We start from the raw sequence: 113,764 nt of genomic DNA, 5'->3' as shown, positions 1-113,764 counted from the left end.
CGCCCGCTGCATGCCAGCCGGGATTTTAATTGGCGTTGGCGTACTGATTTTTGCTCTCCAGCATTCTCTGCTGCCTTCTTACGCTTTACTGGTGTTGATTGGCCTGTTGGGCGGTTTCTTTGTGGTGCCGCTTAACGCGCTGCTCCAGGAGCGCGGCAAGCACACAGTCGGGGCAGGTAATGCCATAGCGGTGCAAAACTTGGGTGAAAACACGGCCATGCTTTTGATGCTGGGTCTGTTCTCCCTGGCGGTGAAAACCGGAGCGTCCATCGTTGGCATTGGCATTGGATTTGGAGCGGTATTTGCGCTGGCCATTAGCGCCCTGTGGCTGTGGCAAATCAAACAGAAATAACAAAAAGGCCCTCAAAGAGGGCCTTAATTTTTACGGTGCCGGGTAGGTATAGATGCGATGCACCGCTTCAATCTCCTCAATCACCTCTTCGCTTAGCGTCAAATGCAGGCTTTCAAGGTTGGTTTTCAGCTGTTCCAGCGTCGTGGCACCAAGCAGCGTGCTGGCCACAAACGGCTGGCGACGAACAAAGGCCAGCGCCATTTGTGCCGGGTCAAGATTATGACGTTTAGCTATCTCCACGTAGGCGGCAACGGCTTTTTGCGACTGCTCACCGCTGTAGCGCGTAAAGCGGCTAAACAGCGTGTTGCGAGCGCCGGCCGGTTTGGCTCCGTTAAGGTATTTGCCCGACAGCACGCCGAAGGCGAGACAGGAATAAGCGAGCAGCTCAACGCCTTCGTGCTGGCTGATTTCAGACAGGCCAACTTCAAAGCTGCGGTTTAATAGGCTGTAGGGGTTTTGAATGGTCACGATGCGCGGCAGATCGTGTTTTTCCGCAAGCTGCAGGTAGCGCATCACGCCCCACGGGGTTTCGTTCGAGACGCCGATATAGCGAATTTTCCCTGCACGCTGGCACTCGGTCAGCGCTTCAAGGGTTTCCAACAGCGTTACCGGCAGCGAGGTCGTGTCGCTCCAGGTGTAGCCCAGTTTGCCAAACATGTTGGTCTGACGCTGCGGCCAGTGAACCTGGTAGAGGTCGAGGTAATCGGTTTGCAGGCGTTTGAGGCTGGCATCCAGCGCCTCGCGGATGTTTTTCCGGTCGAGGATCTGGTTTGGGCGGATGCCCGCGTCGTTGTTGCGGGTTGGGCCAGTGACTTTGGAAGCAACAACCAGTTTTTCGCGGTTGCCGCGAGCTTTAAGCCAACTGCCGACATAGCTCTCGGTTAAGCCCTGGGTTTCCGGGCGCGGCGGCACCGGGTACATTTCCGCGACATCAATCAGATTCACGCCCTGACTGACGGCGTAGTCGAGCTGCTGGTGGGCATCGGCCTCGCTGTTTTGTTCACCAAAGGTCATGGTTCCCAGCCCCAGCGTGCTGACTTCAAGTGAACTGTGGGGGATACGGTGATAGTGCATAGCCGGCTTCCTGTTGTTCTTTTGACTCGTCAGGCATCGTTACCCGACAAAAGGTCTATAAACATGGCAGAGGCCGGAGCAAAGCGAAAGAGGGGAAAAGAAGAAAAATCATCAGGCCAGCCGAGGGGCTGACCCTGCGAGATTAGCGCTCAATAATCTGGGAAACGTCGTTGCGGTTGATCTGCATTTCATTACCTTGCTGGTCACGATAGCTTACCAGACCGGTATCTTCATCGACCTTCGGCTTGCCCTCGGTCAAAATCATTCGTCCATCTTTGGTGGCCATTACGTAGTCACTGCTGCAGCCTGAAACGGCAAAGGCAAGACCAATGGCGGAGATTGCTACTGCCCATTTAGTCATCGGTATGTTCCTCGTCAGGAAGGGATCTTGTTAATAAGTTTAGTAATAACCTGATGAACAGGGGAAAGAAAGCGGTAAATTCTTAATAGGACGAGGGAAATGTAACATTCCCCGGTACTTACTGACAGAACCCTGGATTCCATTCTCTGCGGCGGCTATTAGAGCGTGAAGTGCCGTGCGAGAAGAGCGGCAGTGAAGTTCTTCTTTAAGTAGAAGCCGCGAGGTAACGTGAGAATAGGTGAGCCGTCCGCGCCAATAGCCTCTGTTAACGCCCGGCTGTTGGCGGCTTTTGGCCGCAGCTGCAGCACTTCGCCGTGACGGGCGGTAATGCGCTCGACCTGGCCCAGCACGATCAAATCCATCAGTTCTTCCCAGTCCAGGCGCAGCTGCTGTTCTTCCTCTTCTGAAGGGCTCCATAATAGCGGAGAACCCACGTGCCGCTCGGCAAGCGGGATCTGCCTTTCTCCCTCAACCGGGATCCACAGCACGCGCTTGAGCTTATGCCGCACATGGCTGGTTTCCCAAATGACGCCGCTATTACCGGTTAACGGCGCGACGCAGACGAAAGTGGTTTCCAACGGGCGGCCAAGGCTATCCACCGGGATCGTTTTCAGTTCGATCCCGAGCGCGGCAAAGTCTTGTTCGGGCTTGCTGCCAGCGCTGGCACCCAGCCACAGCTCCAGCAGTACGCCAATCCAGCCTTTATCGCGCTTCAGGTCTTTCGGCGTCTGTAAGCCAGCGCAGGCGGCCAGTTCGCCCAGAGTATAACCGGCGACGCTTTGCGCCTGTTGGAGCAGCTCGGCTTCACTGCGTGGGGGCGTGATGAGCGGACGTATTGGTTGCATAACTCGTTGATGTTTTTTGGTTAAAAAATGAACGCACTTTGTGCACAGCGAAAGCTTAGTTTAGTCGTCTGAGGATAAGATTAACAATATTCTGATTTATAATGAGTTTTTAAAGGCAGCCGTTTCGTTGCAGCAACATTAAAAAGGCTTTTCCAAATCTGGTCACTGACAATGAACAGGATCTTACACCATGTTATCCACAGAAAAGTGGGATAACTGGGAAAAAGCATGACTACTGGTTCCATTTACAGCCTTGACGAGGCGCTAAAATACAATTTATCACCGATTTGTGACTAACTTGTTGGCACAATCTGTGGATAAAAACAACATTGTGCGATCTTTCATCAGTAGGCGATCTTCATATGTGACGATCATCACATTATGAAACTCGTGTGTCATTTTTATAGTATTATGATTATGAAATTTAAAGGCTTTAATGTGTGGCAGGATTGCTCCTTATTTTAGTTGTCCTGAGTTGTCCCGATGTAATTCGGTAGTTCTTCACAGTTATATCCACAGAAAAAGTGAATAAAACCGCCGGTTTTGACCGTCCCCTGTTTATAACCAGGCTCTCTTTTGTGAGTTATTCAAATGTTATTCCATGCGAGCGCCGCCGAGAGAGTGGTTTACCGCCTGACACTTGTATGAAACAATCGATGCAATCTAAGTTTGTTTTGAGGTAGTCCGGTGATCGATGATGATGGCTACCGCCCCAACGTTGGGATCGTAATATGTAATCGGCAGGGACAGGTGATGTGGGCGCGACGCTTTGGCCAACATTCCTGGCAATTTCCCCAGGGGGGTATTAATCCTGGCGAGTCCGCTGAACAGGCAATGTACCGGGAGCTTTTCGAAGAAGTCGGTCTACAAAGAAAAGATGTTCGCATTCTTGCCTCGACCCGAAACTGGTTGCGTTACAAATTACCTAAACGTTTGGTGCGTTGGGACACAAAGCCGGTTTGTATCGGCCAAAAACAAAAATGGTTTCTTTTGCAGTTGCTGAGCAGCGACGGTGAGATCAACATGCAAACCAGCAGTACGCCGGAATTCGATGGCTGGCGCTGGGTCAGTTATTGGTATCCGGTCCGTCAGGTTGTTTCATTCAAGCGCGATGTCTATCGCCGGGTAATGAAAGAGTTTGCCAGCGTGGTGATGCCACTGCAGGAAGTTACGCCACCACGCAATAACTCGCCGGCATGGCGACGTAAAAGAGGTTAAGTCACGCGAAAAATGCTCACCCGTCTGCGAGAAATAGTCGAAAAGGTCGCTAGTGCCCCGCGCCTCAATGAGGCGCTGGATATTTTGGTGACTGACATCTGCCTTGCGATGGATACCGAGGTTTGCTCGGTTTATCTCGCCGACCACGAGCGCCGCTGTTTTTACCTTATGGCGACGCGCGGGTTAAAGAAACCGCGCGGCCGCACCGTCACGCTTGCCTTTGATGAAGGTATTGTTGGCCTGGTTGGGCGGCTCGCGGAGCCGATTAACCTTGCGGATGCGCAAAAACACCCCAGCTTTAAATATGTGCCCGCCGTAAAAGAGGAGCGTTTTCGTGCGTTCCTCGGCGTGCCTATTATCCAGCGCCGTCAGCTCCTGGGGGTGCTGGTTGTCCAGCAGCGTGAACACCGGCAGTACGATGAGAGCGAAGAGTCTTTCCTCGTTACGCTGGCAACGCAGATGGCCGGGATATTATCGCAGTCTCAGTTAGCGGCCCTGTTCGGACAGTATCGGCAGACCCGTATTCGCGCGCTGCCTGCATCGCCTGGGGTGGCGATTGCCGAAGGCTGGATGGACACAACCGTCCCGCTGATGGAGCAAGTTTTTGAAGCGTCGACCCTGGACACGGCGCTTGAGCGTGAGCGTCTGACCGCTGCGCTGGAAGAGGCTTCCGGGGAATTCCGCCGCTACAGCAAACGTTTTGCCGCCGGGGCTCAGAAAGAGACTGCGGCGATTTTCGATCTTTACTCTCACCTGTTGACTGACGCCCGCCTGCGGCGTGAGCTTTTTGCTGAGGTAGATAAAGGCCTGGTCGCCGAATGGGCCGTCAAAACGGTGGTGGAGAAGTTTGCTGAACAGTTTGCCAGCCTTTCAGATAGCTACCTGAAAGAGCGAGCGGGCGACCTCAGAGCGCTGGGGCAGCGCCTGTTGTTCCACCTCGATGACACGATTCAAAGCCCGAATACCTGGCCTGAGCGCTTTGTGCTGGTTGCCGACGAACTTTCAGCCACCACGCTTGCCGAACTGCCGCAAAACCGTCTGGCGGGCGTTGTCGTGCGCGATGGTGCGGCAAACTCTCATGCCGCCATTATGGTCCGTGCGCTCGGTATCCCAACCGTCATGGGCGCGGATATTCAGCCATCGGCTCTGCATCGCCGCATGCTGATTGTGGACGGCTATCGCGGTGAATTGCTGGTGGATCCTGAGCCGGTTTTGCTGCAGGAATACCAGCGCCTGGTGACCGAGGAGAACGAACTTAGTCGCCTGGCGGAAGATGATGTGGAGCAGCCCGCGGCGTTAAAAAGCGGCGAGCGGGTGCAGGTCATGCTGAATGCCGGGCTTAGTCCTGAGCATGAAGAACAGCTTGGTAGCCGTATCGACGGCATCGGGCTGTACCGCACCGAGATTCCTTTTATGCTGCAAAGCGGTTTCCCGTCGGAAGAAGAGCAGGTTGCACAGTATCAGGGCATGTTGCAGATGTTTAACGACAAACCTGTGACGCTGCGAACGCTGGACGTCGGGGCGGATAAACAGCTTCCGTATATGCCCATCAGCGAGGAGAATCCTTGTCTTGGCTGGCGAGGCATTCGTATTACGCTGGATCAGCCAGAGATCTTTCTGATCCAGGTCCGCGCAATGCTGCGTGCGAATGCGGCTACGGGGAATTTGAGTATCCTGCTGCCGATGATCACCAGCATTGATGAAATCGATGATGCGCGCAGACTTATCGATCGTGCGGGCCGGGAAGTCGAAGAGGAATTAGGCTACCAGTTGCCGAAGTTCAGGCTTGGGGTGATGGTTGAAGTGCCTTCCATGGTTTTCATGCTGGGGCACCTGGCCGGGCGTATTGATTTTATTTCCGTTGGTACAAACGACCTGACTCAGTATCTGCTGGCGGTTGACCGTAACAACACGCGGGTGGCTAGCCTTTACGATAGCCTGCATCCGGCGATGCTGCGTACGCTGAACCTGATTGCCCGTGAGGCCGAGCGCTATAACATCGACCTGTGCCTGTGCGGTGAAATGGCCGGTGACCCGATGTGCGTCGCGATTCTTGTGGGCATGGGGTACCGTCATCTTTCAATGAACGGCCGTTCCGTCGCGCGTATTAAATACCTGTTACGCCATATTCAGCTTGAAGAAGCCGAAGTGCTTGCTCAGCGTACCCTTGAGGCTCAAATGGCGACGGAAGTACGCCACCAGGTCGCTGCGTTTATGGAGCGGCGCGGCATGGGTGGCCTGATTCGCGGTGGGCGCTGATCCGTTCTCAATGTCCCGATCTCACCGGGACATTATCCCCGTCTGACAATAAAGAAAAAAGCGTGGTTTTTCCCTTGTTGTGGCTCATCTTCCGAAAACCCCAAAGGGTTTTCCCTGTTCGTTTTCTTCGATGCCTGGTGTTGGTTCACATATCCCGGATACGCCCTGCATTACCCTGAATGCCCCGGTACCACCGGGACATTACACATCTTTTACAACTTCCGTAATCAATCACTCTGGCTGTTTGTGCTATGATCCGCTGCTTTCGGAGCGCATCGAGAGTGGTGCGTACTTGCCACTCACCTTCTATTTTGGGTGAGGTAACAATAGCTTGTGGTGACAGATGAATAGTGGCTATCTGCGTTTCCCTGAATTTGATCCGGTGCTTTTCTCCATCGGGCCGGTTTCCCTGCACTGGTACGGGCTCATGTACCTGGTCGGGTTCGTGTTTGCCATGTGGCTTGCCGGGCGCCGCGCCAGCCGTCCGGGCAGCGGCTGGACGAAAAATGAAGTAGAGAATCTGCTGTATGCAGGTTTCCTTGGCGTGTTCCTGGGGGGGCGCCTGGGCTATGTCTTCTTCTACAATCTGCCGGTCTTCCTTGCCGATCCTCTCTACCTGTTCAAAGTCTGGGACGGCGGTATGTCCTTCCACGGCGGCCTGATCGGTGTTATCTGCGTGATGATTTGGTTTGCGCGCCGCACCAAGCGTACTTTCTTCCAGGTCTCTGATTTTATTGCTCCGCTGATCCCGTTTGGTTTAGGCGCTGGCCGCCTCGGCAACTTTATCAATGGCGAACTGTGGGGCCGCGTTGACCCGAACTTCCGCTTCGCCATGCTGTTCCCTGGTTCACGCAGTGAAGACATTGGCCTGCTGGCTACGCACCCGGAATGGCAGTCGCTGTTCAATACCTACGGCGTACTGCCTCGCCACCCGTCTCAGCTTTATGAGCTGGCGCTGGAAGGGGTTGTCCTGTTCATCATCCTGAACCTGTTTATTCGTAAGCCTCGCCCAATGGGGTCCGTCTCTGGTCTGTTCCTGATTGGCTATGGTGCGTTCCGTATCATCGTCGAATTCTTCCGCCAGCCGGATGCGCAGTTCACCGGCACCTGGGTACAGTACATCAGCATGGGGCAGATCCTGTCGATTCCGATGATTGTTGCCGGTATCATTATGATGGTCTGGGCTTACCGCCGTCCGCAGCAGCAACTTTCGTGAGGTGACATGAAACAGTATCTTGATTTGATGAAAAAAGTGCTCGAAGAGGGCACGCCAAAAGCAGACCGTACCGGTACCGGCACGTTGTCGATTTTTGGGCATCAAATGCGCTTTAACCTGCAGGAAGGCTTCCCGCTGGTTACCACCAAAAAATGTCACCTGCGTTCGATCATTCATGAGCTGCTGTGGTTCCTGAATGGCGATACCAATATCGCGTACCTGAAGGAAAACAAGGTGACGATTTGGGACGAATGGGCGGATGAAAACGGCGATCTCGGCCCGGTTTACGGCAAGCAATGGCGTTCCTGGGCAACCCCTGACGGGCGTTATATTGATCAGCTAACCACCGTGCTCAACCAGTTGAAAAACGATCCCGATTCTCGGCGCATTATTGTCTCTGCGTGGAACGTGGGCGAGCTGGATAAAATGGCGCTGGCCCCTTGCCACGCGTTTTTCCAGTTCTATGTGGCAGACGGCAAACTCTCTTGCCAACTCTACCAGCGCTCTTGCGACATCTTCCTTGGTTTGCCGTTCAACATCGCCAGCTATGCGCTGCTGGTGCATATGATGGCGCAGCAGTGCGACCTGGAAGTGGGCGACTTTGTCTGGACCGGGGGCGATACGCACCTGTACAGCAATCACCTGGAACAGACACGTCTGCAGCTAACCCGTGAACCTCGCGCGCTGCCTAAGCTGGTTATCAAACGTAAGCCGGAGTCATTGTTTGACTACCGTTTCGAAGACTTCGAGATTGAAGGCTACGATCCGCATCCGGCGATCAAAGCGCCTGTCGCCATTTAACCTGCCGACAGAGTGACAGAACCGGTGCCTGAGTGCGCCGGTCTTTTTTGCCCCGGTTTTGCTTCTTCGGCATTTATTCCAGAGCGTATGCAACTCTCCGTAACGCCTTAATTATCTTCCGATATGTGTCGCATCATCTGATTTGCGAACTGGCTGATTCAACCTCTGTGGCCCACACTCCTCCCATGAAAATCAACCAACGTGGTTTTAGCGTTATTGAGGTGATGGTGGTGATAGCCATTGTTGCCGTACTCAGCGCTGGTGGGCTTCACGGCTGGCACGAGTGGCAGCAGAGAGTGCAGTTGCGGCAAACGGCTCAGCAGCTGAGTCACTTTCTCTCGCGGCTAAGAAATGATGCCAACTGGCACAACCAAACCCATCTTTTGGCGCTGCATCAATTGGGAAAAAGCTGGTGCCTGACAAGCCGTGCGGCTGAAGAAAACTGTTCGGGAAACTCAACTCTGACGTTTACCCCCGAGTTTGACGATATCGTCGTGGAGGATATGACTGCCGGGTTAGGTTTCTACGGTATTCGCAACACAGCCTGGCCAGGCCACCTGATTGTGAAAAGTCAGGTCGGGCGCTGGAAAGTGACGCTCTCGGTTTGGGGGCGCATCCGGCTGTGCGAAATGTCCGGAGACAAGTCATGTTGAGCGCTCAGAGAGGGTTTACGTTACTCGAAACGCTTATTGCGATGGCCTTGAGCAGCGTGCTGCTGCTAGGCACTTCAAGGCTTTTCCCCGCTTTGCAGGGCGAGGTTTTACGCCAGTACAGCTACGTTGCTCAGCAGGAAGCGCTTTGGCAAATGGCGTTCACCGTTGGAAAAAATTTACAGCGTGCGGGTTATTGCCGAGGGAAGTGTCAGGGGGAGGCTGTAAAGCTTATGAACAGCGGAAACTGTGTGGTATTGCAGTGGGATGCCAACGGTAATGGCCGGTGGGACACGACCCCTGGTAGTCAAAATGAACAGACGGGCTATCGCTTGCGTAACGGCAGCCTGGAGACTCAAAAGGGCGTAGAACATTGTGAAGGCACCGGCTGGGAAAGAATGTCTGACCCGACGCAATTGGTGGTGCAGCATTTTTCCGTGATTCGCCAGAATCGCAAAACTGGCAGGCCTTTATTCCTCGTTAGTCTTGCTGCGTATCTGAAGCAAGGTGGACGTCCTGTGGAGCTTAGCTACACGGTGAGTGGAGAAAATTCATGAGCGGCAAGCAAGAGAAAGGGAGCGCCTCTTTGCTGATGGTATTGATGCTGCTTGCGGTTGGTTCTCTGATGCTGAGTGGGCTTTCCCGGCAACTTAGTGCCCAGCGCTTTGAGGTTGCCGCCGAAATTCAGTTTATTAAAAATCAGACGGCTGCAAGATCTGCGCTGTCATGGGGGGAAAAACAAAGCTGGCAACCCCAGAGAACCTGGCAATGTCAGTTTGAGTCGCGTAATCAGTGGCACGCCTGCCTGCATCTAACCGATAAAGGTGAGGCCTTACTGGCTGCTTCCGGTTCTGTTGCCGGGCCCACGCTACCGTTCACATTGTGGCGCTGGGGGGGACTTCAGGGGAATAAATTAGTGGCCTCCGCGCAGGGCTGGCTGGATTTTTGCCCTTTACTGGACGATGACTTATGCAAACTGCCTCGATAGTTTCCCGGCAGCATGGGTTCAGCCTCCCGGAGGTGCTATGTGCCCTGGCGCTGTTTGCGATAGTGATGACCGCATTGCTGGGGTACCACGGTGTATTGCAGCAGGGTTTCACCAGCCAATGGCAGCTAAGGCAGCTGTGGCGAGTCGCGCGTGAGCAGACCGAGCCAGAAGTTCCTCCACTTTCAGATGCATGGAATGTGCATCAACAGCAGACATCGTCTTTGGGATGTGTCAGCATCGACGTTACTGTAACAAGTCCAGAGGGCCGGATAGCGCAGCTTTCGAGGCTCGATTGCCCACGGTCAGAACAACGTCAGGAGTAGCGATTTCATGTTGCGTGTCTACCATTCCAACCGCCTTGATGTGCTGGAAGCCATTATGGAGTTCATTGTGGAGCACCAGCCATTGCCGGATCCTTTTGAGCCGGAAGTGGTGCTGGTGCAAAGCACCGGGATGGCGCAGTGGCTGCAAATGACGCTGGCACAGAAGTTTGGTATTGCGGCGAACATCGAGTTTCCGCTGCCCGCCAGCTTTATCTGGGACATGTTCGTGAAGGTATTGCCCGATATCCCGGAAGTGAGCGCTTTCAACAAGCAGAGCATGAGCTGGAAGCTGATGACGCTTATCCCCAATATGCTCCACAAGCCAGAGTTCAAGATGCTTGGCCACTATCTGCAGATAGACGACAGTAGCCGTAAGCTGTTTCAGCTTTCTTCCCGGATTGCCGACCTTTATGACCAGTATCTTGTCTATCGTCCCGGCTGGCTAAGTCGCTGGGAGAAGGGCGAGCTTGTCGAAGGTGTGGGAGAGTCTCAGCTCTGGCAGGCTCCGCTCTGGGCGGAACTGGTGCGCTACACCGCTGAGCTGGGGCAGCCTGAATGGCATCGAGCCAATCTCTACCAGCGTTTTATTAGCGCTCTTGAGAAAAGCGAGGTTTGCCCGACGGGACTCCCATCTCGCGTCTTTATTTGTGGGATTTCTGCTCTGCCACCGGTGTATCTCCAGGCTCTGCAGGCGCTGGGTAAGCATATCGATGTCCATGTGCTATTTACCAACCCCTGCCGCTACTACTGGGGTGATATTAAAGATCCCGCGTTCCTTGCCCGTCTTGTCAGCCGCCGCCGCCGTTTGCATCAGGCCGACCGGGAAGTGACCTTATTTAAGGATAACGAAAATGCCTCTTCGTTGTTCAATGAGCTTGGTGAGCAGGATGTGGGGAATTCCTTGCTGGCCTCTTGGGGGAAATTAGGGCGCGACTACGCGTTTTTGCTTTCCGAGCTGGAGCGTTTTGAAGAGATCGATGTTTTTGTCGATTTAGAACCCGATAACCTTCTCCACGGCCTGCAAAATGACCTGTTGGAGCTGAAAGATTCGCAGGTGCTGGGGCTGACGGCTGAGGAGTATGAGCACAGTGACGGTAAACGGCTGCTGGATCTTAACGATCGTTCTTTGACATTCCATGAGTGCCATAGCCCGCAGCGAGAAGTTGAAGTGCTGCACGATCAACTGCTGGCGATGCTGGAGGCCGATCCAGAACTTACCCCGCGCGATATCATCGTGATGGTTGCGGATATTGATAGCTACAGTCCGTTTATCCAGGCGGTATTTGGTAGCGCGAAGGATGAGCGTTGGCTGCCGTTTGCCATTTCTGACCGTCGGGCGCGCCAGGCTCACCCGGCCCTGCAGGCGTTCATTTTACTGCTTGGCTTGCCGGAAAGCCGTTTCGCAGCAGAAGATGTGCTTTCATTGTTGGAAGTGCCTTCCCTGGCGGCGCGTTTTTCTATTGATGAAGAAGGGCTGCGCTATCTGCGTAAATGGGTGAATGAATCAGGTGTACGTTGGGGCATTGATGATGACAACGTTCGAGAACTGGATCTGCCTGCGACCGGGCAGCATACGTGGCGTTTTGGCCTGACACGGATGCTGCTTGGCTATGCGATGGAAAGCCAGGCTGGGGTCTGGGATTCTGTGCTGCCCTATGATGAGTCCAGCGGCCTGATTGCCGAACTTGTGGGGCAGCTTGCGGAGTTGCTGATGCAGCTGAACCGCTGGCGTCAGCTGTTAACTCAGGAGCGCCCTTTAGACGAATGGTTGCCGCTATGCAGGGACATGCTGAGCAGCTTCTTCCTGCCTGATGGTGAAACAGAAGCCGCACTGGCGCTTATTGAGCAGCAGTGGCAGGAGATGATTGAAAAAGGCACTGATGCAGCCTACCAGCAGCCCGTGTCATTAACCTTGCTGCGTGATGAACTGGCCCAGCGTCTTGACCAGGAGCGCATCAGCCAGCGCTTCCTCGCCGGGCCGGTAAACTTCTGTACCCTGATGCCAATGCGCGCCATTCCCTTTAAGGTCGTTTGTTTGCTGGGCATGAATGACGGTGTCTATCCGCGAACGCTTGCGCCATTGGGCTTTGACCTGATGAGCCAGCACCCACAGCGTGGGGACCGCAGCCGCCGAGACGATGACCGCTATCTGTTCCTGGAAGCGCTTATTTCGGCCCAGCAGCGGCTGTACATCAGCTATATTGGCCGTTCGATTCAGGACAACAGCAGGCGTTACCCGTCGGTGCTGGTGGAAGAGCTGCTGGATTATATCGCTCGCAGTCACTACCTCCCCGGAGATGCTGAATGTAATGCAGATGACAGCAGTGAGCATGTGAGAAAGCATCTGGTCACGCTTCATGCCCGAACACCTTTTGACAGCACCAACTACCTTGCCGGAGGCGATGGGCAAAGCTTTGCTCAGGAGTGGCTGCCAGCGGCACGCGGCAGCGGCGTAGCGCATGCCCACTTTATTCAGCCTTTGATTGCGGAGCCCTGGGATGACATCTCCCTTGAGCAGCTCCAGCGCTTTTGGCGGCACCCGGTGCGGGCATTTTTCCAAATGCGTCTGGGCATTAACTTCCGCCTGGAAGATACCGAATTGCCGGATGAAGAGCCTTTTACCCTCGATGTACTCGATCGTTTTCAGTTAAACCAGCACCTGCTTAATGCTCTGGTTCAGCAAGATGATCCGCACCAGCTGTTTGTGCGTTACCGGGCAGCTGGCGTTTTACCTTACGGGGCCTTCGGTGAAATCTTGTGGGAAAACCAGCGGAATGAAATGCAAACGCTGGCTGAAAAAGTGCTGGCCGAACGGCAAAAAGGGGAAAGCTGTGAAGTGGATCTTCACATAGACGGAACCAGAGTGACGGGCTGGCTGTCGGACGTACAGGCTGATGGCTTGCTGCGCTGGCGCCCTTCGGTGCTGAATGTGGCTCATGGCATGCAGCTGTGGATTGAACATTTGGTTTACTGTGCCAGCGGCTATTCGGGCGAAAGCCGAATGTTCGGGCGCAAAGATTCACAGTGGCGTTTCCCTCATATGGCACAGGACGAAGCTAAAGACTGGTTGTTGCAACTGATTGAGGGTTATAAAGAAGGTCTCCGTCAGCCATTACTGCTGCTGCATAACAGCGGTGGCGCGTGGATAAAAACCTGTTATGACCCACCAAATGATGCCATTTTATGGGATGAGGAGACGCAGCAGAAAGCCCGGACTAAGCTGCTTGCTGCCTGGGAAGGAAACCATATGGTGGAAGGGGAAGGGGCTGATATTTGGCTGCAACGTCTGTACCGTACCCTTGATGCCGAGTATTACGAAGCGATTATCGCAGAGGCCGAGCGTTACCTGCTGCCTCTGTTCAGATTCAACCAATCCTGAACAAGGATTGTATAAAAATTGCACAGCCCGGTGAGTTCAATTATGATGCGATTTCTTGCTCAGGGCTGGCGAAGTATAACAACGGCGTTCGACGGATAGCTTCGAAAAGTTGTTAATGATGAGTAAGTTAGTGAAGACGAGGTTTGTGAATGCCTAAATGCAGCACTTGGTTTACCGCGCTTTTCTTGTTCGTTGCTCTTTGGGCACCCTGCAGTCAGGCAGATAACGGATGGCAACCGATTCAGGACACCATCCGTAAAAGTGAAAAAGATCCTCGTCAGTATCAGGCTATTCGTTTAGATAACGGTATGACCGTGCTGCTGGTTTCCGATCCGCAGGCGGTGAAGTCGCTGTCAGCGCTGGTGGTGCCGGTTGGCTCACTGAAAGATCCAGATGCTCACCTTGGGCTTGCCCATTTTCTGGAACATATGACGCTGATGGGTTCCAGAAAATATCCGGACCCGGATAGCCTGTCTGAATTCCTCAAAAAACATGGCGGCAGCCACAATGCCAGTACCGCCACCTATCGAACCGCATTTTATCTTGAAGTAGAAAACGATGCGCTCGAAGGTGCCGTAGACCGCCTGGCCGACGCCATTGCTGAACCTAACCTCGCGGCACAATATGCCGAGCGCGAACGTAACGCAGTAAACGCCGAGTTGACGATGGCCCGTGCGCGTGACGGGATGCGCATGGCACAGGTTAGCGCCGAAACAATCAACCCTTTACACCCGGCGGCGCGTTTCTCCGGCGGCAACCTTGAAACCCTGCGTGACAAACCCGGCAGCAAGTTGCTCGACGCGCTGGTGGCATTCAGAAATAAGTACTACTCGGCAAACCTGATGAAAGCCGTTATCTACAGCAACAAGCCTTTGCCTGAACTGGCGAAGATTGCCGCTGAAACTTACGGCCGCGTTCCTGACAAAAATATCGAAAAGCCGGTTATTGATGTACCGGTAGTGACTGACGCGCAAAAAGGTATCTTCATCCACTATGTGCCGGTCATGCCGCGCAAGGTGGTTCGCGTTGAGTTTCGCATTGATAACAATAGCGATAAATTCCGCAGCAAAACCGATGAGCTGATTGGTTACCTGATCGGCAACCGTAGCCACGATACGCTGTCGGATTGGCTGCAAAAGCAGGGGCTTGCGGAGAGCGTACGCGCGGATTCTGACCCGATGGTGGCCGGTAACAGCGGTGTTTTCGCCATCTCCGTGTCCCTGACTGATAAAGGTCTGGCCAATCGTGACCAGGTGGTTGCGGCGATATTCAGCTATCTCGATCAGTTGCGCGCCAAAGGTATCGATAAACGTTACTTTGACGAGCTTGCACACGTGCTGGATCTCGACTTCCGTTACCCGTCCATCACCCGTGATATGGACTACATCGAATGGCTGGCGGATACCATGCTGCGCGTCCCGGTCACCCATACGTTAGATTCAGCAAATATCGCTGACCAGTACGATCCTGACGCGATTAAAGCGCGTCTGGATATGATGACGCCGCAAAATGCCCGCGTGTGGTATGTCAGCCCGCAGGAGCCACACAATAAAACGGCTTATTTCGTTGATGCGCCTTACGAAGTTGACAAAATTCCTGCGCAGACCTATGCCGACTGGCAGCAGAAGGCAGATGCTATCAAGCTTGAGCTGCCTCAGCTGAATCCTTACATTCCCGATGACTTCACGCTTTATAAGCCACAGAAGCAGTACGACCATCCTGAGCTGCTGATCCACGAGCCGGATCTGCGGGTGGTGTATATGCCGAGCCGCTATTTTGGCAACGAGCCAAAAGCGGACGTGACGCTTGTGCTGCGTAATCCACAGGTGATGAACAGCGCGAAGAATCAGGTGCTGTTTGCCATCAATGATTACCTTGCGGGCATTGCGCTGGATGAACTCAGCAATCAGGCATCGGTTGGCGGCATCAGTTTCTCATCTAACGCCAATAGCGGGCTGATGATTAACGCCAACGGCTATACGCAGCGCCTGCCGCAGCTGTTTGAAGCGCTGCTGAAGGGCTATTTCAGCTATACCCCAACGCAGGAACAGCTGGATCAGGCCAAGTCCTGGTATGCCCAGATGATGGATTCGGCGGACAAAGGCAAAGCCTTTGAGCAGGCGATTGCGCCGGTGCAGATGGTTTCGCAGGTGCCTTATTTTGAGCGTAGTACCCGTCGGGCGTTGCTGCCGGAGCTGACGCTTAAGGACGTGCTGGATTATCGTGAGCGGTTGAAAACCAACTCCCGGCCTGAGTTTATGGTCATTGGCAACATGTCTCCAGAGCAGACCAAACAGCTGGCGGAAAACGTCAAAGCCCAGCTGACTCCGAAAGGTGGAGAATGGTGCCGGAATGACGATGTGCTGATTAATAAGCAGCATCTGGCTATGTTTGAAAAAGCCGGAAGCAGCACCGACTCGGCGCTGGCGGCGGTTTATGTACCCAAAGGCTATAACGAAGCCACCAGCACTGCCTATGGCTCAATGCTGGGGCAAATCATTCAGCCCTGGTTCTATAATCAATTGCGTACACAAGAGCAGCTTGGCTATGCGGTGTTTGCTTTCCCTATGTCCATTGGTCGCCAGTGGGGAGTGGGGTTCCTGCTTCAGAGTAGCGATAAACAACCGGCTTACCTGTATGAGCGGTTTAAAGCGTTTTATCCGGTTATCGAGAAAAAGCTGCGCGGGATGAGCGACGCAGAATTTGCCCAAATCCAGCAGGGGATGATTGCCCAGATGCTGCAAGCTCCTCAAACGCTTGCGGAAGAAGCGGCGCAGCTTAGCAAAGATTTCGACCGCCGAAACATGGCGTTTGATTCCCGTGATAAAGTGATAGCCGAAATTAAGAAATTAACGCCGCAGAAGCTGGCTGATTTCTTCCATCAGGCGGTGATAGCTCCCCAGGGGATGGCGGTGTTGTCACAGATTTCCGGCAGCCATAACGGCAAAGCAGAGTATGCAGCTCCAAAAGGGTGGAAAACCTGGGAGGGGGCACGCAGTCTGCAGCAGGCGTTACCACTAGTAAGCGAGAAATAATGACCGATGTAACTGCGCAGCCCCTTGATCCTTTAAGTTTGCCGCTGTTCGGCGAACGGTTGATAGAAGCTTCCGCGGGGACCGGTAAGACCTTTACCATTGCCGCACTTTATTTGCGGCTGCTGCTGGGCTTAGGGGGAGAGAATGCTTTCCCCCGTCCGCTGGGGGTTGAAGAACTGCTGGTGGTGACTTTCACCGAAGCGGCCACCGAAGAACTGCGTGGCCGTATTCGGGCGAATATCCACGAATTGCGTATCGCCTGTATCCGTAACCGCACCAAAAACCCACTTCTGCAAAACTTGCTTGTCCAGATTACGGACAAGCAGCTCGCTGCCCGTACCTTGCTGTTAGCCGAACAGCAGATGGATGAGGCCGCTATCTTCACGATCCACGGCTTTTGCCAGCGGATGCTCAGCCTCAACGCTTTTGAGTCCGGGATGCTGTTCGAGCAGCAGCTACTTGAGGATGAATCCTTGCTGCGCCGCCACGCCTGTGCTGATTTCTGGCGGCGTCACTGCTACCCGCTGCCAAAACCTGTCGCGCAGGCGATGAGTGAGGAGTGGTCGGGGCCGGAAGCGCTTTTAAGGGATATCAATAGCTGGCTTCAGGGTGAACAGCCCCAGTTGAAGCAGCCCCCGGCGGATGATGAAACGCTGCTGGCTCGCCATGAAAAAATAATCGCCGCTATCGACGGGGTTAAAGCTCAGTGGAGAGCCGCCGCGGGTGAGTTGGCAAGCCTGATTAGCGATTCTGGCGTGGATAAACGCAGCTACAGCAGTAAACATTTGCCAAACTGGCTGGAAATTGTTGGTCAGTGGGCGCAGCTGGAAACCAGCAGTTATAAGCTCCCTGAGGCGCTGGCGAAGTTTGCGCAAAGCACGCTTGAAGAGAAAACCAAAAAAGGCGAAGTGCCCCGGCATAGCCTGTTCAGCGCCATCGACGCATTGCTTGCAGAGCCGCTAACGCTGCGTGACCTGGTGATTGCCAGAGCCATGGCGGAAATTCGCTATATTGTTCAGCAAGAGAAGCGCCGCCGCGGTGAACTGGGCTTTGACGATATGCTGAGTCGGCTCGATGAATCTCTGCATCAGCCCGGCGGCGACGCCTTAGCGACGGCGATCCGCAGCCGTTTCCCGGTGGCGATGATCGATGAGTTCCAGGATACCGACCCGCAGCAGTACCGTATCTTCCGCCGCCTGTATATCAAGCAGCAGGGCACCGCGCTGTTGCTGATTGGTGACCCTAAGCAGGCTATTTATGCTTTCCGCGGCGCCGATATTTTTACCTACATGAAGGCGCGTCAGGAAGTTAGTGCCCACTATACGCTGGACACTAACTGGCGCTCGTCTCCCTCGATGATCCACGGCGTAAACACGCTGTTCCAGCAGGTTGAGAACCCGTTCTTATTCCGCCAGATCCCGTTCCTGCCGGTTAAATCAGCGCCCCGTAACGGTGGGCTACGGTTTACGGTCCAGGGTGAAAGCCAGTCGGCGGTGAAAATGTGGCTCCAGCCGGGGGATGGCGTCGGTGTAAGTGATTACCAACAAGCGATGGCATCGCAGTGTGCACGGCAAATTCGAGACTGGCTCACCGCAGGGCAACGGGGGGATGCGCTGCTTTGGCTGGGGGATGACGCCCGGCCGCTCAGGGCATCGGATATGACGATTCTGGTTCGCAGCCGCGGAGAAGCGGCCATCGTACGTGATGCGTTGGGCGCGCTGAATATTCCTTCGGTGTATCTCTCTAACCGCGATTCGGTGTTTGCTACCGTTGAGGCACGTGAGCTGCTGTGGGTACTACAGGCCGTACTGACGCCTGAAATTGAGACGGCCATGCGCAGCGCCATTGCGACAGCCATGTTCGGGCTGGATGCCCAAGCTATCGAGTCTCTGAACAACGACGAACTGGCCTGGGATCATCTGGTTGACGAATTCTTTGGCTACCGCGAGCAGTGGCTTAAGCGGGGCGTGATGCCCATGTTAAGAGCCTTAATCGGGGCGAGAAATATAGCTGAAAACCTGCTGGCCACGCCGGGGGGAGAGCGCAGGCTGACCGATATTTTGCACATCAGCGAACTGTTACAGGAAGCCTCGGCAGAAATGGAGAGCGAGCATGCGCTGGTGCGCTGGCTGGCGCAGAGGATTGCCGAGCCGGACAGCAACGCTTCCAGTCAGCAGTTGAGGCTCGAAAGTGATAAACATTTGGTGCAGGTGGTGACCATCCACAAATCTAAAGGGCTGGAGTATCCGTTGGTCTGGCTGCCGTTCGTGGCCAACTATCGTCCGCAGAGCAGCGGCCTTTATCACGACCGAACCACCTTTACCTCACTTCTGGATTTGAGCAACGACGCGGAAAGCCTGGGGCTGGCCGAAGAAGAACGTCTGGCGGAAGACTTACGTCTGCTCTATGTGGCATTGACCCGCTCCGTCTGGCACTGCAGCTTGGGCGTTGCGCCGTTGTTCCGCGGTTCGAGAGCCAAAAAAGGCAACAGCGACCTGCACCTCAGTGCGCTGGGCTATTTGCTGCAAAAAGGGGAAGCGCTCGATGCAGAGGGACTGCGCCAGGCGCTTGATAGTCTGAAAAGCGAAGCCATCGACGTTGAAACACTCTCTTCCGGGGACGATACTCCGTGGCAGCCGCGGCCCGATGCTTTGCCCGAGCTTGCCGCCCGCCAGCTAAAGCGTCGAATCACCGATAACTGGCGCGTGACCAGTTATTCTGGTCTGCAGCAGCACGGCAGCAGTCGGGCTCTGGATTTAGTGCCACGCCTGGACGTTGACGCCGTTGGGGAAGCCCCGGAGCAAAGTGAGCCGTTACTTACGCCGCATACTTTCCCGCGCGGGGCTTCACCGGGCACTTTCTTACACAGCCTCTTCGAAGAGGTTGATTTTACACAGCCAGTACAGCCTGAAGAGACAGAAAAACACCTGCTTGCCAATGGGTTTAGCGGCGAGTGGGAGCCGGTGGTGAGCCGCTGGCTGGAAGAGGTGCTTGCTGCGCCGCTCAATGACACCGGCGTTGCCCTGAACCTGCTTTCTGCGAAGGAGAGACAGGTGGAGCTGGAATTTTATTTACCTATCGACAATGAGCTACAGGCGCCGGCGTTAGACGGTCTGGTTCGCCATTACGACCCGCTGTCTGCTGGCTGCCCGCCTTTGGACTTCCGTCAGGTGAAGGGAATGCTGAAAGGGTTTATCGACCTGGTGTTCCGCTGGCAGGGGCGTTACTACCTGCTGGACTATAAATCTAACTGGCTGGGTGAAGACAGCAGCGCCTACACCCAGGAGGCGATGGCGAAGGCGATGCAGTCCCACCGCTACGACTTGCAGTACCAGCTCTACACGCTGGCGCTGCATCGCTACCTGCGCCACCGTATGGCCGGATATAACTACCAGCAGCACTTTGGTGGGGTTATCTATTTGTTCCTGCGAGGCGTGGAGCAGGGTAAGCCCGAGCAGGGTATTTTTTCTACGCGACCGGACGTCAGACTGGTTGAAGCAATGGATGCGCTGTTCGCCGGGGCAGCAGAGGAGATCCCATAGTGAGTATGTCTCAGCTACTCAACCAGGCGGTGGTGCTGAAAGTCCTCAGGCCGCTGGATTCACAGTTTGCCATGATGGTGGCTAACGATAAGCAGCCCGCCGTTATGCTGGCCGCAGCGCTGTTAAGCCGAGAATCAGGCGAGGGGCATGTCTGCCTGCCGCTGGAGCGCATCAGGCCCGAATATGCCTTCGCTGGCAAACATCCTGAACTTGTGGCTCAGCTTTTTGCCGAGGCGGAGCCTACTTCGGGCTGGCACAGCGCATTACTGGCTTCCCATTCGGTAAGCTCGGGCGACGAACCCACGCCGCTGAAACTCATTGATAACCGCCTTTACCTCAACCGTATGTGGAGCAACGAGCATCGGGTGGCGGCCTTCTTCGGTGAACATAACCAGCCTGTTGTGGTGGATGAGACCCGGCTTCGCGAAATCCTCGACGTGCTGTTTGGTAGCAGCCCACAGACCGACTGGCAGAAAGTGGCCGCGGCGGTGGCGCTGACCCGACGTATTTCAGTTATTTCCGGCGGGCCGGGAACAGGTAAAACCACAACGGTGGCAAAGCTGTTGGGCGCGCTGGTTCAGCTTTCCGATGGCCAGCCCGTGCGCATTCAGCTTGCGGCGCCTACGGGCAAGGCGGCCGCACGCCTGACGGAATCGTTGGGAAGTGCGCTGCGCCAGCTGCCGCTCAGCGATGAGCAGAAAAAGCGCCTGCCTGAAGAGGCTTCGACGCTGCACCGGCTTTTAGGCGCGCAACCAAACAGTCAGCGGTTGCGCCACCATGCCGGGAATCCTCTGCACCTGGATGTGCTGGTGGTGGATGAGGCCTCGATGGTAGATCTGCCGATGATGTCCCGGCTGATTGATGCTTTACCGGAGCAGGCCCGCGTCATCTTCCTCGGAGACAGAGATCAACTAGCTTCCGTAGAGGCGGGGGCGGTGCTGGGTGATATCTGCCATTACGTGAACGACGGGTATTCGGCTGAGCGTGCGGAGCAATTAAATCGGCTCACGGGCTGTGAGGTACCCGTAGGAGAGAGCGCACGGGGGATTGCGCTGCGTGACGGGCTTTGCCTGCTGCGTAAGAGCTATCGGTTCGACAGTCAGTCCGGCATCGGTCAACTGGCATTTGCCGTTAATGCCAGCGATAGCAGGCAGGTGAAAGCTGCGTTTGGACAAGGGTTTACGGACATCTCACTGCAGTCGCTGCTGGAGCCGGAGGATTATACGGCGATGATTGCCGACGTGGTCAGCGGCTACGGCGAGTATTTGCAACTGGTGCGTCAGAAAGCCACGCCTGCAGAGATCATTGGTGCCTTTGGCCGTTATCAGTTGCTGTGTGCCTTACGTGAAGGGCCTTTCGGCGTCAGCGGCCTGAATGAGCGTATTGAGCAGGCGCTTGTACAGGCGCGTTTGATTCAGCTGCCTTCGCAGGCGCTGTCACGCTGGTACGACGGGCGTCCGGTGATGATTGCCCGCAATGATAGCTCGCTTGGCTTGTTTAATGGCGATATTGGTATTGCTTTGCAGCGTGAGGAAGGGGTTCGCGTCTGGTTTTCAATGCCGGATGGTTCAGTAAAATCCGTTCAGCCCAGCCGCCTGCCTGCACACGATACGGCCTTCGCCATGACCGTGCATAAATCTCAGGGTTCTGAATTTGACCACGCCGCGTTGGTATTGCCGAATCAGTTTGTGCCGGTGGTGACGCGTGAGCTGGTGTACACCGCGATCACGCGCGCCCGTAAGCAGCTGTCGCTGTATGCCGATGAACGCGTGTTGAATAAAGCGATAGCCACGCGTACGGAGCGCCGCAGCGGGCTTATGGCGATTTTCTCTGGAGAATAAAAGACAAGGGAAGGCACACTTTATGCCTTCCCTTTTTTCAGGTCAGGTCGGCCATCAGCACTTTTGATTTGCGCTGATAGTTGTACATCTCTTTTTTGCTCGCCGGCAGCAGCTCAACGTCCACCGGCAGGAAGCCCCGCTCCTGGAACCAGTGGATGCTACGGGTGGTCAGCACGAACAGCTTGCTCAGCCCCATTTGCCGCGCCTGGTTGGCGACGCGGTTCAGCAACTCTTCGCCCCGGGACGAACTACGGTAGTCAGGGTGTACCGCGACGCAGGCCATTTCGCCGATGCTTTCTTCCGGGAACGGATAGAGCGCAGCGCAGGCTATGGTCAGGTTATCCCGTTGAATAATCGTGAACTTGTCGATCTCCATTTCCAACTGCTCACGGGAGCGGCGTACCAGGATCCCTTGCTGTTCCAGCGGGCGGATCAGCTCAAGAATACCGCCGATGTCGTTAATGGTGGCACGGCGGATCTGCTCGGCGCTTTCCATCACAATTTGCGTGCCGATCCCATCACGGGAGAACAGTTCCTGCAGCAGGGCACCATCTTCCTGATAGCTGAGCAGATGGCTGCGGCGCACGCCGCTGCGGCAGGCCTTCACCGCTCCGCGCAGGAAGCGCACTGTGCCGGAATGATAGTCGCCGGTGCTTTCCAGGGCTTCAATACGCTGCTGAGCCTCGTTCGGGAACAGCTCAGAAATCACGTTCCCCAGGTCGTCGGTCACGCCCTGAGCGGAGCAGAACCCAATCATTTTCTCTGCCTTCAGCTTAACCGCAAGCTGGGTGGCCACTTCTTCGGAGGTGAGGTTAAAGCTTTCCCCCGTCACTGAAACCGCGACCGGTCCCATCAGTACAATCGCGCCGCTGTCCAGCTGGCGGTGAATGGCTTCTTCATCAATACGGCGGACGCGCCCGCTGTGGCAGTAGTCCACGCCGTCATCCACGCCCAGAGGCTGTGCGATGATAAAGTTACCGCTGACCACGTTGATATGGGCACCCTGAAGCGGCGTATTACCCAGGCTCATGGAAAGTCGTGCGGTGATGTCGAGCTGAAGCAGCCCTGCAGCCTGTTTCACCAGTTCTAGGGTTTTTGCGTCGGTGACTCGGGTGTGTTTATGGTAAACCGGCTCGTGGTGATGTTCGGCCAGGTTTTCGTCAATCTGCGGACGTGCGCCGTACACCACGACCAGGCGAATGCCCAGGCTGTGAAGCAGGCCAATATCGTTGACGATGCTGGAAAAGTTTTCATGTTCAATGGCTTCGCCGCCGAGCATGATGACAAACGTTTTTCCCCGGTGGGCATTAATATAGGGAACAGAATGGCGGAATCCCTGGACCAGTTCAGTTCTGCGTTCCTTTACCACGGCACACCCTCATTGCATGATTATTCGTAATTTGTGTATTTTTATTCTTTTATGGCGTTGGGTGCAAGCGCCAATTTTCATCCAGGATAAAATTCCTCCTCCCTGACTTTTTATCTCCTTTTCTGAACGTTTACCCTTTTATAGATGACAGTAACCGCGTGTTTCGCTAAAGTTTTTGGCTCAAAAAATAAATTCATCTATTTAGTGATTTTATCGCTCAGGGGAGCCATGCCAGATTCCAGTTCGTTAATGAGTCGCCGCCGTTTACTTCAGGGTGCCGGAGCCATGTGGTTGTTGAGCGTCAGCAAGGTCGGTTTTGCTGCCTCAAGCCAGGTGATCGCCGTGCGCGTCTGGCCGGCCTCGTCTTATACCCGCGTGACGCTGGAATCTAACCATCAGCTGAAGTACCGCCAGTTTGCGCTCAGCAACCCGGAGCGAGTGGTTGTGGATATCGAAGGGGCACATTTGAATTCAGTTTTAAGAGGCATCGGCAGCCAGGTTCGCGGCGACGATCCCTTTATTAAATCCGCCCGCGTGGGGCAGTTCGATCCCAAGACCGTGCGCATGGTTTTTGAATTGAAGCAAAACGTGACTCCGCATTTGTTTGCGCTGGCCCCGGTCGCCGAATTTAAAGAGCGCCTGGTGATGGATCTTTATCCCGCCAATATGAATAGCGAACAAGATCCCCTGCTGGCATTACTGGAAGATTACAACAACGGCCAGTTAGACAAGAAAATGCCGGCGGAAAAAGGGCCGAAGCCGGGTAAAGCCGGGCGGGACCGGCCGATTGTCATCATGCTTGATCCAGGCCACGGCGGCGAAGACCCCGGTGCGATAGGCCCAAACAAGACCCGCGAAAAAGATATTGTGCTCAGTATTGCGCGCAGGCTGAAGGCCCTGCTCGATAAAGAGGGCAATATGAAGGCCTACATGACGCGTAATGAAGATGTGTTCATCCCGCTGAAAGTGCGCGTTGCCAAGGCGCAAAAACAGCGAGCCGATCTGTTTGTTTCTATTCATGCGGATGCATTTACGACCGCTGCCGCGCGCGGATCGTCGGTCTTTGCGTTGTCCACCAAAGGGGCGACCAGTACGGCGGCGAAATACCTGGCGCAAACGCAGAACGCCTCGGATTTAATTGGCGGCGTGGGCAAAAGTGGAGATCGCTATCTCGACCACACGATGTTCGACATGGTGCAGTCGCTGACCATTAACGACAGCCTGAAGTTCGGGAAAGAGGTGCTTAACCGGCTGGGGAAAGTGAACAAGCTGCATAAAAACAGCGTCGATCAGGCCGGGTTTGCGGTGTTAAAAGCGCCGGATATTCCGTCTATTCTGGTGGAGACAGCATTCCTGAGTAACCCTGAAGAGGAGCGCAAGCTGCGTACGGCCAAATTCCAGCAGGAAGTTGCGGAGTCAATTCTGGCGGGGATTAAGGCGTACTTCTCGGATAGCTCAAGGCTGGCAAGACGAGGCTAAAATGGCTGATAAAGGCGGGAGATAAACCTGCCTTATTTTTTTACAAACGGCAGAAACAAAAAAACACCCGTAAGGGTGTTCTCAATGTTGGTTGCGGGGGCCGGATTTGAACCGACGACCTTCGGGTTATGAGCCCGACGAGCTACCAGGCTGCTCCACCCCGCGTCCGTCATACTACTCTTTTTAATGATTTTTCATCATTGCGCTGTTAAATCAGCGACTTTTAATTGGTTGCGGGGGCCGGATTTGAACCGACGACCTTCGGGTTATGAGCCCGACGAGCTACCAAGCTGCTCCACCCCGCGTCCGTGGATGCGCACTATACTCCGCTCGCTTTTTGATGCAACCCTTTTTTCGAGTAAATACCTGAATTTCCCCTTAGTTGTTGAATTAACCCGCATAGTGGCCATAAAACAGACGTTTTTGCTGTGAGGGGTGTGCAACTCGTTTAATTCTGGCGGCGCGTTTGCTATCTTCGGCGAGGCATACAGAGGCAACGAGCAGGGCGAAAGGTAAATGAAAGGACGTTGGATTAAGTACACAGCGGCGGGGGCCATGTTAGCGATGCTGGCCGCCTGTTCATCAAAACCGACCGATCGCGGTCAGCAATATAAAGACGGGAAATTCTCCCAGCCTTTCTCACTGGTGAATCAGCCTGATGCGGTTGGCGCGCCTATCAACGGCGGCGACTATGCCGAGCAGGTTAACCAGATTCGTTCTGCTTCTCCCCGCCTCTATAATAACGGCAGCGATATCTATAATGCCGTGCAGCAGTGGCTGCGTGCCGGGGGCGATACCCGTCAGCTGAAGCAGTTCGGCCTTGATGCCTGGCAGATGGAAGGGGCTGACAACTACGGTAACGTGCAGTTTACCGGCTACTACACCCCGGTGATTCAGGCTCGTCATACTCGCCAGGGCGAATTCCAGTACCCTATTTACCGCATGCCGCCAAAACGTGGGCGTCTACCGTCCCGCGCGGAAATCTACGCCGGTGGGTTGAGCGACAGCTATGTTCTGGCCTACAGCAACTCTCTGATGGATAACTTCATCATGGATGTGCAGGGCAGCGGCTACATTGATTTTGGCGATGGTCAGCCTTTGACCTTCTTCGGCTATGCCGGTAAAAACGGCCACGCTTATCGCAGCATAGGCAAGGTGTTGATCGACCGCGGCGAAGTGAAGAAAGAAGATATGTCGATGCAGGCGATTCGCCACTGGGGAGAAACCCACAGCGAAGCGGCAGTACGGGAGCTGCTTGAGCAGAATCCTTCTTTTGTCTTCTTTAAACCCGCAAGCTATGCGCCGGTGAAAGGCGCGAGCGCGGTACCGTTGATTGGACGTGCCTCCGTGGCGTCTGACCGCTCCATCATTCCTGCTGGCACCACGCTGCTGACCGAAGTCCCACTGCTGGACAATAACGGGAAGTTCACCGGCCAGTACGAGCTGCGCGTGATGGTGGCGCTCGACGTTGGGGGGGCGATCAAAGGTCAGCACTTCGATATCTATCAGGGCATTGGCCCGGATGCCGGGCACCGCGCGGGTTGGTACAACCATTACGGGCGCGTCTGGGTGCTGAAAGCGGCGCCTGGCACGGGCAGCGTTTTTAACGGTTAATGCTGCAGCGTTTCCACCTTTATCTACGGGCTGTATAATCAGCCCGTTTTTTATTTCTGAGGATTTCCCCGATGTCTGTTGTTCTCTCTGATGCCTGGCTGCAACGCTTTGGCGGCACCGCTCGTTTGTATGGCCAGGCGGCGCTTCAGCTTTTTGCAGAAGCGCACATTTGCGTGATTGGCATCGGCGGGGTGGGCTCGTGGGCGGCAGAGGCGCTGGCGCGAACCGGGATTGGGGCCATTACGCTTATCGACATGGATGACGTTTGCGTCACCAACACCAACCGCCAAATCCATGCCCTGAAAGACAGCGTAGGCCAGGCCAAAACGGAAGTCATGGCCGCGCGTATCAAAGAGATCAATCCTGAGTGTCGGGTTACGGTGGTGGATGATTTTATTACCGCTGACAACGCCGCTGAGTTGCTTAGTCAGGGATTCAGCTATGTTATCGACGCCATTGACAGCGTGCGGCCAAAAGCGGCGCTGATCGCGTATTGCCGTCGCTATAAGATCCCGCTGGTGACCACGGGTGGCGCCGGTGGGCAAATCGATCCGACGCAGATTCAGGTTAGCGATCTGGCTAAAACTATTCAGGATCCGCTGGCGGCGAAGCTGCGTGAACGCCTGAAAAGTGATTTCGGCGTGGTGAAAAACAGCAAAGGGAAGCTTGGCGTAGACTGCGTATTTTCAACTGAAGCGCTGGTGTATCCGCAGGCTGACGGGTCAGTTTGCGCGATGAAAAGCACCGCCGAAGGCCCAAAACGGATGGACTGTGCCTCGGGCTTTGGGGCGGCGACCATGGTAACCGCCAGCTTTGGTTTTGTGGCGGTGTCTCATGTGCTGAAGAAGATGATGGCGAAGGCGGCACGAACCGCCGCCTGATTAACCCTCGTGCGCGGCCTGTTGAACGGCCGCGGCAAGGGCCGTAAGCCCGCTGCTGCGGGAAGCGCTTAGCTGATGGCGAAGCCCCAGAGCGTCAAACAGACTTAGCGGATCGTTTTCCAATAGCTGCCGGGCGGTTTTCCCCTCTACCGCGGTCAACAGCACCGCCAATAAGCCACGAACGATGCGTCCTTCACTGTCACCGTAAAAGTGCAGCGTTCCGTCCGGCAGGCGCTCGTGGCCCAGCCAAACGCGATTTTCGCAGCCGCTGATTTCAATACTCTCGGTTTTTAATGCCTCCGGCAGCGCCGGCAGCTTCTTACCCAATAAAATCAGCTGGCGGTATTTGTCTTCCCACTGCCGCTGCGCTTCGAAGGTGGTACGCAGCATATCTGCGTTAATTTCTGTGCCAAAGGGATGATTAGCCTGCATTCAGTCCACCAGAATATCGAGGGCGCGATCGACTGCGGCGAGCAGTTCGTGCACATCCTGCTGTGTGTTGTAAGGGGCGAAAGAGGCGCGCAGCGTTCCGCTAACGCCTAATGCGGCCATCAAGGGCTGCGCGCAGTGCTGGCCCGCCCGCAGCGCAATGCCTGATTCGGCCAGCAGCGTGACCATATCGCTATGGTGAACGCCCGCAAAGTCAAACGCCAGCAGGCTGGAGTCCTGACTGCGGAAGCTACGGAAACCGGGGAGTTTTGCCAGCTCGGACTCCGCGAGCGTGGCCAGGCTACGGCTCCAGTTTTCCGCCTGCTGTAAATCGACAGTTTCAAGCCATTCCAGTACAGCGCTAAGGCCAATGACGCCCGCGACGTTTGGCGTCCCGGCTTCAAAGCGGTAGGGCACTGGCTGAGTCTTAAACCCGTCGAATGAGACGTGGGTAATCATTTTCCCGCCGCCGAGCCACGGCGACATCTGCTCAAGGAGATCTGCTTTGCCATAGAGCGCGCCGATGCCGGTCGGGCCATACAGTTTATGGGCAGAAAAGGCGTAAAAGTCGATATCCAGCGCCTGCACGTCCGGCGGGCAGTGAACAATGCCCTGCGCGCCATCGACCATCACGACGGCACCTGCTTCGTGGGCAAGCTTGATAGCTTTTGCAAGATCGGGGCAGCCCCCGGTGACGTTAGACATTTGCCCAAGCGCCAGGATACGAGTGCAGTCATTCAGCAATGCCGGAAGCTGGTTAAGATCGGGCAGAGCCTGGTCATTCAGCGGCAGTTTCACCACTTTCGCACCGGTTTGCTCAGCCGCCATCAGCCACGGCACAAAATTGGCGTGATGTTCTGCCTCACTCACAATGATTTCATCCCCGTCTTTGAGGCGAGGGCGTGCATAGCACTGCGCAACCAGGTTTATGGCTTCGGTTGTGCCCCGGGTCCAGACTACGGATCTACCGCTTTCGGCGTTGATCAAATGTGCTACCTGGTCACGTGCCGCTTCGTAGCGCGCCGTCAGACGCTGCGCTTCTGGAAACTGGCTGCGGTGAACGTTCCCGGCACTCAGGCTGTAAAACTGTTGGGTAGCGTCGATCACGGCCTGGGGTTTTAGCGCCGTGGCCGCGCTGTCGAGATAGACGCCTGCATCTGCCAGTGCGGGAAATTGCGCACGAAAATGAGCGGGGTTAAATGCTGTCATGGGGATCCTCAGTTCAATGCACAGATCGTCGCGCAAAACTGACGTTGGCACAAGGTTTCCGTCTTTCTCGGAATCGTCTGTTTCTACTGGCAGAATGTGAGAAGCAGGTTATGCTAATTATTGTTGGACTAATATTTAAGCATGTTAGTAGGAAAGACTTAAACAGCATTAAACGCTATCCACAAGGAGAAGAATAATGAACAAATCTATCGCTATTGTTTCTGCCTGTATGATGACCTTTGCACTTGCAGCTTGTTCCAGCCCGAACTACATCATGCACACCAACGATGGACGCGCGATTGTCTCTGAAGGTAAGCCGAAGACCGATGACGAAACAGGGATGATCAAGTACAAAGATGCTAACGGCAATATGCAGCAGATTAACCGTTCGGACGTGAAAGAGATGGTTGAGCTGAAGAAGTAAAACTGCAGGCAAAAAAAAGCACCGCATTCGGCGGTGCTACATTAATCACTATGGACAGACAGGGTAAATGTACAGGAAGTGAAAAGGGGTAGCTTAGCTACCGTGGTCCGAAATGTCAGACCAATTGCAAACACAACAACACAACATCACAACCGTAAGCCAAAAGCCCTCCAGAACACGCATTCCAGACAACTTTTCGTTCCGACTCAGGAAGTGCCGCCACTATAGGTATTTGCTGGTGCATCCTCAACGGACAATTTATAATGGCTCAGATAAAAAAAACTAATAGGTAAACAAACGCTATCTGTTTGTTAACTGTTATTAACACTTAAGCCAAATAACCCCATGTCTAAGCGATTACCCCCTCTGAATGCGCTGCGCGTTTTTGACGCTGCGGCTCGTCACTTGAGTTTTACTAAAGCGGCTGAGGAACTGTTCGTTACTCAGGCCGCGGTAAGCCACCAGATCAAGTCCCTGGAGGATTTTCTTGGCCTGAAGCTGTTCCGCCGCCGTAACCGATCGTTGCTGTTGACGGAGGAGGGGCAGAGTTATTATCAGGATATTAAAGAGATTTTTTCCCAGCTGACGGAAGCCACCCGCAAGCTGCAGGCGCGCAGTGCAAAAGGCGCGCTGACGGTGAGTTTATTGCCCAGTTTTGCGATTCACTGGCTGGTGCCTCGCTTAACAAGCTTTAACTCAGCTTATCCGGGCATCGACGTGCGAATTCAGGCAGTGGACCGCCAGGAAGACAAGCTGTCTGACGACGTGGACGTGGCGATATTCTATGGGCGGGGAAACTGGCCAGGGCTAAGAGTCGAAAAACTTTATGCTGAGTATTTGCTGCCGGTTTGCTCACCTATGCTACTAACCGGCGACAAACCGATTAAAACGCCGGAAGATTTAGCCAAGCACACTTTATTGCATGACGCTTCGCGCCGCGACTGGCAGACTTATACCCGCCAGCTTGGCGTGAGCCATATTAATGTCCAGCAAGGGCCCATTTTCAGCCACAGCGCAATGGTACTCCAGGCCGCGATTCACGGGCAGGGGATTGCGCTGGCCAATAACGTCATGGCCCAAACGGAAATCGAAGCGGGCCGTCTGGTATGCCCGTTCAATGATGTGCTGGTAAGTAAAAACGCCTTTTATCTGGTTTGTCATGACAGCCAGGCAGAACTGGGTAAAATAGCCGCGTTTCGACAGTGGATCCTGGCAAAGGCGGCCAGTGAGCAAGAAAAATTCCGTTTTCGCTACGAACAATAAGCAATCTTCGCGTGGCGCGGCCACGCCTTACTTTAGGGTTACACCATGACCAGCCGATTCATGCTGATTTTTGCCGCCATCAGCGGTTTTGTTTTTGTTGCCCTGGGCGCCTTTGGGGCGCACGTATTGAGCAAGTCTCTGGGTGTTGCAGAGATGGGATGGATCCAGACCGGGCTTGAGTATCAGGCGTTTCACACGCTCGCGATTTTTGGCCTTGCGGTGGCAATGCAGCGTCGTATCAGCATCTGGTTCTACTGGAGCAGCGTCTTTATGGCGTTAGGCACCGTATTATTTAGCGGCAGTTTGTACTGCCTGGCCCTGTCGCACCTGCGGCTGTGGGCGTTTGTTACCCCGGTGGGCGGCGTCAGCTTCCTGGCCGGTTGGATATTGATGTTAATTGGTGCTGTGCGCCTGAAACGTAAGGGCGTAAGCCATGAATAAAGTGATTTTGTACTGCCGCCAGGGATTCGAGAAAGAGTGTGCGGCAGAGATAACCGACAAAGCGGGTCAGCGCGGTGTCTACGGCTTTGCCCGTGTTAAAGAGCACAGCGGTTATGTCATATTTGAATGCTATCAGCCGGAAGAGGCGGAAAAGCTGGCGCGCGAGCTGCCGTTCAGCGACCTGATTTTTGCCCGCCAGATGTTTGTTGCCGGCGAGCTGCTAAAGGATTTACCGCCGGAAGACCGCATCACGCCTATTGTCGGCATGCTGCAGGGCGTGGTGGAAAAGGGCGGCGACCTGCGGGTTGAAGTGGCCGATACCAACGAAAGCAAAGAGCTGATGAAGTTCTGTCGCAAGTTTACCGTGCCGCTGCGTGCCAGCCTGCGCGAAGCCGGAGTGCTGACCAACTACGAAACGCCGAAGCGTCCGGTTGTGCATGTGTTCTTTATCGCCCCCGGCTGCTGTTACACAGGTTACTCCTACACCACCAACAATTCGCCGTTCTATATGGGCATCCCGCGCCTCAAGTTCCCGGCGGATGCTCCAAGTCGCTCCACGCTGAAGCTGGAAGAGGCGTTTCACGTCTTTATTCCCGCCGATGAATGGGACGAGCGTCTGGCTAACGGCATGTACGCCGTTGATTTGGGTGCCTGCCCGGGCGGCTGGACCTATCAGTTGGTGAAACGCAATATGTGGGTTTCGTCCGTCGATAACGGCCCGATGGCGCAGAGCCTTATGGACACCGGACAGGTCACCTGGCTGCGCGAAGATGGCTTCAAATACCGCCCGACCCGCACCAACATCTCCTGGATGGTCTGCGACATGGTGGAAAAACCGGCGAAAGTAGCCCATTTAATGGCAACCTGGCTGGTAAACGGCTGGTGCCGTGAGACTATCTTTAACCTCAAGTTGCCGATGAAAAAGCGCTACGAAGAGGTGTCGCAAAACCTGGCGCAGATCCGCGAAATCCTCGAGAGCAACGGCATTAACGCGGAAATCAAAGCCCGCCAGCTTTACCACGATCGTGAAGAAGTGACCGTTCACATCCGCCGTTGGTGGGCGGCCGTGGGGGGCCGTCGCGACGAACGTTAATGACCACCCCCTTGCTCATCCGGGCAAGGGGAGTTCTTTTGCGTTATGCAGAAGGCAATGCACCAGGCAACCTTAGCTGCTGTAAGTTCCCGTCGAGCTGTAAATCCGTCTCAAGCCTTGCCACCTGACGGCTGATAAACGCACTTTCTCTGTGCAGCTCCAGCTTCTTACGCCATTTTTCCGGGACTGCATCAAGCCGCTGATAGAGCGTTTCCAGGTCAGAAAACTGGTTAATGAGCTGTGTAGCGCTTTTCGGGCCAATACCGGGCACGCCGGGAATTTTGCTGCTGCTGATGCCTGCCAGCCCCCAGAAGTCCCCCAGTTGTTCCGGCTGAACGCCATATTCCTGAGCAATAAAGGGCGCATCCAGCCAGCGTTTTTGGAAGTAGTCGCGAATTTGCAGCGTTGGGGCCAGCAGCTGGCAATAGCCTTTGTCGGTGGACACAATGGTTGCCCGATGACCGCCGGAGGCGACTTTCACCGCCAGCGTAGCCGCAAGATCGTCCGCCTCGTTGCCTTTTGAATGCCAGCACTGAACGCCACGACGGGTAAACGCTTCCCGCAGAGCTGGCATTTCGGCATGCAGGTCGTCTGGCATTGGCGAACGGCCCGCTTTGTAGTCGGGCAGAACTTGATGCCGCCAGCCTTCGCGACGTTCTTCGTCATCAAACACCGCCACCGCATGAGTAGGCTGGCTGTGGCCAATAAGCTGGTCAAGCGCATGCAGACATGTATCTACGCAAGGCGAACCCTGCACCGCATGTATGCGGCGAATCAGGTTCAGGGCATCGACGATAAGTAAATGAATAGCCATAAGAAATTAACTCGTCACTCTGATGAGCCTACCCTAACACTTCCCGCCATGATGAGCTATTCTCATCGCAGCATTCAGGAATGCCTCTCGCAAAACCTTATAGGGGCCGGGTGGAAAGCCATTGCGTAGTTGTTAGCGGGCTATGTATATTTCTAACGCATAAAAAAATAGAGAACATCAATATGAGTAATACTAAACACCTCGCGCAACGCATTCAAAACCTGCAACCCTCGGCCATCCGCGAACTTCTTAAGCACAGCAAAATGCCCGGCGTGATTTCACTGGCTGGCGGCATTCCTTCCAGTGAGCTGTTTGACAGACAAGGGCTGGAGCTGGCGACCCGTAAAGTGCTGGAAGAGAACTTTAATGACGCTTTTCAGTATGGCCTGACCGAAGGCAATTCCGAGCTGCGTGACCAGCTAGTTGAGCTGTGCAAGGCTCGCGGGATTACTACGCGCAGCGACCAGTTGCTCATCACCTCAGGTTCCCAGCAGGCGTTGGATTTGCTGATTCGTGCGCTGGCAGACGAAGGTGACGTTTTCGTCGTTGAGCGCCCGACCTACCTGGCCACGCTGCAAATCCTCAGTTTGACCGCCGCGAAGGTTGAATCCGTAGGTGGGGACGAGCACGGCATGATTGTCGATGAGCTGGAAGCTTTGCTGAAAACCACGCGTGTCAAAGGCGTTTATCTGGTGCCAACCTTTGGTAATCCAAGCGGCACAACGCTGAGCGCTGAGCGTCGTGAAAAACTGGTGAAACTGGCTGCCGAACATGATTTTGTGATTATTGAAGACGATCCGTACGGGGCGATTAGCTTTACCGATCGCCGCGAGAAGACCCTGATTCAGGTCGCCACAGAGTTAGGGCATGAAGACCACGTGGTCTATACCTCAACGTTCTCGAAAATTTTGGCTCCGGGGCTGCGTGTCGGCTGGATTATTCTCCCGGAGTGGATGAAGCAAAAGGTCGCCATCATTAAGCAGGCGACTGATTTACATGCTAACTCGTTTACGCAGGCGCTGGCGGCGGCTTACCTGAAACTGGGGCGTCTTGAGCCGCAGATTGAGCTGATTCGTGAGGCTTATAAGCAGAAGTGCCTGATGCTGTCACGTCTGCTGGAAGAAGAGCTTGGCGAGCACATTACCTTTAACCAGCCGCAGGGCGGGATGTTCCTTTGGGCCGCTTTCCGCTACGACTTTGATACCACGGCGTGGCTACAAAAAACGCTGGAGAAAGGCGTGGTGTACGTGCCGGGAGAGTTCTTCTTCAGCGATCATGCGGATAAACGCACGCTGCGTTTCTCCTACGCGACGGCAACTGATGAGCAACTGGTTGAAGCCGTGAAGCGTTTGAAAGCGGCGCTCTAAGAAAAAGGCTCCCAACCGGGAGCCTTAAAGGTTGCTGACAAAAAAGGAAAAAGCGTGGTTTTTCCCTTTTTGTGGCTATCAGCCGGAAATCAATGAATTGATTTTCCTGTTTTTTAACCAGTCGGCAGATCTTTCTTTTTTCACCGGAAGTTGGTCAGTCGTCTGAAAGGCTCCCAACCGGGAGCCTTAATTTTTAGTCACAGGCGACAATTTTCAGCGCCAGGCCACCGCGAGAGGTTTCGCGATACTTGGCGTTCATGTCCTTGCCCGTTTCATACATTGTCTCGATAACCTTATCCAGACAGACGCGAGGCTCGCTGGTACGGCGCATGGCCATACGTGCAGCGTTCACGGCTTTAACTGCCGCAATGGCGTTACGCTCGATGCATGGAACCTGAACCTGGCCTGCAACCGGGTCACACGTCAGTCCCAGATTGTGCTCCATACCGATTTCCGCAGCGATACACACCTGAGTAGGGCTACCGCCCAGCAGCTCAGTAAGGCCTGCAGCAGCCATTGAACAGGCTACGCCGACTTCTCCCTGACAACCTACTTCCGCGCCGGAGATAGATGCGTTCATTTTATACAGAGAACCGATAGCACCGGCGGCCAGGAAATAGCGGGCGCAGGAATTAGCGTTCACCTGACGAATGAACTTGTCGTAATACGCCAACACAGCCGGCACAATCCCGCAGGCCCCGTTTGTTGGAGCGGTGACCACGCGGCCACCGGCAGCGTTTTCTTCGTTCACCGCCAGCGCGAACATATTGATCCAGTCCACAACTGCCATCGGGTCAGAGTTGTTTTTATCGGTGGTCACCAGCATACGACGCAGGGCTGCAGCACGGCGCGGAACGCGCATTTTACCAGGCAGCACGCCTTCTGTAGTGATACCGCGTTCAATTCCGCTGCTCATTACTTCCCAGACCGACGCAAAGTGGGCGTCGATCTCTTCCTGGCTATGCAGAGCTCGTTCGTTCTGCATCATCAGGCCGGAAAGCGATAAGCCCGTTTCACGGCAGTGTTTTTGCAGGTCTGCAGCATTCTGATACGGATAAGGTACGCTGACCGGGTTTTCACTCTGCGCACCAAAATGTGCTTCATCAACGATGAAGCCACCGCCGATAGAGTAATAGGTCTGAGAATACAGCACGTTGTCGCCAGCCAGAGCGGTGATGCGCATACCATTCTCGTGGAGCGCCAGGTTGTCGGCATGGAAGTTCATGCAGCAGTCCACCGGGAATTCAACTTCATGCTGACCATTGGCCAGCATCAGGCGCCCGTGGGTGTTTACATCCTGGATGAAGTGCGGAATAGCGTCGATATCTACGGTATCCGGCAGGTTACCCGCCAGGCCCATAATAATGGCTATATCGGTATGGTGGCCTTTACCTGTCAGGGACAGAGAGCCATAGACATCCACAACTACACGAGTGACATCGCGCAGGATCCCTTGCTCAATCAGGTCATCGGAAAATTGTTTACCGGCCTTCATCGGGCCGACGGTATGTGAGCTGGAGGGGCCAATACCGATTTTGAAAATGTCGAATACGCTAATCATAAGATTTCCCTGCGTAAGTGACTTGGGGGAGGAGAGTCGCCCAGGCGGGCGACTCTTTAACTTGCTTAGCTGAACAGCGAGTAGAAGATAGCGGAGATTGCGATCAGGCCCATAATCACAACAAAGACGTTGCTTATATGGCCGCTGTACTTACGCATCGCCGGTACTTTCTGAATAGCATACATCGGCATTAGGAACAGAATCATCGCGATAACCGGGCCGCCCAGGGTTTCAATCATCCCGAGGATGCTTGGGTTCAGCGTCGCCACTGCCCAGGTCGTCACTAGCATAAACAGCGCGGTAATTTTGTTCAGTTTACCGATTTCAATACTTTTACCTTTGCCGCGCAGAGACTTAATGACCATGCCGTTAAAGCCTTCACGTGCGCCCAAGTAGTGGCCGAGGAAGGATTTGGTGATGGCAATCATTGCAATGATTGGCGCCATCCAGGCGATAACCGGTGCATTAAAGTGGTTAGCCAAGTAAGACAGGATAGAGATGTTCTGCGCTTTTGCCGCGGCCAGGTCAGCAGGGCTCAGGCTCAGCACGCAGCTGAACACGAAGAACATTACGGTCAGCACCATCATGATGTGTGCACGAGCCAGGATGCTGGAGCATTTTTTCTCAGCGCCATCGCCGTACTCTTCGCGTTTAGCCACGGCGAAGGAGGAGATGATAGGGGAGTGGTTGAAGGAGAACACCATGACCGGAATTGCCAGCCACAGGGTCATCCACAGTCCGCTGCCGGTTGCCGGGGTTGCGCTGAAGGACAGGGTTTCAAACGCCGCACCGCTCCAGTTTGGAATCAGGTACAGCGCCAGAATCATCAGAGCCGCAACAAATGGGAATACCAGGATGCTCATCGCTTTGACGATCATCTGCTCGCCGAAGCGCACGATAGTCATCATGCCGACAATCAGAATCAAAGAAAGGATAGCGCGCGGCGGTGCAGTCATGCCCAACTGGTGGGTGATGAAGCTGTCAACGGTGTTGGTAATAGCCACGCTGTAAACCAGCAGGATCGGGTAGATAGCAAAGAAGTACAGCAGGGTGATGAGCTTACCTGCGCCAACACCAAAGTGCTCTTCTACAACTTCTGTGATGTCTTCGCCCGGGTTTTTACCGGACAGCACGAAGCGGGTCATACCGCGGTGTGCGAAGAACGTCATTGGGAAAGCCAGAATCGCCATGATGAACAGCGGGATCAGGCCACCAACGCCGGCGTTGATTGGCAGGAACAGGACGCCTGCACCGATAGCCGTGCCGTACAGGCCCAGCATCCACATGGTGTCGGTCTTGCGCCATGCGCCTTTTTTCTCAGCAGAGACAATACTGCCGGTTTGAGTGGTTTCCATTTACATCTCCAAAGGAATGTTTCGTGCAATGTTTAAAAATTCGCAGTTAACGCAATGTGTGAGGCATAACTGCTGAAACTAAATTCTGGCCGGGGGCGTTTTTGTAGTAGTTGTGGCCCGTAACTATCGGCGGGCGGAAAGATACATTTATGTCATCTATGTATCAGTGATCGCGATCCCAAATGCGATAATCTACGTTTGTTAAGCAACAAATCCGCATAACAGTCTGTTCATAGACATCAATATGACATTTATGGTCGCGAAGCCTGACACTTGTGGATGATGCAATAAATTAAACCTGACCAAATAACTCGGTTTTTGCCAAAGAAAGTGCCTAAAACAGCATTTTTCAACGAGTATTTGCTTCAGGTCGCAATGTTTGTGCTTTTAAGTGTGAGCGCAATCGATTAAATGGCTTTGAGAAAGGTAAAAAGAAGGGCGACCACTGGCCGCCCTGGAAGGTTAACGCACTATTTCGTAGCAGGGAATGTAGGCGCTGCCGGGCAGCTTCATGCGGTGCTGGGCGACAAAGCCCTGCAGCAGAACATCCATGCGTTTCATCATGTCCGGGTCCCCGTGCAGTTTGTACGGGCCGTATTTTTCGATGGCATGAATACCAGGCTCCTTCACGTTGCCGGCAACGATGCCTGAGAAGGCGCGCCGCAGCGAGGCGGCCAGCTTTTCCGCAGGCTGATCAGGGTAGAGCTGCAGGTTAGCCATGTTTTCGTGGGTCGGTTCAAACGGCATCTGCAGATCTGGAGAGATGCGAATGGACCAGTTGAAGCCGTAGGCATCGCCGGTTTCACGGCGGTTCTCTTTCACCTGTGGCATAGCTTTTTTCATCAGGCGGGCGACTTCAGTTGCGTCGTCGATGATGATTTTATAATGCTGGCGCGCTTTCTCGCCCAGGGTGCTAACGATAAATTCATCCAGCACACGGAAGTAATCCGCGCTTTCTTTCGGCCCGGTGAGGATTAGCGGCAGTACCTGATCGTGGTTGTGTGGATTCATCAGAATGCCAAGCAGGTAGAGCAGCTCTTCTGCGGTACCAACCCCGCCAGGGAAGATAATGATGCCGTGGGCAATGCGCACGAACGCCTCAAGGCGTTTTTCAATATCCGGCATGATGATCAGTTCGTTGACCAGCGGGTTAGGCGGCTCGGCGGCGATGATCGAAGGCTCCGTCAGGCCGATAAAACGCCCTTCTTTATAGCGCTGCTGAGCGTGGCCGACGGCGGCACCTTTCATCGGCGCTTCCATCGCCCCCGGCCCGCAGCCGGTGCAGATATTCAGCTCGCGTAGGCCAAGCTGAGTGCCCACACGGCGGGCATACAGGTATTCGTTTTCGTTAATGGAGTGGCCGCCCCAGCAAACCACCAGGTTCGGGGCTTCACCCACGTGCAGCGCGCGGGCATTTCGTAAAATAGAAAACACCACGTTGGTGATATGAATAGAGTTTTCTTTGTTCAAATGCTGAAAACGACCTGCGTTGGTAATTTGGCCGTTAACAAACAGAATATCGCGCAGGACGGCAAACAGGTTAGCCTGCAGCGCGCGGATGATTCGGCCGTCAACAAAGGCATCTTCCGGGGGGTTAATCAGTTCGAGTTTTACGCCACGTTCACGGCGTAACACATTGATGTCAAAGTTCTGGTAGCGAGAAAGCAGCTCTTTGCTGCTGTCGGTTTGACTGCCGGAATTAAGGACCGCCAGTGAGCAGTTACGAAACAGTTGATAAAGGTCGCTGCTGGCGGTGCGTTTAAGCATATCGACTTCCAGCTGCGACAACATATCCATTGAGCCAAGCGGGCTAATATGTGTAATCAAGTGAACTCCTTACGGAACGAAAAGTGCCGTTCTCACAGATTACAATAGCCCTGGCCTGTTCACTTTAACAACCCGTAAACCACATTCGCTTTTGGCGCTGGGAGCTATTTCGCACTTATTGGCGGGTCAGGCGGCCAAAAGCAGGATGGAAATCGGTATTCGTACGCCACGGGTTAATGTCCAACCCGCCCCGACGCGTGTAGCGTGCGTAGACGCTGAGCGAGTGCGGCTGGCAGAAGCGCTGCAGGTCATTAAAGATGCGCTCTACGCACTGCTCATGAAACTCGTTGTGATGGCGGAAGGAGACCAGATAGCGCAGCAGCTTTTCGCGATCGATTTTTGGACCACGATAGTGAATCTGTACGGAGCCCCAGTCTGGCTGGTGGGTGATCAGGCAGTTGGACTTCAGCAGGTGGCTAACCAGCGTCTCTTCCACGATCTCATCCCCCGCAGCCTGTTGCAGATAATCTGCATTGAAGTCGTAGCTGTCGATGGCGATGTCCTGCTCATCGATGCATTCTCCGCTGAACGCTGCGATTTCCTGGCCTTCCAGCTCATGCAGGCGGAACAGCACCACGCTGACGTCGCCTTCGGCGCAGGCGCTTAAATCACGCTTCAGCGTTGCCTGGACGGTTTCCCAGTCGGCGAAGCGGGTCTGGTTAAAGCTGTTCAGGTAGAGCTTAAAGCTTTTGGACTCCACAAGATTGACGCTGTTGGCGTCTAACTGCACATGGCCCACGGCGACCTGGGGCAGGCCATTGCTGTTCAGCCATGAGAGTTCGTAGAGCGTCCAGATGTCGCCGCCGCTGAATGGCAGGCTGTCGGCGTGGAGGCCAAGCGGATCGCGATTCAGGCTGCGCGGTACGGCCTGCAGTAGCGAAGGCTGGTATTGATCCTGATAAGCCGTGGGCTTACCCAGCGTCAGGCCACTTAGAGCCTGGTGATTTTCGTAGGACATGTTTCACCGAGATAAAGGTACAATTGGCTTTTATTGTACCCCAGCCTACGCGAGTGAGAAATTAATGAACGAAGTCGCCTTTGCCCTTAAAGAGTTTACCCGCCGTTTTTGCGACCAGTGGCAGGAGGAAACGGGAGGCTGGCCTGCCAGTGAAGCACTGTACGGCATTCCTTCGCCGTGCATTGTCACGACCACCGGGGGAGACGTGCGCTGGCAGCCCCAGCCGTTTATACCAGAAGCGGATTTAAGCGCCGTAGAGCGAGCATTGGATATTTCCCTCCAACCTGCCGTTGAAGCGTTTTACACCACGCAATTTGCCGGAGATATGCCCGCCGTACATGGAAATACTGCGCTGACGCTGCTTCAGGCGTGGAGCGAGGACGACTTTGTTCGCGTGCAGGAGAACCTGATTGGCCATCTGGTGACGCAGAAGCGTTTGAAGTTATCTCCGACGCTGTTTTTAGCCACCACGGAAGATGAAATGGAAGTCCTTTCACTATGCAACTTGACAGGTGAAGTGGTGCTTGAAAGAATCGGCACCCCGCAGCGCACCGTGCTTTCCGCCTCCCTCCCTGACTTTCTGAATGCCTTAACGCCACAGGTGATCTAGCTTTTTTGCCCAAGTTCCTGTGAGAGATCTCTTACAAGCCGTGTGAGAGATCGCTACATTTGACGGCAGATGAAAGCGACTCTCATTTATCGATGTCTTTATAAAACAATGATTTATTTTTGTTTTAGGAAAGTTCCGAATGAAAGTTTTTGCCCGCAGCACCGCTGCATGCCTTGTCACATGCGGGCAAATAGGGGATCCTATATTCATCGACAGGATGTCGACGTAATGAAGGAGACATTAGGATGATGTCGCTTCTTACTAAAGGAACCCGCCGGGATGGCGAACAAGGAAGGCTTCACAGATGAAGCACGGATAACTCAGGCAGAGTTAAGGGACACCTCCAGGACGGAGAATGAGAGCCGTAACAGGAGTGCGGTGGGTCAGGAAGACTCAAGGATTTCGCGTCAGGATGATGTTGGACACCCATCAGGATGATGGTAGCAGGGAGCCCTGGCGATGGATTGCTGGTCAGGAGACCAGAGGACAAAGTTGTCATGGATGAGCAGGGAGCATGAAAAGTAGCTGGATTAGCTGCGAAACGAACCGGGAGCACTGTGTAAACAGTGCTCCCTTTTTTTATGCCTTTTTCACGGGCAGCGAAGAAGTGTTATTCTGTACCGCTCTTTTCCACTGACGAATGAGGTTTTCATGGAGCGCCAGACGCTGGTTCGCCATCATTTACTCACCATTGAGCAGATCCTGCGCGATCATTCCCTCTGGCAGGGCCTGCCTCCCGATCCCACAGCATTTGAGAGCACGCAGCCTTTCTGCATGGATACGCTGGAGCCCCACGAATGGCTACAATGGGTCCTGATCCCTCGTATGCACGCGCTGCTGGACAGCCAGCATCCTCTGCCTGACGCCTTTGCTATCGCCCCTTATTATGAGATGGCGCTGGATGCGACGCATGCCGTGCGTGAACCTCTCCTTGCCGTGCTGCTTGAGCTGGATGCACTGTTTAACGCGGAACAGGGGTGATGCTGGAGATTATTTACCAGGATGAATGGCTGGTTGCCGTGAACAAACCGTCCGGCTGGCTGGTTCACCGCAGCTGGCTGGACAGGCACGAAAAAGTCGTGGTGATGCAAACCGTCCGCGACCAGATTGGCCAGCACGTTTTTACCGTTCATCGCCTCGACAGACCAACCTCTGGCGTGCTGTTGATGGGGCTGTCCAGCGAAGTAGGCCGCCTGCTGTCGCAGCAATTTGAGCAGCACCAGATGCAGAAACGCTACCATGCTGTGGTGCGAGGCTGGCTGCAGGACGAAGCCGTGCTGGATTATCCTCTGGTTGAAGAGCTGGATAAAATCGCCGATAAATTTAGTGACCAGGACAAAGGGCCACAGCCCGCAGTGACGCATTATCGCGGGCTGGCAACGGTCGAAATGCCGGTGGCGGTGGGGCGCTATTCAAGCGCGCGCTACAGCCTGGTGGAGCTTGAGCCAAAGACTGGCCGTAAACACCAGCTTCGGCGGCATCTGGCGCATCTTCGGCATCCCATTATTGGCGATTCCAAACACGGCGATTTGCGTCAGAATCGCGGGGCGGCAGAGCATTTCGATTGCCAGCGCCTGATGCTGCATGCCAGCCAGCTCTCTTTAAAGCACCCTATTACCGGGGAACCGCTGACGCTAAAAGCGGGGCTGGATGAGACATGGATGCAAATGCTGACACAATTTGGCTGGCGCGGTCTGTTGCCGGATGTTGAAAATAGTGAGTGTGATCCGGCGAGCTGCCTGGATAAGCCTTGTCCCTAATTCTTAAGGAGTTACCGATGGCCGAAGTGGGTATTTTTGTAGGCACGATGTACGGCAATGCGCTGTTAGTGGCGGAAGAAGCCGAAACCATTCTGAAAAAACACGGCCATCAGGCAAAGGTGTTTGAAGATCCCGACCTGACCGAGTGGCAATATTACCGCAATCATTATGCGCTGGTGGTCACGTCCACGACGGGGCAGGGCGATCTGCCGGACAGCATTGTTCCGCTATTTCAGGCCATCAAAGATCAGCTGGGTTACCAGCCTGAGCTACATTATGGTTTGATTGCGCTGGGTGACAGCAACTACGACCACTTCTGCGGCGGCGGCAAGCAGTTTGACGCTTTATTGCAGGAGCAGGGCGCAACCCGCATTGCTGAGGTTTTAACGATTGACGCCAACGACCATCCGGAGCCTGAAGTGGTTTCCGGCCCGTGGGTTGAGCAGTGGGCGACTTTACTGAAGTAAGTGAAAACAGGGTGGGTAAGCGGCGCATACCCACCCAGAAAAGGTCTTAATTAAGCGGGGGTTCGTGCTCGCGACGGTAGGCGCCGGGAGAGGTATTGAACCGTTTCCCGAACGTGCGGGTAAAAGATTGCTGCGAATCGAAACCGTAGCGCACTGAGATATCGAGGATTTTGTCCTCGGTATTTTTCAGATCTTCTGCCGCTAACTGCAATTTACGTTCACGAATGTAGGCGCCGAGGCTTTTCCCCGCCCAGTCTGAGAACATCCGCTGCAGGTACCACTTCGAGTAGCCGGACTGCCTGGCGACTTCTTCAATACGCAGCGGGCGCTGCATATTGCCATCGACCCACTCAAGCAGAGATTCCATAAAATCTTTAGGCATGGACATACCACCTCCTTCTACATCTTGCTCGTTCGATAATTGATAACGCTATTCCCACCAGGCATCGAAGGCCTGACGCGGTTGACTCACTTCCAGTATTTGCCCCATTTCCGGCGTGAGCAGCTGATAGCTGCGGCCTGCGCTGGCGGTTGCTATACGGCGGAAAGGCTCGTCCCAGCTGTGGTTCGCCAATGCAAACCGGCCTGCGTGCCCTGGCACCATGGTTTTCGCCCCCAGGTCTTCCGTCGCCTGAGCTGCTTCTTCCGGCATCATGTGGATGTATTTCCAGCCTTCGTCATACTGGCCGTTTTCCATGATCGCGAGATCGATATCGCTAAATTGCTCACCGATCTGTTTGAAATGCGGGCCGTAGCCGGAATCGCCGCTGTAATAAACTTTTCGCTGCGGCGTGACGAACATAAAGCTTGCCCACAGCGTTTTGTTGCCGGTTAACCCGCGGCCAGAGAAGTGGCGTGCCGGCAGGGCGTGAATCGTTAATTCATCGTCAATGGCGACTTTTTCCTGCCAGTCCAGTTCGTGGATAAGCGCGGGATCGAAGCCCCAGACTTCAAAATGTGCGCCAACGCCAAGCGGGGTGACTACCTGCTTAATCTTTGGCTTAAGCGCCCGCAGCGTGGGGTAGTCCAGGTGATCCCAGTGATCGTGAGAGATGATCAAAGTGTCTATGTCCGGCATATCTTCCGCTCGCCACGGATAATCGCCCGCAAACGCTTTGTTTAGAAAGGCGAACGGGGCGGCATAGTGGCTGAACACCGGATCGATAAGAATGCGTTTGCCGCCGAGCTGAATAAACCAGGAGGAATGGCCCAGCCACACCACCAGATCCTGCTGTTTATCAAGCTTTGCCAGATCGGTTTTGATCAGCGGCAGGGGACGATCGGGTTTTACCGTATCTGGCCGGTCGAAAAAGAAATCCCACAGCGCCGCAATGCGACCGCGTTTGTCGGTCATCATTGGCGTGTCCTGCTGATTGTGGAACTTGCCGTCGCGGTACTGGGGGGATTGCTGGATGCGTTCAAGGCGGCTGCCCTGCGGCAGTTTGCCAAATTCAGCCATCGGGAACAGCGCAGCGCTAGTGGCAGTAAGGCCTAATAACATAATCACGACCATGAATTTTAGGGTTAACGAACGCTTGCCAGATTGCGCGGCAGCCATAAAAGATTCTCTTAGGAACTGTGCGGGTTATATTGCTATTGAGTGAGTAAACACTCATTATAGGCAGGCAAGGTCAACCGTCAACAAAATTTACGGTATGATAAAGAACATGACATTCAGCGATCGCGGCGATCCCGATGGCTGAAACCCTATCCACTCAGATAACTGGCTTGTGAGGAACCGTGGCTCGTCCAAAAAGTGAAGATAAACGATTAGCATTACTCGATGCGGCAACCGACGCGATAGCGGAGCTGGGATTAGGGGCAGCGACCTCTTTGATTGCCAGAAAGGCGGGGGTAGCCGAAGGGACGTTGTTCCGTTATTTTCCCACTAAAGACGAGTTGCTGAACGCCGTTTATCTTCATCATAAGCAAGATCTTGGCAACGAGCTGATGAAAACCTACGACCGGCATGCGCCAAGCAAAGAACGCTCCAGAACGGTATGGGGGAATTACATCGACTGGGGGCTGGTGAATATGAATGCGCGTAAAGCGATGCGCCAGCTGGCGGTTTCCGGCAAGATCACGTCCGAAACGCTGGAAATGGTTTACCTTGCTTACCCGGATCTGCGTGACCTGTCGAAGGAATGTATCACCAACGAGGCGCTGACCGGCATTGAGTCGGCATTTGCCGACGCTATTTTCTTTGGCCTGGCCGAAACCACGATGGAATTTGCCGGACGCGATCCCTCACGCAGGGATGAATACAAATCTGCCGGCTTTGACGTGATGTGGCGTGGCATGACTAAAGGCTAACATTTTTGTAAAAACGAAGAGGGCGTGCGGGATCCCTCTTCGTACCAGGTTTAAACTCAAATCTGATACTTCTTCGCTTCCCGCGCAACGTTATCCATCTCGTCCAGGAGCTCCAGAATTTCAGGCTCCATCTCCTCCGGCGCTACGCCGTGACGCAGCTCGTGCTCGAGCGTCTGGCAGAGTTTTTTCATCCGCGGGACGCCGCTGTAGCTGCAGCTCCCGTGCAGTTTATGCACGATATCGATCAACCCTTCGGGCTTGTCGCCCACCAGCTGTTCTTCGAGAATATTTCTCACTTCCGGTAAAAACTCCAGCAGCATGTCAAGCATCTCTCGGGCGAGATCGGCTTTATTGGCAGCCTGGCGAAGCGCCAGGTTCCAGTCCAGCGTCTTATTGATATTAATCCCCGGCGGGACGGGGTCTTCCTGCTGAACGGGAAGCTGGCCGATATTGCCCGGATGGTAGCGCATCAGCAGGCGATGCAGTTTTTCTTCTTCAATCGGCTTTGCGAGATAGTCGTTCATGCCGGCGCTCATGAGTTTCTCTTTTTGCCCCGCCAGCGCGTGGGCAGTAACAGCAATCACCGGGGTTTGCTGGTGATGCGGCAACTGGCGAATCAGCTCGCAGGCGCGGATGCCGTCCATTTCCGGCATCTGAATGTCCATCAGGATAATGTCGATGTTCATTTGTCGGGTGCGCTCCAGCGCCTGCGTGCCGCTTTCACACAGCACAACTTGCTGAACTCTGTCTTCGAGTAACGCGCCGATGAGCTTCAGGTTGGCCGGGTTATCGTCCACCGCCATGACGGCCATCGGCAGCTTATCGCTATGTTCAACGAACGGCAGAGCCAGATTAGCTTTCGGGCAGCTTTCAAGCAGCATCGGGAACAGGCGCGTAGAGGTGATCGGTTTTGACAGGCAGCCCGCCACGCCCTGGCGCTTAAGCTCTTCCGCGCCGACCTGAGTATGGCAGGGCAAGGCCAGAATAAGGCAATCTGCCATGGTGACCGCTTTGGCGAGCTTAGGGTTTGCCAGCGTGAGCGTTTCTGTAAAGGTGACGGGAATGCCACACAGCAGAATGTCGTAGTGCTCATCGGGCAGTCCGGTGAGTGACGGGCTGTGCACGACGTCCAGCGGTGTGTTTTGCAGCAAATTCAGGGTGCTTTGTGCGGCGATGGCGTTCGGCTCGACGTAGCCCAGGCGTTTACCTGCCAGCTTGTCCAGCACTTGTCTGTCGTTTACGGCGTTCGGGTTCAGGTCCAGGCTGATGTGGAACCAGAACGTTGAGCCCCGATTCGGTTTACTGTGGAAGGAGATATCACCGCCCATTTCATTCACTAGCTTTTGGGTGATCACCAGCCCCAGCCCGGTGCCGCCGTGGCGGCGGGAAATACTGGCATCCGCCTGGCGGAAGGCCTGGAAGAGACGCGATTGTTCCTGTTCAGGAATGCCGATGCCGGTGTCGTGGATCTGCATTTCAATCTGAACTTTGTTGTTTCCTTCCGCTCGTTTTTCCACCAGCAGGTCGATGTTGCCGGTTTCGGTGAATTTAATGGCGTTGCCCACCAGATTGGTGACCACCTGCTGCAGGCGCAGAGGGTCGCCAATCACATTATCCGGCACGTCATTTTTGATATTTAGCGTCAGCTCAAGGCCTTTGTCGTGGGCGGAATGTGCCAGCAGAGTTACCACTTCATCCAGCGTGTTGCGCAGCGGGAAGGGAATGGATTCCAGCAGCAGCTTGCCAGCTTCGAGCTTGGAGAAGTCCAGCACGTCATTAATGATGGTGAGCAAGTTATTGGCCGAGCGTTCAATCGTATAGAGGTGGTCGCGCTGGGTTGGCGTCAGGTCAGTTTTTAAGGCCAGGCGAGTAAAGCCAATGACGCCATTTAGCGGCGTACGCAGCTCGTGAGACATATTTGCCAGAAACTCAGATTTTATACGGGCGGCCTCCTGAGCCCGCTTTTTGGCAAGATCGAGCTCCACGTTCTGAATTTCCATCTGCTCAAGGGTTTCACGCAGATCGGAGGTGGCCTGGTCGACGTTGTGCTGCATCTCTTCGTGATACGCCGTCAGCGACATTGCCATCGAGTTAATGCCGTTTTTCAGCATATCCAGTTCGCCCAGCATAAACCCTTCCACGCGGCTGTCGAGCTGCCCGCGGCGAATGCGGTCCACGGTATTTACCATATTGCGGATCGGCCCGGTCACGTCGCGCATCAGGCGATAGGCAAACAGCATCGCAATGCCAATACAGAACAGCATCATCAAAGTGGAGATAAAGATTTCGCGGTATTGCTGCAGGCGAACGGATTTGAGATCCAGCTCCATGGCGACGTAGCCGAGGGTGCTGTTACTTTGTTTGACGTTGGTTTCAGCGGACTCATCCGGTGAGTATCTTTCGGAAATAATCGGCATTCGCAGGATCATAATGTCGCCCGCGCGGGTGACGGTGAGATCTTTCGGGGGCTTTTCCCCGTCGGGCAGCTTCAGGCGAGCGGCGTTATGCTGAAAATTAGAGGTGACGAACAGCTTGTTACTGTCATCGTAAATTGAAATGCCCCGCACGATATCCGAATGGCGGCGGTGCAGCACGCTGACTAACTGGCGAATCGACTCCCGGCTGTGGAAGTTCATGCCGTATTCGCTGGAGACCGCCAGGGGCTCAATAATACTGGCGCCGGCATCTTCCAGCTGACGCTGTAAGTCATTGTAACGATGGACAACGAAAAAGATGCTGAGCAGCAAACCGACCAACAGCGTCGGGGCCAGAATCAGGATCATCATACGTGCGCGCAGGCTGTAGTTGGTCATGGGGTTCCGATATGGGACAATAAAGGCAACAGTGACATTTGAGAACACATCTACTTACATCATGGCGCAATTCTACTCTGCAAAGCGACGCGATACGAATCGTGAATTACTTACCGTGACCGTCACCGACCTCGATCCATTCGGTCAGGGCGTCGCGCGCCACAAAGGCAAAGCGCTCTTTATTCGTGGGGCACTGCCCGGCGAACAGGTTGAGGTTCGCATTACCGAAGATAAGCGTAGCTACGCTCAGGCTGAGGTAAAGCGCCGTTTAAGTGATAGCCCGGAAAGGGTGAAGCCGCGTTGCCCGCATTTTGGGGTTTGCGGCGGCTGCCAGCAGCAGCACGCGAGCGTGGCGCTGCAGCAGGAGGCAAAATCTAAGGCCCTTGGGCGGATGATGGGCGAGCGCGAACAGCCTCGTCAGGTGGATGAAATTATTTCTGCCGGGGCATGGGGATACCGGCGTCGCGCGCGGCTGGGGTTGAATTATCTGCCCCGCACGCAAACCTTACAGATGGGTTTTCGTAAGGCGAGCGATAAAGCGCTGGTGGATATTCATCATTGCCCCGTGCTGGCGCCCCGGCTTGAAGCATTACTGGAACCTTTACGCCAGAGCTTGTCTGAATTAAGTATCGTGAACCGGTTAGGGCACGTGGAACTGGTTCTGGCTGACGGTGGGCCGCTGATGGTGCTGCGCCATTTGGCCCCGCTTAGCAAAGACGACCGGGAAAAACTGGAACAGTTTTCGCATTCCAATCAGGTGGCGTTATTCCTCGCCCCGGACAGCGACAGTCTGGAATCCCAAGCCGAGGAAGAGCCCTGGTATCATTCAGACGGGCTACGCTTAACCTTTAGTCCACGAGATTTCATCCAGGTTAACGACGCGGTGAATCAGCAAATGGTGGCGCGGGCAATCGAGTGGTTGGAGGTGCAGCCTGAGGATCGGGTGCTAGATTTGTTCTGCGGAATGGGGAATTTCACCCTGCCGTTGGCAAAACGAGCCGCCGCGGTCGTGGGGGTCGAAGGCGTTGCTGCGCTGGTGGCGAAAGGCGAATATAATGCTCAGCGTAATGCGCTGAAAAACGTGACATTCTTCCATGAAAACCTGGAAGATGATGTGACGCGTCAGCCCTGGGCGCAACAAGGATTTACTAAAATATTGCTCGACCCGGCGCGTGCCGGTGCGGCGGGTGTTATGCAGCACGTCATCAAACTGGCGCCGAGCCGCGTGGTGTACGTTTCCTGCAACCCCACCACGCTTGCGCGCGACAGCGAAACGTTGCTGGCCGCCGGGTACCACATTAAACGACTGGCCATGCTCGATATGTTCCCCCACACCGGGCATCTGGAGTCTATGGCGCTCTTTGAGCGTAATTGAAAGGGTTAATCAGGCGTATTGGCCTGAGCGTTAGTCCGACAGGAGAGGATAATGGTTGCGGTAAGAAGTGCACATCTCAACAAAGCTGGCGAATTTGCGCCCGAAAAATGGATTGCAAGCCTCGGGATTTCCAACCAGCAATCGTGTGAACGCTTAGCCGAAACCTGGGCGTATTGTGAACGCCAGACCAAAGGTCATCCTGACGCTGAATTATTGCTGTGGCGCGGCGTGGAGATGGTCGAAATCCTCTCGATGCTGAGCATGGACAACGATACGCTGCGTGCCGCGCTGCTGTTCCCGCTGGCGGATGCTGGCGTAGTCAGCGAAGAAGTGATGCTGGAAAGCGTCGGCAAGCAGGTGGTGACGTTGATTCACGGCGTGCGCGACATGGACGCGATACGCCACCTGAAAGCGACCCATAACGACTCTGTTTCTTCCGACCAGGTGGATAACGTTCGCCGCATGCTGCTGGCGATGGTGGATGATTTCCGCTGCGTGGTCATCAAGCTTGCGGAACGTATCGCCCATCTGCGTGAAGTGAAAGATGCGCCGGAAGATGAGCGCGTACTGGCGGCCAAAGAATGTACCAACATTTATGCCCCGCTGGCGAACCGCCTCGGTATTGGCCAGCTCAAATGGGAGCTGGAAGATTACTGTTTCCGCTACCTGCACCCGGAAGAATATAAGCGTATCGCGAAGCTGCTGCACGAACGCCGGATCGATCGCGAGCAGTACATCGACGACTTTGTCGGCACATTACGTTCTTCGATGAAAGAAGAGGGCGTAAAGGCTGAAGTTTATGGCCGACCAAAACACATCTACAGCATCTGGCGCAAAATGCAGAAAAAGCACCTCGCGTTTGACGAGCTGTTTGACGTGCGTGCGGTGCGTATCGTCGCCGAGCGCCTGCAGGATTGCTACGCGGCGCTGGGGATAGTGCATACTCACTTCCGCCATCTGCCGGATGAGTTTGACGACTATGTTGCAAACCCTAAACCGAACGGCTACCAGTCTATTCATACCGTGGTACTTGGTCCGAACGGCAAAACCATAGAGATTCAGATCCGCACCAAGCAGATGCATGAAGAGTCTGAGCTGGGCGTGGCCGCGCACTGGAAGTACAAAGAAGGCAATGCACGCAGCGGCAGTTCCGGCCATGAAGACCGCATTGCGTGGCTGCGTAAGCTTATCGCCTGGCAGGAAGAGATGTCCGACTCGGGCGAAATGCTTGACGAAGTCCGCAGTCAGGTCTTTGACGACCGCGTGTATGTGTTTACGCCGAAAGGGGACGTGGTTGACCTCCCTGCTGGCTCGACGCCGCTGGACTTCGCCTACCATATTCACAGTGATGTCGGGCACCGCTGTATCGGGGCAAAAATTGGCGGGCGCATCGTGCCGTTTACCTATCAGCTGCAAATGGGTGACCAGATCGAGGTCATCACCCAGAAGCAGCCGAACCCGAGCCGCGACTGGCTGAACCCTAATCTCGGGTACATCACCACCAGCCGCGGGCGCGCGAAGATCCACAACTGGTTCCGTAAGCAGGACCGGGACAAGAACATTCTTGCCGGACGCCAGATCCTGGACGATGAGATTGAGCATCTGGGCATCAGCCTGAAGGAAGCAGAGAAAACGCTGCTGCCGCGCTACAACTTCAACGAAATTGAAGAACTGCTGGCGGCTATCGGCGGTGGCGACATCCGCCTCAACCAGATGAGCAACTACCTACAGGCGCAGTTTAATAAGCCAAGCGCCGAGGAGCAGGATGCCGCCGCGCTACGTCAGCTGACGCAAAAAAGCTATTCGCCGCCGCAGTCGCGCAGTAAAGACAATGGTCGCGTGGTCGTTGAGGGCGTCGGGAATCTGATGCACCATATCGCCCGCTGCTGCCAGCCGATTCCGGGGGATGAAATCGTCGGCTTTATTACCCAGGGGCGCGGGATCTCGATTCACCGTGCCGACTGTGACCAGTTGGCCGAGCTGCAATCCCACGCGCCGGAACGTATCGTCGATGCTGTTTGGGGGGAAAGCTACTCCAGCGGTTATTCGCTGGTGGTGCGCGTCACGGCGAACGACCGCAGCGGCCTGCTTCGCGACATCACCACGATTCTGGCGAACGAAAAGGTCAACGTGCTTGGCGTGGCCAGCCGCAGTGACACGAAACAGCAGCTTGCCACCATCGATATGACTATCGAGATCTATAACCTGCAGGTGCTTGGGCGCGTGCTGGGCAAACTTAACCAGGTGCCGGACATTATCGATGCCCGCAGGTTGCACGGCTAATTGATTGCCCCTCGCCCCTAACCCTCTGACTAAAAGGGAGAGGGTTAGGGGCGAGAGTAAAAAACAAGGAATTACAATGACTCAAATCGACCGCCTGCTCGGGATCATGCAGCGTCTGCGTGACCCTGAAAACGGTTGCCCGTGGGATCGCGAGCAAACCTTTGCCACCATCGCCCCTTACACGCTCGAAGAAACCTATGAAGTGCTCGACGCCATTAATCGTGAAGATTTTGACGACCTGCGCGGCGAGCTGGGTGACCTGCTGTTCCAGGTGGTATTTTACGCCCAGATGGGGCAGGAAGAAGGGCGCTTTAATTTTGAAGATATCTGCCAGGAGATTGGCGACAAGCTCGAGCGCCGCCACCCGCATATCTTTGCTGACGGCGACGCCGCGACCAGCGGTGAAGTGCTGGCGAAGTGGGAGCAAATCAAAATTGAAGAGCGCGCGCAGAAGGCACAACACTCGGCGCTGGACGACATCCCAGAGGCGCTGCCCGCGTTGATGCGAGCGCAAAAAATCCAGAAACGCTGCTCAAACGTTGGCTTTGACTGGAAGACGCTTGGCCCGGTGCTGGATAAAGTGCACGAAGAGATCGACGAAGTCATGTTTGAAGCCCAGCAGGCCGTGGTGGACGAGGCAAAGCTGGAAGAAGAAGTGGGTGATTTATTGTTCGCCACCGTCAATCTGGCTCGCCATTTGGGCACCAAAGCTGAGGTGGCGTTACAAAAAGCTAACCGAAAATTCGAGGCTCGTTTCCGAAAAGTGGAGGCGATTGTCGCCGCTCAGGGGTTAACCATGGAGCAGGCCGGGCTGGAAATTATGGAAAAAGCCTGGCAAGAAGTGAAACGCCAGGAAACTGAAATCTAAAGCGTTTTTGCTATCAGCCGCACTTTTTAGCGCTTTTTATTTAACAAGCGATTGATTTGCGTCAAAAACATTTCTCACGGAAGGGCTATTTTCTTAGCCTGACTGTGGGGCCGGATTGATTTCCGGGGAACAGAATGAATGTTTGTGGCGCCCATGCTGTTCGGGTATACTACTTTCCCGTCCTGGTTATTCCATCGTCTTTAAACCTAACTTCTCAGGTTCAGCATGACAACGAACTATATTTTTGTGACCGGCGGGGTCGTTTCCTCTCTGGGTAAAGGCATTGCCGCAGCCTCCCTCGCAGCTATTCTTGAAGCCCGTGGCCTCAACGTATCCATCATGAAACTCGATCCGTACATCAACGTCGATCCGGGTACCATGAGCCCTATTCAACATGGGGAAGTGTTCGTTACCGAAGACGGCGCTGAAACCGACCTGGATCTGGGTCACTACGAGCGTTTCATCCGTAACAAGATGAGCCGCCGCAACAACTTCACCACTGGCCGTATCTACTCTGACGTTCTGCGTAAAGAACGCCGTGGTGACTATCTTGGCGCGACCGTGCAGGTTATCCCGCACATCACCAACGCCATTAAAGAACGTATTCTGGAAGGCGGCGAAGGCCACGACGTGGTGCTGGTTGAAATCGGCGGCACCGTCGGTGACATCGAATCCCTGCCGTTCCTTGAAGCGATTCGCCAGATGGCGGTAGAAGTGGGCCGTGAGCACACGCTCTACATGCATCTGACGCTGGTGCCTTACATGGCCGCAGCCGGTGAAGTGAAAACCAAGCCGACTCAGCACTCCGTAAAAGAACTGCTTTCCATTGGTATCCAGCCAGACGTGCTGATCTGCCGTTCTGACCGCGTTGTACCGGCCAACGAACGTGCGAAGATTGCATTGTTCTGTAACGTTCCAGAGAAAGCGGTAATCTCTCTGAAAGACGTCGATTCTATCTATAAAATTCCAGGCCTGTTGAAATCCCAGGGGCTGGACGATTATATTTGTAAACGATTCAGCTTGAACGCGCCGGAAGCCAATCTGGCAGAATGGGAACAGGTTATCTATGAAGAAGCCAACCCAACGGGCGAAATCACTATCGGTATGGTCGGCAAGTACATTGAACTGCCGGATGCCTATAAGTCGGTGATTGAAGCGCTGAAACACGGCGGGCTGAAAAACCGTCTGACCGTGAACATCAAGCTGATTGATTCACAGGATGTTGAAACCCGTGGCGTTGAGCTGCTGAAAGGTCTGGATGCGATTCTGATCCCTGGCGGCTTCGGCTACCGCGGCGTTGAAGGCAAGATTGCCACCGCGCGCTATGCCCGTGAAAACAACATCCCGTACCTCGGCATTTGCCTGGGTATGCAGGTTGCGCTTATCGAGTTCGCCCGTAACGTGGCGGGCATGGATAACGCCAACTCCACTGAATTTGTGCCAGACTGTAAGTACCCTGTGGTGGCGTTGATCACCGAGTGGCGCGATGAAGAAGGCAATGTTGAAGTGCGCAGCGAGAAGAGCGATCTGGGCGGCACCATGCGCCTCGGCGGACAGCAGTGCCAGCTGACCGACGGTAGCCTGGTTCGCCAGATGTACGGTGAGCCAACTATTGTTGAACGCCATCGCCATCGCTACGAAGTCAACAACATGCTGCTGAAACCGATTGAAGCAGCTGGTTTACGTGTTGCAGGTCGTTCCGGTGATGACCAACTGGTGGAAATCATCGAGGTGCCAAATCATCCATGGTTTGTTGCCTGCCAGTTCCACCCGGAATTCACTTCGACTCCGCGTGACGGGCACCCACTGTTTGCAGGCTTCGTGAAAGCCGCCGGTGAGTACCAGAAACGCCAGGCGAAGTAAGCAGAGTTAGAACGGCAACGCGCGACATTTTCGCGCGTTGTTTGTCTGGAGTTTTAGTTTAACGTTGTGACTTGAGGAAAACCTACTATGTCCAAAATTGTGAAAGTGATCGGTCGTGAAATCATCGACTCCCGCGGTAACCCGACTGTTGAAGCCGAAGTTCATCTGGAAGGCGGTTTCGTTGGTCTGGCAGCTGCACCATCAGGTGCTTCTACCGGTTCCCGTGAAGCTCTGGAACTGCGCGATGGCGACAAATCTCGTTTCATGGGTAAAGGCGTACTGAAAGCTGTTGCTGCGGTTAACGGCCCGATCGCTGAAGCTGTGCTTGGCAAAGATGCTAAAGACCAGGCTAACATCGATAAGATCATGATCGATCTGGATGGCACCGAGAACAAATCCAAGTTTGGCGCAAACGCCATTCTGGCTGTTTCCCTGGCTGCGGCTAAAGCTGCTGCTGCCTCTAAAGGCCTGCCGCTTTACGCTCACATCGCTGAACTGAACGGCACCCCAGGCAAATTCTCTATGCCTCTGCCAATGATGAACATCATCAACGGCGGCGAGCACGCTGACAACAACGTTGATATCCAGGAATTCATGATTCAGCCTGTTGGCGCGAAAACTCTGAAAGAAGCGGTACGTATCGGTTCTGAAGTGTTCCACAACCTGGCAAAAGTGCTGAAGTCCAAAGGCATGAACACTGCTGTGGGTGACGAAGGTGGCTACGCGCCTAACCTGGGTTCCAACGCAGAAGCGCTGGCTGTTATCGCTGAAGCGGTTAAAGCAGCAGGCTACGAGCTGGGCAAAGATGTTACCCTGGCAATGGACTGTGCAGCGTCTGAGTTCTACAAAGACGGCAAATACGTTCTGGCTGGCGAAGGCAACAAAGCGTTCACCTCTGAAGAGTTCACTCACTTCCTGGAAAACCTGACCAAAGATTACCCAATCGTTTCTATCGAAGACGGTCTGGACGAATCTGACTGGGCTGGTTTCGCATACCAGACCAAAGTGCTGGGCGACAAAATCCAGCTGGTTGGTGACGATCTGTTCGTAACCAACACCAAGATCCTGAAAGAAGGTATCGAAAAAGGCATCGTTAACTCCATCCTGATCAAATTCAACCAGATCGGTTCCCTGACCGAAACCCTGGCTGCGATCAAAATGGCGAAAGACGCTGGCTACACTGCGGTTATCTCTCACCGTTCTGGCGAAACCGAAGATGCGACCATCGCTGACCTGGCTGTGGGCACCGCTGCTGGCCAGATCAAAACCGGTTCTATGAGCCGTTCTGACCGTGTTGCTAAGTACAACCAGCTGATTCGTATCGAAGAAGCTCTGGCTGCACAGGGCACCCCAGCACCGTTCAACGGTCTGAAAGAAGTTAAAGGCCAGTAAGTTCTTACTGCTGCTTTAGACGTTGAAAAACCCGCTTCGGCGGGTTTTTTTTCGTCTTTGGTTTTTACGAAATGAACAAGGCCGGGATCTTACCGACCTTTAGGCTGATGACAAACCTCATGCGGATAAAATTCTGCTTTTACAGCGAGCGGATCACTTCGCGTAGCAGTCGAACCCGTGGTTCGATACTGTTGAGCTCCAGGTATTCGGAAGGGGAATGGAATCCTGCGCCGACAGGGCCAAACCCGTCCAGGGAAGGTACGCCCAAGGCCGCCGTGTGGTTGGCATCTGAGCCGCCTCCCACCGCCTGCCAGCGAACTTCCACGTCGACAGCCTGACCGGCTTTTTCCACCAGCTTCATCAGATTTTCCGTTTCAGCAGAAGGGGACATCGCGGGCGTTTGTGCCTGCTGTTCGACGATGGTTAACACATCGGGCTCGAACTGGCGGTGGCGGAACGACTGAACGGCCTCGTTAACCCGCAGGTATTCGTCGTTATCATTGAAACGGAGATCGACAATCATCTCCGCGTGATCCGCCACGATATTCGCCCCAACGCCGCCGGAAATCACGCCGGTGTTCAACGTGGTACCCTTCGTCATATCGGCCAGATCGCTGATTGCCAGCACCGCGTGGGCGAGCGCTTTCACCGCAGAACGGCCTTTTTCCGGATCGTTGCCTGCATGGGCGGCTACGCCTTTAAACGTCAGGCGGTAACGAGCCATGCCTTTTCTGGCTTTCACCAGAGAGCCGTCGGCTCTTGCCGCCTCGCATACCAGCACGCAGCGGCTGCGTTTTGCTATGCCGCCTATCCATTCGTGTGAATGGGCTGAACCCGTTTCTTCGTCTGGGTTCATGGCCACGGCGATAGCTAACCGATCAAGATCGGCTTTGTCCAGGCCGCGTAGAGCCCAAAGAATAGATAACAACCCGCTTTTCATGTCTGACACGCCTGGTCCATAGGCGCGGTCGCCTTCAATGCTGAAAGGGCGCTCTGAGACGGTTCCCGGCGGGAAGACGGTATCCATATGCCCCACAAGCAAAACGTCGTACTGTGTGGCGTCAGGCTTATTCGTGGCGAACAAACCCGGCCCCACTTTGTTCCCCAGGTCGACGCTGTCGCAGTGCCAGTTTTCTGACAGATACCATTGCTGAAAGATACGGCTGACTTCTTCCACACCCGCAACGGTGGCGGTGCCGCAGTCGATATTCACGACGCTTTTTAACTCTTGAAGATACTGTTTCAGATCCATGGGTTACTCCAGAATAAGCACGCGCATGATCAGCATGGCGCAAAATGCGTTGAGTACGGAAAGGGCTATCATCAGAGGAATGCGTTTCGCCGGAATACCGACCACGCCGAGGATACGCCCGGCGTACTGCACCTGAGAGCCCATCAAATTGATGGCCGGTGCGAGAATCGCCAGGTGTTCACCGCTGAGAATGCCTCTTTCAAACAGGCTGATAGCGACGCCTACGCCGCCGCCCATCGACATCCAGCCGCCGATGAGCACCGCAGCGGCTTCACCGGGCAGTCCAAAGAGTTTCATTACCGGGCCAAACAGCCACGCCATACCCTGCAGCGCGCCCGTCAGCTCAAGCGCATAGATAATAATGAATGCCATCAACACGTTAGGTAGCGTACTGGTTGTGGCGATGGTCCAGCCTTTGCGCGCGCCGGCAACAAAGACATCGGTGATCATCGGTTTTGCTGCATCAGCCATGTTGCGCCTCCGTTTTTGTTTTCCGTTCTGTGACGTTCAGGATCAGGCGCATCATGTTTGCCCCCACGATTTTCATAATGAACATCACGGCGACGCACATGCCGATAGAGCTTGGCACGGCCTGGCTGCCGTCAACGGCGATCAGCGTGAAGAGCACGGCCCCGGAAGAGAAAAAGTTGGTGATCATGGCTCCAGCGGAAAACTGGAACATAGTGAACACGGTTTTTTCTTTTTCGGTAATCTGGCCTTCATCGGCAAGCACGCGGGTGAGTGACGCGCCAACGTCGGTACTCTGCAGGCTGCCGATTAGCGCAAGGCCCGTGGCACCGGGCACGCCCATCAGGGGACGAAGGAGAGGGGTAAGCAGTTTTCTGGCGGCCCGCAGCGCGCCGTAGTGTTCCAGTACGTTAATCATGCCCAGCGCAAACATCACGGCGGGAATCAGGCCGAAAGCGAAGAGAAAACCGTCCATTGCGCCATACCCGCCGTTGCCGCGGAAGGCGCTTTTGGCAACATCCAGCGATTCTCCGGCCGGGTTAACGCCGCTGACAACTTTGCCAAAGGTGCCGTTAAGCGTGGTGAAGTCAAACACCCCGTACCAGTTTTTTCCGCCTAACAGGCCAGAAAAAAAGACCATCGCAAACAGCAGGCTAAACCAGGCGGCGGGCCCAACTCTTTGTTGTCCGGGAACAGAAGAATCATCCATTTATCATTTCCTTATGTAATTTCAGGGGGAAAGCCAGAGGGATGCTAGAAGTTAGCAATACGTGCTGTTATGACGACGATCAACATGAGGAACGAACGTTTAATCACCATAAGAAAGTTGAGAACTGGCACACAGTAACCGTGAGAATAGAGAATGTTTGCGCGACTTGGGCATCAGGCATCGCCGTGGTGCAGCCGCTTTCGCATGATCTCCATCGCCAGTTCTGCGATAATTACTTTTTGTGACTATGACTGAGATGATTATGCAGTACCCGATTAACGAGATGTTCCAGACCCTGCAAGGGGAAGGCTATTTTACCGGCGTGCCCGCCATTTTTATTCGCCTGCAGGGTTGCCCGGTAGGCTGCGCCTGGTGCGATACCAAACATACCTGGGATAAGCTCGCGGATCGTGAAGTGTCGCTGTTCAGCATCCTGGCCAAAACTAAAGAAAGTGATAAATGGGGCGCGGCAAGCGCCGAAGATCTACTTACCGTGATTGGCCGCCAGGGCTATACCGCGAGACATGTGGTGATCACCGGCGGTGAGCCGTGCATTCACGACCCCACGCCGCTGACAGATTTGCTCGAGAAAAACGGGTTTAGCTGCCAGATAGAAACCAGCGGCACGCATGAAGTGCGCTGCACGGCAAATACTTGGGTGACGGTTTCCCCGAAGGTGAACATGCGCGGCGGGTACGACATTCTCTCCCAGGCGCTGGAACGCGCGGATGAAATTAAGCACCCGGTTGGGCGTATGCGTGACGTCGAAGCGCTGGACGAACTGCTGGCTACGTTGACGGATGAGAAAAGCCGCATCATTGCGTTGCAGCCTATCAGCCAAAAAGAGGACGCGACGCGTCTGTGCATCGAAACCTGCATCGCGCGCAACTGGCGTCTGTCGATGCAGACGCACAAGTATTTGAATATTGCCTGATGAGCAAAGCCGGGTGTAGCCATCACACCCGGCGTAAACCGTTAGTTAAGCGTTGGACCAGCTTTGAATCGAGTCCGTGTTATCTAACTCCCCGTGCATCACCTGATACGATTTTTTCAGAATAACGTCAGTGTGCTGCGTTAACTCCCTGAAAATTCCTTTGTTTAGCGCCTCATAGCGTTTAGCGTTGCTTTCAACGGGCATAAAAACGTCTTTGACCCGCACCATTTTTTCGACGGCGGTTTCATAGCTGGTATACAGCCCCAGCCCGACGGCGGTGTTGATTGCCGCTCCCAGACTTGCGCAGCCGTTGATCGCGTTACGCCTGACCGGCAGGTTAAACACGTCGGCAAAGATCTGCATAAACAGGTCGCTGTTGGAGCCGCCGCCGGTGATGATCAGATGTTTGGCATAGTGGTCCATCTCATGGCACATATTGTCGTAGTTGTTTTTCAGCGTCAGGGCGATGCTTTCGAGGATCGAGCGGTAAATCCACGCGTAGTCCATGCTGGAATCAAAACCTATCATTATCCCACGCTTAAACGGTTCCCAGGGGTTGGTCAGCCAGTCCAGCACGGTCATTAAGCCGTTACAGCCCGGCGGCACCAGCGCCGCTTTCTTGTTCAATAACCCTTCCGGGGAAAGATTCTGCGCTTTGGCATCTTGAATTAATGACTCGCCCAGCATGTCCCGCAGCCAGCTTACCGTCCACATCCCTTTGCGGATGCCGTAGCCTTCATACAACAGCATTTCAGGCACAGACGACATAATGGGCCAGTAGGCCACGGGGGCTTTTGGCAGCGCTTTGCCGTTCATCATCAGCGCGATATAGGTGCCGAGAGAAATCACAGCGGTTTCGTCATCCAGCAGCCCGGCCCCAAGCGCTTCTACCGGCTTATCGCTGGTGGTACAAACGACCGGTAATCCGGCCGGGAAGCCCGTAGCCTTCGCCGCATTTTCTGTAAGATGGCCAATGACCGTGCCCGGCATCTGAACATCAAACAGCATGGCGCGTGGAATATTAAATTTCTTCAGCACTTCGCCGTCGTCGCTCCATGACCACGTTTTGTAGTCCACCGGCCACTGGCCAAAATAGTTGGCGATATTGTCTTTGAACTCGCCGGTTAAGCGATGGGACAGGTAACCCGAGAATGAAGTCACCCAGGCCACATCAGGATTTGTGTGCTCGTAGGGGCGGGTGACGCGGGCATCCTGCCAGCTGATCAGCGGCGCAGCTGGGGTGCCGTCGGCCTTTAATAAGGCGCGACAGCAGCGTATGGAGCCGAGGCCAATCCCTACTATCGCACTTATGTCTCCTGTGAAGTGGCTCATTAAATCCTGCCCGGCGCGGCACAGCGAGTCCCACAGGTCGTCGTCAGGGTGTTCGGCGGTATCCGCGTTCGGCGTGTACATCGGCTGCAGCTGCCCCTTGCCTTCGCAGACGATATTACCTGCCAGATCGTACATCACGACTTTTGTACTCTGGCTTCCACCATCAATCCCAATGATGTATTGCTTCGACATTGCCTTTCTCCTTCAATTTTCCCTCATCACTCGCCCGTTGCGGCCAGCGATGCCAATTTTTCATGTGCGATGTCGGCGGCGCGAATTTTGCGAATCAGCAAAAAGGCAAACACGGTGACCATGCACAGTGCGGCTAATCCCATCAGCCACATGTTGCGGTAGGCTTCTTCTGCGGGCAGGGTGTCCTGCCAGTGGCCGACAAGCGGGTACACGAATACGTCCGGCAAGAAGCCGATGACCGAACAGATACCCACGGTGGTACCCATAATATAGGGCGGCGTTCTCGCTTCGCCGGGGCAGGCCCAGTACAACCCGCGTGAGGCGTAACAGGTGAACCCCAGCAGTAAAATAAGCCCAATGCCCATCGCAACGGACTGAGGATTGGCGTTGGTCGCCAGCAGCGCTATGAGTGCGACTGCGCCAACAATAGAGAGCAACTGCACCACGCGAGTGGGCGATTTAATTCTGCTGTAGGTCGTAATAATGCCGCCCAGCGGGCCGCAAAAGGCGCGGAAGATTTTATTGATCACGATACCCATGTAGCTGGCGGCCACCAGCGACATGCCGTACATCTCGGTCAGATAGTTGGTGGAATAGCTCAGGATGGCATAAATGGTGTAAACCCCGAAGATCACCATACTGCAGTACCAGGTGGTACTTATCCGTAAAACGGACAGAATATCTTTGAGCTGGAAGGCCGGTTTTTTGGCTTCCTGAGCACCTTCTGTGCGGCCGGTAAAGCCGCCGCTGACAAAGAACCAACACAGCACGCCAAGCGCAATATAAACGCCGCTGTAGATAAGAATAACGGCTTTAAGGCTGTTGGCATCTTCCGGCGCAAAGCGCGAAAACACCCACATGGTGAATACCGCCAGCGCCATCACGCCGACGCCGCGCAGGCCTTCCATCCAGCCCATGATTTTTCCCTGCTCGCTATGATCCCCCAGCAGGGAAGCCGCCTTAATAGAGACCGACCACAGCATCAGAATGGTGGTCACGGCGAAGGCGACCTGAATGACGATCATTACCCACAGCGGCGGATAGAAAGCCATCACAATCCCCAATAGGCCGGTGGCAATCATCGCCAGCGTCATCATTACGCGGTGAGAGAATTTATCAGCAATAATTCCACTCGGCGCATAAAGGATAATTGCGGTTATTCCGAAAGTACTCATGATTAAGCCTATTTCGGTATTGCTAAACCCCATAAATTTTGCCATAGGGATTTGGTAAATATACCTTAAATAAGCAAGGTCAAAACTTACACCACCACTGATACTTATTATTGCCAGCGTTAGCCAGCGACGAAAATTTGAATCACGCATGGTGTGCTCTCAGTAATCAGGATTGTTAAAGACAAAAAAAGAGAAAAGTAACCAATCCCCTTTTAAGGGCTGATTACTTTTCTCATGGGCTCTAGTAATTGCGGAGATTATTAACATGCAGCGTGGTTTTTTAGTGTGAGAAATATCACGATATTGGTTTTCACGGCGAATAATTTAGCGGTAAAACCTTCTTGTTAATGAGTTGTGATGTTGATCACATAACATGCCCCACCGCTGTGATACTTATTTTAGCCAGTTACTAGAGACGATGAGAAAAGTAACTTCCCTTTCGGGGGGAGCTTGCTTTTCTCATTTTTTTTGCGTTTAAAAAATTTAAGGAGTTCATCATGTCGCTCAGCGCACTCAACGAATTCTCACTGGACTTCTTCTCGCTCAAGGGGAAGACGGCGATTGTCACCGGCGGTAACAGCGGGCTGGGGCAGGCATTCGCCATGGCGCTGGCTAAGGCGGGCGCGAATGTGTTTATTCCAACGGTGGTGGAAGAGAAAGGCGAAACGCGTCAACTAATTGAACAACAAGGCGTAAAAGTGGCGTTTATGACCGTGGATATCACGGAGAAAGGTGCCCCGGCTCAGGTCATCGCCCAGTGCCTGGAAACCTTTGGGTCGGTGGATATTCTGGTCAACAATGCCGGGATCTGTAAGCTCAACAAGGTGCTGGATTTCGGCCGCTCCGACTGGGACCCGATGATCAACATTAACCTGACCGCGGCGTTCGAATTAAGTCACGAGGCGGCCAAAGTGATGATCCCGCAAAAGCACGGAAAAATTATTAATATCTGTTCGCTATTTTCTTATCTTGGCGGCCAATGGTCTCCGGCTTATTCCGCCACAAAACACGCGCTGGCCGGTTTAACGAAAGCGTATTGCGATGAATTAGGCCAATATAATATTCAAGTGAACGGTATTGCGCCTGGTTATTATGCCACTGATATTACGACCGAAACGCGTAAGAACCCGGAAACCAACAAGCGCGTACTGGATCATATTCCAGCCAACCGCTGGGGTGAGACTGAAGATCTTATGGGAGCAATGGTTTATTTATCCAGCCGTGCTTCAGATTATGTTAATGGCCATTTGTTAGTCGTTGATGGTGGTTATTTAGTCAGGTAATTCTCGCAGGGTGGTTCCTGCTTTCTCTTATTTATATCCGTATTCCATTATTTGTCAGGAAGGAGTTGTCATGTCTTTATCTCGCGAAGCAATTGTGGATCAATTAAAAGAAATCGTTGGCCCGCAGCAGGTTATTACCGATGAAAAAGTATTACAGAAAAACAGTATCGACCGGTTCAGAAAATATGCGGATATTCATGGCGTGTACACTCAGCCGCTGCCGGCCGCGGTAGTGAAACTGCAGAACACTGAGCAAGTCTCCAGCGTACTGGCGTTTCTGAACAGCAACCACATCACCTGTATCCCGCGAACCGGCGCTTCCGCAACGGAAGGTGGCCTGGAAGCGGTGGTGAAAAACTCCGTGGTGCTGGATGGCTCCGGGCTGAACAAGATTGTCGATATCGACATTGAAAACATGCAGGCCACAGCCCAGTGCGGTGTGCCGCTGGAAGTGCTGGAAGATGCCCTGCGTGCAAAAGGCTACACCACCGGCCACTCGCCGCAGTCCAAACCGCTGGCACAAATGGGCGGCCTTGTGGCAACCCGCAGCATCGGCCAGTTCTCAACCCTGTACGGGGCGATTGAGGACATGGTGGTTGGTCTGGAAGCTGTGTTCCCGGACGGCAGCATCACGCGCATTAAAAACGTGCCGCGCCGTGCCGCTGGCCCGGACATTCGCCACGTGATCATCGGCAACGAAGGGGCGCTCTGCTACATCACCGAAGTCACGGTAAAAATCTTCAAGTACATGCCGGAAAACAACCTGTTCTACGGCTACATCCTCGACAACATGAAGACCGGGTTCGACATCCTGCGTGAAGTGATGGTGGAAGGCTACCGTCCGTCGATTGCCCGCCTGTATGACGCCGAAGATGGCACCCAGCACTTCACCCATTTTGCCGACGGCAAATGCGTGCTGATCTTTATGGCAGAAGGGTCTAAGCGCCTGGCCGAAGCGACCGGCGCGGGCATCGAAGAAATTGTTGCCCGCCACCCGGAATGCAAGAAGGTGGACAGCAAGCTCATCGAAACCTGGTTCAACAACCTGAACTGGGGGCCGGATAAAGTGGCCGCCGAACGTGTGCAGATCCTGAAAACCGGCAACATGGGCTTTACCACTGAAGTTTCTGGCAGCTGGAGCTGCATTAATGAGATTTACCACAATGTGATCGAGCGCATTCGCAACGAGTTCCCACATGCGGGTGATATCACTATGCTGGGCGGCCACTCTTCCCACAGCTACATCAACGGCACCAACATGTACTTCGTGTACGACTACAACGTGGTGGACTGCAAGCCGGAAGAGGAGATCGACAAGTACCACAACCCGCTGAACAAAATCATCGTGGAAGAGACGATTCGCCTCGGCGGCTCGATGGTGCACCACCACGGGATCGGCAAGCACCGCGTGCACTGGTCCAAGCTGGAGCACGGCACCGCCTGGCCAATCATGCAGGGCCTGAAAGATCAGTACGATCCGAACGGCATCATGAACACCGGCACGATTTGGCCGATTGAAAAATAATCGTACATAACCGCATGGGTCGGCTCTCAGGAGCCGACCTCTTCATTTACGGATCGACAAAGGAATCAGTATGCACGCCGAACCGGTTCGTATGGATGACCTGCCGCTTAATCGCTTTCATTTACGCATTGCCGGGCTGACCTTCGGCGCTCACTTGACGGACGGCTACGTGCTCGGCGTAATTGGCTTTGCGCTGGTGATGATTACGCCGCAAATGAGCCTGACGCCGCTTCAGGAAGGATTAGTGGGCGGCTCGGCGCTGTTTGGGCTGTTTCTAGGCAGCCTGGTGCTGGGCTGGATCTCCGATCATATTGGTCGTCAGAAAATCTTTAACTTCAGCTTCGTGCTCATCACGCTGGCCTCCTTTTTACAATTTTTCGTTAGTAACGTAGAGCAGCTGATTCTGCTGCGGGTGCTGATTGGCATCGGGCTGGGCGGCGACTACTCCGTGGGCCACACCATGTTGGCCGAATTTGCCCCGCGTAAACATCGTGGCGTGCTGCTCGGCGCTTTTAGCGTGGTCTGGACGCTGGGTTATGTGCTGGCGAGCCTCATTGGGCATCAGCTAGTGGAGAGCGGGCCGGAAGCCTGGCGTTGGCTGCTGGCGTCGGCCGCGTTGCCTGCGTTGTTAATCACTTTCTTGCGCTGGGGCACTCCGGAATCTCCTCGTTGGCTGCTTCGCCAGGGGCGGGTGTCCGAAGCGCATCAGATTGTGCGCCGCTGCTTCGGCGAACATGTTGTTATTAGCGATGAGATTGCGGTGCCAACTTCCCGCCATCTCCGCACGTTGTTTTCCGGGCAATACTGGCGGCGTACCGCGTTTAATAGCCTGTTCTTTGTTTGCCTGGTGATCCCGTGGTTTGCGATTTATACCTGGCTACCGTCCATTACCGGGCTGCTGGGTATGCAGGATGGCCTGACCGCCAGCCTGTTGCTGAATGTGGTGCTGGTGGTGGGCGCGATCGCGGGCCTGGTGCTGACCCACCGCTGCTCAAGACGCGGCTTCCTGATCGGCGGTTTTCTGGTGCTGTTCTTCAGCCTTACCGCACTGGCGCTGGTGCCGGAACAACACGGCACCCTCATCCTGCTGCTGTTCTTTGTTTTTACGCTGACCATTTCGGCGGTCAGCAACCTGGTCGGCGTTCTCCCCGCTGAGAGTTTCCCGACGGATATTCGCTCGCTGGGCGTAGGGTTTGCGACGTCGATGAGCCGCCTAGGTTCGGCAATTAGCACCGGACTGCTGCCGGTGGCGCTGGTCTCCTTCGGGGTGCAAAACACCATGCTGTTGCTGAGCGCGGTTCTGATGCTGGGCCTGCTGGTTTCCGTCTTCTGGGCGCCGGAAACGCGAAACATGAGCCTTGTGGCCGCGTCCGGGAATAAAGAGCAGCCGCCGGGAGTGAATCATGAACATTCTGTTAGCCTTTAAGGCCGAGCCAGACCTCGCCATGCTGGCGGAAAAAGACTGGCTGGCCGCCGGGCAGGGCAGCCTGGACACCTCTATAACGCGCCCTTGTCTGGGAGAAGATGAGGCTGCTGCCGCGGAGATACTGCTGCGTCAGGCTGAAGGCTTAAACTTGACCGCCTTAAGCATTGGTCGCGAGCGGGCGGACAGCTTTCTTCGCCAGTTCAAAGCACTGGGGTTCCTGCGAGCCGTTCGGCTGCAGCCGGATGACGAGCTGACTTTTTCTCCCGCCTCAGTGGCTGCCTTGCTGGCCGCATGGCAGCAGCAACATTCTCAATCTCTGGTGGTCATGGGCTCACGCAGTGCCGAAGGTAACAGCGGCCAGACGGGGTTTTACCTCGCCGAACAGCTGGGCTGGCCGTGTTTCACTCAGGTCTATGATTTCACGCTCGACGGTGAACGGCAGCAGGTTTGCCTGAAACAGCGGCTCGGCGCAGGAAAACGCAGCCTGACCGTGCGGCTGCCTGCGGTGCTGATGATTGAAAGCCGTGGCGATTACTGCCTTAGAACGCCTGGCCTGCGGCAAAAACTGGCGGTGAAAGCTTCGGACGTTGAGGTCTTGCCTGTGAAAGCCCCTGGTCATGAGGAGACATTCTCTCCTCTGGTCGGGCTGGATCACCCTCAGCGGCAGCGCGGCGGCTTAATTATTCAGGGCAGCGATGTGCGCGAAAAGGTCCGTAGCCTTTACCGCGACTGGCTACGTAATAGGATGAAATCATGAAAATTGCCCTGGTTCTGCCTGAAGTGAGGCAAGCGTCGGCGCTCAATGAGATCGGGCATTTCATTGCGTGCAGTGAAATGGCACCAGAACATGTCGAAGCCTGGCTGCTGCCGGAGAGTGAATTCAGCGAGCCGCTGCTGGAGGGGTTGTATACCCACTTCGTGCCTGCTCCAGTAGACATGCTGTTATTTCCTTCTGGCTGGCAGGGCGCGGAGCTTGCCACCCGGCTGGCGCACCGGCTGCAAGGGGAGGCGTGGAGCGCGATTAACGACGCGGATTTTGCCCGGCAGGTGGTGCGCAAAAACGCCTATGGCGGCGCGCTGGTGGCTGAGCTTCAACTGCACGATAAACCCTGGTGCCTGAGCGTCGCCGCCGCGCCGGGAGCCAAAATCTGGCAACCGGAGATCGAGTATGTACAAATTCCCGTGGCGGCACAGAAGCCCGCCTGGCTGGTTGAATCCGGGGCAATTGCCGATGAAACCGAATCCGGCCTGGCCGATGGCAGGCTTGTGCTGGCGGTGGGACGGGGAGTTGGCAGTCCTCAAGCCATGGCGCAGGTAGAGGAGATTGCCTGCAGGCTGGGCATGGAAACCGGTGCCAGCCGCGAAGCGGTGATGCACGCCTGGTGTAGCATGGACAAACTGCTGGGGATGTCCGGTACCCAGGTTGCCGCAGACGTTTGTATTGCGGCAGGCGTTTCCGGCGCACCGGCCTTTATCAGCGGTATTGCCCACAGCCGGTTCATTGTTGCCATCAACAACGATCCGCAGGCGGCGATTTTTCGCCACGCCGATGTGGGGATCGTCGATGACCTGCTGCCGGTGCTAACCGAGCTGCAAACCTGTGTCAGGGAAGATATTTAGCCAACTGCCAGACGCCGGTATTGGTGGTGGAGATAGCCAACGCCCCGGCGCTGAGCGCGTTGTTGGCATCCTCCGCGTCGCACACCAGGCCACCGGCAATCACCGGCAGGTCGATTTTTTCTGTGACCCATTTCATCACTTTCGGCATACATCCCGGCAGGATTTCGATGCAGTCCGGGTTCGACTGGGCCACCTGTTTATCGATGTTGTGGTAAGAGATGGAATCGACGATAAACAGCCGGTGAATGGCAAAGAACCCCTGCGCCCTGGCCGCTTTCACCATTGGCGCTTTGGTGCTGATTACGCCGTCGGCCTGGGTCACCAGTTTCAGAAAGTTAATCACAATCTCTTTATTCGATGTCCCTTCCAGTAAATCGACGTGCACCAGCGCGTATTTGTTCGCCTTCTTAATTTGCTGCACGATGCCGGTAATGGTGCAGATATTGCCGTACAGCACGGAAATCACCTGGCAGTCGGATTCCAGCGCCAGCTGCAGGCTCTGGTTATCTTTTACCGCTGCAATCAGCGGGTGTTGCTTGAGTAGGGACATCAGGGACACAGCTTGGACTCCATTAACCAAAGCGAAATTGGATGCCGCAGCCTGCGGGCGGGTAGCGCCAGCGGCTGAGGGTTTGTTCGTCGCACAGCAGGCGGCAGGTGCCGCACTCCAGGCAGCCGGTGGTATCAATGTGCAGGCTGCCGTCTTCTTTCTGTCGGTATAGCCCGGCGGGGCAGGCTCGTACCAGCAGAGTAAGCTGTTCGATATCGGGATTATCTGCGGGGACAATGTGTGGTTTCTCCGCAGGTTGCCAGGCGTTCCTGGCCAGTTTCTCATGCAGGTTCACAGGCTGCGCCCTCCGCGAAAAATGTCTTTAACCAGTCTGGAAATACCCGTTTTGCGGGCATGTTTCCACAGCAGGCTGCTGAGTCGTGGCGGCGGTGAATACTGGGGATCAAAGATATCACGCTGCAGCTCAGCCAGCAGGTGCGGATAGTCCTGAAACAGCCCCGGCGTTTGTAAAAAATCAGGCATTTTACGATAGCGCTCCAGCACCGCCCACAGCGAAGTGCACTCCAACTGGTGGCGGTACGCCTGATGAAGATCGACACTGACATTTTCTTGTAGCGCTTGAATCAGCGTTTGCGCCGCCGCTTTTGCCGAAAGCGCCGCCAAATCCATGCCACGCACGGTGAAACCGGTATTGATACAGAAACGGGCACTGTCGCCCACCAGCAAATAGCCGGGGCCGGCCAGGCGCTCGGGAAGCCCGTTCAGGCCACATTCAGGAATCATATGCGCGCCGTACTCCACCAGCTCGGCACGGCGCAGAAGCGGGCGCAGCGTTGGGTGCTGCTTGAAGTTTTCCAGCAGATCGGGAAGCGAAGTAGAGGCAGCCCGAATTGAAGAGAGCGGGCAGACAATGCCGACAGACAGCGTATCGAGATTGGTATAGAGGAACCCGCCCGCAGGCTGTTCGCCGCAGATGCCGCCGGTGAACAGCCAGGCGGCACCTGCGTTACCTTCAAGCGAGAAGCGGTTCTCGAGATCTTCTTTCGGCAGCGCCAGCACTTCTTTCACGCCAGCGGCAACGCTGTGCTCGGGTAACTTGTGCAACAGCTTGTGCTGTTCCGCCAGCAGGGTATTGGCCCCTTCAGCGATAACCACGGCTTTGGCGCTCAACACTTCGCCTTCGATCACCACGCCGCTCACCGCGCCGCTTTCAACATGCAGGCTATCGACCTGAGTCGCCGTCAGGCACTGCGCGCCCGCTTGTTCAGCCTGCTGGAACAGCCACGGATCCAGCCGGGCACGCAGCACGCTATATGACGCTGCCGAAGGGTGCTGGAAACTCAACGTCGTGGACGTTTCTGCCGTCAGCGTGGAGAGCTTTTCATGGGTGATACAGCGTTCGAGTGGGGCGGCGCGAGAAAAATCAGGAAAGAGGGCATCAAACGCGGCGGTGTAAAGCCTGCCGCCCGACAGGTTTTTGCCTCCCGGCTGAGTTGCTCGCTCAACAAGCAGAACATTTAGCCCAGCGCGCGCGCACTCTACCGCGCAGCAGGCGCCTGCGATCCCCGCGCCAACGACGATAATATCGAAATCTGTAGTGGCCATCCCATGCACCTTTTAGTTGCGACGGCACAGCTTACCAAAGTGGGATGAAAATTAGCTTGATGGGGGGCGCAGAGAGGAAAAGTCCGGGTTGATTTCCGGACTTTTTTAGCTTATTCGCCGCGGTAGACACAGCCTGCGGTACAGGTTTCTTTGATCATCACCGCGCTTAGCAGCGGCACAACAGGTTTCATCTGATCCCAAATCCATTTCGCCAGCACTTCGCTGGTGGGATTTTCAAGCCCAGGAATATCGTTCAGATAATAGTGATCGAGGCGATCGTAGGTCGGCTTAAACGCCGCTTTCAGCTCGGAGAAGTCCATGATCCAGCCGGTATACGGATCTACCTCGCCGGTAATTTCCAGGCGCACCATAAAGGAGTGGCCATGCAGGCGACCGCATTTGTGACCTTCCGGGACGTGCGGCAGGCGATGGGCGGCTTCGAAGGTAAAATCTTTAAACAGGGTGGTAGACATCATTCGACTCTCTGGAATTCAAAAAACCGCCGCATGATAGCGGAATGGACTATTTTTCGCATTAACTAAACGGCGCATTGCCCTGCAGCATGGTGTAAATAGCGGTGAATGCGCTGAAATCTTATATTCATCAGGTAGTTAGGTAATCACTTTTAACACTATGATTTACCTGAAAAAACGATTAGTCGTTTTAGTTATTTATTATTTCCATCCCTTCTTTAATTGTTGATAACCTGCTGGTTAACCTTGGCTCATTACAGTCTGTAAGCCCTTTTTTTGCCCTTTGCTACTGGAAGCTAAATACGTATGACTTCTCAGGTTCCACCGAGCGCTTTGCTGCCGTTAACGCCGGACCAGCTGGCACGCCTTCAGGCGGCGACCACTGATTTTTCAACCACTCAGCTGGCCTGGTTATCCGGTTATTTCTGGGGAATGATTAACCAGCAGCCTGGTGCTGTCGCGGCGGCTCCGGCCCCTGCGGCAGAAGTCCCAGTGATTACGCTAATTTCCGCGTCGCAGACCGGCAACGCACGCCGCGTGAGTGAGCAGCTGCGGGACGACCTGCTGGCGGCGAAGCTGAACGTCAATCTGGTGAACGCGGGCGACTATAAATTCAAACAAATAGCCCAGGAAAAACTGCTGATTGTCGTCAGTTCCACGCAAGGGGAAGGCGAGCCGCCTGAAGAGGCAGTGGCCCTGCACAAATTCCTGTTCTCGAAAAAAGCACCGAAGTTGAACGGCACCGCGTTTGCCGTCTTTGGCCTCGGTGACAGCTCGTATGAATTCTTCTGCCAGTCCGGCAAAGACTTCGACAGTAAACTGGCTGAATTAGGCGGGGAGCGCCTGTTGGATCGCGTTGATACCGACGTAGAGTACGAGCCTGCCGCCCAGGCATGGCGCAGCCAAATCGTTGAACGGCTGAAATCCCGCGTCCCGGCCGAAACACCGGCTCAGGCTGCCGCGACGGCCACGGGCGTGAGCAACGAAATCTTCACCAGCCCTTACAGCAAAGAATCACCGTTGACCGCCACGCTTGCGGTGAACCAGAAAATTACCGGCCGTGACTCCGATAAAGACGTGCGCCATATCGAAATCGATCTTGGCGACTCCGGCCTGCGCTATCAGCCGGGCGATGCGCTTGGCGTCTGGTATCAGAACGATCCGGCGCTGGTGAAAGAGCTGACGGACCTGCTATGGCTGAAAGGCGATGAAAGCGTCACCCTCGATGGCAAAACGCTGCCGTTAAGCGAAGCGCTGCAGTGGCACTTCGAGCTGACGGTCAACACCGGCAATATCGTTGAAAACTACGCCCAACTGACCCGCAACACGGCGCTGCTGGAGCTGGTGGGCGATAAAGCCAAATTACAACATTACGCGCAGACCACGCCGATTGTGGACATGGCGCGCTACGCCCCGGCAGAGCTGACGGCTGAACAGCTGACTGGCCTGCTGCGTCCGCTCACCCCGCGCCTTTATTCTATTGCCTCTTCGCAGGCGGAAGCTGAAACCGAAGTCCACATTACCGTGGGCGCGGTGCGCTATGACATCGAAGGCCGTGCCCGCAGCGGTGGCGCTTCAGGTTTCCTGGCCGACCGCCTTGAGGAAGATGGCGAAGTGCGCGTGTTCATTGAACATAATGATAACTTCCGCTTACCGGCCAACCCTGAAACCCCGGTCATTATGATTGGCCCTGGCACCGGCATCGCCCCGTTCCGCGCCTTTATTCAGCAGCGCGACAGCGACGGCGCTGGCGGCAAGAACTGGCTGTTCTTTGGCAACCCGCACTTTACCGAAGATTTCCTTTATCAGGTGGAATGGCAGCGCTACGTCAAAGACGGCCTGCTGACGAACATCGATTTAGCCTGGTCCCGTGACCAGCAGCATAAGATATACGTACAAGACAAACTGCGCGAGAAAGGCGCGGAACTGTGGCGCTGGATTCAGGAAGGTGCCCACATTTACGTCTGCGGCGACGCCAACCGTATGGCGAAGGACGTTGAGCAGGCGTTACTGGAAGTGGTTGCCGTCCACGGTGGCATGGACACCGAAGCGGCAGATGAATTTTTAAGTGAGCTGCGCGTTGAGCGCCGTTATCAGCGAGATGTCTACTAATGAGTGAAAAACACCCTGGCCCTCTGGTGGTCGAAGGCAAACTGGTCGACGCCGAACGCCTGAAGCGCGACAGCGATTTTCTGCGCGGCACCATTAAAGAAGATCTGCAGGATGGCCTGACCGGCGGTTTCAACGGCGACAACTTCCTGCTGATCCGCTTCCACGGCATGTATCAGCAGGATGACCGTGATATTCGAGCCGAACGCGCTGAGCAGAAGCTGGAGCCGCGTCACGCGATGATGCTCCGCTGCCGCCTGCCGGGGGGGATTATCACCACCCAGCAGTGGCAGGCTATTGATAAGTTTGCCGAAGATAAGACCATCTACGGCAGTATTCGCCTGACCAACCGCCAGACGTTCCAGTTCCACGGCATTTTGAAGAAGAACGTCAAGCCCGCGCATGAAATGCTGCACGAGGTGGGTCTGGACGCGCTGGCGACGGCCAACGACGTGAACCGTAACGTGCTGTGTACCTCTAACCCGGTAGAGTCTGAGCTGCATCAGGAAGCCTACGAATGGGCGAAAAAGCTCTCCGAGCACCTGCTGCCGCGCACCCGCGCCTACGCCGAGATTTGGTGGGACAAAGAAAAAGTCGCCACCACCGACGAAGAGCCGATTCTGGGGCCGACCTATCTGCCGCGTAAGTTTAAAACTACGGTAGTAATCCCGCCGCAGAACGACGTGGATCTACACGCCAACGACATGAACTTCATTGCGATTGCGGAAAACGGCAAGCTGGTTGGCTTCAACCTGCTTGTCGGCGGTGGCTTGTCCATCGAACACGGGAATAAAAATACCTATGCCCGCACGGCGAGCGAATTCGGCTACATTCCGCTGGAGCATACTCTGGCGGTAGCGGAAGCGGTGGTGACAACCCAGCGCGACTGGGGAAACCGTACTGACCGTAAAAATGCTAAAACCAAATATACCCTTGAGCGCGTTGGCGTTGACGTGTTTAAGGCGGAAGTTGAGCGCCGCGCTGGCGTCAAGTTTGAGCCAACCCGCGCATACGAATTTACCGGCCGCGGCGATCGTATTGGCTGGGTGAAGGGCATTGACGACAAATGGCACCTGACGCTGTTTATCGAAAATGGCCGCATCCTGGATTACCCTGGGCGACCGCTGAAAACCGGTCTGCTGGAGATAGCCAAGATCCACAAAGGTGATTTCCGCCTGACGGCAAACCAGAACCTGATCGTCGCCGGTGTGCCGGAAAGCGAAAAGGCTAAAATTGAGAAGCTGGCAACCGAGTCTGGCTTTATGAATGCGGTTACGCCGCAGCGTGAGAACTCAATGGCCTGCGTGGCGTTCCCGACTTGCCCGCTCGCGATGGCGGAAGCCGAACGCTTCCTGCCGGAGTTTGTCACCAAAGTTGAGCAGGTGATGGATAAACACAAAGTGCCAGATGAGCACATTGTGATGCGTGTTACCGGCTGCCCGAACGGCTGTGGCCGCGCGATGCTGGCCGAAATTGGCCTCGTGGGGAAAGCGCCTGGGCGCTACAACCTGCACATTGGCGGCAACCGTATCGGGACGCGTATTCCGCGCATGTACCGCGAAAATATCACCGAGCCGGAGATCCTCAGCTCAATTGATGAGCTGGTGGGCCGCTGGGCGAAAGAGCGCGAGGCTGACGAAGGCTTTGGTGATTTTACCGTACGCGCGGGGATTATTCGCCCGGTGCTCGATCCGGCCAGGGATTTGTGGGACTAGTTTTTCCCCTCACCCTAACCCTCTCCCCAAAGGGGAGAAGGGATTAGCATAACGATTGCCGAGCTTCGCTTCCCCCTCTCCCTTTCAGGGTGAGGGCTGGGGTGAGGATCATTTATCACTAAGTGAGGCATATATGTCCGTACTCGATCTTACCGCGCTGAACGCTCTTCCTAAGGTCGAACGCGTTATGGCGCTCGCCGAAGTCAACGCTCAGCTAGAAAAACTTAGCGCGCAGCAGCGCGTGACCTGGGCGCTGGAAAATCTGCCGGGGGAATTTGTGCTCTCGTCCAGCTTCGGCATTCAGGCCGCCGTGTGTCTGCATCTGGTCACGCAGCAGCGCCCCGATATCCCGGTCATCCTGACCGACACCGGCTATCTGTTCCCGGAAACCTACCAGTTTATCGACGAGCTTACCGACAAGCTGAAGCTGAATTTGCAGGTGTTCCGCGCGACCGAAAGTCCGGCCTGGCAAGAAGCGCGTTACGGTAAGCTGTGGGAGCAGGGCGTGGAGGGGATTGAACGTTACAACGACATCAACAAAGTTGAGCCGATGAACCGCGCCCTGAAAACGCTGGAAGCGCAAACCTGGTTTGCTGGCCTGCGTCGTGAGCAATCCGGTAGCCGGGCAAATTTGCCAGTGCTGGCGGTACAGCGTGAAGTCTTTAAAATTTTGCCAATTATCGACTGGGATAACCGCACGGTTTACCAGTACCTGACCGAGCACGGGCTGAAGTACCATCCGCTCTGGGATCAGGGCTATTTGTCCGTCGGCGACACCCACACCACCCGGAAGTGGGAACCCGGTATGGCAGAAGAAGAGACGCGTTTCTTTGGCCTGAAACGCGAGTGCGGTTTGCACGAATAAGTACACCCTCGCCATTACGGCGAGGGGAAAATCACTTCCCGGCCTTCGCCAACTCTTTCACCAGCGGCAGCAGAATACGCACCGTGTCATGGCTGCGGCGCTTAATTCTGCCCGGCAGTGCTTTATCCAGATACTCGAGGTTGTCGAGCGTGGCGTTATGCCAGCTGTTACCGTCTGGAAATGCCTTGTTTTTACTGCGCTGCTGATAACCGTCTTTCGCCCCAAGCGCCCAGTTGGTGGCCTCCACGGACAGCACCGGGATCCCGGCCTTGTCGAACGGTTCAGCATCGCCACAGCAGCCGGTGCCTTTCGGGTATTTCGTATTCAGCCCCGGATTGCTGGTGGCCTGAATCCCGGCGCGATGAGCCAGCGTCAGCGCGCGATCGCGGGTCAGTTTGCGCACGGCCGCAGGCGTTGATGCCCCGCTATTGAAGTAGAGCTTATCGCCAACGATCAGGCTGTCCAGGCTGATCACCAGCAGCGTGTTGGCCTGCTCCTCTTTGCTCATGCGCTCCAGAATATTTTTCGCGCCCAGGGAGCCAATTTCTTCTCCACTGGTGGCAATAAAGCGGATGCCGTAGCGGGTAGGAATATCTTTCAGGCGCTCGCCCAGCTCCAGCATGACGCCAAGGCCGGAAGCATTATCGTCCACGCCCTGCAGCGTGAGGCCACCGAGATTATTGTCCACGTCTTTATCATTGAGCGGCGTATAGGTGTCCAGATGCGCCATGATAATAATTTGCTGCGGCAGTTTACCTTCACGGGCGGCAATCACGCTGCTGGTAGTGACGTTATGCCAGGTCTGATGCCCCGCTTTCGTGGTGTAGATATAGCGGGTATTAAACTGGCGAATATCGCTCTGGTATCCCCAGCTTTTAAACTGCTGCTGAATATAGTCTGCGGCCAGCATTTCGGCAGGGCTGCCGGTCATTCGGCCCGGAAAATAAGTCGCGATATGGCGGGTTTGCTGGTCGGCAAGGTCGCCTTGTTGCGTGACCTTCGCCACTGCGGGAAAGCTAAAGCACGCGCCCAGCGCCAGGCAAATCACCGAGCGGCACAATGCGGAAAACATAGTACGTCCTTATTCATCTTTATTAGTCGGAAGTTTTAAGCGCCGTTAGTATGAAACTGTGAGCCAGGTTAAACAATTTCATTTGCTCTTAAACCCGCGAAAAAACGGCGGGTTAAGCACATTTTGTTGTTAGCTTTACCGGGGCGTTATTCTTTTCGGGAACTAGTCATTCCAATTCGTAATTTCATAACAAATAAGCCCAAGACTTATAGTCCCCTTAGATTAAATCTCAAGCGGCTGCGATGAACGGCCGCGGCGTATCTGCTTAAGGGAAGGTTATGGACCAAAAACGACTCACTCACTTGCGGCAACTGGAGGCAGAAAGCATCCATATTATCCGTGAGGTCGCTGCCGAATTTTCTAATCCGGTGATGATGTATTCCATTGGGAAAGACTCTTCGGTCATGCTGCATTTGGCCCGTAAAGCTTTCTACCCAGGTACGCTGCCGTTCCCGCTGCTGCACGTTGATACCGGGTGGAAATTCCGCGAAATGTACGAATTCCGTGACCGCACGGCGAAAGCCTACGGCTGCGATCTTATCGTACACCGCAATCCAGAAGGCGTAGCGATGGGCATTAACCCGTTCGTTCACGGCAGCGCCAAACATACCGATATCATGAAAACCGAAGGGCTTAAACAGGCGCTGAATAAATACGGTTTTGATGCGGCCTTTGGCGGCGCGCGGCGCGATGAAGAGAAATCCCGTGCGAAAGAGCGTATTTACTCTTTCCGCGATCGCTTCCACCGCTGGGACCCAAAAAACCAGCGGCCTGAGCTGTGGCATAACTACAACGGCCAGATAAATAAAGGCGAAAGTATTCGCGTGTTCCCACTCTCTAACTGGACCGAACTGGATATCTGGCAGTACATCTACCTGGAAAATATCGACATCGTTCCGCTGTATCTGGCGGCGCCGCGTCCCGTGCTGGAGCGCGACGGTATGCTGATGATGATTGACGACGATCGTATCGATTTGCAGCCGGGTGAAGTGATTGAACAACGTATGGTGCGCTTCCGTACCCTGGGCTGCTGGCCGCTGACCGGCGCGGTGGAGTCAACCGCGCAGACGCTGCCGGAGATCATCGAAGAGATGCTGGTTTCCACTACCAGTGAACGCCAGGGACGCATGATTGACCGCGACCAGGCAGGCTCGATGGAGCTGAAAAAACGCCAGGGTTATTTCTAAGGAGCCGCCAGATGAACACCACTATTGCACAACAAATCGCTGATGAAGGTGGCGTCGAAGCCTACCTGCACGCCCAGCAGCACAAAAGCCTGCTGCGCTTTTTGACCTGCGGCAGCGTCGATGACGGCAAAAGCACCCTGATTGGCCGCCTGCTGCACGACACGCGCCAGATTTATGAAGATCAGCTCTCGTCGTTGCATACCGACAGCAAACGTCACGGCACGCAGGGAGAGAAGCTCGACTTAGCGTTGCTGGTGGATGGTCTACAGGCCGAGCGCGAGCAGGGTATTACCATCGACGTGGCCTACCGCTATTTCTCCACTGAGAAACGCAAATTCATTATTGCCGACACGCCGGGGCACGAACAGTACACCCGCAATATGGCGACCGGGGCATCGACCTGCGACCTGGCGATCCTGCTGATCGACGCCCGCAAAGGCGTGCTGGATCAAACCCGTCGGCACAGCTTTATCTCCACTCTGCTGGGGATCAAACATCTGGTGGTGGCGATCAACAAGATGGATCTGGTGGCGTTCAGCGAGCAGACCTTCGAACAGATCAAGCAGGATTACCTGACCTTTGCTCAACAGCTGCCGGCGGACCTGGATATCCGTTTTGTGCCGCTTTCCGCGCTGGAAGGGGATAACGTCGCCAGCGCCAGCGCTCAAATGCCGTGGTACAGCGGCCCGACGCTGCTCGAAGTGCTGGAAACGGTAGAGATTATTCGCGGCGTAGAGCAGCAGCCAATGCGCTTTCCGGTGCAGTACGTGAACCGCCCTAATCTCGACTTCCGCGGCTATGCGGGGACGCTCGCTTCCGGCACCGTTAGCGTGGGCCAGCGCGTCAAAGTGCTGCCGTCTGGCGTGGAATCCAGCATCGCCCGAATCGTGACTTTTGATGGAGATTTGCAACAAGCCGGCGCGGGGGAAGCGATTACCCTGGTGCTGAAAGACGAAATCGACATCAGCCGGGGCGACCTGCTGGTGGAGGCGACGGAATCGCTGGCCGCGGTGCAGAGCGCGAAAGTGGATGTCGTCTGGATGGCGGAACAGCCGCTGGTACCGGGACAGAGCTTTGATATCAAAATCGCCGGGAAGAAAACCCGTGCGCGCGTCGACAATATTCAGTACCAGGTTGAAATTAACTCGCTGACTCAGCGCGTGGTAGAAAGTTTGCCGCTGAACGGGATTGGGCTGGTGGATCTCACCTTCGATGAGCCGCTGGTGCTCGATAAATATCAGTCCAACCCGGTGACCGGCGGGCTGATTTTCATTGACCGACTGAGCAACGTGACCGTCGGCGCAGGCATGGTGCGCGAGCCGCAGACAGAGGTTTATCAGGAACCTTCGGCCTACAGCGCGTTTGAGCTTGAGCTTAACGCCCTGGTGCGTCGCCACTTCCCACACTGGGGCGCGCGCGATCTGCTGGGAGGCAAATAATGGCCGACCATGATGAAAACGTGGTCTGGCATGCTCATCCGGTGACGCGTGAGCAGCGTGAAGCCTTGCACAAGCACCGCGGCGCGGTGCTATGGTTTACCGGCTTGTCCGGCTCCGGGAAATCGACCGTAGCCGGCGCCCTTGAGCAAGAGCTGCATAAACTTGGCGTAAGCACGTACTTGCTTGATGGCGACAACGTGCGCCACGGCTTGTGCAGCGACCTGGGTTTTAGCGATGAGGACCGCAAGGAGAACATCCGGCGGGTTGGCGAAGTTGCTGGCCTGATGGTGGATGCGGGCCTGGTGGTGCTCAGCGCGTTTATCTCGCCTCACCGGGCTGAAAGGCAAATGGTGCGCGAACGGGCCGGGGAAGGGCGTTTCTACGAAGTGTTTGTGGACACGCCGTTAGCCATTTGCGAAACGCGCGATCCTAAAGGGCTTTACAAGAAGGCCAGGGCTGGGGAACTGAAGAATTTTACCGGGATTGATTCGGCGTATGAGGCGCCGTTGCGGGCCGAAATTCACTTAGACGGCGAACAATTAGTAACAAATTTAGTGGCCCAAATATTAGACCTGCTGCGTCGCGACGATATCATCAATTGCTGAAGACGCCCGGAAGCACAACGCTTCCGGCCATCAGGGTTATGAAATCAGTTATGCGCAACAGCACGAATATCGTTATCTCTCAGGCTGAACCCAGCCCGACGGTCGAGGAAACAACCTGGTCACTGCCCGGGGCGTTTATCGGCTTTTTGTCGTGGTTGCTGGCGCTAGGTATTCCCTTTTTGGTCTATGGCCCCAACACGCTCTTTTTCTTCCTCTACACCTGGCCATTCTTCCTGGCGCTGATGCCGGTCGCGGTGGTGGTGGGGATTGCCTTGCACTCCATCTTGCGTGGCAAGCTGCTGTTCAGCTGTGTGGCTACGCTGCTCTCCGTGGCGCTGATGTTCGGCGTGCTCTTCATGTGGCTTATGGGTTAGCCGTGCCGAACTGCTTCAAACCGTAACAGACTATTTATGGGCAACGTTAAGCTAAACTTGCTCCAATCGCGCATGAATTCGCGTTATGTGGTAAATTCTGGCGCGATTTGGCGCGCAGGGTGGCTTGCCGCAGTGGAGTCGACGAAAAAGTTGTGGGATGATTGTGCCGTTTTTCAGGGGGCAGGATGGGTAAACTAACGCTGCTGTTGCTGGCCTTGCTGGTCTGGCTTCAGTATTCGCTGTGGTTCGGAAAAAACGGCGTACACGATTACACGCGCGTCAGCGAAGATGTCGCTGCGCAGCAGGCAACCAATGCCAAACTAAAATCTCGCAACGATCAGCTTTTTGCCGAAATTGACGACCTCAACGGCGGCCAGGAAGCGATCGAAGAGCGCGCTCGCAACGAACTCAGCATGACCAAGCCGGGAGAGACTTTCTACCGCCTGGTGCCGGATGCCTCCAAACGCGCAGCCAACGGTAATACCTCCAACGCCTGGCAAAATAATCGATAACTCAGCATAAGTGAAAGGCATGGCAGACTCCTCCCCGGACGTAATTGCCGTGATACCGGCCGCCGGTATCGGCAGCCGTATGCAAACGGAATGTCCTAAGCAGTACCTACACATCGGCGACAAAACGATTCTCGAACACTCGGTGGCCAGCCTGATGGCGCATCCGCGCGTGGGCCAGGTGATCGTGGCGCTCAGCCCCAACGACACCTATTTTTCCTCTTTATCGCTGGCAACCCATCCTCGCGTCACCGTGGTGACTGGCGGCAAGCAACGTGCAGATTCCGTGCTGGCTGGCCTGCAGGCCGCAGCTAATGCTGAATGGGTGCTGGTGCACGATGCCGCACGCCCCTGCCTGCATCGGGACGATCTGAATAACCTGCTGGCGATTACCACCAGCAGCAAAATCGGCGGTATTCTGGCGGCCCCGGTTCGCGACACCATGAAGCGGGGCGAGCCGGGCAAAGGGCTGATTGCCCATACGGTTGATCGTGAAGATCTTTGGCATGCCCTGACGCCGCAGCTTTTCCCTCTCGAACTTTTGCGCAGCTGCCTGCTGCGCGCGCTGGATGAAGGTGCCACTATTACCGATGAAGCGTCGGCCCTCGAATATTGCGGCTTTCATCCAGAACTGATTAGCGCCCGGGCGGATAATATCAAGGTGACTCGCCCTGAAGATCTGGCCCTGGCGGCTTTCTATCTTACGCGGTTAACCCAAACGGAGAATTTATAATGCGTATTGGACATGGTTTTGATGTTCATGCTTTTGGCGGCGAAGGCCCGATTATTATTGGTGGCGTTCGTGTCCCGTTCGAAAAAGGGCTGCTGGCTCATTCCGACGGCGACGTTGCTCTGCATGCCTTGACCGATGCGCTGCTGGGTGCCGCTGCACTGGGGGATATTGGCAAGCTGTTCCCGGACACAGATCCTGCTTTTAAAGGGGCGGACAGCCGTGAGCTGCTGCGTGAAGCCTGGCGCCGGATTCAGGCCAAAGGTTTTACCCTCGGGAACGTAGACGTGACGATTATCGCCCAGGCGCCGAAAATGGCCCCGCACATCCCGCAGATGCGTGTGTTTATTGCCGAAGACCTCGGCTGCCATATGGATGACGTCAACGTCAAAGCAACCACCACCGAGAAACTCGGCTTTACCGGGCGCGGCGAAGGTATTGCCTGCGAAGCCGTGGCGCTGCTGCATAAGGCCGGCAAGTAATGGACATGCAAAACCTGATGTGGCTGTACGGCAAGCCGCAGGGCAGCGGCGTCATCAAGGCCAGCCCAGAAGATTTCGTGGTGATTGAGGATTTGGGCTTTGGCCCGGACGGTGACGGTGAACATCTGCTGCTGCGCATTCTGAAAAGCGGCTGCAATACACGTTTCGTGGCCGATGCTCTGGCGAAATTCCTCAAAGTTCATGCGCGCGAAGTCAGCTTTGCCGGGCAAAAAGACAAACATGCGGTGACCGAACAGTGGTTCTGCGTTCGCCTGCCGGGCAAAGAGATGCCGGACATGAGCGCTTTTACGCTCGAAGGCTGCCAGGTGCTGGAGTTTGCTCGCCACCGCCGCAAGCTGCGCTTAGGCGCTCTGAAGGGAAACCGCTTTACCCTCGTGCTGCGCGAGGTAAGCGATCGCCACGAGATGGATCAGCGCCTGCAGGCCGTAGCGGAGCAGGGCGTGCCTAACTATTTCGGCAGCCAGCGTTTTGGCATCGGCGGCAATAATCTGCATCAGGCGAAACGCTGGGCAGAAAGCAATGCGCCGTTGCGCGACAGAAATAAACGCAGTTTTTGGTTGTCGGCAGCCCGCAGCGCGTTGTTTAATCAGATTGTTAGCCAGCGCCTGAAAAAAACAGACTTTAATCAAGTTGTTGATGGCGATGCGCTACAATTGGCAGGGCGCGGCAGCTGGTTTGTGGCGACCCCGGAAGAACTTCCTGACCTGCAACAGCGAGTGAATAACGGCGAACTGCTGATCACCGCTTCGCTGCCGGGCGATGGCGAGTGGGGAACGCAAAATGCAGCGCTGGCTTTTGAGCAGCAATCCGTGGCGGACGAAGAGATTCTGCTGGGGCTGCTGAAGCGTGAGCGGGTGGAAGCGGCGCGCCGTGCGATGCTGGTTCAGCCGAAAGAGCTGAGCTGGAACTGGTGGGATGATGTCACCGTCGAGCTGAACTTCTGGTTACCGGCGGGAAGTTTTGCCACCAGCGTTATCAGGGAACTCATGAACACAGCGGGTGATTATGCGAATATTGCTGAGTAACGATGACGGAGTCCATGCGCCTGGTATTCAGGTGCTGGCGAAGGCGTTGCGTGAATTTGCCGAGGTGCAGGTGGTGGCGCCGGACAGAAACCGCAGCGGCGCATCAAACTCGCTGACGCTGGAGTCATCGCTTAGAACCTTTACCCTCGCCAACGGGGATATCTCCGTTCAAATGGGAACGCCGACGGACTGTGTCTATCTCGGCGTCAATGCTCTGATGCATCCGCGCCCGGATATTGTGGTGTCGGGCATCAACGCCGGGCCAAATCTCGGCGACGACGTTATCTATTCCGGCACCGTTGCGGCGGCGACGGAAGGGCGTCATTTGGGGCTCCCGGCGCTGGCCGTCTCGCTGGATGGCCATCAGCATTATGAAACCGCTGCGGCGGTCACCTGCTCTATTCTCCGGGCGCTGGCTCGGGAGCCACTGCGCACCGGGCGCATTCTGAATATCAACGTTCCAGATTTACCGCTGGACCAAATCAAAGGCATTCGCGTCACGCGCTGCGGCAGCCGTCATCCGGCAGACCAGGTGATTCGCCAGGAAGATCCGCGTGGCAACACGGTGTACTGGATTGGCCCACCGGGGGAAAAACTGGATGTTGCACCGGACACCGACTTTGCCGCCGTCGACGAAGGCTATGTGTCGGTGACGCCGCTGCATGTCGATTTAACCGCACATAGCGCCCATGAAGTCGTTGGCCACTGGCTTGAAAAAGCCGGAGTTGAGGCGCAATGGTAAGTAAACGCGTACAGGCTCTTCTCGATCAATTACGTGCCCAGGGCATCAAGAATGAACAGGTTCTTGAGGCTATTGCGCAGGTGCCACGTGAGAAGTTTGTCGACGAAGCGTTTGAACACAAAGCCTGGGAAAATACCGCGTTACCTATTGGGTCTGGTCAGACTATCTCTCAGCCGTATATGGTGGCGAGGATGACGGAGCTGCTGGAGCTGACGCCGCAGTCAAAAGTGCTGGAAATTGGCACCGGGTCTGGCTACCAGACCGCGATTCTGGCGCATCTGGTAGGGCATGTTTGCTCCGTGGAGCGTATCAAAGGGCTGCAATGGCACGCCAGGCGTCGCCTGAAGCAGCTGGATTTACACAATATTTCGACCCGTCACGGCGATGGCTGGCAGGGCTGGCAGGCAAAAGCGCCGTTCGACGCTATCATTGTGACAGCGGCACCGCCGGAAATTCCCACTGCGCTGCTGTCGCAGCTGGATGACGGCGGCATTCTTGTTTTACCCGTGGGGGACGACCGGCAGTTTTTGAAGCGCGTGCGGCGCCACGGGGATGAATTTTTAATCGACACGGTAGAAGCTGTTCGCTTTGTGCCCTTAGTACGCGGCGAATTAGCATAACCCGGAAATATCCGGTTTTCTTGCTGCCAATTCGGCGTAACGTAGCCGAATTCAGCAAAAGCTGGCGTGGATTACGCCGCTTTTCTACAGTGTTTTATGCATATCTGGTTGTTATCATTTTGGGGGATAAATGAGCGCGGGAAGCCCAACTTTCACTTTACGCCGGGCGGCGATGTTGACGCTAACCAGCCTTTGGCTGGCAGGCTGTACAAGCAACAATAATACCCAGGCGCCGATCAGTTCCGTTGGCGGCAATGGCAGTTCTTCAGGCTCTTCAACCGGCAGCCTGCTGGTGACGAAGCCACCGACAATGTCCGCTCCGATCCAGCAACCTCAGATTCAACCTGTGCAGCGCGTTCAGCAGCCACAAATTCAACCGGTTCGCCAGCCTCAGGCCCAGCCCGTAGCGTCAGAGCCTGTACAGACTGAAAATGGCCGCATTGTCTACAACCGTCAGTACGGCAACATCCCTAAAGGAAGCTACGCGGGCGGCAGTACCTACACCGTTAAACGCGGCGATACTTTGTTCTACATTGCGTGGATTACCGGGAACGACTTCCGTGACCTGGCGCAGCGCAACAACGTACCGGCTCCATACGGTTTGGAAGTAGGGCAAACCCTTCAGGTCGGCAACGCCTCCGGCACGCCAATCACCGGCGGGAACGCGGTGACCGCCGCCGATGCCCGCGCGCAGGGCGTCGCGACGCCAGTTGAACAAAACTCAACCAGGGTAGTTGCTTCTAAACCGACAATTACGTATTCTGAGGATTCAGGTGAACAGAGTGCTACTAAAATGTTACCGGGCAATAAGCCAGCTGAGACTGTTGTCACAGCACCGGTGACGGCACCTGTGGTTAGCTCTACCGAACCTACCGTCAGCAGTACGTCTAACAGCTCGCCAATTTCAACCTGGCGCTGGCCGACCGACGGTAAGATCATCGAAAACTTTGCGGCAACCGAAGGGGGCAACAAAGGGATCGATATCGCGGGCAGTAAAGGACAGGCCATTATCGCGACCGCCGCAGGGCGCGTGGTATATGCCGGTAACGCGCTGCGCGGTTACGGTAATCTAATCATCATCAAACACAACGATGATTATCTGAGTGCCTACGCCCATAACGATACAATGCTGGTCCGGGAACAAGAAGAAGTTAAGGCGGGGCAAAAAATAGCTACCATGGGTAGCACCGGAACCAGTTCTACACGATTGCATTTTGAAATTCGTTACAAGGGGAAATCCGTAAACCCGCTGCGTTATTTGCCGCAGCGATAAACCGGCAAAACATTCATTGAGTGTATTGCCCAGGGATCACGGGTAGGAGCCACCTTATGAGTCAGAATACGCTGAAAGTTAACGAGTTAAACGAAGACGCGGAATATGATGAGAACGGAGTTGAGGCTTTTGACGAAAAAGCCCTTGTAGAAGAGGAACCCAGTGATAACGACCTTGCAGAAGAAGAGCTGCTGTCACAGGGTGCAACACAGCGTGTACTAGATGCGACTCAGCTTTATCTTGGGGAGATCGGTTACTCTCCATTATTAACAGCCGAAGAAGAAGTTTACTTTGCTCGCCGCGCGTTGCGCGGTGATGTAGCCTCCCGCCGACGCATGATTGAAAGTAACCTGCGTCTGGTGGTGAAAATTGCCCGTCGCTACAGCAATCGTGGTCTGGCGCTGCTGGATCTGATTGAAGAGGGCAATCTTGGGCTGATTCGTGCGGTTGAGAAGTTTGATCCGGAACGTGGGTTCCGTTTCTCAACGTACGCCACATGGTGGATTCGTCAGACCATCGAACGGGCAATCATGAACCAAACCCGTACGATTCGCCTGCCTATTCACATTGTGAAAGAGCTGAACGTTTATCTGCGTACCGCTCGCGAACTCTCTCACAAGCTCGACCACGAGCCGAGTGCCGAAGAGATTGCCGAGCAGCTGGATAAACCGGTTGATGACGTTAGCCGTATGCTGCGTCTCAACGAGCGCATTACCTCGGTAGACACCCCATTAGGTGGTGACTCTGAGAAAGCGCTGCTGGATATCCTCGCGGACGAGAAAGACAACGGCCCGGAAGACACCACGCAAGACGATGACATGAAACAAAGCATCGTGAAGTGGCTGTTCGAACTGAACGCTAAGCAGCGTGAAGTGCTGGCTCGTCGTTTTGGTCTGCTGGGTTATGAAGCTGCAACGCTGGAAGATGTGGGTCGTGAAATCGGCCTGACTCGTGAACGCGTTCGTCAGATTCAGGTTGAAGGCCTTCGCCGTCTGCGTGAAATCCTGCAGGCTCAGGGGCTGAACCTCGAAGCGCTGTTCCGCGAATAATCGACTCTTCAAATAAAAAAGCGGTGATGCAAATCACCGCTTTTTTTATGCCTGTTGTTCGATAACCGCTACACCAAACTCTTCAGCCGATAGATCCACTCCAGCGCCTGACGCGGAGAAAGAGAATCCGGATCCAGGCTCTCCAGCGCCTCGACGGCAGGGGATGTCTCTTCCGTCGTGGTCAGCAGCGACATTTGCGTCCCATCCACCTGGCTTGCGGCCGCATTGCCGGAAATGCTTTCCAGCTCGCGCAGCTTCTGGCGCGCACGTTTGATCACGTCTTTTGGCACACCCGCCAGCGCGGCTACGGCCAGGCCGTAACTCTTGCTCGCCGCGCCGTCCTGCACGCTGTGCATAAAGGCGATGGTATCCCCATGCTCCACGGCATCCAGATGGACGTTAGCCACGCCTTCCATTTTTTCCGGCAGCGTGGTCAGCTCGAAATAGTGGGTAGCGAACAGCGTCAGCGACTTAATACGGTTGGCCAGGCTTTCGGCGCAGGCCCAGGCCAGCGACAGGCCATCATAGGTCGACGTGCCACGGCCAATCTCATCCATCAGGACCAGGCTGTGTTCGGTCGCATTGTGCAGAATGTTGGCGGTCTCTGTCATCTCCACCATGAAGGTTGAGCGACCAGAAGCCAGGTCATCGGCAGCGCCTACGCGGGTAAAGATGCGATCAACCGGGCCAATTTCTGCCTGCTGAGCTGGCACAAAACTGCCGATATAGGCCAGCAGAGCAATTAACGCGGTCTGGCGCATATAGGTACTTTTACCGCCCATGTTCGGGCCGGTAATGATCAGCATTCTACGCTGAGGGGAAAGGTTTAGCGGGTTAGCGATAAACGGTTCGCTGAGCACTTGTTCCACTACCGGATGGCGGCCGCCGACCAGCTTAATGCCGGGCTTGTCCGTCAGCGTCGGGCAAATGTAGTTCAGGGTATAAGCGCGCTCGGCCAGGTTCACCAGCACGTCCAGCTCCGCCAGCGCGGTAGCGCTTTTTTGCAGCGCTTCCAGGTGCGGCAGCAGCAAATCAAACAGCTGATCGTAAAGCTGTTTCTCCAGCGCCAGCGCTTTGCCTTTGGACGTCAGGACCTTGTCTTCGTACTCTTTCAGCTCAGGAATAATGTAGCGCTCGGCGTTTTTCAGCGTCTGGCGGCGAACATAGTTGATCGGCACCAGATGGCTTTGGCCGCGGCTGACCTGGATGTAGTAGCCGTGCACGGCGTTAAATCCCACTTTCAGCGTATCCAGGCCCAGGCGTTCGCGCTCGCGAATTTCCAGGCGATCCAGGTAGTCAGTTGCGCCATCGGCCAGGGCTCGCCATTCGTCCAGCTCTTCGTTATAGCCGGGAGCGATAACGCCGCCGTCGCGCACCAGCACCGGGGGCGATTCGATAACCGCCTGCTCGAGTAATTCGCGCAGCTCTACAAATTCACCCATCTGCTCGCGCAGGGTTTGCACGTAGTCGGTGCTTACGTCAGACAGGATCTCGCGCAAGGCGGGCAGTTGCTGGAAGGCATAACGCATACGTGCCAGATCGCGTGGGCGAGCGGTGCGCAGCGCCAGACGGGCAAGGATACGTTCCAGGTCGCCGACCTGACGCAGCGTAGGCTGAATATCTGTGGTGCGCTCCTGCAGGGCCGCAATAGTTTGCTGCCGCTTGGTGAGCACATCGACGTTACGCACCGGCATATGCAGCCAGCGTTTGAGCATACGGCTGCCCATCGGCGTCACGGTGCAGTCCAGCACCGAGGCCAGCGTGTTCTCCACGCCGCCGGACAGATTCTGGGTGATCTCAAGGTTACGGCGGGTGGCTGCATCCATAATGATGCTGTCCTGCTGCCGGTCCATGGTCACGGAACGGATATGCGGCAGGGAAGTGCGCTGGGTATCTTTGACGTACTGCAGCAGACAGCCGGCGGCGCAAAGCCCATGGTGGGCGTTCTCGACGCCAAAGCCGGTCAGGTCCCGAGTGCCAAACTGCAGATTTAGCTGCTGGCGCGCGGTTTCAATCTCGAACTCCCAAAGCGGGCGGCGGCGCAGGCCACGGCGGCCATCAATCAGGCTCATCTCAGCGAAGTCTTCCGCATACAGCAGCTCCGCCGGATTGGTGCGTTGAAGTTCGGCGGCCATGGTTTCACGGTCTTCCGGTTCGGTCAGGCGGAAGCGCCCGGAACTGATGTCGAGCGTCGCATAGCCAAAACCTTTGCTGTCCTGCCAGATTGCCGCCAGCAGGTTATCCTGGCGCTCCTGCAGCAGTGCTTCGTCGCTGATGGTGCCCGGCGTGACGATGCGAACAACTTTACGCTCAACCGGCCCTTTGGTGGTTGCCGGGTCGCCAACTTGTTCGCAGATGGCCACGGACTCGCCAAGGTTCACCAGTTTAGCCAGGTAATTTTCCACCGCGTGATGAGGCACGCCCGCCATAGGAATAGGTTCGCCCGCAGAAGCTCCGCGCTTGGTCAGGGAGATATCCAGCAGTTGAGAAGCGCGTTTTGCATCGTCATAGAACAGCTCGTAGAAGTCACCCATGCGGTAAAACAGCAGGATGTCACGGTGCTCGGATTTAAGACGCAGGTACTGCTGCATCATCGGGGTATGGGCGTCGAAGGTTTCGCTAGTACTCATGGAGTGATGATATCCATTTCGTTGAATTTTAAGTGGTTAGTGATGTTTCTGGTTCTCATTATTGCTCACTAATACGGCGTAAACTGCACGCGGGAATCGCCCCGCAGATGGCCCATGATAACGGAGTATCAAAGGCAGGAAAACAGCGGTTAAACGACATTGCTGAAAGCCTCGCAACGCGTTGCTGTTCTGATATGTTCTAGCGGCGGCTGGCTGTAATACCGCAGTTTGGCGAACGTTTTCGCCTTCATTCTGTTTAAACGGTTAAATTCCAGGGTGTCTATGAGAAAGTGGGTACTGGTGGGCGTGCTGGCAGTGACGGGGTGCGTTTCTTTTCAACAGCTTGATGAGGGGTTGCGTGGCCTCGAGGGCCAGGATAAAACCGTCGCATTTAAAATATTAGGCTACCCCGATAATCAGCAAACGTTCGACGATACAAAAGTTTATACGTGGATAACGAACAGTATGGGAGCCGAGCCTTATATTTCGCCGCAAACGACCACCGGTACGGTCAACGGTAAACCGTTTGAGGCCACGACAACACAAACCACGTTTGTGCCGGTTAACTACAGCTGCAAAATTCAGATCTCTACCGACAGCAAAGGCATTATCAAAGACTATAAATACAACAGCACCGATCCCAGCGTGATGGGCTGCATGAACTACATTAAAAGCCTTAATAATTACTATAAAAGATAGATCCCGCCCGATCCGGCAACGTATTAGAGTTGCCGGATGTTGCGTTTAGACACATCTTTTTCACCCTGTTTTCAGGAACTCAATTTTCAGTGACTCACTTACCAGAAAACATCCCAACATCGGAGATAACCATGTTTTCAGCAGTCGGTCAGTCAAATCGCGTTCAGCCCGCCGCTTTTAACGCCAGCGGAAGGATTCACCCTGATATTAAAATTAAGCCACCGGTAAACGATCCCGTTCAGGCCCTGGCTAACCTGTTCCGTGATAACAAGCTTGCTTACCTGGGCGATGTGCATGGTCAGCTTGCGATCCCTGAATTTGTCGGCCATGCCATTCCCGAGTTGAAAAAGGCGGGTGTGGATCTGCTGGCGGTAGAGTTTGTGAAATACAGCGATAACGCCTTGTTTCGCGAAGCGCTGGCTCATGGCAAAGAGGCGACAAAAAACTTCATCATGAACGCCTGGTCAAAACACGGCGAGGCCTGGGTAGATAAGATTGCCGGGGCACTTTATGAAGCACACAAAGCTGGTATTTCCGTCGCCGGTATTGACCGCCATATTCCCGGCGCTGCGCCGAAAACGCCGATGGAAGCCATCAAATACATGAACAAACGGCTGGCACTCAATATTGCCTGGAACGCTGCGGCAGAAAAAGAAGAGCGTGCCATTGGCGCACGTAAAACGCTGGTTTGGGGCGGCGGCGGTCATTTTCACCATAGCCGTGAACAGGGCCCTAAAGATATGCGTCCCGGCCCTGTGGTTTCTTTCGACTCGAGTGATAAAGCCCCAGGCTGTTCGCTGAACGAGAAGGACGACAACAGCCACCTGGTGATTAATTTCCCGAAATAAAAAAACGGGGAATGGTGATTCCCCGTACTTTGTAGGCTCAGGAAGCAACCTGGAAAACGCTGACGGTTTCACGCAGAACGCGGGATTGCTTATCGAGAGAGGTTGCCGTGGAGGACGTCACCTCAACCAGCGCGACGTTCTGCTGCAGGTTTTTATCCATCTGCGCAACGGCCTGGGCAACCTCATTCACGCCGGTCGCCTGTTCTGCTGAGTTATGCGCAATTTCGTTCACAATGCTGTTCACCTGGCTGACGGTGGTTAAAATCTTGCTCATGGTTTCCGCCGCCTGATCGATCTCCTGCGCCCCGCTGTTTACCCGCTGCACTGAGCCGGTAATCAGGCCTTTTATTTCTTTCGCGGCGCTGGAAGAGCGTTGAGCAAGGGCTCGAACTTCAGTGGCGACAACGGCAAAACCCCGGCCTTGTTCACCCGCTCTGGCGGCCTCAACGGCGGCGTTCAGTGCCAGAATGTTGGTCTGGAAAGCGATCCCCTCGATCACGGAGGTAATGTCCGCAATACGTATGGATTCCTGAGTGATCTCCTCCATAGTACTAACGATCCCCTGCACCATTTCACTTCCCTGGGTGACTTCGCTGGCGGCAGAGCTGGCAAGTTTGCTGGCGTACTGCGCGCTTTCCGCATTGTTCCGCACCGTGCTCGCCACCTGGTCCATCGCTGCTGATGTTTGCTGCAGCGCCGCAGCCTGGTTCTCCGTTCTTGCAGAAAGCGAGCTACTTCCTTTGGCAATTTCCGCGCTGGCGCTCGCCACACTTTCTGCGTTCTGGCGAACTTCCAGCACCAGCTGGCGCAGCGCATTCTGCATATGGCTGAGCGAGGCCAGAATACTGCTGGAATCTTTTTTACGCAGCTCGGGCGTTTGCGTCAGATCTCCGGCGGCGATGGCGTTGGTCATACGCAGTAAATCAACCGGTTCACCGCCGAGGGAAAGCGTGATTTTGCGTGTGGTTGACCAGGTGATTAGCAGTCCAATCGCCACGGCAACCAGCGCCAGGGTAAGCATCAGAAGGTGAAATGTTCGCGCAATACCGCGCGCCGTATTAGCCAAAGCGTCGTTAAGCTGAGTCTCCATGTCGATAAAGCCGTTAATGGTGGCCAGCCAGTTAACAAAAGCAGGACGAGCCTGATTGAGGATGACCTGGCGCGCGCCCTCCACATCGCCTTTTTGCTGAAGAGCGATAATCTCATTCACCAGCGGGAGCGTTTGCTGCTCGGCCTCTTTTATCTTTTCGTACTGAGTACGCTCTTCGGGCGTCACGTCGCTGCCCTGGGCAAAGATGCCTTCCATCGGCTGAACGGAGGCCTGGTAATCCTGCTCCAACTTGCGGATGTGTTCCACAACGCCCTGCAGTTCGCCTGCCGGCACCAACGTCACGTCGCGGATGGCAATTGAACGGTCATGTACACTGCCCCTGAAATTAACGGCGTAGCGCTGTTTAACGTTATTGACATCGTTGATAGCGATCAACGCGTTGTTTATTTTATTTACCTGCATAATCGCCACCAGCGTCAGCATAATCAGCGTTAATAAAATAATGATAAAGCTGCCGCTTATTCGCGAACCTACGGAAAGGTTTTTAAACATAATAACTCTCTTTTAATTAATATTGAGCGTGATGTTAATGGTGTTGTCGGAGTATTTTCCTGTAGTAAATACAGGAGGGTAAGTTGTCTTGCTGGCTTACAGGGTGGAAAGGAAATTAATCTGCAGGCAAAAAGTTGTCAATAGGGTGGATTTTTAACGATGCGCGCAGTGTTGGTAGCGATGAAATACTTTATTCCATAACTAACAATGGTTTTTATTTTTGTTCTCCCTAAGCTAAATGAGGTTGTTTTTAGTTTGTGGTTTCACTTTATTTTTATGTTTTAAACTTGGCGTCGATGACTTGTAATCATTCACTCGGTACGTTCGTTACGTCTGCTAACAAAAGTTTATTATTTTTTTAATATTTAACTTTTTTACCTATTGATGAAAAAGGCCGAACCGGTATTTTAATGTTCACATTCCCGGAATATATAGAAATTAATAACAGTCATTCCCCTGCTTTTGATAGTGGAATACGGGCGGTAAAAATTTTTAATTACCTGGGAATAAATGCTCATTTCGTTCGTCCTATGTGCTCCAAAACTCAATGCCGTTTCATTATTGTGAGCCGATCCTATGCGAGAACCCCGTCCGTCTTTCTGCGCGATGTTTAAAAATTTACGCTACCCGCAGCAATTTTTACTGCGTGGCACCGTGATAGTCGCCATTCCGTTAGCCCTCTGCCTGCTGTTTGCCTGGGCGTGGGGGGCCCTGACGCCGGGACGTTTATCTCCCGACAAGCTGGTTAATGCGCTGGAAAAAACGGGAGGAGAGCACCCCGGCTATCGCCGCAATCATGCCAAAGGGGTCTGTGTGGTGGGATATTTTGACTCCAACGGTAGCGCCAGCGCGCTGTCGAAAGCAACGGTGTTCCTGCCGGGCAATACGCCGGTCATTGGCCGCCTGGCAATTGCTGGCGGTAACCCCAACGCGCCCGATGGTGCGGTGCCAGTGCGCAGTATGGCGCTGCAGTTTATCACCCGTGATGGCCAGGAGTGGCGTACCGGGATGAACGCGCTGCCGTTCTTTAGTGTCGCAACGCCGCAGGGCTTCTACGATCAGCAAATGGCGGGTATTCCCGATCCTAAAACGGGCAAACCTGATCCAGCCAAAATGAAAGCATTTATCAGCGCTCACCCGGAGGCAAAGCCGTTTTTTGCCTGGGTGAAGAGCTATGTGCCGACGTCGAGTTGGGCCAGTGACAGCTACAACAGCCTGAACGCCTTCTTATTTACCAATAAAACTGGGGACGTTCATGGCGTGCGCTGGAGTATGCAGTCGCAAACCCCCGGCGTGCCGGTGACGGCGGAGGACAAAGCGAATCCTTTGTTCCTGCAGCAGGACATCAAGCAGCGCCTGCAGCAGGGGCCGCTGAAATGGGATTTGATTATCAGCGTGGCTGAAAAGGGCGATGTGATTAACGATGCGACAAAAGCCTGGCCCGATAGCCACCAAAAACTTAATGCAGGCACGCTGGTGCTCACTACCGCACAAGATCAAGCTGACGGCAACTGCCGGGACATCAACTACGATCCTCTGATCTTGCCGGAAGGTATTTCTGGCTCAGACGATCCGCTGCTTAGCGCGCGCTCTGCGGCTTATTCATCATCCTTCAATCGCCGTACACATGAAGAAGCTCAGGTAAATAAAGGGGGCCGGTTATGAGCAAAGTGACGTATTTTCACCCTCTGCTGCGCGTCGTTCACTGGGCGATGGCGCTGATGATCGTGGCAATGCTGTTTATCGGCGTGGGGATGGTGTCCACGGTGTCGGCATTACACGCTTTTTTATACTCATTGCATAAACCGCTTGGCGTCGCCATTCTGCTGCTGGTTATACTGAGGGTTTATCTCCGCCTTCGTTATAAAACGCCGTCGCTCCCGGCGAATCTGCCGGGTTTTCAGGTAGCGCTGGCACATTTATCCCACTGGCTGCTCTATCTTCTGATGGTAGCCCAGCCGCTGGTAGGCTGGGCCATGCTCTCTGCCGCAGGCTATCCTGTGACGCTGGGGCCTGGCATCACGCTACCGGCGCTGGTGGCGAAAAATATTGAGCTTTATGCCGTGCTTCGGCCGCTGCATACCTGGCTTGCTCTGCTGCTGTTCGTCACCGTGATTCTGCATCTGACCGCCGCATTATTTCATGCGCTGCTATTGCGTGATGGCGTGTTCAGCAGCATGACGGGCTACAAAGGCCGGGGCTAACATCGCCAGTGGAGTAAATCATGTCAAAACTGAGCGAACAGGAAGTACGGGAAATGCTGCCGCATCTGCAGCGTTTCGCCCTATGGCTCACGCGCAATCCTCATGCCGCGGAGGATTTGGTGCAGTCCTGCCTTGAGAAAGCATTTACCCGCGAGAGGAATCTGGCGGTGAGGGAGAGTCTTCGCAGCTGGCTGTTCTCTATTCTCTACCGACAATTCATTGACGGCGAGCGGCGAAAAAGACGCTATCAGCGTATTTTGTCGCTGTTTACCGGCGATGAACACCCGGTGGCCGCGTCAACGGAGGAGATGCTGATCAACGACGATATGCTGGCGATGTTCAGCCAGCTTCCCGTGGAGCAGCGCGCACTACTGCTGCTCATCAGCGTAGAAGGTTTGAGCTATAAAGAGGCGGCTGAGTCGCTGGATATTCCGTTGGGAACCGTGATGTCGCGTTTGTCCCGAGCCAGAAAGCAGCTGCAAAAATGGGATGAAGGCACACCATCTACCCCGGCGTTAAGGAGATTAAAATGAAATCGCGCATACCTGACGAGCAGGATCTCCATGCCTGGGTTGACGGGCAACTGGATGACGAGCGCAAAAAGTGGGTGGAGCACTATTTGCAGCAGTACCCTGAGCAGGCCGCACAGGTCAAAAAATGGCAGGCCGATGCCCGGCGTTTGCGCCTGTCGCTGGATGAGTTTGTGCCGCAGGTTTCTGCCCCGGCATTTGACGTACAGCGGGCACGCCAGCAGATGCAACGTACCCGCCGGTGGCGATTAGCCGTTGCTTTTAGCTTTCTGTTTTCCGTCGGTATGGGCGGTGTGGCCGGGTGGCAGCTGCATGCCAGCGAAGTTATGCGGCAAATTCTGCCGATGGAAGACGCCGTGCAGGCCTATCGTCTGGTGAACAGCGGCAGCGTGAAAGCGCTGGACGTTGTGGCCAGCGATCGCGCGGAGGTGAACAACTGGATGAGCCGCTACTTTATTAACGGGGCGCTGGCACCAGACCTCGATAATTACGGTTTTACGCTGGTGGGCGGGCGCTTGATGGTGACCGAGCAGGGGCCGGCGGCGCTGGTGGTCTACCAGGACGCTCAGGGCACACGCGTGGCGTATTACATCCGGCCTTCCGGCATGTTTATGCTGGGGAAAGGGGAGCGCCAGGCCGATAACCTGACGGCGCAGTACTGGAGCGATCGCCGCTATAATTACGCGATGATAAGCCCGGCCAATGACAGCCAGACGGCGAGGTTACAACAGGCGATAGCACAGTACGCGGGGGATGCGCGAGCGATTTAATGCAGGCGCCATTTTATTCGCCAATGTCAGAAAAATATACCATTTTTGCCTGAAGGTCTTATCCTGAATGGAGTGAGGCGGCACTCGGATCCCCCGAAGCTGCCTCCGTCATTCCTGAAGGATAAAACATGGTATCTACACATATTGGCTTCCCGACCGAAACGGTAGCGGTATTTCTTGCGCTTTCGGTGGGTGCCATTTTTATCGACCTCTTTATGCACCGCAAAGACGAGCCCATCTCGCTGAAAAGTGCCGCATTGTGGTCGATATTCTGGGTTGCAGTGGCAATGCTTTTTGCCGGTTTTTTATATCTTCATCATGGCGCTGAAGTCGCCAGCCTGTTTGTCACCGGCTATGCGCTTGAGAAGGTGCTATCCGTCGATAACCTGTTCGTGATGATGGCGATTTTTGCCTGGTTCGGCATTCCCGATCGCTACCGGCACCGCGTGCTCTACTGGGGCGTTATCGGCGCGATTGTTTTCAGGGGCGTCTTTGTGGCTATCGGCACCGGGCTGCTGTCGCTCGGGCCTTATGTTGAAATCGTGTTTGCGCTGATTGTGGCGTGGACGGCGGTGATGATGCTCAGAGGCAACGATGGAGAGGACGAAGTTGAGGACTACTCTCAGCATCTGGCTTATCGGCTGGTAAAACGCTTTTTCCCTCTTTGGCCAAAGCTTGCCGGGCGCAAATTCCTGCTTAACCAGGCTGAGGTTGACCATGAGCTGGCGAAGCCAGAAAACCAGACCATCACCGTTGGGCGAGTAAAAAAAGCCACGCTGTATGCTACGCCGCTGATGCTTTGCGTGGCGGTGGTTGAGCTGTCTGACGTGATGTTCGCTTTTGATTCTGTCCCGGCCATTATTGCCGTCAGCCGTGAACCGCTGATCGTCTACAGCGCAATGATGTTTGCGATACTTGGCTTGCGTACCCTGTATTTTGTGCTGGAAGCGTTAAAACAGTATCTCGTTCACCTGGAAAAAGCGGTGGTGGTGCTGCTGTTCTTTATCGCCGTTAAGCTCGGGCTTAACGCCAGCGAACATATCTGGCACCACGGGTACAGCATCTCGGCTACCGCCAGCTTGTACGTTGTGTTGGGCGTGCTGGCCGTGGGCATCATCCTCAGCGTGATGTTCCCGGCAAAAGCGGAATCAAGTGACAGCAAGAACTAAATAAGATGAAGGACGCCTTCGGGCGAAGGCGTGAGGTTGCTGACAAAGAGGGAAAAAGCGTGGTTTTTCCCTCTTTGTGGCTATCAGCCGAAAATCAATGAATTGATTTTCTTTTTTTTGAAGAACCATCGTCTTGGTATTTCTTCTTTCGCCAGAGGTTTGTCAGCAGTCTGACGCCTTCGGGCGAGGGCGTGCTGATGACGAGACATCAGAGATGTTTGTCGAGGCGTAATCTTTCGATAGGTGAGCGACGACGAGATTTAGCGCGGTGGAAGTGGCGCCAGTGGTAATCCCTGGCTGCGGTCAGCAGCTCATAATCCCCTCTTGAATCCCCCCAGGCGCGCAAATGCAGCTGGTTAAGCGGGCCATAAATCTGTTCCAGACGCTGAATCTTTTGATCGCAGCGGCAGTTATGGCCGTTAATGCGGCCGGTTAATACGCCGTCCACCACTTCAAGCTGAGTGCCGATGAGCTTCACGCCCAGACGTTCGGCGAACGGCAGCAGCACGATGGCCGGAGACGCAGAGCACAGCGTAACTTCAGCGCCAGAACGCAGTTCAGCGGCAACCGCCATCAGCCCACGCGGGCGCATCATTTTTTCGAAGTTTTTCGCGCAATACACTTCGGCTTTATCCTTAACCCACTGCTCATTCACGCCGGTTAAGAAGGTTGAAATCAGGATCTCTTTTAATTCATCGCGGGTCAGTTTCCGGCGCAGGCATTTGAGCGTTGGAATGACCATACGCATCATCTTGCGCGCGAAGGTTTTGCGCCCAAAGGCAAACCGCAGGAACGGGACAAAGCTATCGCTATGGGTCAGCGTGCCGTCAAAATCAAAAACCGACAGGACGCCTGGCGAAGGATCATTCATAACAACCATAGATTCCCAACTTTCCTTTTTATCTGTTCGTCGCGAGGGCATCTTGCGAGCGATGGGGAAATTATAAACTTTTAAATCCCGCTACGGAAACCGCCGTGAAATGTGGTAGGGTAACCGAATGAACAGAAATCACACCCTGCTTATGGTTAGCCGCTGGTGGCTGTCTCTTTAGAGGCGGCAGGAATTCGTTCACCCTTTTCTAATAGCCGCCGGAAGGCGGCTATTTCATTTTAACTGTTCGCCCTCCGGCAAGATTTATCAGCCTCAGGAGGCCCTTATGAGCAGTTCACACACTTTGCAGCAAACCATCCTTACCGGTGACCGTCCAACCGGCCAGCTTCACCTTGGGCATTACGTCGGTTCACTGCGTAAGCGCATCCAGCTTCAGGATGAGCATCAGCAGTACATTTTGGTGGCCGACCTCCAGGGGTTAACTGACAACGGCAGCCGCCCGGAGAAAGTCGCCGAAAACATTCTGCAGGTGATGGCGGACTACCTGGCGGTTGGCATTGATCCGCAGAAAACCACAATCTGCCTGCAATCCTCTCTGCCAGCGCTGGCCGAACTCACCATGTTGTATATGAACATCGTGACCGTCGCCCGGCTGGAAAGAAACCCGACGGTAAAAAGCGAGATAGCCCAGAAGGGGTTTGCTCGCTCTTTGCCTTCTGGTTTTCTTGTCTATCCGATAAGCCAGGCCGCGGATATTACCGCATTTAAAGCCAGCCTGGTGCCGGTGGGGGACGATCAGCTGCCGATGATCGAACAGGCCAATGAAATTGTGCACAAAATGAATAGCCTGACGCCGACGCCGATATTAACCCCCTGCAAAGCGTTGCTCAGCCCGGTCAGCCGTCTGCCGGGCATTGACGGTAACGCTAAGATGTCAAAATCCCTGGGCAATACGCTCACCCTTTCCGCCAGTGAACAGCAGATTCATCAGGCCGTGAGCGCCATGTTTACCGACCCGGATCATCTGCGCGTCAACGACCCGGGAAAAATTGAAGGCAATGTGGTGTTTACCTATCTGGATGCTTTCCATGAAGACAAAGAGAAAGTTGAGGCGATGAAAGAGCACTACCAGCGCGGTGGGCTGGGGGATCGGCAGTGTAAAAACGAGCTGGAAACCTGTCTGCAAAACCTGCTGGCGCCGATCAGAGAGCGGCGAAATCGCTTTATCGAAGATAAGCCTTATTTGCTTGAGGTGCTGAAAGCCGGGAGTGAACAAGCGCGAGCGCTGACGCAGCAAACGGCGGACGAAGTGAAACGTGCGCTGGGGCTGCCGGTGCTATTTTAACGGCAGAAGGGCGCGTGAGGCATACTCAGATGAGTGATTATGGATTACCATTATTGCGAAACTTTCGCGAACATTCACAGGGACAGCCCATCAGATGCGTTATTCAGCCGCAGCACTTCTTCCTATGCTGGTTTTACTCTCCGCCTGTAGCAGTAAGCCGAAAACCGCCGAGCAGCAGACAACCAGCGGCACGCCGTCTGGCGGTTTCCTGCTCCAGCCGCAGCACGATGTCTTTATGCAAACCGGTGATTTTGCCTACAACCCGGAAGCAGAGAAGTTCATCGACAAAATGGTGAATGAGCATGGTTTTGACCGTCGCCAGCTGCATGAAGTGTTGTCCCAGGCCAAACGCCTGGATTACGTGCTGCGCCTGATGGATCAGCAGGCACCGACAACCGCACCGCCAGCCGGGCCGAACGGGGCGTGGCTACGCTATCGCGCTAAATTCATCACGCCGGATAATGTACAAAACGGCGTTAAGTTCTGGAACCAGTATGAATCAGCCCTGAACCGCGCGTACCAGGTTTATGGCGTACCGCCGGAAATCATCGTCGGGATCATCGGGGTTGAAACCCGCTGGGGCCGCGTGATGGGGAAAACGCGCATTGTGGATGCTCTCGCGACGCTCGCCTTTGCCTACCCGCGCCGCGCGCAATACTTTGCTGGTGAGCTGGAAACCTTCCTGCTGATGGCGCGTAATGAAGGGGACGATCCGCTGGCGCTGAAAGGCTCCTTCGCCGGAGCAATGGGCTACGGGCAGTTCATGCCTTCCTCATTCAAAGAGTACGCGGTGGACTTCAACGGCGACGGGCACGTGAACCTATGGGATCCGGAAGATGCTATCGGCAGCGTGGCGAACTATTTCAAAGCGCACGGCTGGGAAAAGGGCGACATGGTTGCCGTGCCGGCCAATGGGCAGGTACCGGGGCTGGCTAACGGCTTCAACACCAAATACTCCGTGGCGGCGCTGGGCCAGTCCGGCCTGAGCCCGCAGGGTGCTTTGGGCAACCATCAGGAAGTGAGCCTGCTGCGCCTGGATATGGGCGACCGTTATCAGTACTGGTACGGGCTGCCAAACTTCTACGCCATTACCCGCTACAACCACAGCACCCACTACGCGATGGCGGTGTGGCAATTAGGGCAGGCCGTCGCGCTGGCTCGCGTTCAGTAATACGTTTTATCGCCCCCGTTTGGGGGCGATAAAGGCGTTTCTCAAATACCTGCCTGGTGAAAATCATGCAGGTTAATTGCCCCCAGCAGCCTGCCGTTTTCATCCACGACCGGTGCCGCGCTAATGCGTTTTTTCATCAGCATCTCTTTGGCATCTATCGCCCGGGTTTCGGCATTTAGCACCGTGCCATTCTTCGTCATGGCATCTTTGATTCCGGCTTCCAGCTTACCGCCGCCCACTAGCCAGCGACGCAGGTCGCCATCGGTAAAGACGCCGGCAACTTGCTGCGCTTTGTCGCAGACGGCAACCAGCCCCAGGCCTGTGCGGCTTAGCTCCAGCATGGCATCCATGACGGAGGCGCTGTCCGCCACCTGTGGGAGCTGCTCGTGGGTGCGCATCAGATGATGAACCCGATTTAACAAACGGGCGCCTAACGCACCGGCAGGGTGTGAACGCGCAAAGTCCTCTTCGTTAAAGCCGCGCTCCTGCATGACGGCCATGGCCAGTGCATCCCCCATCATTAATGTATTAACCGCGCTGGAGGTCGGCGCAAGGCGCATCGGGCAGGCTTCACGCTCTACCGAAATATCTACGGTGGCAAAGGCCGCTTTCGCCAGCGGCGACTCAGCTTTGCCGGTAATAGCAATCAGCTTAACGGCCTTTTCCTGCAGGCGAGGAATAATTAAATCCAGCTCTTTCGCATGGCCGGAATAGGAGATAAACAGCAGGATGTCGCGGCTTTCGATCATCCCCAAATCGCCGTGTAACGCTTCGGCGGGGTGAACGAAGAAGGCGGGCGTGCCGGTGCTGGCAAAGGTGGCGGCAATTTTCTTTCCGATATGCCCGGACTTGCCCATGCCGGAAACAATCACTTTCCCCTGACAGGTGAGCACGGCGTTGGCGGCGGCGACAAAATCTTCGCCAAGTCTGTCCGGCAGGCGGCTCGCTTCCTGTAATTCCAGCAGCAGGGTTTCTCGCGCGGCGTCAATCATTCGCTGATTCATCTTCTTCTCCGGTAACAATCACTTTCACGCCTTTTTCACGCAGCGCGGTGAGGAATTCGTGGCTAATGCCGCCGTCGGTGATGATGGTATCGACTCTCTCCAGCCCGCAGACAATATTCGGGCTTTTGCGGCCAAACTTTGAGGAGTCGGCCATCAGGATCACTTCACGCGCCGCGTTGCACATCGCTTTGCTGACGGTATAAACCTCGTTGTAGGTTGTGACCCCGGCGGTGAGATCGATGCCATCGGTGCCCATGAAGAGCCTGTCAAAGCTGAAGTGTTCGAAGGCGTTTTCCGCCAGTTGGCCATGAAACGAGGCTGATTTCTTACGGAAGGTGCCGCCGGGCATTAGGATGGTTTGTTCGTTGTCCAGCTCAGACAGCGCGTTGACGATATGCAGGCTGTTGGTCATCACCGTAATGTTATTGAAGTGCTGGAGCAGCGGGACCAGCTGCAAAACGGTGCTGCCCGCATCCAGAATAATGGAATCGCCATCGTGGATGTACTTGACCGCTGCCTCGGCAATTTGCTGTTTTTGCTGCGTATTGATCAGCGTTTTGTGGTCAATGGGCGGATCGGGTTCGTCTTTACTGAGCACTACGCCGCCATAGGTGCGAATCACGGTGCCAGCCGTTTCAAGCAGCACCAAATCTTTACGGATCGTGGTGCCGGTGGTTTGAAAATGCTGGGCGAGATCTTCCACCGAGCATTTTCCCTGCTTTTGCAGATGTTCCAGGATCGCCGCCTGTCGCTGACGTGGTTTCATAGGCTCTTATTACCTTGCAATAAATTTCGATTCGGTAATTTCGCAAGCAATAAGCATTCGAAACGAAATTAACCCTGTTTCAGTTTAAGCGCTAATGATAGAGCATTCTGACAATCACGATCATGGGGAAAGATCACATCGGGCTGCAATTCCTGCCGATTCATGCCGTGTAACTGCATTACAGGCTGTGGGAGGGCAAAAACCGTCAGGCCTTTCATTATCAGGCTGTCGCGGACGTTTTGCCGCTCATCAAAGGCGAGGGCAATGACCACTCTGGGCCGAAAACGCCCGGATGAACGGCCAACACCAACGGTACCCTGCTGGCAGAGCCGGTCAAAGGCCCGATTAAAACGGCGAATTTGCCAGCCGCCGAGCAGTAGCTGGCTTAGCCAGGCGAGCGCCGCCAGGGCGATCAGTGCATTCATCATGTATCCTCCTTTGGGCAGCCTCTGGCTGAGGGCCAGAGGCAACCGGTGACCTGATAGTTAAAACATAACCTGCCCGCCGGTGACGTTGATCGACTGTCCGGTACAGTAAGAGGCTTTATCGCTGGCGTAAAACAGGAGCGTGTTAAGCACGTCCTGATAGTCACAGCCGCGTTTTAAGGGGACCTTGTCGATGTAGTATTGCTCTACTTCGTCAGCAGGAATGCCGAGTTTTTCCGCGTACTGCGGCAGCAGAGACTGGAACATTGGCGACTTGAGCAGGTTACCCAACATGAGCGCATGCACCGTGATGCCGTATTCCGCCAGATCAAGAGCAAGAGATTGCGTCAGCCCCACGCCACCAAATTTCGCCGCGCTGTAGCCGGAGTTGTGCTTGCTGCCGACCTTGCCGGACTTAGAGTTAATCTGGATGATGCGGCCTTTAATCCCGTCGCGGATCATCAGGCGGGAGAACTCCCTGGCGCACAGGAAGTAGCCCACAAGATTTACCTGCAGCGAGCGGTCAAAATCCCCCAGAGCGAAATCACCAATAAACGCCGCTTTGGCGATGCCCGCACTGTAAACCAGCAAATCGACCTGGCCAAAAATCTCATCCACGCCGTGAGCCAGCGCGGTAACGCTTTGCTCGCTGGTGGCGTCCGAGCCAAATCCCCAGGCAGAACCCGGCCCGTACTGGTCGTTAATTTCCTGCGCGACGCGGGCCGCTTTCTCACTTTGAATATCCACCACGGCAACTTTGTAGCCTTCCTGGGCCAGCCCATGGCAGAGAAACGCCCCGAGCGTTTGTCCCCCACCGATGACAACGGCAACCTGATTCATGTTTTACTCCTTTGATTAAATGACAATGTTTATGCAACAAACTTCAGCTGGCAGCCGGGTTTAATGCCCTGAGGCAGCGGGCCATTGACGTGTACGGTGCCTGGGTATTCCGCCCGTGCTTCACCATCGAAGCGCAGGGTGATGTGCCCGAGCTCCTGCAAGTTTTGCTGGGCCACGTCGCCGACGGCGGTGACGGCGTAATGCTGGCCATTGAGTTCAAAGTGGATACCTGGCTTTAGCTGGCCGGTCAGCTCGCCGTGGCAGTGGATAAAGCAGTAATCCTGAATATCCGCCGGGGCGCCCTCCCGAAAGGTAATAAGCATGTTGTCTGCCAGCGCCTCGCGCGCGCACTCTCCAATCTGGATGATGGTGGTCTGGTAAATGATCTGCATAGGGCTTTCCTTTATTGGTAGATGAAGCCGGACACCAGCCAGGCGATTAACACGGTGGGGGCGCCCGTTAAAAAGCGCCCGACCAGCACAGAAGGCACGCCGACGCGTACCGTTTCCTGCCGGGCTTCTGCCAGAGACAGGCCAACAGGAATAAAATCGCAGGCGGCCTGGGCGTTAATGGCGAACAGCGCGGGCAGCGCCAGGTGAGGAGGGATATGTCCGAGGCCAATCTGCACCCCAATCAGCACGCCGATGACCTGCGCAATCACCGCCCCCGGGCCGAGGAAAGGTGACAGCAGGGGGAAGGAACAAATGAGAGCGAGCGTAATCAGGCCGAGGGGGTTGTTGGCCAGCGGGGCCAGGCCGTGGGCAATCCAGTCCCCTAAGCCGGACGCCATGATAATGCCAATCAGCGCAGACACGAAGGCCATAAAAGGCAGAATTGTTTTCAGAACCGTGTCGATAGTGTCGCGTCCCGCCTGAAACAGCACGGCGACGGCTGAACCCATTCCCATACCGACTTTGGCCAGCAGGCCGTCGCTTTGTTCGGTGATTTTTTTGCTGGCGTCGTAGTCCCTAGCTGGTGCAGGTTTGCGTTCGGCCTGCGGTTCGCCATCGGCCCAGCTAATGTTTTCTTCCCGGACGCCTGAAACGTAAATATCTTCAACGATGTACTGCGCCAGGGGACCGGATTTGCCGGTGGCGTGGATATTGATGGTCGGGATGCGGCGTTTGGGGTAGAGCCCACAGCGCAGCGTGCCCCCGCAGTCTATGATTGCCAGCGCGATTTCTGCCTCCGGCGGCTCGCCGTCTTTAAAACCGTCTACCGCCTGGCAGCCTGTCATTTCGCTTAACTTGTCGACGATTGCCGGGCGTGTGCCCGCCGTGATGTAAACGATCTTTTTGCTCGGATCGACCGGGACGATCAGCGGCCCACCCCATCCACCCTGGCCTTTTTCAATACGAATGCTTTGAGTCATGATTTTTCCTTAAAGGCGGACCTGGCGTTCCAGCTCAATGCCCATTTTTTTCTCGAAAATCGAGGTGGTGAGATCGGTTATCCAGCCGCGGAAGAAGTTGGTAACCAGCCCAACCAGCAAATAGCTCACTGCAAGCGGGGCCAGCGGCAGGCCCAGCGTCGTTAACCCGCTGGCAATCCCCAGATAAACAAACAGTTCGCCAGGATTGATGTGGGGGAACAGGCCGTTCATGGAATGGCAGCTATACGACGCCGCGGCGTAATAGCTCGGCTTGTACTTCTCAGGCATAAAGCGCCCCAGACTTAGCGTCATCGGATTGCAGAACACGAAAGTGCCGATGCAGGGCAGCAAGAGGTAACGCGAAACTGGGTTGCCGGCGCAGCGCTGCGCCATGCGTTCAATGCGGTGCTGGCCGATAAAGTTAATCAGCGCGTTCATTATCACCAGCAGGCTTATCAGCAGAGGGAGAATGCCGGTAACCATACCGGTAAAGACCTCTCCGCCTTTCTGAAACAGGCCAATAAACCACTCCGCCCCGTGGGTAATCATGTCGATCATTTCTGTCTCCTGTAGGGTTATCTGCTCACCGCTGTTCCCGGTGGTGGTTCATATTAATCATTTTGAAATGCGTAAATATGTTATTTGGATCTCATTGTGAAATATAAACCTATCAGTTTGAAAGATTATTGGGTGATGAAAAAGGTAAAAGAATGACGTTCTGATTGACCGAAGGGGAAAATGTGCTTGATTGAGGGTTCGTTTATGCCGAGGTGTAAAACAGGAATTTACAAGGACTATTGGGTAGATTATGTTATGTTATAACGAAACAATATTGGTGCCGGTATGCCTGTTACAGCTCCTTCTTCACTGTTCAGCCTTTCCGGGCTGCTTCGCGCAGCCCTTGTCGCGCTGCTGATCCTCGGCCTGTGGGGCGCCATTCATTGGGCGGTTATCCTGCCATGATCGAATTGCAGAATCTCGAGCTGGGCTATTACGGCAACGTAGTGGTGTCGGCTCTCAGCGGCCAATTCCGGCGCGGCAGCATGACGGCAGTGATCGGGGCGAACGGCTGCGGTAAATCGACGTTGTTAAAAACCCTGGCCGGGCTACTGCCTCCCATTTCTGGCAGCGTAAAGTTTCAGGACAATATGCGCCCGCGAATTGCCTGGCTACCGCAGTTAGGGGAGATGGATCGGCAATTTCCCGCCACGGTTTATGACGTGGTTTGTATGGGGAGCTGGCCGGGACGCGGGCTGTTTTCCGGCCTTCGTCGCCAGCACCGTGAACGCGTGCTGGAAGCGATTGAGCGCGTGGGATTAAGTGAGCATTACCTGCGGCCGATTGATGTGCTCTCAGGGGGACAGTTTCAACGCATGCTGTTTGCTCGCCTGCTGGTTCAGGACGCACCGCTGGTCCTGCTTGATGAGCCGTTCACCGGCGTGGATGCGCAGACCAGTGAATTTTTAATGGAACTGATGTGCCAGATGCACCGGGATGGCAAGACGCTTATCAGCGTGCTGCATAACAACGAGCTGGTACGCCGGCATTTTCCTGAAGTCTTGCTGCTCACCCCGGAGGGTTACCAGTGGGGTAACGCCGACGAAGCCTTAGCGCAATATGCTTCCTTTCGCCCACGCCTGGTACAAACTGCATGATTTATCACCTTTTTATTGAGCCGTTTGTGGCTTACGGCTTTATGCGCCGCGCGCTGGTGGCCTGCCTGTCGCTTTCTCTGAGTACCGTTCCGCTCGGCATTTTTCTTCTGCTTCGTCGTATGAGTCTGGTGGGTGACGCGCTTTCTCATGCCATTTTACCCGGCGTTGCCGTGGGTTATCTGGTTGCCGGTATGTCTCTGGTGGCAATGGGCATTGGTGGGTTTGTCGCTGGCGTGCTGGTGGCTTTACTTTCCGGCTGGGTTAGCGCCCGGACGCCGTTAAAAGAAGATGCCAGCTTTGCCGGATTCTACCTTGGGTCGCTGGCACTCGGCGTGACGTTGATATCATTGCGCGGTTCAAGCGTTGACCTGCTGCACCTGCTATTTGGCTCAATTCTCGCCGTGGATGGTGAGGCTATTAAGTTTGTGGGGCTCATTGCAAGCGTGACGCTGATTGCACTGGCGCTGCTTTATCGCGGCCTGGTGCTGGAGTCGTTTGACCGCAGCTTTTTACAGGTGAACAACCGGCTGCTGCCGTCGCTGATACACGGCACGTTTTTGGCGCTGCTGGTGCTTAACCTGGTGGCCGGTTTCCAAATCCTCGGCACATTAATGTCCGTTGGCCTGATGATGCTCCCCGCCATTGCCGCGCGCTGCTGGGCTAATACATTGCCGGGCTCGATCGCTCTTGCCGTGGTGTGTGGCCTGATTTGTGCCTGGTTAGGGCTGGTGTGGTCTTTCTACGCCTCGTTACCCGCCGGGCCGGCCATTGTGCTTACCGCGAGCGTCGCATTCTTTATCTCAATACTTTTCGGACCGCGCAGCGTGCTTGCAGGGAGCCTGCTGCGTAGGAAATTGGCAATCATAAAGGGGGTTAAATGAAACGTTTAGGGATTGGTATTGCGCTGGCTCTGGCGCTCTCCAGCCAGATGGCTGCAGCGAAAACGCTGAATGTAGTGGCAAGTTTTACCGTGCTGGCCGACATGGCTAAACAGGTTGGCGGCGACCACGTCAAAGTCACCAGCCTGGTGGGGCCGGATGGCGACCCGCATAGCTTTGAACCTTCGCCGAAAGACAGTGTCGCGCTGCGTAATGCGGATGTGGTGATTGTGAGCGGGCTCGGCATGGAAGGGTGGATGGATCGCCTGGTGACTGCGTCCGGCTACAAGGGCAAAGTTATCGTGGCTTCCCAGGGGATTAACACCCGCAGCATGGAAGAAGACGGTAAATCAATCACTGACCCACATGCGTGGAACAGCGCGGCAAACGGGGCAATCTACGCCGAAAATATCTCTGCGGCGCTGGTTGCTGCCGATCCACAGGATGCAGCGGCTATCCGTAAAAGCGGCGATAGCTATGCAGCTCGCCTGAAGCAGCTAGACGACTGGGCGAAAAAACGCTTTGCGGATGTGCCGCAGGCTAAACGCAAGGTACTGACCAGCCATGATGCATTTGGCTACTTTGGCGAGGCTTACGGCGTCACGTTCCTGGCCCCAGTGGGCTTTTCCACTGAAGCTCAGGCCAGCGCCAGCGACGTTGCATCTCTGATTAAACAGTTGAAAGATGAACATATCTCAACCTACTTCATCGAAAATCAGACCGACCCACGTCTGGTGAAGCAAATTGCCAGCGCGACCGGCGCTAAGCCCGGCGGTGAGCTTTATCCTGAGGCGCTTTCAGGCCCAGGCGGCCCGGCAAGTACCTACGAAAAGGCGTTCAAGCACAACGTGAACACCATCGCCAACAGCATGAAGTAGTTTTTCTCCCGGCCAGCTTTCGCTGGCCGTTCCATTTCTGGAATCCTTCCCGAGTATCCCGATGTAATCCCCTGCAACGCCCGTAAAGTGCTATCGTGTTGGCTAATGATATGTCTACAATCGGAGCCAGCATGACAGACAGCGCATTGTTTGAGCTAAGCCAGCGGGTAGGGAATGGCCTTGGGCAGCTTGGGGCCACCGTGACTACTGCAGAATCTTGTACCGGCGGCTGGATCGCGAAAGTGATTACTGACGTTGCCGGCAGCTCAGCCTGGTTTGAGCGGGGCTTTGTGACCTACAGCAATGAAGCCAAACATCAGCTGATCGGCGTGAACGAAACCACGCTGGAAGCCTATGGCGCCGTCAGTAAAGGCGTGGTGCTTGAGATGGCTCAGGGAGCGCTTGCCGCTGCGAAAGCGGATTATGCGGTTTCTGTCAGCGGTATCGCCGGGCCAGATGGCGGCACGCCAGAAAAACCGGTCGGTACGGTGTGGTTTGGTTTTGCGGATAAGCACGGCAGAACGCTGGCAAAAGTGCAGCGCTTTGACGGCGACCGCGATGCCGTTCGCCGCCAGGCCACGGAATTCGCCCTACAGAGCCTATGGGACGATTTTCTAAAAAATAAACTTGATACTGTATGACTGTACAGTATAATTGCCTCAACGAAACAGTATTGAGAACGCGGGGTTGCGAATTATCGCATCACTCAGCATGACAGGAGTAGAAATGGCTATCGACGAAAACAAACAGAAGGCGTTAGCGGCAGCACTGGGCCAGATTGAAAAGCAATTTGGTAAAGGCTCCATCATGCGCTTGGGTGAAGACCGCTCCATGGACGTGGAAACGATCTCTACCGGTTCACTTTCTCTGGATATCGCGCTGGGCGCCGGCGGCCTGCCAATGGGCCGTATCGTAGAAATTTACGGGCCTGAATCTTCCGGTAAAACAACGCTGACCCTGCAGGTTATTGCGGCCGCACAGCGAAGCGGTAAAACCTGTGCGTTCATCGATGCCGAGCACGCGCTGGACCCGGTTTATGCCAAAAAGCTGGGCGTTGATATCGACAACTTGCTGTGTTCCCAGCCGGATACCGGTGAGCAGGCGCTGGAAATCTGTGACGCGCTGGCACGTTCAGGTGCGGTTGACGTCATCATCGTTGACTCCGTTGCGGCGCTGACGCCGAAAGCGGAAATCGAAGGTGAAATCGGCGACTCTCACATGGGCCTTGCGGCACGTATGATGAGCCAGGCAATGCGTAAGCTGGCGGGTAACCTGAAACAGTCCAACACGCTGCTGATCTTCATCAACCAGATCCGTATGAAAATTGGCGTGATGTTCGGTAACCCGGAAACCACGACCGGTGGTAACGCGCTGAAATTCTACGCGTCTGTCCGTCTCGACATTCGTCGTATCGGTGCAGTGAAGGATGGCGAAAACGTCGTCGGTAGCGAAACCCGCGTGAAGGTAGTGAAAAACAAAATTGCCGCGCCATTTAAACAGGCTGAATTCCAAATCCTCTACGGCGAAGGCATCAACTTCTACGGTGAGCTGGTTGACCTCGGCGTGAAGCACAAGCTGATTGAAAAAGCGGGTGCATGGTACAGCTACAACGGTGAAAAAATCGGTCAGGGCAAGGCAAACGCCAGCAACTTCCTGAAAGAGAACAAGCCGATGGCGGAAGAAATTGAGAAGAAACTGCGCGAAATGCTGCTGAATAACCAGGACAGCACGCCGGACTTCACGGTTGATGACCACGACGAAGATGCGGTCGAAACTAACGAAGACTTCTAAAAAAAGACAAAGGGCTGCTAACGTGGCCCTTTGTGCTTTCTCTCTCCTGATATCGATCTTTGCCACACGACCCTATGTCCGACAACACCGCTTCTCCCCGCCGCAGCCCTTTTGCCCGCCTTTTAGATAAGGCGACCCGTATTCTTGCCATGCGTGACCACAGCGAATATGAGCTGCGCCGTAAGCTGGCAACGCCTTCTGCCTTTGCGGCAAAATTTGCTAAAGAGGACGAGCCTGAGGTCACTCAGGAAGATATTGATAAGGTTATTGCCTGGTGTTACGAACACCGCTGGCTGGACGACGTGCAGTTTGCGTCACGTTTTATTGCCAGCCGCAGTCGGAAAGGGTATGGACCGCAGCGTATTCGGCAAGAACTGAAGCAAAAGGGCATCGAACGGGCCATTGGGGAGTCTGCGATGATGGCCTGTGAGATTGACTGGCAGCCGCTGGCGCGCGAACTGGCCGAACGCAAATTTGGCTCGCCGCTGCCAACAGAGTGGCAGATGAAGGCGAAAGTGCAGCGTTTTCTTCTCTATCGTGGCTTCTTTATGGAAGACATTCAGGAGATCTGGCGAAATTTTGCTGATTAGGGCCACACTGGATTTTACTTCCCTCGCCAGAAAACTTATCTTATTCCCACTTTTTTCCAGGTAAGCTGGCCTGAGCCGTCTGCGTTACGGCCGTCATGGCAGCTTTACAACTCTTCGTTAGCTTGATTCCAGGATAATTATGAGCAAGAGCACCGCTGAGATCCGTCAGGCGTTTCTCGATTTTTTCCATAGTAAAGGCCACCAGGTTGTAGCGAGTAGCTCCCTGGTCCCGAACAACGATCCGACTTTGCTGTTTACCAATGCCGGGATGAACCAGTTCAAGGATGTTTTCCTGGGCCTCGACAAACGTAACTATTCCCGCGCTACAACGTCTCAGCGTTGTGTCCGCGCAGGCGGCAAGCACAACGATCTGGAAAACGTCGGTTACACCGCGCGTCACCATACCTTCTTCGAGATGCTGGGTAACTTCAGCTTTGGCGACTATTTCAAACACGATGCGATTAACTTTGCCTGGGAACTGCTGACTGGCGAAAACTGGTTTGCGCTGCCGAAAGAACGCCTGTGGGTGACCGTCTACGAGACCGATGACGAAGCCTATGAGATCTGGGAAAAAGAAGTGGGTGTGCCGCGGGAGCGCATTATTCGCATTGGCGATAATAAAGGCGCAGCCTTCGCATCTGATAACTTCTGGCAGATGGGTGACACTGGCCCTTGCGGTCCTTGCACCGAGATTTTCTACGATCATGGCGATCACATTTGGGGCGGCCCTCCGGGAAGTCCTGAAGAAGATGGCGATCGCTACATTGAGATCTGGAACATCGTGTTCATGCAGTTCAACCGTCAGATCGACGGCACGATGCTGCCTCTGCCAAAACCTTCTGTAGATACCGGTATGGGTCTGGAGCGTATTGCAGCTGTTCTGCAGCACGTTAATTCCAACTACGATATCGACCTGTTCAAAAAGCTGATTCAGTCCGTTGCCGAAGTGACCGGCGCGACCGATCTGTCGAACAAATCCCTGCGCGTTATTGCGGACCACATTCGTTCATGTGCATTCCTGATCGCGGATGGTGTAACGCCTTCTAACGAAAACCGCGGTTACGTTCTGCGTCGCATCATTCGTCGCGCTATTCGCCACGGCAACATGCTGGGTGCGAAAGACACCTTCTTCTATAAGCTGGTTGGCCCGCTAGTCGAAGTCATGGGTTCCGCAGGCGAAGAGCTGGCCAAACAGCAGGCGCTGGTTGAGCAGGTTCTGAAAACCGAAGAAGAGCAGTTTGCCCGCACGCTGGAGCGTGGTCTCGCACTGCTGGATGACGAACTGGCGAAGCTGAAGGGCGACACGCTGGATGGCGAAACCGCTTTCCGCCTGTATGACACCTACGGCTTCCCTGTGGACCTGACGGCTGACGTGTGCCGCGAGCGCAACATCAAAGTTGACGAAGCCGGCTTTGAAGCCGCAATGGAAGAGCAGCGTCGTCGCGCGCGCGAGTCAAGCGGTTTTGGCGCAGACTACAACAGCATGATCCGCGTGGATTCTGCGTCTGAATTTAAAGGCTATGACAGCCTCGACCTGAACGCGAAAGTGACCGCGCTGTTCGTTGACGGCAAATCCGTTGACCAGATTACTGCTGGTCAGGATGCTGTCGTGGTGCTGAACGAGACGCCATTCTATGGTGAGTCCGGCGGCCAGGTTGGCGATAAAGGTACCGTCAAAGGTAACGGCGTTGATTTCGCGGTTGGCGATACTCAGAAATACGGCCAGGCCATCGGCCACCTGGGCAAGCTGGTTTCCGGCGTGCTGAAAGTCGGCGACAGCGTGGAAGCGAAAGTTGATGAAGCTCGTCGCGCTCGTATTCGTCTGAACCACTCCGCAACGCACCTTCTGCATGCCGCACTGCGTCAGGTACTTGGTACCCATGTTGCTCAGAAAGGCTCCTTGGTAAACGACAAAGGCCTGCGCTTCGACTTCTCTCATTTTGAAGCGATGAAGCCGGCTGAAATCCGCGCCGTAGAAGATATCGTTAACGCGCAGATTCGCCGCAACCTGCCTGTTGAGACCAACGTCATGGATCTCGAAGCAGCGAAAGCGAAGGGCGCAATGGCGCTGTTTGGCGAGAAATATGATGACCACGTGCGTGTGCTGAGCATGGGGGACTTCTCCACCGAGCTGTGTGGCGGTACTCACGCATCCCGTACGGGCGACATCGGTCTGTTCCGCATTGTTGCGGAGTCCGGTACGGCGGCTGGGGTGCGTCGTATTGAAGCCGTGACTGGCGAAGGCGCACTGGCCAATCTCCATGCGCAAAGCGACCAGCTGCACGACATCGCTCAACTGCTGAAAGGCGACAGCCAGAACCTGAACGAGAAAGTCCGTTCGGTGCTGGAACGTACCCGCCAGCTGGAAAAAGAGCTGCAACAGTTGAAAGAACAGCAGGCTTCGCAGGAGAGCGCAAACCTCTCCAGCAAAGCGGTTGAAGTAAAAGGCGTTAAATTACTGGTAAGCGAGCTGAGCAACGTCGAGCCTAAGATGTTGCGCACCATGGTCGATGACCTGAAAAATCAGCTCGGCTCCGCCGTAATTGTTCTGGCCACCGTGGCAGAAGGGAAAGTGTCTCTGATTGCTGGTGTCTCCAAAGAGGTGACCGACCGCGTGAAAGCGGGGGAACTGGTGGGGATGGTTGCACAGCAGGTAGGCGGCAAAGGGGGCGGTCGTCCTGATATGGCTCAGGCGGGTGGTACAGACGCAGCGGCATTGCCGGGCGCACTGGCCGGCGTTGAGGCCTGGGTTACGGCAAAACTCTGAAAATAACTAAAAGTGTAATTGCGCCATAACTGTTCTCAGTTATGGCGTACTACCATTTACACACTATCAATAATGATAAAGTCAGGTTGAAGTTGTGTATATCGGCTAAACTTAGATATAACAGAGTGTAATGCTATGACAGAGTGCGTGTTATCTATTTGTCATTCGTTACGAATTCGCGTTATATGATGGATAATGCCGGGATACAGAGACCCGACTCTTTTAATCTTTCAAGGAGCAAAGAATGTTAATTCTGACTCGTCGAGTTGGTGAGACCCTTATGATTGGGGATGAGGTGACCGTGACTGTGCTTGGGGTAAAAGGCAACCAGGTCCGTATCGGTGTTAACGCCCCGAAGGAAGTCTCTGTACACCGCGAAGAAATCTACCAACGTATCCAGGCTGAAAAATCCCAGCAAACGAATTTCTAAAAATATCGCGCCTCGCTGAAATCTACAGCGAGGCGCACCTCTTCTGCCTGCTGTTTCCTTTCTCTCCCGTTAACGTCATTTTTGCTTCGCTTATCAGCGTGCCGTTTCTGCGCGCGTATTGCCGTTTGCCTGTTGATAAAACACTCTTTTTGTCTCCAAATTACGCTAATCGAGCGTGATTTGTGCAATCGATAGCGAGTAGGGAAAAATTGTTTGACTTATAAGTCCCAGAAAGTAATATGTGCGCCACGCAGCGACGAGAAGCTCTTACGAGTAACTCGAAGCACTCGAAAGAGGCGTGTGGTGAGGTGGCCGAGAGGCTGAAGGCGCTCCCCTGCTAAGGGAGTATGCGGTCAAAAGCTGCATCCGGGGTTCGAATCCCCGCCTCACCGCCATTTTGCATCCGTAGCTCAGCTGGATAGAGTACTCGGCTACGAACCGAGCGGTCGGAGGTTCGAATCCTCCCGGATGCACCATTCTTCTCCGGTATTGCCTGAGAGTGTAGGTAGTACTGAGTCAGCAGTAAAAGCAGT

Annotated in this window: 103 protein-coding genes and 4 tRNA genes (1 of these 107 cut by a window edge); 71 read left to right on the top strand and 36 right to left on the bottom strand. The window is 54.9% G+C overall.

The genetic code is table 11. From position 1 onward, the window contains the following. Positions 1–352, top strand: partial view of a lysophospholipid transporter LplT gene (gene lplT / locus ACR6JA_RS13455; protein WP_494493670.1) — the final stretch only. Its footprint begins 845 nt before the window's first position; 352 of the gene's 1,197 nt are visible here — the last part of the coding sequence; its start codon lies off the left edge, out of view; it ends in the stop codon at positions 350–352. Positions 353–382: 30 nt separating this feature from the next. Here the strand turns inward: lplT and ACR6JA_RS13450 are convergent, their stop codons facing one another. The 3 genes from ACR6JA_RS13450 to mutH form a co-directional block, all read right to left on the bottom strand. Next, positions 383–1,426 (bottom strand): NADP(H)-dependent aldo-keto reductase, encoded by a 1,044-nt coding sequence (locus tag ACR6JA_RS13450; protein ID WP_494493669.1) that lies wholly within the window; start codon positions 1,424–1,426, stop codon positions 383–385. 142 nt (positions 1,427–1,568) lie between these two features. Beyond that, positions 1,569–1,787: a YgdI/YgdR family lipoprotein gene (locus ACR6JA_RS13445; RefSeq protein ID WP_008458470.1), complete on the bottom strand. Its 219-nt coding sequence runs from the start codon at positions 1,785–1,787 to the stop codon at positions 1,569–1,571. A 158-nt stretch (positions 1,788–1,945) separates the two neighbouring features. After that, positions 1,946–2,632 (bottom strand): DNA mismatch repair endonuclease MutH, encoded by a 687-nt coding sequence (mutH, locus tag ACR6JA_RS13440; RefSeq protein WP_008458468.1) that lies wholly within the window; start codon positions 2,630–2,632, stop codon positions 1,946–1,948. A gap of 687 nt (positions 2,633–3,319) precedes the next feature. On the opposite strand from mutH, the gene rppH reads away from it, so the two are divergent. The 12 genes from rppH (at position 3,320) to recD (ending at position 21,884) form a co-directional block, all read left to right on the top strand. Beyond that, the gene (gene rppH, locus ACR6JA_RS13435) at positions 3,320–3,850 is read left to right on the top strand and encodes an RNA pyrophosphohydrolase (protein WP_008458467.1); all 531 of its coding nucleotides are present in this window, start codon (positions 3,320–3,322) and stop codon (positions 3,848–3,850) included. Between the two features lie 12 nt (positions 3,851–3,862). Beyond that, on the top strand, positions 3,863–6,109 hold the full coding sequence (ptsP, locus tag ACR6JA_RS13430; RefSeq protein WP_213715302.1) for a phosphoenolpyruvate--protein phosphotransferase: 2,247 nt from the start codon (positions 3,863–3,865) through the stop codon (positions 6,107–6,109). Between the two features lie 343 nt (positions 6,110–6,452). Next, positions 6,453–7,325, top strand: coding sequence for a prolipoprotein diacylglyceryl transferase (gene lgt / locus ACR6JA_RS13425; RefSeq protein ID WP_494493668.1), 873 nt, complete (start codon positions 6,453–6,455; stop codon positions 7,323–7,325). 6 nt (positions 7,326–7,331) lie between these two features. Further along, positions 7,332–8,126 carry a thymidylate synthase gene (gene thyA, locus ACR6JA_RS13420; RefSeq protein ID WP_008458459.1) on the top strand — a complete coding sequence of 265 codons (795 nt, stop codon included), beginning with the start codon at positions 7,332–7,334 and terminating at the stop codon, positions 8,124–8,126. 185 nt (positions 8,127–8,311) lie between these two features. Beyond that, entirely contained in the window at positions 8,312–8,779 is a 468-nt protein-coding gene (locus tag ACR6JA_RS13415; RefSeq protein WP_494493667.1) for a prepilin peptidase-dependent protein, read from the top strand. Further along, positions 8,773–9,333 (top strand): prepilin peptidase-dependent protein, encoded by a 561-nt coding sequence (locus tag ACR6JA_RS13410; protein WP_494493666.1) that lies wholly within the window; start codon positions 8,773–8,775, stop codon positions 9,331–9,333. The genes ACR6JA_RS13415 and ACR6JA_RS13410 overlap by 7 nt, the downstream gene beginning before the upstream one ends. Further along, complete coding sequence (locus ACR6JA_RS13405) at positions 9,330–9,764, top strand: DUF2509 family protein (RefSeq protein WP_494493665.1); 435 nt, start codon at positions 9,330–9,332, stop codon at positions 9,762–9,764. Before ACR6JA_RS13410 ends, ACR6JA_RS13405 begins: the two co-directional genes overlap by 4 nt. Further along, on the top strand, positions 9,746–10,087 hold the full coding sequence (locus tag ACR6JA_RS13400) for a prepilin-type N-terminal cleavage/methylation domain-containing protein (RefSeq protein ID WP_213715297.1): 342 nt from the start codon (positions 9,746–9,748) through the stop codon (positions 10,085–10,087). The genes ACR6JA_RS13405 and ACR6JA_RS13400 overlap by 19 nt, the downstream gene beginning before the upstream one ends. Before the next feature lie 7 nt (positions 10,088–10,094). Next, entirely contained in the window at positions 10,095–13,466 is a 3,372-nt protein-coding gene (gene recC, locus ACR6JA_RS13395; RefSeq protein ID WP_494493664.1) for an exodeoxyribonuclease V subunit gamma, read from the top strand. A 149-nt stretch (positions 13,467–13,615) separates the two neighbouring features. Then, positions 13,616–16,501: a pitrilysin gene (gene ptrA, locus ACR6JA_RS13390; RefSeq protein ID WP_494493663.1), complete on the top strand. Its 2,886-nt coding sequence runs from the start codon at positions 13,616–13,618 to the stop codon at positions 16,499–16,501. After that, positions 16,501–20,043 (top strand): exodeoxyribonuclease V subunit beta, encoded by a 3,543-nt coding sequence (gene recB, locus ACR6JA_RS13385; RefSeq protein WP_494493662.1) that lies wholly within the window; start codon positions 16,501–16,503, stop codon positions 20,041–20,043. The genes ptrA and recB overlap by 1 nt, the downstream gene beginning before the upstream one ends. Then, on the top strand, positions 20,043–21,884 hold the full coding sequence (recD, locus tag ACR6JA_RS13380) for an exodeoxyribonuclease V subunit alpha (RefSeq protein WP_494493661.1): 1,842 nt from the start codon (positions 20,043–20,045) through the stop codon (positions 21,882–21,884). The genes recB and recD overlap by 1 nt, the downstream gene beginning before the upstream one ends. A 37-nt stretch (positions 21,885–21,921) precedes the next feature. On the opposite strand, the gene argA is transcribed toward recD, so the two are convergent. After that, positions 21,922–23,253 carry an amino-acid N-acetyltransferase gene (gene argA / locus ACR6JA_RS13375; RefSeq protein ID WP_213715292.1) on the bottom strand — a complete coding sequence of 444 codons (1,332 nt, stop codon included), beginning with the start codon at positions 23,251–23,253 and terminating at the stop codon, positions 21,922–21,924. Between the two features lie 228 nt (positions 23,254–23,481). Between argA and amiC the strand changes: the two genes are divergently transcribed. Next, positions 23,482–24,732, top strand: a complete 1,251-nt coding sequence (amiC, locus tag ACR6JA_RS13370; RefSeq protein WP_494493660.1) for an N-acetylmuramoyl-L-alanine amidase AmiC — start codon at positions 23,482–23,484, stop codon at positions 24,730–24,732. 88 nt (positions 24,733–24,820) lie between these two features. Here amiC and ACR6JA_RS13365 read toward each other — a convergent pair. Both ACR6JA_RS13365 and ACR6JA_RS13360 read right to left on the bottom strand, forming a co-directional pair. Continuing rightward, a tRNA-Met gene (locus tag ACR6JA_RS13365) sits at positions 24,821–24,897 on the bottom strand. Positions 24,898–24,960: 63 nt separating this feature from the next. Then, positions 24,961–25,037 (bottom strand) — tRNA-Met (locus ACR6JA_RS13360). A 211-nt stretch (positions 25,038–25,248) separates the two neighbouring features. On the opposite strand from ACR6JA_RS13360, the gene mltA reads away from it, so the two are divergent. Beyond that, positions 25,249–26,346 carry a murein transglycosylase A gene (gene mltA / locus ACR6JA_RS13355; RefSeq protein WP_008458439.1) on the top strand — a complete coding sequence of 366 codons (1,098 nt, stop codon included), beginning with the start codon at positions 25,249–25,251 and terminating at the stop codon, positions 26,344–26,346. Between the two features lie 71 nt (positions 26,347–26,417). After that, entirely contained in the window at positions 26,418–27,227 is an 810-nt protein-coding gene (gene tcdA, locus ACR6JA_RS13350) for a tRNA cyclic N6-threonylcarbamoyladenosine(37) synthase TcdA (protein WP_166878326.1), read from the top strand. On the opposite strand, the gene csdE is transcribed toward tcdA, so the two are convergent. Next, positions 27,228–27,659, bottom strand: a complete 432-nt coding sequence (csdE, locus tag ACR6JA_RS13345) for a cysteine desulfurase sulfur acceptor subunit CsdE (RefSeq protein WP_494493659.1) — start codon at positions 27,657–27,659, stop codon at positions 27,228–27,230. Continuing rightward, positions 27,660–28,865: a cysteine desulfurase CsdA gene (gene csdA / locus ACR6JA_RS13340; protein WP_494493658.1), complete on the bottom strand. Its 1,206-nt coding sequence runs from the start codon at positions 28,863–28,865 to the stop codon at positions 27,660–27,662. Between the two features lie 196 nt (positions 28,866–29,061). Between csdA and ACR6JA_RS13335 the strand changes: the two genes are divergently transcribed. The 4 genes from ACR6JA_RS13335 (at position 29,062) to rlmM (ending at position 32,086) form a co-directional block, all read left to right on the top strand. After that, a complete protein-coding gene (locus ACR6JA_RS13335; protein WP_008458430.1) occupies positions 29,062–29,289 on the top strand; it encodes a YgdI/YgdR family lipoprotein in 228 nt (75 codons plus the stop codon). A gap of 345 nt (positions 29,290–29,634) precedes the next feature. Continuing rightward, the gene (gene gcvA, locus ACR6JA_RS13330; protein WP_016538028.1) at positions 29,635–30,552 is read left to right on the top strand and encodes a glycine cleavage system transcriptional regulator GcvA; all 918 of its coding nucleotides are present in this window, start codon (positions 29,635–29,637) and stop codon (positions 30,550–30,552) included. Positions 30,553–30,597: 45 nt separating this feature from the next. After that, complete coding sequence (locus ACR6JA_RS13325) at positions 30,598–30,993, top strand: DUF423 domain-containing protein (RefSeq protein ID WP_008458426.1); 396 nt, start codon at positions 30,598–30,600, stop codon at positions 30,991–30,993. Then, complete coding sequence (gene rlmM, locus ACR6JA_RS13320) at positions 30,986–32,086, top strand: 23S rRNA (cytidine(2498)-2'-O)-methyltransferase RlmM (RefSeq protein ID WP_008458424.1); 1,101 nt, start codon at positions 30,986–30,988, stop codon at positions 32,084–32,086. Before ACR6JA_RS13325 ends, rlmM begins: the two co-directional genes overlap by 8 nt. Positions 32,087–32,129: 43 nt before the next feature. Here the strand turns inward: rlmM and xni are convergent, their stop codons facing one another. Then, positions 32,130–32,900, bottom strand: a complete 771-nt coding sequence (xni, locus tag ACR6JA_RS13315; protein WP_494493657.1) for a flap endonuclease Xni — start codon at positions 32,898–32,900, stop codon at positions 32,130–32,132. 182 nt (positions 32,901–33,082) lie between these two features. On the opposite strand from xni, the gene ACR6JA_RS13310 reads away from it, so the two are divergent. Next, a complete protein-coding gene (locus ACR6JA_RS13310; RefSeq protein ID WP_494493656.1) occupies positions 33,083–34,267 on the top strand; it encodes an aminotransferase-like domain-containing protein in 1,185 nt (394 codons plus the stop codon). 193 nt (positions 34,268–34,460) lie between these two features. On the opposite strand, the gene ACR6JA_RS13305 is transcribed toward ACR6JA_RS13310, so the two are convergent. The 4 genes from ACR6JA_RS13305 to queF all read right to left on the bottom strand — a co-directional run bounded on the left by ACR6JA_RS13305 (position 34,461) and on the right by queF (position 39,968). Next, on the bottom strand, positions 34,461–35,828 hold the full coding sequence (locus ACR6JA_RS13305; RefSeq protein WP_213715286.1) for an L-serine ammonia-lyase: 1,368 nt from the start codon (positions 35,826–35,828) through the stop codon (positions 34,461–34,463). Positions 35,829–35,893: 65 nt separating this feature from the next. Beyond that, on the bottom strand, positions 35,894–37,183 hold the full coding sequence (locus tag ACR6JA_RS13300; protein ID WP_008458416.1) for an HAAAP family serine/threonine permease: 1,290 nt from the start codon (positions 37,181–37,183) through the stop codon (positions 35,894–35,896). Positions 37,184–37,645: 462 nt separating this feature from the next. Beyond that, on the bottom strand, positions 37,646–39,010 hold the full coding sequence (gene ppnN / locus ACR6JA_RS13295; RefSeq protein WP_008458407.1) for a nucleotide 5'-monophosphate nucleosidase PpnN: 1,365 nt from the start codon (positions 39,008–39,010) through the stop codon (positions 37,646–37,648). A gap of 115 nt (positions 39,011–39,125) precedes the next feature. Then, positions 39,126–39,968 carry an NADPH-dependent 7-cyano-7-deazaguanine reductase QueF gene (gene queF, locus ACR6JA_RS13290; RefSeq protein WP_494493655.1) on the bottom strand — a complete coding sequence of 281 codons (843 nt, stop codon included), beginning with the start codon at positions 39,966–39,968 and terminating at the stop codon, positions 39,126–39,128. A gap of 64 nt (positions 39,969–40,032) precedes the next feature. On the opposite strand from queF, the gene syd reads away from it, so the two are divergent. From syd to ACR6JA_RS13270, 4 genes are all read left to right on the top strand, one after another. Next, complete coding sequence (gene syd / locus ACR6JA_RS13285) at positions 40,033–40,578, top strand: SecY-interacting protein (protein ID WP_213715284.1); 546 nt, start codon at positions 40,033–40,035, stop codon at positions 40,576–40,578. Between the two features lie 651 nt (positions 40,579–41,229). Continuing rightward, positions 41,230–41,559: a YqcC family protein gene (locus ACR6JA_RS13280; RefSeq protein ID WP_494493654.1), complete on the top strand. Its 330-nt coding sequence runs from the start codon at positions 41,230–41,232 to the stop codon at positions 41,557–41,559. Continuing rightward, positions 41,559–42,338, top strand: a complete 780-nt coding sequence (gene truC, locus ACR6JA_RS13275; RefSeq protein ID WP_213715282.1) for a tRNA pseudouridine(65) synthase TruC — start codon at positions 41,559–41,561, stop codon at positions 42,336–42,338. The genes ACR6JA_RS13280 and truC overlap by 1 nt, the downstream gene beginning before the upstream one ends. Before the next feature lie 17 nt (positions 42,339–42,355). Beyond that, positions 42,356–42,805 carry a flavodoxin gene (locus ACR6JA_RS13270; protein WP_039297682.1) on the top strand — a complete coding sequence of 150 codons (450 nt, stop codon included), beginning with the start codon at positions 42,356–42,358 and terminating at the stop codon, positions 42,803–42,805. Between the two features lie 46 nt (positions 42,806–42,851). On the opposite strand, the gene ACR6JA_RS13265 is transcribed toward ACR6JA_RS13270, so the two are convergent. Next, positions 42,852–43,193 carry a helix-turn-helix domain-containing protein gene (locus ACR6JA_RS13265; RefSeq protein WP_008458396.1) on the bottom strand — a complete coding sequence of 114 codons (342 nt, stop codon included), beginning with the start codon at positions 43,191–43,193 and terminating at the stop codon, positions 42,852–42,854. A 42-nt stretch (positions 43,194–43,235) separates the two neighbouring features. Further along, complete coding sequence (locus tag ACR6JA_RS13260) at positions 43,236–44,363, bottom strand: MBL fold metallo-hydrolase (RefSeq protein WP_494493653.1); 1,128 nt, start codon at positions 44,361–44,363, stop codon at positions 43,236–43,238. A 182-nt stretch (positions 44,364–44,545) separates the two neighbouring features. On the opposite strand from ACR6JA_RS13260, the gene ACR6JA_RS13255 reads away from it, so the two are divergent. Further along, positions 44,546–45,118, top strand: coding sequence for a TetR/AcrR family transcriptional regulator (locus ACR6JA_RS13255; protein ID WP_213715279.1), 573 nt, complete (start codon positions 44,546–44,548; stop codon positions 45,116–45,118). 56 nt (positions 45,119–45,174) lie between these two features. On the opposite strand, the gene barA is transcribed toward ACR6JA_RS13255, so the two are convergent. Next, positions 45,175–47,931, bottom strand: a complete 2,757-nt coding sequence (gene barA / locus ACR6JA_RS13250; RefSeq protein ID WP_494493652.1) for a two-component sensor histidine kinase BarA — start codon at positions 47,929–47,931, stop codon at positions 45,175–45,177. Positions 47,932–47,992: 61 nt separating this feature from the next. On the opposite strand from barA, the gene rlmD reads away from it, so the two are divergent. From rlmD to eno, 5 genes are all read left to right on the top strand, one after another. Further along, positions 47,993–49,306 carry a 23S rRNA (uracil(1939)-C(5))-methyltransferase RlmD gene (rlmD, locus tag ACR6JA_RS13245; protein ID WP_213715405.1) on the top strand — a complete coding sequence of 438 codons (1,314 nt, stop codon included), beginning with the start codon at positions 47,993–47,995 and terminating at the stop codon, positions 49,304–49,306. Between the two features lie 51 nt (positions 49,307–49,357). Next, positions 49,358–51,589, top strand: coding sequence for a GTP diphosphokinase (relA, locus tag ACR6JA_RS13240; protein ID WP_008458386.1), 2,232 nt, complete (start codon positions 49,358–49,360; stop codon positions 51,587–51,589). 76 nt (positions 51,590–51,665) lie between these two features. Beyond that, positions 51,666–52,457: a nucleoside triphosphate pyrophosphohydrolase gene (gene mazG / locus ACR6JA_RS13235; RefSeq protein ID WP_008458385.1), complete on the top strand. Its 792-nt coding sequence runs from the start codon at positions 51,666–51,668 to the stop codon at positions 52,455–52,457. A gap of 225 nt (positions 52,458–52,682) precedes the next feature. Continuing rightward, on the top strand, positions 52,683–54,320 hold the full coding sequence (pyrG, locus tag ACR6JA_RS13230; protein WP_008458383.1) for a glutamine hydrolyzing CTP synthase: 1,638 nt from the start codon (positions 52,683–52,685) through the stop codon (positions 54,318–54,320). A gap of 87 nt (positions 54,321–54,407) precedes the next feature. After that, a complete protein-coding gene (gene eno, locus ACR6JA_RS13225; protein WP_008458382.1) occupies positions 54,408–55,712 on the top strand; it encodes a phosphopyruvate hydratase in 1,305 nt (434 codons plus the stop codon). A gap of 139 nt (positions 55,713–55,851) precedes the next feature. Here eno and ACR6JA_RS13220 read toward each other — a convergent pair whose 3' ends face one another. Genes ACR6JA_RS13220 through ACR6JA_RS13210 form a run of 3 tightly spaced genes read right to left on the bottom strand, consistent with a single transcriptional unit; the run spans position 55,852 to position 58,141 of the window. After that, positions 55,852–56,964, bottom strand: a complete 1,113-nt coding sequence (locus tag ACR6JA_RS13220; protein WP_494493651.1) for a M20 family metallopeptidase — start codon at positions 56,962–56,964, stop codon at positions 55,852–55,854. 3 nt (positions 56,965–56,967) lie between these two features. After that, positions 56,968–57,435 carry a YjiG family protein gene (locus tag ACR6JA_RS13215; protein ID WP_494493650.1) on the bottom strand — a complete coding sequence of 156 codons (468 nt, stop codon included), beginning with the start codon at positions 57,433–57,435 and terminating at the stop codon, positions 56,968–56,970. Beyond that, entirely contained in the window at positions 57,428–58,141 is a 714-nt protein-coding gene (locus tag ACR6JA_RS13210) for a nucleoside recognition domain-containing protein (protein ID WP_213715275.1), read from the bottom strand. The genes ACR6JA_RS13215 and ACR6JA_RS13210 overlap by 8 nt, the downstream gene beginning before the upstream one ends. A gap of 262 nt (positions 58,142–58,403) precedes the next feature. Between ACR6JA_RS13210 and queE the strand changes: the two genes are divergently transcribed. After that, positions 58,404–59,075: a 7-carboxy-7-deazaguanine synthase QueE gene (gene queE, locus ACR6JA_RS13205; RefSeq protein ID WP_494493649.1), complete on the top strand. Its 672-nt coding sequence runs from the start codon at positions 58,404–58,406 to the stop codon at positions 59,073–59,075. 45 nt (positions 59,076–59,120) lie between these two features. Here queE and ACR6JA_RS13200 read toward each other — a convergent pair whose 3' ends face one another. Continuing rightward, the gene (locus ACR6JA_RS13200; RefSeq protein ID WP_494493648.1) at positions 59,121–60,599 is read right to left on the bottom strand and encodes an FGGY-family carbohydrate kinase; all 1,479 of its coding nucleotides are present in this window, start codon (positions 60,597–60,599) and stop codon (positions 59,121–59,123) included. A gap of 26 nt (positions 60,600–60,625) precedes the next feature. After that, the gene (locus ACR6JA_RS13195) at positions 60,626–61,924 is read right to left on the bottom strand and encodes an MFS transporter (protein ID WP_494493647.1); all 1,299 of its coding nucleotides are present in this window, start codon (positions 61,922–61,924) and stop codon (positions 60,626–60,628) included. Between the two features lie 347 nt (positions 61,925–62,271). On the opposite strand from ACR6JA_RS13195, the gene ACR6JA_RS13190 reads away from it, so the two are divergent. From ACR6JA_RS13190 to ACR6JA_RS13170, 5 genes are all read left to right on the top strand, one after another. After that, on the top strand, positions 62,272–63,057 hold the full coding sequence (locus ACR6JA_RS13190; protein ID WP_494493646.1) for an SDR family oxidoreductase: 786 nt from the start codon (positions 62,272–62,274) through the stop codon (positions 63,055–63,057). A gap of 70 nt (positions 63,058–63,127) precedes the next feature. Then, on the top strand, positions 63,128–64,582 hold the full coding sequence (locus ACR6JA_RS13185; protein ID WP_213715271.1) for an FAD-binding oxidoreductase: 1,455 nt from the start codon (positions 63,128–63,130) through the stop codon (positions 64,580–64,582). Positions 64,583–64,652: 70 nt separating this feature from the next. Next, on the top strand, positions 64,653–66,008 hold the full coding sequence (locus ACR6JA_RS13180) for an MFS transporter (RefSeq protein WP_494493645.1): 1,356 nt from the start codon (positions 64,653–64,655) through the stop codon (positions 66,006–66,008). Beyond that, entirely contained in the window at positions 65,986–66,765 is a 780-nt protein-coding gene (locus ACR6JA_RS13175; RefSeq protein WP_494493644.1) for an electron transfer flavoprotein subunit beta/FixA family protein, read from the top strand. The genes ACR6JA_RS13180 and ACR6JA_RS13175 overlap by 23 nt, the downstream gene beginning before the upstream one ends. Beyond that, complete coding sequence (locus ACR6JA_RS13170) at positions 66,762–67,628, top strand: electron transfer flavoprotein subunit alpha/FixB family protein (protein WP_494493643.1); 867 nt, start codon at positions 66,762–66,764, stop codon at positions 67,626–67,628. Before ACR6JA_RS13175 ends, ACR6JA_RS13170 begins: the two co-directional genes overlap by 4 nt. Here the strand turns inward: ACR6JA_RS13170 and ACR6JA_RS13165 are convergent. From ACR6JA_RS13165 to queD, 4 genes are all read right to left on the bottom strand, one after another. Then, positions 67,612–68,187 carry a glycerol-3-phosphate responsive antiterminator gene (locus ACR6JA_RS13165; RefSeq protein WP_008458359.1) on the bottom strand — a complete coding sequence of 192 codons (576 nt, stop codon included), beginning with the start codon at positions 68,185–68,187 and terminating at the stop codon, positions 67,612–67,614. The two genes, ACR6JA_RS13170 and ACR6JA_RS13165, sit on opposite strands and share 17 nt — an antisense overlap. Before the next feature lie 13 nt (positions 68,188–68,200). Next, complete coding sequence (locus tag ACR6JA_RS13160) at positions 68,201–68,473, bottom strand: ferredoxin family protein (RefSeq protein ID WP_213715268.1); 273 nt, start codon at positions 68,471–68,473, stop codon at positions 68,201–68,203. Next, complete coding sequence (locus ACR6JA_RS13155) at positions 68,470–69,744, bottom strand: FAD-dependent oxidoreductase (protein ID WP_494493642.1); 1,275 nt, start codon at positions 69,742–69,744, stop codon at positions 68,470–68,472. Before ACR6JA_RS13155 ends, ACR6JA_RS13160 begins: the two co-directional genes overlap by 4 nt. Before the next feature lie 110 nt (positions 69,745–69,854). After that, positions 69,855–70,220: a 6-carboxytetrahydropterin synthase QueD gene (gene queD / locus ACR6JA_RS13150; RefSeq protein ID WP_162473299.1), complete on the bottom strand. Its 366-nt coding sequence runs from the start codon at positions 70,218–70,220 to the stop codon at positions 69,855–69,857. Positions 70,221–70,523: 303 nt separating this feature from the next. On the opposite strand from queD, the gene cysJ reads away from it, so the two are divergent. The 3 genes from cysJ (at position 70,524) to cysH (ending at position 74,906) form a co-directional block, all read left to right on the top strand. Then, complete coding sequence (gene cysJ, locus ACR6JA_RS13145; RefSeq protein ID WP_494493641.1) at positions 70,524–72,329, top strand: NADPH-dependent assimilatory sulfite reductase flavoprotein subunit; 1,806 nt, start codon at positions 70,524–70,526, stop codon at positions 72,327–72,329. Beyond that, positions 72,329–74,041 (top strand): assimilatory sulfite reductase (NADPH) hemoprotein subunit, encoded by a 1,713-nt coding sequence (cysI, locus tag ACR6JA_RS13140; RefSeq protein ID WP_494493640.1) that lies wholly within the window; start codon positions 72,329–72,331, stop codon positions 74,039–74,041. The genes cysJ and cysI overlap by 1 nt, the downstream gene beginning before the upstream one ends. A gap of 133 nt (positions 74,042–74,174) precedes the next feature. Next, positions 74,175–74,906 (top strand): phosphoadenosine phosphosulfate reductase, encoded by a 732-nt coding sequence (gene cysH / locus ACR6JA_RS13135; RefSeq protein ID WP_213715264.1) that lies wholly within the window; start codon positions 74,175–74,177, stop codon positions 74,904–74,906. 31 nt (positions 74,907–74,937) lie between these two features. On the opposite strand, the gene ACR6JA_RS13130 is transcribed toward cysH, so the two are convergent. Then, positions 74,938–75,978 (bottom strand): aminopeptidase, encoded by a 1,041-nt coding sequence (locus ACR6JA_RS13130; protein WP_494493639.1) that lies wholly within the window; start codon positions 75,976–75,978, stop codon positions 74,938–74,940. A gap of 278 nt (positions 75,979–76,256) precedes the next feature. Between ACR6JA_RS13130 and cysD the strand changes: the two genes are divergently transcribed. From cysD to rpoS, 12 genes are all read left to right on the top strand, one after another. Next, positions 76,257–77,165 carry a sulfate adenylyltransferase subunit CysD gene (cysD, locus tag ACR6JA_RS13125; protein WP_008458345.1) on the top strand — a complete coding sequence of 303 codons (909 nt, stop codon included), beginning with the start codon at positions 76,257–76,259 and terminating at the stop codon, positions 77,163–77,165. 11 nt (positions 77,166–77,176) lie between these two features. After that, positions 77,177–78,604, top strand: a complete 1,428-nt coding sequence (gene cysN / locus ACR6JA_RS13120) for a sulfate adenylyltransferase subunit 1 (protein ID WP_494493638.1) — start codon at positions 77,177–77,179, stop codon at positions 78,602–78,604. After that, complete coding sequence (cysC, locus tag ACR6JA_RS13115; RefSeq protein ID WP_039287155.1) at positions 78,604–79,209, top strand: adenylyl-sulfate kinase; 606 nt, start codon at positions 78,604–78,606, stop codon at positions 79,207–79,209. The genes cysN and cysC overlap by 1 nt, the downstream gene beginning before the upstream one ends. 50 nt (positions 79,210–79,259) lie before the next feature. Beyond that, positions 79,260–79,583: a DUF3561 family protein gene (locus ACR6JA_RS13110; protein WP_008458338.1), complete on the top strand. Its 324-nt coding sequence runs from the start codon at positions 79,260–79,262 to the stop codon at positions 79,581–79,583. Positions 79,584–79,768: 185 nt separating this feature from the next. Continuing rightward, complete coding sequence (gene ftsB, locus ACR6JA_RS13105) at positions 79,769–80,095, top strand: cell division protein FtsB (protein WP_494493637.1); 327 nt, start codon at positions 79,769–79,771, stop codon at positions 80,093–80,095. A 19-nt stretch (positions 80,096–80,114) separates the two neighbouring features. Then, the gene (gene ispD, locus ACR6JA_RS13100; protein WP_213715260.1) at positions 80,115–80,825 is read left to right on the top strand and encodes a 2-C-methyl-D-erythritol 4-phosphate cytidylyltransferase; all 711 of its coding nucleotides are present in this window, start codon (positions 80,115–80,117) and stop codon (positions 80,823–80,825) included. After that, positions 80,825–81,304 (top strand): 2-C-methyl-D-erythritol 2,4-cyclodiphosphate synthase, encoded by a 480-nt coding sequence (ispF, locus tag ACR6JA_RS13095; RefSeq protein WP_008458332.1) that lies wholly within the window; start codon positions 80,825–80,827, stop codon positions 81,302–81,304. Before ispD ends, ispF begins: the two co-directional genes overlap by 1 nt. Further along, positions 81,304–82,350, top strand: coding sequence for a tRNA pseudouridine(13) synthase TruD (gene truD / locus ACR6JA_RS13090; RefSeq protein WP_494493636.1), 1,047 nt, complete (start codon positions 81,304–81,306; stop codon positions 82,348–82,350). The genes ispF and truD overlap by 1 nt, the downstream gene beginning before the upstream one ends. Continuing rightward, positions 82,331–83,092 (top strand): 5'/3'-nucleotidase SurE, encoded by a 762-nt coding sequence (gene surE / locus ACR6JA_RS13085; RefSeq protein WP_039287134.1) that lies wholly within the window; start codon positions 82,331–82,333, stop codon positions 83,090–83,092. Before truD ends, surE begins: the two co-directional genes overlap by 20 nt. Then, positions 83,086–83,712 carry a protein-L-isoaspartate(D-aspartate) O-methyltransferase gene (locus tag ACR6JA_RS13080; protein ID WP_008458329.1) on the top strand — a complete coding sequence of 209 codons (627 nt, stop codon included), beginning with the start codon at positions 83,086–83,088 and terminating at the stop codon, positions 83,710–83,712. Before surE ends, ACR6JA_RS13080 begins: the two co-directional genes overlap by 7 nt. 130 nt (positions 83,713–83,842) lie before the next feature. Beyond that, complete coding sequence (gene nlpD, locus ACR6JA_RS13075; protein WP_213715258.1) at positions 83,843–84,985, top strand: murein hydrolase activator NlpD; 1,143 nt, start codon at positions 83,843–83,845, stop codon at positions 84,983–84,985. 56 nt (positions 84,986–85,041) lie between these two features. Further along, positions 85,042–86,034 carry an RNA polymerase sigma factor RpoS gene (gene rpoS / locus ACR6JA_RS13070; RefSeq protein ID WP_008458325.1) on the top strand — a complete coding sequence of 331 codons (993 nt, stop codon included), beginning with the start codon at positions 85,042–85,044 and terminating at the stop codon, positions 86,032–86,034. Positions 86,035–86,102: 68 nt separating this feature from the next. Here rpoS and mutS read toward each other — a convergent pair whose 3' ends face one another. Beyond that, positions 86,103–88,664, bottom strand: a complete 2,562-nt coding sequence (mutS, locus tag ACR6JA_RS13065; RefSeq protein ID WP_494493634.1) for a DNA mismatch repair protein MutS — start codon at positions 88,662–88,664, stop codon at positions 86,103–86,105. Between the two features lie 282 nt (positions 88,665–88,946). Between mutS and ACR6JA_RS13060 the strand changes: the two genes are divergently transcribed. Further along, positions 88,947–89,363 carry a hypothetical protein gene (locus ACR6JA_RS13060; protein WP_494493633.1) on the top strand — a complete coding sequence of 139 codons (417 nt, stop codon included), beginning with the start codon at positions 88,947–88,949 and terminating at the stop codon, positions 89,361–89,363. 131 nt (positions 89,364–89,494) lie between these two features. Next, positions 89,495–90,211, top strand: coding sequence for a Type III secretion system effector HopBA1 (locus tag ACR6JA_RS13055; RefSeq protein WP_213715255.1), 717 nt, complete (start codon positions 89,495–89,497; stop codon positions 90,209–90,211). Between the two features lie 37 nt (positions 90,212–90,248). Here ACR6JA_RS13055 and ACR6JA_RS13050 read toward each other — a convergent pair whose 3' ends face one another. After that, positions 90,249–91,814: a methyl-accepting chemotaxis protein gene (locus ACR6JA_RS13050; protein WP_494493632.1), complete on the bottom strand. Its 1,566-nt coding sequence runs from the start codon at positions 91,812–91,814 to the stop codon at positions 90,249–90,251. 576 nt (positions 91,815–92,390) lie between these two features. Between ACR6JA_RS13050 and ACR6JA_RS13045 the strand changes: the two genes are divergently transcribed. From ACR6JA_RS13045 to ACR6JA_RS13025, 5 genes are all read left to right on the top strand, one after another. Then, a complete protein-coding gene (locus ACR6JA_RS13045; RefSeq protein ID WP_494493631.1) occupies positions 92,391–93,479 on the top strand; it encodes a catalase family peroxidase in 1,089 nt (362 codons plus the stop codon). Next, positions 93,476–94,018 (top strand): cytochrome b, encoded by a 543-nt coding sequence (locus ACR6JA_RS13040; protein ID WP_494493630.1) that lies wholly within the window; start codon positions 93,476–93,478, stop codon positions 94,016–94,018. Before ACR6JA_RS13045 ends, ACR6JA_RS13040 begins: the two co-directional genes overlap by 4 nt. Positions 94,019–94,038: 20 nt before the next feature. Continuing rightward, positions 94,039–94,551: an RNA polymerase sigma factor gene (locus ACR6JA_RS13035; protein ID WP_494493629.1), complete on the top strand. Its 513-nt coding sequence runs from the start codon at positions 94,039–94,041 to the stop codon at positions 94,549–94,551. Further along, positions 94,548–95,318, top strand: a complete 771-nt coding sequence (locus ACR6JA_RS13030) for an anti-sigma factor family protein (protein WP_494493628.1) — start codon at positions 94,548–94,550, stop codon at positions 95,316–95,318. Before ACR6JA_RS13035 ends, ACR6JA_RS13030 begins: the two co-directional genes overlap by 4 nt. A 128-nt stretch (positions 95,319–95,446) precedes the next feature. Further along, positions 95,447–96,487: a TerC/Alx family metal homeostasis membrane protein gene (locus ACR6JA_RS13025; protein WP_494493627.1), complete on the top strand. Its 1,041-nt coding sequence runs from the start codon at positions 95,447–95,449 to the stop codon at positions 96,485–96,487. A 208-nt stretch (positions 96,488–96,695) separates the two neighbouring features. Here ACR6JA_RS13025 and ACR6JA_RS13020 read toward each other — a convergent pair whose 3' ends face one another. Continuing rightward, positions 96,696–97,367, bottom strand: coding sequence for an HAD-IB family hydrolase (locus ACR6JA_RS13020; protein WP_008458304.1), 672 nt, complete (start codon positions 97,365–97,367; stop codon positions 96,696–96,698). Between the two features lie 277 nt (positions 97,368–97,644). Here ACR6JA_RS13020 and trpS point away from each other — a divergent pair, with 277 nt between their 5' ends. After that, the gene (gene trpS / locus ACR6JA_RS13015) at positions 97,645–98,664 is read left to right on the top strand and encodes a tryptophan--tRNA ligase (RefSeq protein ID WP_213716828.1); all 1,020 of its coding nucleotides are present in this window, start codon (positions 97,645–97,647) and stop codon (positions 98,662–98,664) included. 94 nt (positions 98,665–98,758) lie between these two features. After that, positions 98,759–99,835: a lytic murein transglycosylase B gene (gene mltB, locus ACR6JA_RS13010; protein WP_034809051.1), complete on the top strand. Its 1,077-nt coding sequence runs from the start codon at positions 98,759–98,761 to the stop codon at positions 99,833–99,835. Positions 99,836–99,876: 41 nt separating this feature from the next. Here mltB and gutQ read toward each other — a convergent pair whose 3' ends face one another. The 7 genes from gutQ to srlA all read right to left on the bottom strand — a co-directional run bounded on the left by gutQ (position 99,877) and on the right by srlA (position 104,800). After that, positions 99,877–100,839: an arabinose-5-phosphate isomerase GutQ gene (gene gutQ / locus ACR6JA_RS13005; protein WP_213716826.1), complete on the bottom strand. Its 963-nt coding sequence runs from the start codon at positions 100,837–100,839 to the stop codon at positions 99,877–99,879. Next, entirely contained in the window at positions 100,820–101,605 is a 786-nt protein-coding gene (srlR, locus tag ACR6JA_RS13000) for a glucitol operon DNA-binding transcriptional repressor SrlR (RefSeq protein ID WP_213716824.1), read from the bottom strand. Before srlR ends, gutQ begins: the two co-directional genes overlap by 20 nt. Positions 101,606–101,673: 68 nt before the next feature. Continuing rightward, positions 101,674–102,033, bottom strand: coding sequence for a transcriptional regulator GutM (gutM, locus tag ACR6JA_RS12995; RefSeq protein WP_494493626.1), 360 nt, complete (start codon positions 102,031–102,033; stop codon positions 101,674–101,676). Between the two features lie 57 nt (positions 102,034–102,090). Continuing rightward, a complete protein-coding gene (gene srlD / locus ACR6JA_RS12990; protein WP_008458279.1) occupies positions 102,091–102,870 on the bottom strand; it encodes a sorbitol-6-phosphate dehydrogenase in 780 nt (259 codons plus the stop codon). Between the two features lie 29 nt (positions 102,871–102,899). Continuing rightward, entirely contained in the window at positions 102,900–103,262 is a 363-nt protein-coding gene (gene srlB, locus ACR6JA_RS12985) for a PTS glucitol/sorbitol transporter subunit IIA (RefSeq protein WP_494493625.1), read from the bottom strand. Positions 103,263–103,273: 11 nt separating this feature from the next. After that, the gene (gene srlE, locus ACR6JA_RS12980; protein WP_336709857.1) at positions 103,274–104,242 is read right to left on the bottom strand and encodes a PTS glucitol/sorbitol transporter subunit IIB; all 969 of its coding nucleotides are present in this window, start codon (positions 104,240–104,242) and stop codon (positions 103,274–103,276) included. 9 nt (positions 104,243–104,251) lie between these two features. Then, entirely contained in the window at positions 104,252–104,800 is a 549-nt protein-coding gene (gene srlA / locus ACR6JA_RS12975; RefSeq protein WP_008458272.1) for a PTS glucitol/sorbitol transporter subunit IIC, read from the bottom strand. A gap of 401 nt (positions 104,801–105,201) precedes the next feature. Here srlA and ACR6JA_RS12970 point away from each other — a divergent pair, with 401 nt between their 5' ends. The 10 genes from ACR6JA_RS12970 to ACR6JA_RS12925 all read left to right on the top strand — a co-directional run bounded on the left by ACR6JA_RS12970 (position 105,202) and on the right by ACR6JA_RS12925 (position 113,707). Then, on the top strand, positions 105,202–105,897 hold the full coding sequence (locus tag ACR6JA_RS12970) for a metal ABC transporter ATP-binding protein (protein ID WP_494493624.1): 696 nt from the start codon (positions 105,202–105,204) through the stop codon (positions 105,895–105,897). Continuing rightward, complete coding sequence (locus tag ACR6JA_RS12965; protein ID WP_494493623.1) at positions 105,894–106,778, top strand: metal ABC transporter permease; 885 nt, start codon at positions 105,894–105,896, stop codon at positions 106,776–106,778. Before ACR6JA_RS12970 ends, ACR6JA_RS12965 begins: the two co-directional genes overlap by 4 nt. Continuing rightward, positions 106,775–107,653, top strand: coding sequence for a metal ABC transporter substrate-binding protein (locus ACR6JA_RS12960; protein WP_213716811.1), 879 nt, complete (start codon positions 106,775–106,777; stop codon positions 107,651–107,653). The genes ACR6JA_RS12965 and ACR6JA_RS12960 overlap by 4 nt, the downstream gene beginning before the upstream one ends. A gap of 131 nt (positions 107,654–107,784) precedes the next feature. Beyond that, on the top strand, positions 107,785–108,294 hold the full coding sequence (gene pncC / locus ACR6JA_RS12955; protein WP_166868356.1) for a nicotinamide-nucleotide amidase: 510 nt from the start codon (positions 107,785–107,787) through the stop codon (positions 108,292–108,294). 85 nt (positions 108,295–108,379) lie between these two features. After that, positions 108,380–109,444: a recombinase RecA gene (gene recA, locus ACR6JA_RS12950; protein ID WP_008458263.1), complete on the top strand. Its 1,065-nt coding sequence runs from the start codon at positions 108,380–108,382 to the stop codon at positions 109,442–109,444. A 74-nt stretch (positions 109,445–109,518) separates the two neighbouring features. Further along, the gene (locus ACR6JA_RS12945; RefSeq protein WP_213716809.1) at positions 109,519–110,034 is read left to right on the top strand and encodes a regulatory protein RecX; all 516 of its coding nucleotides are present in this window, start codon (positions 109,519–109,521) and stop codon (positions 110,032–110,034) included. Between the two features lie 139 nt (positions 110,035–110,173). After that, a complete protein-coding gene (gene alaS / locus ACR6JA_RS12940; RefSeq protein WP_008458259.1) occupies positions 110,174–112,801 on the top strand; it encodes an alanine--tRNA ligase in 2,628 nt (875 codons plus the stop codon). A gap of 244 nt (positions 112,802–113,045) precedes the next feature. Next, positions 113,046–113,231, top strand: coding sequence for a carbon storage regulator CsrA (gene csrA, locus ACR6JA_RS12935; protein WP_008458257.1), 186 nt, complete (start codon positions 113,046–113,048; stop codon positions 113,229–113,231). A gap of 302 nt (positions 113,232–113,533) precedes the next feature. Then, positions 113,534–113,626, top strand: a tRNA-Ser gene (locus ACR6JA_RS12930). 4 nt (positions 113,627–113,630) lie between these two features. Beyond that, positions 113,631–113,707, top strand: a tRNA-Arg gene (locus ACR6JA_RS12925). Positions 113,708–113,764 lie beyond the last annotated feature (57 nt).

Source organism: Cedecea sp. B1(4), from assembly GCF_059414925.1.
This window is presented reverse-complemented; position numbering and strand designations above follow the sequence as displayed.

What these genes read in the sequence shown, in the direction of transcription:
- ACR6JA_RS13450 (WP_494493669.1), bottom strand. Translation starts at nt 1,426, where the DNA reads ATGCACTATCACCGTATCCCCCACAGTTCACTTGAAGTCAGCACGCTG.
- ACR6JA_RS13445 (WP_008458470.1), bottom strand. Translation starts at nt 1,787, where the DNA reads ATGACTAAATGGGCAGTAGCAATCTCCGCCATTGGTCTTGCCTTTGCC.
- mutH (WP_008458468.1), bottom strand. Translation starts at nt 2,632, where the DNA reads ATGCAACCAATACGTCCGCTCATCACGCCCCCACGCAGTGAAGCCGAG.
- ptsP (WP_213715302.1), top strand. Translation starts at nt 3,863, where the DNA reads ATGCTCACCCGTCTGCGAGAAATAGTCGAAAAGGTCGCTAGTGCCCCG.
- lgt (WP_494493668.1), top strand. Translation starts at nt 6,453, where the DNA reads ATGAATAGTGGCTATCTGCGTTTCCCTGAATTTGATCCGGTGCTTTTC.
- thyA (WP_008458459.1), top strand. Translation starts at nt 7,332, where the DNA reads ATGAAACAGTATCTTGATTTGATGAAAAAAGTGCTCGAAGAGGGCACG.
- ACR6JA_RS13415 (WP_494493667.1), top strand. Translation starts at nt 8,312, where the DNA reads ATGAAAATCAACCAACGTGGTTTTAGCGTTATTGAGGTGATGGTGGTG.
- ACR6JA_RS13410 (WP_494493666.1), top strand. Translation starts at nt 8,773, where the DNA reads ATGTTGAGCGCTCAGAGAGGGTTTACGTTACTCGAAACGCTTATTGCG.
- ACR6JA_RS13405 (WP_494493665.1), top strand. Translation starts at nt 9,330, where the DNA reads ATGAGCGGCAAGCAAGAGAAAGGGAGCGCCTCTTTGCTGATGGTATTG.
- ACR6JA_RS13400 (WP_213715297.1), top strand. Translation starts at nt 9,746, where the DNA reads ATGCAAACTGCCTCGATAGTTTCCCGGCAGCATGGGTTCAGCCTCCCG.
- recC (WP_494493664.1), top strand. Translation starts at nt 10,095, where the DNA reads ATGTTGCGTGTCTACCATTCCAACCGCCTTGATGTGCTGGAAGCCATT.
- ptrA (WP_494493663.1), top strand. Translation starts at nt 13,616, where the DNA reads ATGCCTAAATGCAGCACTTGGTTTACCGCGCTTTTCTTGTTCGTTGCT.
- recB (WP_494493662.1), top strand. Translation starts at nt 16,501, where the DNA reads ATGACCGATGTAACTGCGCAGCCCCTTGATCCTTTAAGTTTGCCGCTG.
- amiC (WP_494493660.1), top strand. Translation starts at nt 23,482, where the DNA reads ATGCCAGATTCCAGTTCGTTAATGAGTCGCCGCCGTTTACTTCAGGGT.
- mltA (WP_008458439.1), top strand. Translation starts at nt 25,249, where the DNA reads ATGAAAGGACGTTGGATTAAGTACACAGCGGCGGGGGCCATGTTAGCG.
- tcdA (WP_166878326.1), top strand. Translation starts at nt 26,418, where the DNA reads ATGTCTGTTGTTCTCTCTGATGCCTGGCTGCAACGCTTTGGCGGCACC.
- csdE (WP_494493659.1), bottom strand. Translation starts at nt 27,659, where the DNA reads ATGCAGGCTAATCATCCCTTTGGCACAGAAATTAACGCAGATATGCTG.
- csdA (WP_494493658.1), bottom strand. Translation starts at nt 28,865, where the DNA reads ATGACAGCATTTAACCCCGCTCATTTTCGTGCGCAATTTCCCGCACTG.
- ACR6JA_RS13335 (WP_008458430.1), top strand. Translation starts at nt 29,062, where the DNA reads ATGAACAAATCTATCGCTATTGTTTCTGCCTGTATGATGACCTTTGCA.
- gcvA (WP_016538028.1), top strand. Translation starts at nt 29,635, where the DNA reads ATGTCTAAGCGATTACCCCCTCTGAATGCGCTGCGCGTTTTTGACGCT.
- ACR6JA_RS13325 (WP_008458426.1), top strand. Translation starts at nt 30,598, where the DNA reads ATGACCAGCCGATTCATGCTGATTTTTGCCGCCATCAGCGGTTTTGTT.
- rlmM (WP_008458424.1), top strand. Translation starts at nt 30,986, where the DNA reads ATGAATAAAGTGATTTTGTACTGCCGCCAGGGATTCGAGAAAGAGTGT.
- xni (WP_494493657.1), bottom strand. Translation starts at nt 32,900, where the DNA reads ATGGCTATTCATTTACTTATCGTCGATGCCCTGAACCTGATTCGCCGC.
- ACR6JA_RS13310 (WP_494493656.1), top strand. Translation starts at nt 33,083, where the DNA reads ATGAGTAATACTAAACACCTCGCGCAACGCATTCAAAACCTGCAACCC.
- ACR6JA_RS13305 (WP_213715286.1), bottom strand. Translation starts at nt 35,828, where the DNA reads ATGATTAGCGTATTCGACATTTTCAAAATCGGTATTGGCCCCTCCAGC.
- ACR6JA_RS13300 (WP_008458416.1), bottom strand. Translation starts at nt 37,183, where the DNA reads ATGGAAACCACTCAAACCGGCAGTATTGTCTCTGCTGAGAAAAAAGGC.
- queF (WP_494493655.1), bottom strand. Translation starts at nt 39,968, where the DNA reads ATGTCCTACGAAAATCACCAGGCTCTAAGTGGCCTGACGCTGGGTAAG.
- syd (WP_213715284.1), top strand. Translation starts at nt 40,033, where the DNA reads ATGAACGAAGTCGCCTTTGCCCTTAAAGAGTTTACCCGCCGTTTTTGC.
- ACR6JA_RS13280 (WP_494493654.1), top strand. Translation starts at nt 41,230, where the DNA reads ATGGAGCGCCAGACGCTGGTTCGCCATCATTTACTCACCATTGAGCAG.
- truC (WP_213715282.1), top strand. Translation starts at nt 41,559, where the DNA reads ATGCTGGAGATTATTTACCAGGATGAATGGCTGGTTGCCGTGAACAAA.
- ACR6JA_RS13270 (WP_039297682.1), top strand. Translation starts at nt 42,356, where the DNA reads ATGGCCGAAGTGGGTATTTTTGTAGGCACGATGTACGGCAATGCGCTG.
- ACR6JA_RS13265 (WP_008458396.1), bottom strand. Translation starts at nt 43,193, where the DNA reads ATGTCCATGCCTAAAGATTTTATGGAATCTCTGCTTGAGTGGGTCGAT.
- ACR6JA_RS13260 (WP_494493653.1), bottom strand. Translation starts at nt 44,363, where the DNA reads ATGGCTGCCGCGCAATCTGGCAAGCGTTCGTTAACCCTAAAATTCATG.
- barA (WP_494493652.1), bottom strand. Translation starts at nt 47,931, where the DNA reads ATGACCAACTACAGCCTGCGCGCACGTATGATGATCCTGATTCTGGCC.
- rlmD (WP_213715405.1), top strand. Translation starts at nt 47,993, where the DNA reads ATGGCGCAATTCTACTCTGCAAAGCGACGCGATACGAATCGTGAATTA.
- relA (WP_008458386.1), top strand. Translation starts at nt 49,358, where the DNA reads ATGGTTGCGGTAAGAAGTGCACATCTCAACAAAGCTGGCGAATTTGCG.
- mazG (WP_008458385.1), top strand. Translation starts at nt 51,666, where the DNA reads ATGACTCAAATCGACCGCCTGCTCGGGATCATGCAGCGTCTGCGTGAC.
- pyrG (WP_008458383.1), top strand. Translation starts at nt 52,683, where the DNA reads ATGACAACGAACTATATTTTTGTGACCGGCGGGGTCGTTTCCTCTCTG.
- eno (WP_008458382.1), top strand. Translation starts at nt 54,408, where the DNA reads ATGTCCAAAATTGTGAAAGTGATCGGTCGTGAAATCATCGACTCCCGC.
- ACR6JA_RS13220 (WP_494493651.1), bottom strand. Translation starts at nt 56,964, where the DNA reads ATGGATCTGAAACAGTATCTTCAAGAGTTAAAAAGCGTCGTGAATATC.
- ACR6JA_RS13215 (WP_494493650.1), bottom strand. Translation starts at nt 57,435, where the DNA reads ATGGCTGATGCAGCAAAACCGATGATCACCGATGTCTTTGTTGCCGGC.
- ACR6JA_RS13210 (WP_213715275.1), bottom strand. Translation starts at nt 58,141, where the DNA reads ATGGATGATTCTTCTGTTCCCGGACAACAAAGAGTTGGGCCCGCCGCC.
- queE (WP_494493649.1), top strand. Translation starts at nt 58,404, where the DNA reads ATGCAGTACCCGATTAACGAGATGTTCCAGACCCTGCAAGGGGAAGGC.
- ACR6JA_RS13200 (WP_494493648.1), bottom strand. Translation starts at nt 60,599, where the DNA reads ATGTCGAAGCAATACATCATTGGGATTGATGGTGGAAGCCAGAGTACA.
- ACR6JA_RS13195 (WP_494493647.1), bottom strand. Translation starts at nt 61,924, where the DNA reads ATGCGTGATTCAAATTTTCGTCGCTGGCTAACGCTGGCAATAATAAGT.
- ACR6JA_RS13190 (WP_494493646.1), top strand. Translation starts at nt 62,272, where the DNA reads ATGTCGCTCAGCGCACTCAACGAATTCTCACTGGACTTCTTCTCGCTC.
- ACR6JA_RS13185 (WP_213715271.1), top strand. Translation starts at nt 63,128, where the DNA reads ATGTCTTTATCTCGCGAAGCAATTGTGGATCAATTAAAAGAAATCGTT.
- ACR6JA_RS13180 (WP_494493645.1), top strand. Translation starts at nt 64,653, where the DNA reads ATGCACGCCGAACCGGTTCGTATGGATGACCTGCCGCTTAATCGCTTT.
- ACR6JA_RS13175 (WP_494493644.1), top strand. Translation starts at nt 65,986, where the DNA reads ATGAACATTCTGTTAGCCTTTAAGGCCGAGCCAGACCTCGCCATGCTG.
- ACR6JA_RS13170 (WP_494493643.1), top strand. Translation starts at nt 66,762, where the DNA reads ATGAAAATTGCCCTGGTTCTGCCTGAAGTGAGGCAAGCGTCGGCGCTC.
- ACR6JA_RS13155 (WP_494493642.1), bottom strand. Translation starts at nt 69,744, where the DNA reads ATGGCCACTACAGATTTCGATATTATCGTCGTTGGCGCGGGGATCGCA.
- queD (WP_162473299.1), bottom strand. Translation starts at nt 70,220, where the DNA reads ATGATGTCTACCACCCTGTTTAAAGATTTTACCTTCGAAGCCGCCCAT.
- cysJ (WP_494493641.1), top strand. Translation starts at nt 70,524, where the DNA reads ATGACTTCTCAGGTTCCACCGAGCGCTTTGCTGCCGTTAACGCCGGAC.
- cysI (WP_494493640.1), top strand. Translation starts at nt 72,329, where the DNA reads ATGAGTGAAAAACACCCTGGCCCTCTGGTGGTCGAAGGCAAACTGGTC.
- cysH (WP_213715264.1), top strand. Translation starts at nt 74,175, where the DNA reads ATGTCCGTACTCGATCTTACCGCGCTGAACGCTCTTCCTAAGGTCGAA.
- ACR6JA_RS13130 (WP_494493639.1), bottom strand. Translation starts at nt 75,978, where the DNA reads ATGTTTTCCGCATTGTGCCGCTCGGTGATTTGCCTGGCGCTGGGCGCG.
- cysD (WP_008458345.1), top strand. Translation starts at nt 76,257, where the DNA reads ATGGACCAAAAACGACTCACTCACTTGCGGCAACTGGAGGCAGAAAGC.
- cysN (WP_494493638.1), top strand. Translation starts at nt 77,177, where the DNA reads ATGAACACCACTATTGCACAACAAATCGCTGATGAAGGTGGCGTCGAA.
- cysC (WP_039287155.1), top strand. Translation starts at nt 78,604, where the DNA reads ATGGCCGACCATGATGAAAACGTGGTCTGGCATGCTCATCCGGTGACG.
- ACR6JA_RS13110 (WP_008458338.1), top strand. Translation starts at nt 79,260, where the DNA reads ATGCGCAACAGCACGAATATCGTTATCTCTCAGGCTGAACCCAGCCCG.
- ftsB (WP_494493637.1), top strand. Translation starts at nt 79,769, where the DNA reads ATGGGTAAACTAACGCTGCTGTTGCTGGCCTTGCTGGTCTGGCTTCAG.
- ispD (WP_213715260.1), top strand. Translation starts at nt 80,115, where the DNA reads ATGGCAGACTCCTCCCCGGACGTAATTGCCGTGATACCGGCCGCCGGT.
- ispF (WP_008458332.1), top strand. Translation starts at nt 80,825, where the DNA reads ATGCGTATTGGACATGGTTTTGATGTTCATGCTTTTGGCGGCGAAGGC.
- truD (WP_494493636.1), top strand. Translation starts at nt 81,304, where the DNA reads ATGGACATGCAAAACCTGATGTGGCTGTACGGCAAGCCGCAGGGCAGC.
- surE (WP_039287134.1), top strand. Translation starts at nt 82,331, where the DNA reads ATGCGAATATTGCTGAGTAACGATGACGGAGTCCATGCGCCTGGTATT.
- ACR6JA_RS13080 (WP_008458329.1), top strand. Translation starts at nt 83,086, where the DNA reads ATGGTAAGTAAACGCGTACAGGCTCTTCTCGATCAATTACGTGCCCAG.
- nlpD (WP_213715258.1), top strand. Translation starts at nt 83,843, where the DNA reads ATGAGCGCGGGAAGCCCAACTTTCACTTTACGCCGGGCGGCGATGTTG.
- rpoS (WP_008458325.1), top strand. Translation starts at nt 85,042, where the DNA reads ATGAGTCAGAATACGCTGAAAGTTAACGAGTTAAACGAAGACGCGGAA.
- mutS (WP_494493634.1), bottom strand. Translation starts at nt 88,664, where the DNA reads ATGAGTACTAGCGAAACCTTCGACGCCCATACCCCGATGATGCAGCAG.
- ACR6JA_RS13060 (WP_494493633.1), top strand. Translation starts at nt 88,947, where the DNA reads ATGAGAAAGTGGGTACTGGTGGGCGTGCTGGCAGTGACGGGGTGCGTT.
- ACR6JA_RS13055 (WP_213715255.1), top strand. Translation starts at nt 89,495, where the DNA reads ATGTTTTCAGCAGTCGGTCAGTCAAATCGCGTTCAGCCCGCCGCTTTT.
- ACR6JA_RS13050 (WP_494493632.1), bottom strand. Translation starts at nt 91,814, where the DNA reads ATGTTTAAAAACCTTTCCGTAGGTTCGCGAATAAGCGGCAGCTTTATC.
- ACR6JA_RS13045 (WP_494493631.1), top strand. Translation starts at nt 92,391, where the DNA reads ATGCGAGAACCCCGTCCGTCTTTCTGCGCGATGTTTAAAAATTTACGC.
- ACR6JA_RS13040 (WP_494493630.1), top strand. Translation starts at nt 93,476, where the DNA reads ATGAGCAAAGTGACGTATTTTCACCCTCTGCTGCGCGTCGTTCACTGG.
- ACR6JA_RS13035 (WP_494493629.1), top strand. Translation starts at nt 94,039, where the DNA reads ATGTCAAAACTGAGCGAACAGGAAGTACGGGAAATGCTGCCGCATCTG.
- ACR6JA_RS13030 (WP_494493628.1), top strand. Translation starts at nt 94,548, where the DNA reads ATGAAATCGCGCATACCTGACGAGCAGGATCTCCATGCCTGGGTTGAC.
- ACR6JA_RS13025 (WP_494493627.1), top strand. Translation starts at nt 95,447, where the DNA reads ATGGTATCTACACATATTGGCTTCCCGACCGAAACGGTAGCGGTATTT.
- ACR6JA_RS13020 (WP_008458304.1), bottom strand. Translation starts at nt 97,367, where the DNA reads ATGGTTGTTATGAATGATCCTTCGCCAGGCGTCCTGTCGGTTTTTGAT.
- trpS (WP_213716828.1), top strand. Translation starts at nt 97,645, where the DNA reads ATGAGCAGTTCACACACTTTGCAGCAAACCATCCTTACCGGTGACCGT.
- mltB (WP_034809051.1), top strand. Translation starts at nt 98,759, where the DNA reads ATGCGTTATTCAGCCGCAGCACTTCTTCCTATGCTGGTTTTACTCTCC.
- gutQ (WP_213716826.1), bottom strand. Translation starts at nt 100,839, where the DNA reads ATGAATCAGCGAATGATTGACGCCGCGCGAGAAACCCTGCTGCTGGAA.
- srlR (WP_213716824.1), bottom strand. Translation starts at nt 101,605, where the DNA reads ATGAAACCACGTCAGCGACAGGCGGCGATCCTGGAACATCTGCAAAAG.
- gutM (WP_494493626.1), bottom strand. Translation starts at nt 102,033, where the DNA reads ATGATGAATGCACTGATCGCCCTGGCGGCGCTCGCCTGGCTAAGCCAG.
- srlD (WP_008458279.1), bottom strand. Translation starts at nt 102,870, where the DNA reads ATGAATCAGGTTGCCGTTGTCATCGGTGGGGGACAAACGCTCGGGGCG.
- srlB (WP_494493625.1), bottom strand. Translation starts at nt 103,262, where the DNA reads ATGCAGATCATTTACCAGACCACCATCATCCAGATTGGAGAGTGCGCG.
- srlE (WP_336709857.1), bottom strand. Translation starts at nt 104,242, where the DNA reads ATGACTCAAAGCATTCGTATTGAAAAAGGCCAGGGTGGATGGGGTGGG.
- srlA (WP_008458272.1), bottom strand. Translation starts at nt 104,800, where the DNA reads ATGATCGACATGATTACCCACGGGGCGGAGTGGTTTATTGGCCTGTTT.
- ACR6JA_RS12970 (WP_494493624.1), top strand. Translation starts at nt 105,202, where the DNA reads ATGATCGAATTGCAGAATCTCGAGCTGGGCTATTACGGCAACGTAGTG.
- ACR6JA_RS12965 (WP_494493623.1), top strand. Translation starts at nt 105,894, where the DNA reads ATGATTTATCACCTTTTTATTGAGCCGTTTGTGGCTTACGGCTTTATG.
- ACR6JA_RS12960 (WP_213716811.1), top strand. Translation starts at nt 106,775, where the DNA reads ATGAAACGTTTAGGGATTGGTATTGCGCTGGCTCTGGCGCTCTCCAGC.
- pncC (WP_166868356.1), top strand. Translation starts at nt 107,785, where the DNA reads ATGACAGACAGCGCATTGTTTGAGCTAAGCCAGCGGGTAGGGAATGGC.
- recA (WP_008458263.1), top strand. Translation starts at nt 108,380, where the DNA reads ATGGCTATCGACGAAAACAAACAGAAGGCGTTAGCGGCAGCACTGGGC.
- ACR6JA_RS12945 (WP_213716809.1), top strand. Translation starts at nt 109,519, where the DNA reads ATGTCCGACAACACCGCTTCTCCCCGCCGCAGCCCTTTTGCCCGCCTT.
- alaS (WP_008458259.1), top strand. Translation starts at nt 110,174, where the DNA reads ATGAGCAAGAGCACCGCTGAGATCCGTCAGGCGTTTCTCGATTTTTTC.
- csrA (WP_008458257.1), top strand. Translation starts at nt 113,046, where the DNA reads ATGTTAATTCTGACTCGTCGAGTTGGTGAGACCCTTATGATTGGGGAT.